The following is a 114743-nucleotide window of genomic DNA, read 5'->3' on the forward strand; positions in this document are numbered from 1 at the left end:
AGGTTTCTACGGCGCCGGTTTGCACGTAGCGCAGCAGGGCTCCGCCCCCATTCACGGCGCGGCCAAAGAAGCCCACCACGGGGTCGATGATGCCGTTTTCCACGAACTTATAGAGGCCCGTCGACAGCCACATCACCGGCCGCGTAAACAGGGCGTTGTACAGCTCGTCGATGTAGTATTTGTGGTAGACGAGGCTTTCCGGCGCCGAACGGTGAGACTCGTCCTCAGCGGGGCGCGTGCCTCGGGCCACGTACATTACATAGGCCAGGACGATGCCCAGCACACCAGCCGCTACCGACAACCCAATGAGCATCAGCTCGGTGTTGTGGTCAGGCTCAGCCGTGAAGGCTTCCGGCATGAGGCGCTGCGAGTAGGTGAAAATGGGCGCCAGGTACTCGGCCAGGTAGTGGTGGCCGCCCGTGAACATGGGTGCGCCCATAAAGCCGCCCACGGCCGCCAGCACCGCCAGAATGATGAGCGGGAACGTCATCGAAGCCGGCGACTCGTGCAGGTGATGCTTCTGTTCCTCGGTGCCGCGGAACTCGCCGAAGAAGGCCAAGAACAGCAGACGGAACATGTAGAACGCCGTCAGGAAAGCCGTGAGCAAGCCCATGGCCCACAGCACTTTGTTGTGTTCGAAAGCGTGCGCCAGGATTTCATCTTTGGAGAAGAAGCCCGAGAACGGCGGAATGCCCGAAATGGCCAGGCAGCCGATGAGGAACGTAAGGAAGGTGATGGGCAGCGCCTTGCGCAGGCCGCCCATGCGGCGCAGGTCCTGCTCGTTGCTCATGGCATGAATCACGGAGCCCGCGCCAAGGAACATCAGGGCCTTGAAGAAGGCGTGGGTGAGGACGTGAAACAGGGCCGTGGAATAGCCCATCACGCCAAGGGCCAGGAACATATAGCCCAGCTGCGAAACGGTGGAGTAGGCCAATACCTTCTTGATGTCGTTCTGGGCCAAGCCGATGGTGGCGGCAAACAGGGCCGTGGCCGCGCCCACAATGGCCACCACCTGCAGCGTGTCGGGCGAGAGCGTAAACAGCACGTTGGCGCGCAGCACCATGTAAATACCAGCCGTCACCATGGTGGCGGCGTGGATGAGGGCCGAAACCGGCGTGGGGCCGGCCATGGCGTCGGGCAGCCAGGTGTAGAGCGGCAGCTGGGCCGACTTGCCCATGGCGCCCACAAACAGCAGCAGCGTGATGGCCGTGCACACGCCCACACCATAGGTGCCGAACTGGCCCAACGAGGCCTTCTGGAAGACCTCGGCATACTGCACCGAATTGAAGGTGAGGTAAATCAGGAAGATGCCGAGCAGGAAACCCAGGTCACCGATGCGGTTGATGATGAAGGCTTTCTTGGCGGCGTTGTTGTAGCTGGTGTTCTTGTTCCAGAAACCGATGAGCAGGTAGGAGCACAAGCCCACGCCTTCCCAGCCGATGAAGAGGATGACAAAGTTGGCACCCATCACCAGCAGCAACATGCTGAATATGAACAGGTTCAGGAAGCTGAAGAACTTGCCCACGTTCTCGTCGTGGTGCATGTAGCCGATGCTGTAGACGTGAATGAGGAAGCCTACGCCCGTCACCAGCAGCAGCATAATCAGGCTGAGCTGGTCAATCTGGTACTGGAAGGGAATCTGCAGCGAGCCCACCGAAATCCAGTCGAACAGCTGGACGGTGTAAGCCACGTGCGTACCAGTGCCAGGAATGGCCCAGTTGCTGGCCGGGTGTACAAACTCCCAAAACAGCATCACCGAAATCAGGAACGAGCCCAGCACGGAAGCGCTGCCTATGAGCCCGGCCACGGTGCCGGACAGCTTCCGGTTCAGCAAGCCATTAATGAGGAATCCCACGAAGGGCAGCAGCGGAATGAGAACGTAGAGAAACGTAGAATACGGGGCGCTGGCGCCGGGGAGAACGGTTTCTTGCATCGGTAAATGGGTAACTGAGTAATTGAGTAAATTTCCAAGCAGCATCAATAATGAGCAGTAGCCTGCGGCCACCTTACTCATTTGCTCACTTACTCATTTACCATTTTAACCTACTCAGCAGGTTGACGTCGGTGGTCTGGAAGTTACGGTAAATCATGACGATGATGCCCAGGCCCACCGAGACTTCGGCGGCGGCCACAGCCATGATGAAGAACACGAAAATCTGTCCGTTGGGGTCGGCGCGGTAGGCAGAGAAAGCCGCCAGCAGGATGTTCACGGCGTTGAGCATCAGCTCGACGCACATGAAGATGATGATGGCGTTGCGCCGCACCAGCACCCCCGTGACGCCGATGGCAAACAAGGCCGAGGCGAAAAACACGTAGTACTGCAGCGGAACGGTCCGAATGACTTCGGGGATGGTCTGGGAAACGGTTGGGTCCATACTCTCAAGTAGCGGCGAAAAGGCGGTGCAGCCGGCCGGCCGGCAAAGGTACCCTGAAAAACGAAAAATCAGGGGGTGATTTTGCGGGCGGATTTCACTTGAGCCCACGTCTGTCATCCTGAGCGCAGCGAAGGACCTTCTCACCGAAGAACAACTACTGTATGTCGACCAGCCGTGATAAGGTCCTTCGCTGCGCTCAGGATGACAGACGGGACCGAGTGACAAAAAAACTTAAAGTAATTTCGGAGGGCCGGCGTCTGCTTGTTCAGAATGAAAACCATGGCACTTTCGCTCCCCTCCTCCCTTGCTCCGATGACGGCTGCTCAGCAAGACCGCCAGATTGCTGACGCCGTGCGCCAGCAGCGCCCGCGGCTCCTGCAGTTCATCCGCCGCCGCATCCCCGACGAAGCCGAGGCCGAAGACCTCCTGCAGGACGTCTTCGCCGAGCTCGTGGAAAGCTACCGGCTGCTGAAGCCCGTGGAGCAGGCGGCGGCTTGGCTCTTCCGGGTAGCCCGCAACCGCATCACCGACCTGTACCGCCGCAAGCGGCCGGTGAGCCTCGAAGAGGCCTTCGGCGCGGCCGAGGCCAACGAGGACGGCGAAGGCCTGCTGCTGGCCGACCTGCTGCCGGCCGCCGACGACTCGCCCGAAAACCGCCTGCTGCGCGAAACGCTCATGGACGCCCTCAGCGACGCCCTGGCCGAATTGCCGGCCGCCCAGCGCGAGGTGTTTGTGTGGCACGAGCTGGAAGACAAAACCTTCCGTGAAATGGAAGAGGAAACCGGCGTGCCGCTCAAAACCCTGATTTCGCGCAAGCACTACGCCGTGCTGCACCTGCGCAAGCGGCTGCAGACGTTGTACACCGAATTGTTCACCGATTAATTGGCTGATTTGGCGATGTGCCGATGTGCTTCCTCACCTCCATCATTGCCCTTTGCTTTACCGATAACAGCACGTCAGCACATCTTATAATTAACCCATCACTTCCCATGGACCGTAAATTCTGGCTGCTCCGCGGCCTTCGTTTCTTTTTCTTCGCGGCGCTGTTTGTGGTTGCCGTCACGCTGGCCACGCAAGCCCTCTGGAACTGGCTGATGCCGTCGCTGTTCCACCTGCCGGTCATCTCCCTGGCCCAGACTCTGGGGCTGTTGGTGCTGAGTCGTATTCTGTTCGGGTTCCGGGGCGGACGACCCGGCGGCTGGGCCGCCAAGCGCCGCGCCTGGAAGCAGCGCATGGCCGGCCGCATGGAACACCTCAGTCCCGATGCCCGCGAAAAATTTCGTCAGGAGATGCGCGCCCGCTGCGCCATGGGCTGGATGGGCCGCCCCGAAACCGCTACCGCCGACACGACGGCACGGCAGCCTGCCTAACGGCAATACTTGCTCATTTTGTGCCCCAATAGCATTTAGCGCAGCCCCCACCAGGAGGCTGCGTTTTTTTTGGCGCTTACCACCTGCCTCATTATTACTGCGCATTGGCACACCTGTGAGCCAATGCACTATTTAAAATCCAATATTTGACTTTACCGGAGAAATATTTGAGGATTATGGTGAAAATCATTTGCAAGATTGGCTGAATTAGTAGTACATTTGTATTACACAATTAATACTTGTATTAATGCAACGCAACTTCTATTCTCGCCTCGCTTCTGCTGCCTTTTTGTTAATTAGCCTGATGCAGGCCACCCCGGGTAATGCGCAACTGGCCTACACGCTCGTAGACAAGCCTGTGGAGGTGGCCACCGACCCTGTGGATGAAAAACCCGCGGCAAAGCCCACCTACAAACTCATTCACGGTGTTATTCAGGGAGAGCAGGGCGTGCTGCCGGGCGCCACGGTGTGGCTGCAGGGCAGCAAAACCATCGCCGTTACCAATGCCGAAGGGGAGTTTGAGTTGCGCGTGCCCAGCGATGCTAAAGTGGTGAAGCTGGCCTGCGGCTACGGCGGCTTGCAGGAGGAAGTGGTGACGCTGGCTCCGGTGCAAGCGATGGGTTCGCTATACCTGATGCATGTGAAGGCCCCGGTCAAGCACTAAACCTACTGGCTCACGGGCTGCGCCTACCACGCACTTTTCGTTTTCACCTTCCTTCTGCATCTACTATCTCAAAATGGGAACCCCATCCAAACAGGATGGGGTTTTTCATTGTTTGGCCTGGCTTTTTTGCTGGCACATTTCATCTATTCGGGGAATTACGACGCTCACCGTGGATTTCCCACCGTTGGACGAAGCTCCGGCTTACCCGTCTTGGTGCAAGTCTACATTTGTATCGTTCAACACCGGCAACCACCCGCTGCCCTCTTTTTAAACTCCCATGCGCACCTTTATTCTCCTGCTCGCCTCTTTTCTGAACCTTGCCCTTGGCTTTGTTTGTGCCCCGGCGCAGGCCCAGGCTTATGCCAGCAATGCGGAACTGGCGACGGCCAACACCGACAACAACGACCCCACCACCGGCGCGGCCACCACGGAGAAGATGGTGCTGGTCGGCAAAATCACGAACCCGGCCGGCCCGTTGCCCGGCGCCGTAGTCATCCTGACCGCCACCAAACAGATGGCCGTCACCAACGCCGACGGCGAATTTGAGTTCACGGTGCCCGCCAACGCGGGCGCGCTACAGGCCGTGGTGACCTACGCCGGCTACGCCGACGAAAAAATGACCCTCAACGCCTCGGCTGAAGAATCGACAGTAAACCTGGCCAATGCCAAGGTAATTGTGGTGTCGCGCAAGCAGCAGCTCAAAAAATACCTCAAAACCGCCCGCAAGCAAATTAACCGCGACCTGAGGCAGGTGCGCGCAAAGTAGTTCGGCAGCGCTTTCACGGAAAGCAAAAAGCCCCGGCCTGATGCGGCCGGGGCTTTTTTGTCGTTTCAAACGGGACTATGTCTACAGCCCCACGTCCTTGGTGTTGTCCTGCACCACGCGGTCGACAAACTCGTGGTAAGGGTCGACGGCCACTTTGGCGGGCTCCCGTGCCACCACAAACTCCAGCTTGTTGGTGCCAGCGTGGAAGCGGCGCTTGGTGAGCAGCAATGGCGGTACGGGCTGTTTATTGTTGCCCTGAGCCGGGAAAATGGCCACCGGCAGGTAGTCGTTTTCGGGGCCGGGGCGCTCGGCACCGAGGCTGTCGGCCACCAGCTTCTTGCTTTCCACGGTCATGCTCACCCGAAATTTGCCGTCGGCCAGCTTCTTCACGGAAGCATCGGTGAGGCGGTTTTCGTAGAGCGTGATGCGGTCGAATAGGTCCGTGACCATGTTCTGGAGCGAGTCGGGGGCCACTTTGCGGAACTCGGCCACCAGCGCAGGGGCGGTGGTGTAGGGCGCCGTTTCGTACTTGTGCTGGTCGAGGAAGCGACGCAGGGCCGTGTTCACGTTGGCTTCGCCGAGGTAGTCCTGCAGCGCATACATCACCACCGAACCCTTGCGGTAGTGGATGTAGCCCTGGTTTTCGACCTTGGCCAGCGGCACTTCCTTCTTGCGCTCGAAAGCGCGGCCGTTGAGGTAGCTGTTCAGCTCGTAGCTCAGGAACTTGCCCATGGTGTAGGGGCCGTAGTGGTGCTTCATCACCATCAGGGCCGAGTACTGGGCCATGGTTTCGATGAGCATGGTTTCGCCCTGCACGTTGCCGCCCACCACCTGGTGGCCCCACCACTGGTGCGCAATCTCGTGGGCCGTCACGTAGAACGGGTAGTCCACGTCCTCGGGGTCGTTGGGGTCGACTTTGGCAATGAAGCCGATGCCTTCCGAAAACGGAATGGTGCCCGCAAAGCTCTGGGCAAACTGCTGGTACTTCGGAAATTCCAGAATGCGCACCTGCGTGTGCTGGTAGGGCCCGAAGTTCTTGGAGTAGTAGGCAAACGACTCCTTCACGGCTTGGGCCATGCGCTTGAGGTTGTACTCGTGGCCGGGCTGGTAATAGATTTCGATGGGCACCACGCGCTGGCCGGCCGAGTCCGTCCACTGGTCCTTGTACACCTTGTACCTGGCTGAGAGGAAGGTATAGAAGTTGAGCATCGGCTGCTCCATCTTGTAATGGAAGTAGCGGCGGTTGCCCTGCGTCCAGTCTTTGAGCAGGCGGCCGGGCGCCACGGCCAGTTGGTCGGCGCTGGTGCTGAGCACGGTTTCGAAGCGAATCCAGTCGGCGTCCGACGAGAGGCCGTTGCTTTGGCGGGCCTTCAGGTCGGTAGCGGGAGCCTGACGGTCTTTGGGCTTGAGGACGTGGCGCTTGCGCACATCGTCTTCGCCCAATTCGCCCTCTTCCTGGTAGCCGATGCCGGGCAGGTAGCGCTGGCTATTCATGAAAATGCCGTTCTGCACGATGTCGGTATTGGAACCCGAGTTGGGAAATCCTTTCTCGCCAAAATCGAGCACGGTCGTCATTTCCACCGAGTCGCCGGGCTCCAGAGGCTGGGCCAGGCGGTAGAAGCGCAAGCCCACCACGGTGTCGTTGAGGGCCAAAGTGGCGGGGCGGCCCAGCGCCAGCTGGCGCACCCGTGCCTGTTGCGGCACGTTGATGATGACCGTATCTAGGGCCCGGGCGTGGCGGTTTTTCAGCCAGAAGCTGCCTTCTATGTGCACCGTGCGGGTGGCCGGGTAGAGGTCGGTTTTGAGGTTCACGGCCACCAGGCGGGGCTGGGCCAGGTCCTTGTAGCGGCGGTAAGTTTTTTCGTAGCCAGCCTGCAGCTTCTCGGCCTCTTTGGGCGTGCGGTAGGTGTTTTCGATGTTGGTGTTGTAGAAGATGAAGCTGCCGGCGCTCAGCATCACAAGCAGGCCCAGGGCCAGGGCCGTCCAGGCGGGGCGGCCCCAGCGGCGGCTGGCCTCGGCACGGCGGCGCACGGCGGCGACTTCGGTGCCACGCACCCAGAAAACGTTGGCCAGCAGAGCCAGCAGCAGCGCGCCCGCCGCCCAATACACTTTAAACCAAGTGAAACCGCTCACGAAATGGCCGTAGCCGTTCATGTCGGAGTAGGGCGTGTAGGGGTTGCCCGCGTAGTCGAGCAGCTTGTGGTTGATGCCCAACTGGCCCTGGAAAATGCTAAACAGGTAGTACAACACCATCACGAAGTGGCCCAGGTACTTGTTGTTGACCAGCACCTGCACCAGCATGGCCAGCACGCACAGCAGCAGGTAGTCGACCAGCCGGAAGCCGAACAGCGTCTGGATGTACAGGCCGGGCTCGTAGTTGAAATAGCCCTTCACCGTTTGGAGCAGCATGCCGCAGGCCATCACCACGGCCAGCAGCACCACCTGCACCAGCCCCAGCGCCGTGAGCTTGCTCAAAAACGGCACCCAGTTGGGCACGGGCAGGGCGTCGGTAATCTGGGCCACGCCGGCGTCGCGCTCGCGCCACACCAGCTCGCCCGAGTAGTAGGTGATGATGATGAGGATGAACAGCGCAAACGTGCCGCTGAGCAGCTCCACCATCTCGTTGGTGACGGGGTAAGTACTGGTATCGAATATCTTACCTACCTGCCAGCCGCTCACAAACAGGAAGATGACGCCCGCCGTCACGATGGCCACGAAGTACACGCTGCGCACAATGCCCCTAAACTCCAGCTTGGTAAGGCTCCAATACTGGCGCAGGTTCATGCTGCTGCTGAACAGCTGCGTGACGCGCGGCAGCACCAGCCGCCCGCCCATGGGCGCGGCCAGGCCGTCGGCAAGGGCCCCTGCCAGCCGGGCCTTTTTAGAAGGCGCTTTGTCGGAGGCGAAGGCCGAAAAGTGGAAGCGGGCGTAGCAAAACGCCAGCAGCCCCGCCCCCACCGTCAGCCAGATGGCCCGGTTCAGCAGCAGGTAGTGGCTGAAGGGCGTGAGCTGGGTATTCTTCTCGGCGGCCGTCCAGTAGCGAGTGGTGTAGTAAGAGGCACTCGACCCAAAAGCATCGAGCATGGCGGCGAGGTTGATGTTGTCCAAATCACGGATAAACGACTGCGCAATGAGGTAGGCAACCAGCAGCAGCACCGAGCCGATGTAGGTGCTCAGAATGTTGCGCGTGAGCGTGGCCAGGGTGAAAAAGATGGCGCCCGTGAGCAGCATGTTGGGCAGCACAAACACCACGTAGGGCCACACATAGTAGCTCAGGTGGCTGGGGCCGAACTTGTCGGCCTCGACGCCCGGCAGCACGCTGCCCAGCCACGAGCCAATGCCAATGCCGCTGAACACCAGCGCACACACCACAAACGAGCCCCAGAAGCGCCCGCCCAGGTACCCAACCTTGCTGATGGGCTTGGTGAAAAACAGGGAAAATGTGCGATGCTCAAAATCCCGGTACACCGGGTTGCCCATGATGGCCGAGGTGATGAGCAGCCCGAAATAGCTGAGCGACGCAACGGCCCCGGCCACCGAATACGGCGAGTTGACCTTGACCTGGCCGCCGTCGCCGCCAATGCTCACGTTGGCGCCCGAACCAAAAATGCCGCCGGCGGCCGAAGTCAGTAGCGCGCCCATGACGAGCAGCAGGCCAAAATATATCCACGTGGCCGGCCGGCGCAGGCGGTATTTGATTTCAAACAGAAAGATGGGGAGGAACATGATTGCAGAAGCGGGAAGGCGGACGGATGAAAAAAGCAGGACGGGCTAAACCGCCACGGCCGCCGGCCGCTTGCTGATTTGCGAGAAGTACACGTCCTCCAAATCCGGGTTCACTTCCTCAAACGACCCATCCGGGCGGCTGTCGCTCAGCACGTGCACGATGGTTTTGCCTGCGAACAGGCGCGTGCTGATGACGTGGTGCTCGGCCTGGGTGGCGGCCACTTCGTCCTTCTCCACCACTTTGCGCCACACCTGGCCGCGCAGCTGCTCCACCACCGTGAGGGGGTCGCCGGTGAGGCGCACCTGGCCCTGGCTGATGATGGCCATGCTGCGGCACAGGTCCGTGACGTCGCTCACGATGTGCGTGCTCAGGATGATGATGATGTGCTCGCCAATCTCGCTCAGCAGGTTGTGGAAGCGGTTGCGCTCGGCGGGGTCGAGGCCGGCGGTAGGCTCATCCACGATGATGAGGCGCGGGTTGCCGAGCAGGGCCTGCGCAATGCCGAAGCGCTGTTTCATGCCGCCGGAATAGCCGCCCAGGTTTTTCTTGCGGGCGTTCCAGAGGTTGGTTTGCTGCAGCAGGGCTTCCACTATTTCCTTGCGCTCGCGGGCGTTGCCGATGCCTTTGAGCACGGCCAAATGGTCGAGCAGCTCCTCGGCCGACACGCGCGGGTACACGCCAAACTCCTGCGGCAAGTAGCCCAGAATGCGCCGCACGCCGTCTTTGTCGCGCAGCACGTCCAGGTCGTCGAGCATGATGGAGCCGGTGTCGGCGTCCTGCAGCGTGGCAATGGTGCGCATCAGGCTGCTTTTGCCGGCGCCGTTGGGGCCCAGCAGGCCAAACATGCCCGTGGGAATATCCAGGCTAACATTTTTGAGGGCTTGCACCCCGTTGGCGTACGTTTTCGAGAGGTTGGTAATGGTGAGGGCCATGCTTTTTTGCAGAAAGTGAGAGACGGTGCAAGGTACTGTTTGTCAGAGAATCGGCGCATACGCCTCTTCATTACATTACTTATTTCTAACAGATGCCCCTTTTGCCGTCGGGGTTGCCCGAGGCTTGCGCGGGCCAGGCGGCCTCACGGCCATTACATTTATGCCCGCACTTTCACCCCTGCTGCTCTACATGTCCCGTTTCCTTTCCCTATTGCTCGCCGGGGCCGCGGCCGGCGCCTGTTTTGGTTGCAGCCCCAAGGCGGGCGCGGCCCTCACTGCCGACCAGCTTTCGGCGGCGCTGCCGGCCGGCACGCCCTATGCCGTGGTGCACTTCTACCGCCCGGGCCGCATGGCGGGCTTTGCCATCGGCTACGACGTGCGCCTGAACGACTCGGTTGTGTACCGCGCCCGCAACGGCAGCCGCCTCGACCTCTACCGCCGCCCCGCCGGCACGGTGCTGCTCTCGGCCAAAACCGAAGCCCGCTCCGAGGTTAGCTTGGCCGTGGAGCCCGGCCGCGAGTACTACGTGCAGTGCACCATTGGCATGGGCGCGCTGGTGGGCCGCCCGCACCTGCAGCAGGTGAGCGTGACGCAGGGCAGCAAGGAGCTGGCCGGCATTTCCCCCAGCAAATAGCAACCTGCGGCTACTGCCCGCCCTGCTTGCTGCCGCCGCCCTTCACGTCGTCGTTCGAGATGGATTTGCGCTGCTTGCCCTGCTGCTCGGCGCCGAAACGGTAGCTGAAGCTGAAGCGGAAGGAGCGCTGAAATGACCGGTTCTCGCTCACTTCGCTGAACGTAGGCGTGTTGGTGGTGCTGCGGTACGTCCAGGAATTATTGAACGGCGAACCGAAGTTGAGCACCAGGTCGGCCTTGTCGTTGAGGAAGGTTTTCTTGGCGCCCAGCTGGTAGTAGAGGTTGGCCGCGCCGCGCCCCTGCAGCTCCGGCGAGGGCAGCGAGCTGTACACAAAGCCCTGCAGGGTGTACTTTTTGGGCAGCTTGTACGAGGTATTGAAATTCAGGCCCGCCGTGAAGCCGCTGCGCTCGATGCCCAGGGCCGGGCTGCGGCGCACAATGTACTGCACGTCGGGGCCGCCGCTGATGTCCCAGCCCTCCACCGGCTTGGCCGAGCCGTAGAAATTGAGCTGGTAGAAGGCGTTGGCGGCCACGTTGCGGTAGGTCTGCTCCGTGACGGTGGGCCGGCTGGGGTCGGGCGTGAGGCGTATCGACTCGATGGCATTGCCCGTGCGGCGCACCGAACCCGAAATGTTCAGCGAGCCCGCCTTGCCGGTGGTGTTGTAGCTCAGCTCGTAGGAATCCGTGAGCTCGGGGTCGAGGTTGGGGTTGCCATACACGACGTTGTTCGGGTCGGAGCGGTCCCGGAAAGGGTTGAGGTAGTCGATGTACGGCCGGGTGATGCGGCGGCTGTAGGCCAGGCGCAGGCTGTTGCTTTCGCTGAGGGCATACTGGGCGTTGCCGTTGGGCAGCAATGTGAGGTAGCTGCGCGTAAAGTCGGTTTCGGTGGTGCGGAAGCTGGCCGCCAGGGCCGTGCGCTCCAGGCGGCTGCCGGCGCTCAGGGTCAGCTTCTTGCCCAGCTTGGCGGTGTAGGTGGCATAGGCGGCCTGCACGTTCTGGTCGTAGCTGAAGTCGGTGTCGCGGCCGGTCAGGGGCACGTAGTCGGGCGTCAGGCCGCGGGTGAGGCCGGTGACGCTGGCCACCGAGCCGGTGCGCCGCCAGATGCTTTTCAGGCCGGTTTCGAGGGTCTGGTTTTCGCCAAAGGGCTGCACCAGGTCGGTTTGCAGGGTGGTTTCGTTGCCGGGATTGCGGCCGCGGCTGCGCTCGCGGTAGTCGGCCAGCCCGTGGCCGGTGTCGACGGTGGAATTCCGGAACTCGTCAAAATCGTAGCCGAACGTGCCGCTGTTGTCGGCGTACTGCCCCAGCACGCTCCACTCCTTGCGGGGCAGCGCAAAGGTTTTGGTGTACGTGCCCGTCACCTCGCCGTTGAAACCGCTGAACCGGCTGGTGGTGCTGCGGGTAAATAAGCGGTTGTTGGCCGGGTCGGCCGCCAGCTGGTTGTAGATCAGGCTGTTGTAGTCCTGCCCGCCATAGCCGTTCAGCGAGGTAGCCAGCGACAGGCTCTGCTTTTCGCTCAGGTCGTAGTCGAGGCCCACCGAGCCGTAGTACCACCGCCCGCCGTAGTTGCCGGCACCGCTCTGCGTCAGCCGGGAGCCGTCCTGGCCGGTGCGCACTCGGCTCGACTCATTGGGCCCGTACCAGCCGCCCGTGCCGCCCGACGACGTGAAGCCCAGCTTTTTGGTCTTGAAGTTGAGCGAGGCGTTCAGGTTGGAGTTGCGGTTGCCACCCGAGGCGCTCACGCGGCCGTTCAGCTTTTGCGTCGAGCCTTTTTTCAGCACAATGTTGATGATGCCGGCCGTGCCTTCGCCGTCGTACTTGGCCGGCGGCGTCGTGATGATTTCCACGCTCTGAATCTGCTCGGCCGGAATGCCTTTCAGGGCCTCGGCCAGGTTGCTGGCCAGCGTGGGCGAAGGCTTGTTGTTGACGAGCACCTTGAAATTGCTGGAGCCCCGCATTTTCACGTTGCCGTCCCCGTCCACGGCCAGCAGCGGGGCCTTGCGCAGCACGTCGGACGCGGTGCCGCCGGCGTTGGTCACGTCCTGGTCGGCGTTGTACACAATGCGGTCGGGCCGCACTTCTACCACCGGCTTCGTGCCGATGACCACGGCCTCGGCCAGCGCCGTGCCCGCCGTGGGCAGCCGGAAAGGCCCCACGTCCGTGGCGCCGCTGGTAATGGTTACCTCCTTGGTTTGGGTGCCGTAGCCCACGTAGCTCACCCGCAGGCGGGCCGGGCCGGGCGCCAGTTTGGTCAGCGAGAAGCGGCCATTGTCGTCGGCGGCCACGCCGGTGATGGGCTTGTCGTTGGGCGCGGGCGGCAGCAATACCACCGTGGCGTAGGGCACGGGCTCTTTCTTGAGCGAATCGAGCACGGTGCCGGTGAGGGAGCCGGTGGCAGCGGCCGGGGCGGCCGGCGCCTGCGCACCGGCCGTGGAGAATAGCGCTGAACAAGCCAGCAAGCAGAAAAAGAGGTAGCGTTGCATCAAGGAGAAAGAAGGAGTGTGCGACAGCAAGGATGACCGCCGGACCCACTGGGTTGCCTGCGGCGAAAGAGATAACAGCGGCGTAACAGGCGTGGGGCGATGGGGCATGGCGTAGACGGTAGCGGGGTGGAATGATGGCTCAAAGGTCTCGGGCGGCCCGTGGCGGCGCGCTCTATCTCACAATGTGAGCCGCCCCAAATCATAACCCGGGGCCTGAGCGGCTTTCCCAACAGCGTTGCATACCGTAGCATCGGCCGTTTTATTACAGCGCCGGATGAAAATATTTGTGCCTGCTGCCCTTTCCATTTCCCTCATTATCCTTGCGCCCACACCGGCCCGCCGCAGTATCTTCGGTTGCCGTAACCGTTTTCGCTTCTTCTGCCATGCAGCACCTCCACCGCACCCCGCTCGACCAACTCTTTGTCATCGACATTGAAACCGTGCCCTGCGTGGACTGCCACGACAACCTCGACGAGATGCTGCGCCACCTCTGGGAGCACAAGAGCGAGAGCCTGCGCCGCCAGCAAGGCTACACCGGCCGCCCCCAGGCTCCCGAGCCGCTGCCCGAGCACCTCACCGCCGCCAGCCTGTTTGAGCAGGCCGGCATCTACGCCGAGTTCGGCAAGGTGGTGTGCATCTCGGTTGGCTACTTCGTGCACGACAAGCAGGAGGAACTCACCCGCTTCCGCGTGAAAAGCTTTGCCGACCACGACGAGAAGCAGCTGCTGCGCGACTTTGCGGCCCTGCTGGCCCACCGGCCCAAGTACACGCTCTGCGCCCACAACGGCAAGGAGTTCGACTTCCCCTACCTGGGCCGCCGCATTCTGGTGAATGGCCTGCCCCTGCCGCCCCAGCTCGACCTGGCCGGCAAAAAGCCCTGGGAAGTGCCCCATCACGACACCATGGAGCTGTGGAAGTTCGGCGACCGCAAGTCCTACACCTCCCTCAACCTGCTGGCCACCATTTTCGGCATCCCCACGCCCAAAGACGACATCACCGGCGCCGACGTGGCCCGCGTGTACTGGGAAGAAAACGACCTGCCGCGCATCGCCAAGTATTGCCAGAAAGACATCATCACCACGGCCCGCATCATCCAGAAATTCCGGGGCGAAGAGCCCTTCCGCGACGAGCACATCGTGTACGCCGACGAGGCCGCGCCCGTGATGCGCCGCGTGGTTTAGATGCAGCGGTTCGCACGACGCTACTGGCGCCTGTTTCCGGGGCTTGCGCTGCTGGTGGCGGCTTGCGAAACTCAGCACCAAACCTCCATGCACCGGCCAGCTGGCATGGAAAAGCCGGTTTCCGGTGCTGCACCGGAAACCACTGCGCTAGCAGCTCGCCCTGCTCAAATAAGCCAGCGCCCCGAAAAGCAAACGCTTTTCCCCGATTCACTGCACGCAATTGAGTTGCCGGTTCAATATTGGACCGGGCCGCAGGTAGACAGCATTCGGGCGGCGGTCATGTTGGAGGCCGATTCACTGGAGCCTAACTCCAGAATAGCCGCGAGTTGGGTAGAACTGTGGACGGACCGGTGCCGGGTGCTTCGTGCCGACGAATACAGCGGCAAGCGCCTGTTTTTCCGGCCCCAGGGCGTAGCCCGCTGGGTGGAGCTGGACCTCGATTCGTGGATGGAAGGCTACAACTCCCTGCCCTACCTGAATGCCCGCGCCGTGGAGCTGGACCAGCGCCCTCCCAAGGAGCTACTGATAGAATTGGGCGGGGGCATGGCCGGGCAGGGGCAGCGTGAAATGGAAGACCATACCCTGCTCATTTCCTTCGATGGCCCGCCGCGCATCATCTGGCACAGCCTGGATGGCCTTACGGAGGAAATTTCGCCAACCCATGCCGCCGAGGATGGCGAGATGCTTGGGGGCAACTATGCCGACGCCCGGCGAAAGACAACCGTGCGCCACGGCCGGGTGCAGGTAGGCCGCGTGCAGCAGGAAGGCAAATTTGAGTCGGGACCCGACTACGTGGTTACGCCCATCACGCCCGGCACCTATGCGTACCGGGCCGGGCGTTTCCGGCGGGTGGCGCCGTAAGGCGGCCCCGTCTGCAGGCTTGAACTTAGCTTTGGCTTTGTTGCAACGCTCATTCACTTTTATCCGCATGCGCTTTCCGCTTTTTCTGACGGCCCTGGCCGCTACCGCTGCTTTTTCTACATCGGCTCAGGCGCAGGCGCCCGCGGCCGGCAACGCCTTCGTGCGCGACAGCCTGGCCAGCTACGTGAAGCGCGGCCTCAAGCTCTGGAACATTCCCGGCCTGGCCGTGGTGGTGGTGAAGGACGGCCAAGTGGTGGTCTCGCAGGGCTTTGGCGTGCGGGCGGTGGGCAAGCCCGAGCCCGTGGACGCCAACACGCTGTTCCTCATCGCCTCCAATTCCAAGCTGTTCACCGGCACGGCCATCTCGCAGCTGGTGGAGGAAAAGAAGCTCAAGCTCGACGACCCGGTGCGCCAGTACCTGCCCGATTTCCGGCTGTACGACTCCACCAGCACGCGCCTTCTCACGGTGCGCGACCTCCTGAGCCACCACTTCGGCACCAAGACCTTCCAGGGGGATTTCACCTTCTGGAACTCCAACCTGAGCCGGGCTGAAATCCTGCAAAAGGTGCGCTACCTGAAGCCCAGCGGCGTTTTTCGCCAGACCTACGGCTACAGCAACTACGGCTTTTTGGCGGCGGGCGAGGTGATTCCGGCGGCCACGGGCGGCACCACCTGGCAGGATTTTGTGCAACAGCGCATCCTCACGCCGCTGGGCATGACGAACACCTACCCCACCTCGGCCGGCGCCAGCCAGCGGGCCAACGTGGCCCAGCCCTACACCACGGCGTTTGGCCCGCTCGCGCCGGTGCCGTTTGACGTGGTCGACAACTTCGGTCCCGCCGCCAGCCTGGTTTCCAACGTGAATGACCTCAGCCACTGGCTGCGCTTCCAGCTCGACAGCGGCAAGTACAACGGCCAGCGGGTGCTGCCCTGGGCCACCCTGCGCCGCACCCGCGAGGGCAACACGTTGGTGGGCAGCAGCAAGTCGCCAATTTTTCCGATGCACTTCCGCACCTATGGGCTGGGCGTGTATTCCGCCGACTACAACGCCCGCCAGATTTACTGGCACACGGGCGGCGCCAACGGCTTCGTGACCAACGTGTGCTTCGTGCCCGAAGAAAACCTGGGCATTGCCGTGCTCACCAACCAAGACAATCAGAGCTTTTTCGAAGCCCTGCGTTACCAGCTGCTCGACGCCTATCTGGGCGTGCCCTACGTGGACCGCAGCCGCCAGCTCTACGGCTTCGCCAAACCCGGCAACGCCGAAACCGCCAAGAACGTGGCCGACCTGGCCGCCCGCGTGGCCAAGAAAAACAAGCCCGCCCGCCCGCTCAAAGCCTACGCCGGCACCTATCAGCACCCCGTCTACGGCACCATCACCGTCGAGCCCAAAGGCAAGCAGCTGCTCGTGCGCTTCCCGCACCACCCCGCCCTCAGCACCACCCTCGATTACATGGACGGCTACACGTTCCGCAGCACGTTCAGCCATGCGGCCTACGGCATTTTCCCGGCCCCCTTCACCGTGGAAAACGGCCAGGTAAAGACCCTGGAAATCCGGGTGAACGACGGCTTGGAGCAGGACCCGTATGTGTTCACAAAGCAATAGCGCTTCGCCAGAACAGAAACAAAAAGAGGCTTCCGCGTGCAGCGGAAGCCTCTTTTTGTTGATTAAACGGTGTAGAGACGCAATATTTTGCGTCTCGTCGGCCGCGCCGTTAGAATGTTACTCAACGCAAGCCGTTCAACGACGAGACGCAAAATATTGCGTCTCTACTTCAAGGTAGCCAAATCAATTACGAAGCGGTACTTCACGTCGCCTTTCAGCATGCGCTCGTAGGCCTCGTTGATGTCTTTCATGTCAATCAATTCGATGTCGGACATGATGTTGTGCTCGGCGCAGAAATCCAGCATTTCCTGCGTTTCGGCGATGCCGCCGATGAGCGAGCCGGCAATGCGGCGGCGCTTGCTGATGAGGTTGAAGGCGTGGATGTGCGGCGCCTCCGTGGGCACGCCCAGCAGAATCATGGTGCCATCGCGGCGCAGCAGGTTCACGTAGGTGGCCAGGTCGAGCTGGGCCGATACCGTGTTGATAATGAAGTCGAAATAGTTGCCGACAGACTTCAGCTGGTCCTTGTCCTTGGTCACCACAAACTTGTGGGCGCCCAACTCTTTGGCGTCGGCTTCTTTGTTGGGCGAGGTGCTGAGGACGGTTACCTCGGCGCCCATGGCGGCGGCCAGCTTCACGGCCATGTGGCCGAGGCCACCGAGGCCCATCACGCCCACGCGGTGGCCGGGGCCAACTTTCCACTGGCGCAGAGGCGAGTAGGTGGTGATGCCGGCGCAGAGCAGCGGCGCCACGCGGGCCAAATCGAGCTTTTCCGACACTTTGAGTGTGTATTTCTCATCCACCACAATCTGCGAGGAATAGCCGCCGTAGGTGGGCGCACCGCTGCCGATTTCGCGGCTGTTGTAGGTGCCCACCATGCCGGTGGTTTCGCAGTACTGCTCCAGGCCATCCTGGCAGCTGGAGCAGGTGCGGCAGGAATCGACCATGCAGCCCACGCCGGCCAGGTCGCCCACCTTAAAGTTCTTCACGTGGTCGCCCACCTGCGTGATGCGGCCCACGATTTCGTGGCCCGGCACCATGGGGAAGATGGAGCCACCCCACTCGTCGCGCACCTGGTGCAGGTCGGAGTGGCACACGCCACAAAACTGAATATCAATGAGCACGTCGTGCGGGCCCACTTCGCGGCGCTCGAAGTTGAAGGGTTCTAAAGGAATATTGGCGGCGGGGGCCGCGTAGGCTTTCGTCGGAAGCATTATAAAAGGACTGGGTGTTGAGTGTTGGGTGTTGAGAGTAGGAACGTCATGCCGAGCGCAGCCGAGGCATCTCGCTTGTGGTAGTAAATCCTACTGTTTGGATTACTGCTGCACGCGAGATGCCTCGGCTGCGCTCGGCATGACGTTCGTTACGAATCAATAGAACCGGCCGGCGCAGCCAAAGGTTGCGCCGGCAGGGGCTCGCCGGCCAGGCTGGCGGCCACCAGCTTACACATGCGCCGCTGCGACTCGTGGGCGAACTTGCGCTGCAGCATCCGCCCGAACAGCTTGAAGCCCAGCCAATAGAATGGGTTGCGAATATGGCCCGGCTGCGACACGGCGTGGATGCGAAACTGCACCGCCCCGGTCGTCAGGTTTTTGTGAATGGTGAAGTCAATCTGGCCTTTCTCGAAATGGCCTTCGAGGGTGCGGTAGCCGTAGCCCCACACGCGCTCGGGGCCTTCGGGCGTGTCGCGACGGGCCTCGTCGGTCACCTCGCTCACGCGCACGCCGAAGTAGAAGTTGAAGACCAAAAAGTGCGCCCGCAGCACCATGATGCGCTTTTCGAGCGGCACGCCGGGGTCGAAATAGCCGGTGATGAGGTCGGGCGGCGGGAAGGCGTAGCGGCGCAGCACGTCCTGGGCGGCCGCGAAGGAGCCGGCGGCTTCGGGCGGGCCGGGCGCTTCGGCGGGCAGGTCGGTGACGTAGTCGTCGATGCGCCAGCCGGTGGCGCCGGTGTATTCGCTCTGGCGCGAGGTATCGTAGTTGACGTTGGCGTGGGCGTAGGCTTCGAGCCGGGCCCGGTACTGCTCCCAGGCGGGCGGCTTGGCCGACGCAGGAATGGCGGCAACTTGGTTAGTCATGGCGGGTGTGCTGCACGTGGCCGGCCTCGTCGTGCCGGAAGGTTTCGACTACTACGTGGCACAGCGCCTGGCCGCCGCTGGCCGCCGCCACCCGCTGGCAGAATTCGACCCAGGTGGCTTCCTGCAGCAGCTTGCCGCCGCCCAGCGTGTCGTAGGCGAAGGCCACGAGTCCATCGCGCGAGCGGGCCGACGAGCGGATTTCGAACCGCAGCACGTCGGGCCGGTCGTCCAGACAATGCGTTTCGAAACGGATGCGGCCGGCCTCGGGATGGCCTTCGAGGGTAATGAATTCGAACGCGGTGGCGCTCACATCGGTCACGCGCACGCAGCCATTCCAGGGGCCGAGAATTTTGATGCTAAACTCGTCGCCCGGCTGCAGGGCATCGTCGTCGCCGTTTTTCTTGCGGAAGTCGGCCAGCACCTCGGGCGAGAAGCGGGGCACATCGGCCTGCACCGCCGCCATAAGCTGGGCCGGCGTGAGGTGAGGCCGCGCCACATCAATGAAATAGCGGCGCTCCAGCAACGGGCCGGCGCCGGCGGCGGCGGGCTGTTCGGCAGTGGGTTCAGACATGGCAAGCGAAGAAACGTATGGCCTTCATACGCTGTGCACGGCTCCAGGGTACTACCGCCGGGCTTTTCTGACCTCAGCTTTTCACTCCGAACTTTTCACTCTTCACTCCACATGGCCTACTACCGCCCACCCGGCCCGCCGCCCGACCCCGCCCTTGTTCGCAGCCTCACCCAGCAACAGCAGGAGATGCGCCAGCGCGTGCGCCACGAGCCGCTGGCCCGGGAGCCGCGCCTCATTGCCGGCTGCGACTCGTCGTTTCCCACCCCCGACACCATCCTGTCGGTGTTCGTGGTACTGAAATTTCCGTCGCTGGAACTGGTGGAAAAGGTGTACAACTACGGCCCCGTCGACATGCCCTACGTGCCCGGCTTTCTCTCCTTTCGCGAGGCGCCAAACGTTATTCACGCTTTCGCCAAGGTTCAAAACAAGCCCGACGTCATCATGGTCGACGGCCACGGCATTGCGCACCCGCGCCGCATGGGCATTGCCGCGCACCTGGGCGTGCTGCTCGACATGCCCACCTTCGGCGTGGCCAAGCAGAAGCTGACCGGCACGTTTCAGGAGCCCGGCATTGCGCGCGGCAGCATTTCCCCGCTCATCGACCCCAAAAGCGGCGACCTGATTGGCGAAGTCATTCGCAGCAAAGACAAGGTGCTGCCGCTGTTTGTGAGCCCCGGCCACCGCTGCGACCAGGCCACGGCCACGCGCCTCACACTGGCCTGCCTGAAAGGCTACAAGCTGCCAGAGCCCACGCGCCTAGCCGACCATTGGGCGGAGCAGTTTAAGAAAGAGGTGCGCTGAGCAGCTGTGCTGTTACTGAGTGGAGTGTAGGCGACTCCAGTCGCCCGGCAGCCAGAACATCAACTCTTCCAAAGAGCCGGAATTGCCGGGTGGCAGTCCCCACAACTTAGTAATAGTCTCAAAAACCATTTCTGGCCCTCGCTTGCTACTCAGCACACCGGCATCAACCGGCAACTGCTGCGACTTGGAAAGCTTCTGGCCCGCTTCGTTCGTCAGCAGCGGGTGATGGTAAAAATGCACCCGCGAAGCGTTAAACGCAGCCGTTTCGGAGAGCAGCCGGGCCAGCCAGAGCTGCGCGGCCGTGCTGGGCTGTAAGTCGAGGCCCCGCACAATCAGGTTGGTGCCCAGGCGCACGTCATCAACCACCGAAGCTACTTGATAGGCGGCCACGCCGTCCTTTTTGCGAACGACAAAATCCGGCATCAGCGTGCCCAGCGAAACGCGGGTTTCGCCCTGCCAGGCGTCGGAGAAGCTGATTTCGGTGCCGACGGGCACGTAGGTGCGCCAGGCGGCGCCGGGCGTATCGAGGGCCACCGCAGCTTCGGCGCCGCCGGTGCGCGAGCGGGTGCTGGCGCGCACCAGCCGCAGCCTGCTGGGGGCGCCCACCAGGGACAGGCGGCGTAGCACGCGGTTGTAGTCGGGCAGATGCAGCAGCTGCGAATGGTGGCGCAGGAAGTCGTCGGGGCCGCTGGGGCCGTGGTCGTAGTCGATGCCCAGCCAGTCGATGACGCGGAAAATATTATCCAGATACGCCGGGCGCAGGCGGGCGCGGTCCAGGTCGTCGATGCGCAGGTGCAGGGTGCCGCCGGCCTGCCGCGTGAGCAGCCAGGTCAGCACAAAGTTTACGGCGTTGCCGAGGTGCAGGTAGCCGCTGGGCGTGGGCGCGAGGCGCGAAACGACAGAAGAAGGCGCGGGCATCAGAGGAGCAATTCCATCTGCACATCGGCCCGGGCGTAGGGCGAGGGATTGGGCTGCGCTAAGTCCCTAAAACCGAGCTTGCGGTACAGCGCAAGGGCTGGCGCCAGCTTGGCGTTGCTTTCCAGGTACACGCGCTGGCCGCGGAGGTCGCGCACCCGCTGAATGGCGGCCTGCCCTAGCTGGTAGCCAATCTGCTGGCCCTGAGCAGCAGGCGCCACGGCCATTTTGGCCAGCTCGTAGCTGCAGCCGTCGGCCATCTTAATCAGGGCGCAGGTGCCCACTACTTCCCCATCCAGCTCAGCAAAGAGGATGCAGCCGCCCGGCGTCAGAATATAGTCTTCAGGATGGTCGAGCGCCTTGAGGTCGGCCGGCTCCAGTTCGAAATAGCGGGAAATCCATTCTTCGTTAAGCTGCCGGAAGATGGGCTGGTCGCCCGGCTGGAAATCGCGCAGCACCGGAAAAGACATGACAAGAGAGGCAAAAAGGTCCACGGAATGCACAAAGGTAAACTTTGCCTTCGCCAGGGCGGCTTAAACTTCGGCCATCAGAGCCGGTCAAGCTGCATATTGCTTGCTCCTATTTTACGCTGCATGAAACACCTTGTACTTATTAGCGGCCTGCTTTTCGTCTTACTGCTCGCCGGTGGCCGCGCCCGGGCCCAGTCCACGCCGCTCTATTTCCCGCCCCTCACCGGCACCACCTGGGCCAGCACCACGCCCGCCAGCCTGGGCTGGTGCCAAACGCCGCTCGACTCGCTCATTGCCTTTGCCAGGCGCAAGGGCAGCAAGTCGCTGCTCATTCTGAAGGACGGGCGCATGGTGGTGGAGCAGTACTACGGCACCTACACCGCCGATTCGGCTTGGTACTGGGCCTCGGCGGGCAAGTCGCTCACGGCCGCGCTGGTGGGCCTGGCCCAGCAGGACGGCATCCTGAGCCTGAGCGACAGCACCTCCAAGTACCTCGGCCGCTGGACCAGCGCCACCCGCCCTCAGCAGCGCCAAATCCAGATTCGGCACCAGCTCACGATGACCACCGGGCTCGACGACACGCCGCCTGCGCCCTGCGACAACGAAAGCACCACGCCCGGCTGCCTGCTGTATCTCACCACGCCCGCCACGCGCTGGGCCTACCACACCGGTGCCTACCGCACCCTGCAAGACGTGCTGGTGCAGGCCAGCGGCGCCGCCACCATCACCCAATACACCAACCAGCGCCTCGCCACCCGCCTCGGCATGACCGGCCTATGGCTGAACGACGTGTATTACAGCCGCGCCCGCAGCATGGCCCGCTTCGGCCTGTTCATCCTGGCCCGCGGCGCCTGGAACGGCACGCAGATTCTCGACACCGCCTATTTCCGGCGCATGACCACGCCCAGCCAGACGCTCAACCGCAGCTACGGCTACCTCTGGTGGCTCAACGGCCAGCCCAGCTACAAGCTGCCCGGCTCCCAGCTCACTTTCCCCGGCGCCTTCACCCCCGCCGCGCCGCCCGACATGATTGCCGCCCTGGGCAAAAACGACCAGAAGATTTACGTGGTGCCCAGCCTGGGCCTAGTGGTGGTGCGCCAGGGCAACTCGGCCGGCCCGCGCACGCTGGCCGTGTCGTCGTTTGATAACGAGCTCTGGACAAGAATAATGGCCGTGTTCTGCCGGCCCACCGCCACGGCGGCCGCGGCCGATGCCGCCGGCTTCCTCGCTTTCCCCAATCCGGCCACCGAAGTTCTTACCCTGCGCCAGCCCGCCCACGCCGCCGCCACCGTGCGGCTAACCGATGCCCTGGGCCGCGAAGTGTGGCGCCGGCCCGCCCCCGGCGCCGAAACGTCCGTTTCCGTTGCCGCGCTGGCGCCGGGGCTCTACGCGGTGCAATGGCTGGACGCCGCCGGGCGGGTGCTGATGACGCGCAAGGTGGCCCGGCAGTAGAAGTTCGGCCAAAAGGGTGGAGCCTTGCGGGTCAGTGCGTAAGTTTGCGGTCAATTTGCGGCCCGGTTTCCCGGCTCCGCTGCTGCCCTCCCGCTATTGCCGATGCTGACTGCTGTCCTGCTTTTCCTCCCTTTGGCCGCCGCGCTGCTGCTGCTGCTCACCAAGGGAGCCACCGCCCGTGCCCTCGCGCTGGGCGCCTCGCTCCTCGAATTTGGCCTTGCCGCCTACGCCGCCTTCGCTTTTAAAGCCACCGGCTCGGCCGGCTTCAACCTCGACTACGCCTGGATTCCCTCGGCCGGCATCAACTTCCACGTCGGCATGGATGGCCTGAGCCTGCTGCTGGTGCTGCTCACCACCTTCCTGGTGCCGCTCATCCTGCTGAGCGCCTTTAAGCACGACTACGAGAACCCCTCCGCCTTCTACGCCCTCGTGCTGTTCATGCAGACGGGCCTGCTTGGGGTGTTCACCTCCCTCGACACCTTCCTGTTCTATTTCTTCTGGGAGGTGGCGCTGATTCCGATTTACTTCCTGGCCGGCGCCTGGGGCGGCGAGCGCCGCGTGGCCGTCACCCTCAAATTCTTCCTCTACACCGTGGTGGGCTCGCTGCTGATGCTGGCCGGCTTCGTGTACCTGTACCTGCAAACCGGCCCCGCCGCCGGCTCGCTGGCCGCCCACTCCTCGGAGCTATCGGCCTTCTACAACCTGAAGCTGAGCGCCTCGGAGCAGTCGTGGCTGTTCTGGCTGATTTTTGCGGCTTTCGCCGTAAAGATGCCCATCTTCCCCTTCCACACCTGGCAGCCCGACACGTATACCGAGTCGCCGGCTCCGGCCACCATGCTGCTTTCGGGCATCATGCTCAAAATGGGCATTTACGGCACCATGCGCTGGCTGTTGCCGGTGGTGCCGCTGGGCGTGAGCCAGTGGGGCAAGCTGGTCATCATCCTCTCGGTTATTGGCATCATCTACGGCGCCATCATCGCCATCCGCCAGCGCGACGTAAAGCGCCTCATCGCCTATTCCTCGCTCTCCCACGTGGGGCTGATGGCGGCCGGCGTGTTCTCGCTCACCCAGATTGGCCTGCAGGGCGCCACCATTCAGATGCTGGCCCACGGCGTGAACGTGGTGGGCATGTTCTTCATCGCCGACGCCATCGAGCGCCGCACCGGCACCCGCCACATTCCGGATTTGGGCGGCCTCACGCGCCGCACGCCCATCCTATCGGTGTGCTTCCTGGTAATGCTGCTCAGCACGGTGGCCCTGCCTCTCACGGGCGGCTTTGTGGGCGAGTTCCTGCTGCTGGCTGGCGTGTACCAGTACAATGCCTGGGTGGGCGCCATTGCGGGCCTCACCATCATTTTCTCGGCCGTGTACCTGCTGCGCATGTTCCAGCGCGTGATGCTGGGCCCCGATTCATCTTTCTCAGAAACCATCACCGACCTCACCGGCGGCGAACTGCTGATTCTAGTGCCGCTCATCGCGCTGGTGTTCTGGATTGGCTTGTTCCCGGGTTCGTTCCTGCACATTTCGGAGCCGGCCATCACGGGTTTACTCACGCAGGTCGGCCGTTAATCGAACGTCATGCAGAGCGTAGCGAAGCATCTCGCGCGCTTATCTGAACGATAGAGTTACTACCTCAGGCGAGATGCTTCGCTGCGCTCTGCATGACGCACCGTCAGCCGGACGTTCTTATTTGAAGCCAACATGACCTCCATCATTCTCCTCTCCGTCTTCGGCATCCTCAACCTGTTCCTGGGCTTCCTTCGCTCGAACAAGGTGCTGCTGCCCGGCGCCATGCTGCTGCTGCTGGCCGTGTTCGGGGCCAACTACGCTGACTGGAACGCCGGGCACGCCCCCTACTTCAATAACATGCTAGTGGTGGACAACTACACGGTGGCCTTCACGGGCATCGTGCTGCTCACCACCATCGTGCTGCTGCCCTTTTCGCGCAGCTACGTGCTAGAAGGCGACGCCAACCTGGCCGAGTACTACGCCCTGCTGCTGTTCTCGCTGGTGGGCGCCATCATGATGGTGGGCTACGACCACCTGCTGATGCTGTTTGTGGGCATCGAAATCCTGAGCGTGTGCATGTATGTGCTGGCCGGCTCGCGCAAGCGCGACTCGCGCAGCAACGAGGCCGCCCTAAAGTACTTCCTGATGGGTGCCTTTGCCACAGGCATCCTGCTTTTCGGTATTGCTCTGCTCTACGGCGCCACCGGCACCTTCGCTCTCTCGCAGCTCGCCACGGCCATTGCCACGCCGGCCAATGCCAGCCTGCAGCCCATGCTCTACATCGGCATCCTGATGATGATTATTGGCATCGGCTTCAAGGTATCGGCCGCGCCGTTCCACTTCTGGACGCCCGACGTGTACGAGGGCACGCCCACCTTCTTCACGGCTTTCATGAGCACCGTGGTGAAGACGGCCGGCTTCGGCGCCTTCCTCAAGTTGCTGGCCGTGGCCCTGCCCGCCGCCCAGGGCTTCTGGATGCCCACCATTCAAGCCATGTGCGCCCTCACGCTGCTACTCGGCAACGTGGGCGCCGCCGCCCAAACCAGCACCAAGCGCATGCTGGCCTATTCCAGCGTGAGCCACGCCGGCTACCTGCTCATCGGCCTCGTGGCCAGCAAGGGCAACCTGACCGGCGATGCCGCCAACGGTATTTTCTTCTACTCCCTGGCTTACTCCATCGCCACCATTGCCGCCTTCGGCGTGGTGAAGCTGGTGGTCGACCACCGTCAGCGCGACGACTACGCCGGCCTCAACGGCCTGGGCAAAACCAACCCGCTGCTGGCTTTTGTGATGACGGTTTCGATGCTGTCGCTGGCGGGAATTCCGCTGACGGGCGGCTTCTTCGGCAAGTTTTTCCTGCTGGCTGCGGCCGCGGGCCAAGGCTACATCGGCCTAGTCGTATTCGCCGTCATCATGAGCATGGTGGGCCTGTACTACTACCTGCGCCCACTCATCGCCATGTACCTGCGCCCGGCCGAAGGTGACGCCACGCCCGTGCCGGTGGATGGCATTCAGACCGCCACGCTGGCCTTTCTAGCGTTGCTCACCATCGCGCTGGGTGTGGCACCGGGCTTGTTGAGCGGCATCCTGTAAGCCTTTTTTGTATTGTTGAAAAAGCCTCCTCGGAGGCTTTTTTCGTTTACACGGTCCCGGTCCGACGGCGCAGCCGTCCGACCGGTCGTCAACCGCTTAGAGTGGAGACGCCTCAACGATTTCGCTCAATGCCACTATTCAACGACAACCGGTCGGGCCGCTACGCAGTCGGACCGGGCAGACGATACTAACAAAAAAGGTGGCCTCTTGCGAAGCCACCTTTTCAATATTCAACAGCGACACTGCTGCTTAGCCCTCAGAGCTATGCCAAGTCGAAGCGGCCCAGGTTCATCACCTTGGTCCACACGGCCACGAACTTGTTCACAAACTTCTCCTGGGCATCGGAGCAGGCGTACACCTCGGCCAGAGCACGCAGCTCGGAGTTGGAGCCGAAAATCAGGTCGACGCGGGTGCCGGTCCACTTCACAGCGCCGGTTTTGCGGTCGCGACCCTGGAAGGTGTTCTGGGCATCGGAGGTGGCGCTCCAAGTCGTGTTCATGTCGAGCAGGTTCACGAAGTAGTCGTTGGTCAGAGCACCCGGGCGGGTGGTGAACACGCCGTTGGTCGAGCCATCGTAGTTGATGTTGATGGCCCGCAGGCCGCCAAACAGCACCGTCAGCTCCGGCGCCGTCAGGGTCAGGAGCTGGGCTTTGTCGACCAGCAGCTCCTCGGCCGCGGCTTTGTGATGAGGCTTGAGGTAGTTGCGGAAGCCATCGGCAGCCGGCTCCATCGCAGCGAAGGACTGCACGTCGGTTTGCTCCTGCGAGGCATCGGCGCGGCCCGGCGTGAAGGGCACCGTCACGGTTTGGCCGGCGGCCTGCGCGGCCTGCTCGATGCCGACTACGCCGGCCAGCACGATGAGGTCGGCCATGGAAACCTGCTTGCCGTCGGCCTGCGCGCCGTTGAACTCGCGCTGAATGCCATGCAGGGCTTGCAGCACCTGGAGCAGTTGGGCGGGGTTGTTCACTTCCCAGCTGCGCTGCGGGGCCAGGCGCAGGCGGCCGCCGTTGGTGCCGCCGCGCTTGTCGGAGCCGCGGTATGACGAGGCCGAGGCCCAGGCCGTGGAAACCAGCTGCTGCACCGTGAGGCCGGAAGCCTGGATTTTACCTTTCAGGGCGGCCACGTCCTGGTCGTTCACCTGCGGATAGGTCACGGTCGGGATGGGGTCTTGCCAGAGCAGCTCTTCGGTGGGCACTTCGGGGCCGAGGTACCGCTCCTTGGGGCCCATGTCGCGGTGCGTCAGCTTAAACCAAGCGCGGGCGAAGGCATCGGCAAACTCATCGGGGTTCTCGTGGAAGCGGCGCGAAATGGCTTCATACACCGGGTCGGCCCGCAGGGCGATGTCGGTGGTGAGCATGAAGGGCGCGTGCTTCTTCGAGGGGTCGTGGGCGTCGGGCACGGTGCCAGCCCCACCGCCATTCACGGGACGCCACTGGTGGGCACCGGCGGGGCTCTTGGTCAGCTCCCACTCGTATCCAAACAGGTTGTTGAAATAGCCGTTGCTCCATTCAGCGGGCGTGCTGGTCCAGGCGCCTTCCAAGCCGCTGGTGATGGTGTGCTCGGAGTGGCCTTTGCCGAAGCTGTTGCGCCAGCCCGTGCCCAGCTCTTCGAGCGTGGCGCCGGCGGGCTCCTTGCCTACGTACTCGGCGGGGCTGGCCGCGCCGTGGGTTTTGCCGAAGGTGTGGCCGCCGGCAATGAGGGCCACGGTTTCTTCGTCGTTCATGGCCATGCGGCCGAAGGTTTCGCGGATGTCGCGGGCCGAGCGAATGGGGTCGGGCTCGCCGTTGGGGCCTTCGGGGTTCACGTAGATGAGGCCCATCTGCACGGCGGCGAGGGGGTTATCGAGCTCCCGGTCGCCGGTGTAGCGCTTGTCGCCCAGCCACTCGGTTTCGGGGCCCCAGTAGATGTCCTGCTCGGGCTCCCACACGTCTTCGCGCCCGCCGCCGAAGCCGAAGGTCTTGAAGTTCATCGATTCCAGGGCGCAGTTGCCGGCCAGAATCATGAGGTCGGCCCAGGAGATTTTCTGGCCGTACTTCTGCTTGATGGGCCACAACAGCAGGCGGGCCTTGTCGAGGTTGGCGTTGTCGGGCCAGCTGTTGAGCGGCGCAAAGCGCTGGGCGCCCGAGCCAGAGCCGCCGCGGCCGTCGCCGATGCGGTAGGTGCCGGCGCTGTGCCAGGCCATGCGGATGAAGAACGGGCCGTAGTGGCCGTAGTCGGCCGGCCACCAGTCCTGCGAGTTGGTCATCAGGGCGTGCAGGTCCTGCTTCACGGCGTTCAGGTCCAGCTTCTTAAACTCCTCAGCGTAGTTGAAGCCGGGCTCCAGCGGGTTCGACTTGGCGTCGTTCTGCCGCAGAATGCTCAGCTTGAGCATATTGGGCCACCACTCGCGGTTGGTGCGGCCCCCGCCGGCGGTTTGCTTCACGGCGCCGTAGCCAAAAGGGCATTGGGCAGCCGGCTCGTTCAGTTCGTACAGAATGGAATTTTCCGGGGGAAGGTTGTGCGGATTTTGCATCTTAAACAGGTGGTTTTACTTAGTCTTTCTATAATGCGTAAAGCGCCCGAAAGTTTGCGCTTTTATTTGGAAAGCAGGCGGGCAATTCGGCCGATGGTTGGGGCGAGCGGGCAGAAGCTCGGCTGGCGTCGCTCAGTGCCACGGCCGCGCGTGCGAAAGGCCGCCGCCACCGGCCGTTTCGCCGTAGCGGAGCGCCTGAATCCGCAATTCCCGACGGCTTCGCTTACCTTCAGGCCATGCCGCCTTTCCGCCACCACGTCTTCTCGTCTCGCCGCCTGTGGCTGCCTCTGGTGGTGCTCATCAGCAGCTGCGCGGCCCGGCCGCCGCACGAAACCGGCGCGTTCCGCGCCCCAGAGCTGGTAGAGCTGCAGAAGCTCGACCCCACCATTCGGTTGGACATCCGCTACGCCACCGCCCGCAATTTCGTGGGCCGGCCCGTGTACACGCAGGCCCGCGCCTTCCTGCAACGCCCCGCCGCCGAAGCCCTCGTACAGGTGAACCAAGAGCTGGCGCCGCTGGGCTACCGCCTGCTGGTGTTCGACGGCTACCGCCCCTGGCGCGTCACCAAAACGTTCTGGGACATCACCCCGCCCGATAAAAAGGAATTTGTGGCCGACCCCAGCAAAGGCTCGCGCCACAACCGCGGCTGTGCTGTCGACCTGAGCCTCTGGGACGTCGCTGCCGGCCGGGAGGTGCCCATGACCGGCGAGTACGACGAAATGAGCCCCCGCTCCTACGCGGCCTACACCGGCGGCACGCCCGAGCAGCGGGCCGCGCGGGATTTGCTACGCCACCACATGGAGGCGCATGGCTTCACGGTGCTCCCGGCCGAGTGGTGGCATTTCGACTATAAGGACTGGAAGGCTTATCCGATTCAGGACGTGCCGTTTGAGAAGTTGTAAGCCGATAAACAAATAGCCCTCGCAGCAGAAATTGCGAGGGCTTTTTCGTGGTGAAAAGCGTTACGGGTTTGTCGACCACATCCCCGCTTCTTTGATGAAAATGCGGCGGTTCAGCTTCAGCTGCGACACGATGAACTCGGCCAAATCTTCGGGCTGCATCACCTTATCGGGGTTGCCGTCGGTGAGGTTGTTGCCGATGGCCAGGGGCGTGGCCACGGTGCTCGGTGTGAGGGCCGATACGCGGATGTTGTGCTTGCGCACTTCCTGCATCAGAGCTTCGGTGAGGCCCATCACGGCGAACTTGGAGGCGCTGTAGGCGCTGCTGCCGGCCGCGGCCCGCAGGCCCGAGGTGGAGGAAATGTTGATGATGTCGCCGGTCTGACGCTGCATCATGTCGGGCAGCACGGCGCGGGTCACGTAGTAGGTACCGAACACATTCACCTGGATGATGTGCTCCCACTGCTCGGGCTCCATCTCCAGAAACTTGGCGAAGCTGCCAATGCCGGCGTTGTTGATGAGAATGTCAATCGGGCCGAGCTCCTGGTGGATTTTGGCCACGGCCACGTTCACGGCGGTGCGGTCGGCCACGTCGGCCACGGCGGTGGCGCAGGTGCCGCCGGCGGCCAGGATTTCGGCGGCCAACTCTTGCAAGTCGCTATCGGTGCGGGCCAACAGGCCTACCTGCACGCCTTCGGCGGCCAGGGCGAGGGCCACGGCGCGGCCAATGCCTTTGCCGGCGCCCGTGACGAGGGCAATTTTTCCTTGTAGGGATTCCATGGGGTGTTCGGAAGTTGGTTTGGGAGGTGCTACAACCAGTCAGAACGGAGGTTTGTTGGCATTGTTCTGACGGGCGCCTCACCCCCGGCCCCCTCTCCTCGGGGAGAGGGGGAGCCAGACGTCCACGCATTGCTGGTGTAACTCTCGCTGAGGAAAGGGGGTCAGAGGGGAGGCGCCCGTTAGAACAATATCCTGCCGGCTAGTGCAGGTGCTTGGTGAAGTCGCCGTACATCACCCAGTCTTCCCAGCGCTTGCGGTAGGGCGCCACCTTGCCACGCAGGTATTTCTCTATCATCAGGCCGGCGGCGGGGGCGGCGCTGGTGCCCCCGAAGCCGCTGTTTTCGATGAACACGGCGATGGCGATTTTGGGGTCGTTTACCGGCGCGAAGGCGGCGAAAGTGGCGTGGTCAAAGCCGTGGGGGTTTTGCACGGTGCCGGTTTTGCCGGCCACCGAAATGCCGAACTCGGCCAGCGAAGCCAGGTTGCCGGTGCCGCCGTTGCCGTCCACCACCTGCTGCATGCCGGGGATGATGTACTTGAACAGCGTGGTGTCGACGGCCGTGTAGTGCTTCTGGCGGAACTGCGGCAGCGGGCCGCCATTGCCCACGCTGCGCACGAAATGCGGGGTGTAGTACCAGCCGCGGTTGGCAATGGTGGCCAGCACGTTGGCCATTTGCACGCCCGTGATGCCGATTTCGCCCTGCCCGATGCTGAGCGAGTACACGTTGCGGTAGCTCCAGCGGTGCTGCCGGTTTTCCTTCTTGTTGAAGAACTTCTTGTCGTAAAACTCCGGCGACGGAATCAGGCCGCGCTTTTCTTGCAGCATGTCCACGCCCAGCTTTTCGCCCAGGCCGAAAGTCTTCACCATCTTCTGCCACTGACCCAGGCCGATGCGGGTGTCGTCGTACTTGTTGGGGGCCTGGCCGCGCAGCACCGCCGCCTGCATCACCTGATAGAAGTAGGGATTGCAGCTATTCTTGATGGCGATGCTCACGTTGGAAGGCCGCTCGTGGCGGTGGGTGCAGCGCACCAGCCGCTGGTTGCATTCGAAACCGGTGCCGGGTTGCACCACGCCCAGCTGCAGGGCCACCAGCTCGTTCACCAGCTTAAACACCGAGCCCGGCGGGTAGGTGGCCATCAGCGGGCGGTCGAACAGCGGCTGTTCAGGGTTGTTGAGCAGTTCCATGTAACGGTTGCCCGAGCCCTTGCCCGTCAGCAAATCGGGCTTGTAGTGCGGGGCCGACACGAAAGCCAGAATCTCGCCCGTCTTGGGGTCGATGGCCACAATGGAGCCGCGGCGGCCCGCCAGCAGCTTTTCGCCGTATTCCTGCAGCTCGGCGTCGATGCTCAGGTGCAGGTCCTGCCCGGCCACCGACAGCGTATCAAACTCCCCGTCGCGGAATTTGCCTTTCTCGATGCCGCGCACGTTCACCATCTTGTACTGCACCCCGCGGCGGCCCATCAGAATGGGCTCGTAATACGATTCCAGGCCCGAAATGCCGATGTTTTCGCCGGGCTGGTACTTGGCGTATTTGGGCTTTTCGAGCAGCGCCGGCGTGATGGAGCCCACGTAGCCCAGGGCGTGGGCTAGGTTGGGCGTGCGGTAGGCCCGGGCCATGCGCGCCTGAATGCGGAAGCCGGGGAAGTCCATCAGGTTGTCCTGAATGGCCGCCAAATCGCGCGTGGTCAGGTTTTGCACCACCGGCGAGGGCTTGTTGCGCGAGTACTTTTTGGCTGCTTTCAGGCTGACGCGCAGGTCTTCCTGCGGAATCTGCAGCAGCTGGCAGAAGCGAGCCGAATCGAGCCGCTTCACTTCGCGCGGCACCACCATCAGGTCGTACACAGGCTCGTTTTGCACCAGCAGCTGGTCTTTGCGGTCGTAAATCAGGCCGCGGTACGGAATCTGCACCAGGCGTTGCAGCGTGTTCTTGTCGGCGGCCAGCTTGTAGGTGCCATCCAGCACCTGCATGAAAAACAAGCGCGTCAGGAACACCAGCACCACCACCAGGAAGATGCCCTGCACGACGTATTTACGGCCTTCGAGATATTGCATAACTCCTCTTTCCTGTCATCCTGAGCGCAGCGAAGGACCTTCTTCCGCTGGCTGTATTACTCCCTGCAATTCGTTCCTCGGTGAAAAGGTCCTTCGCTGCGCTCAGGATGACAGGACTTTACATGAAATCTAGTTCCTCCCCCGCCGCACCGGGAAAAACAGCAGCTGCACGATTAACAACGACAACCCGGTAAAGAGTGCACTCACCAGCATTTTGCCCAGCGTGAGGCCAAAATGGTGAAAGCTGCCCAGCTCCAGCACGAAGAAGGCGGCATGGTGCAGCAGCACCAGCAGCGTGAGGTACACGCCAAACCATTGCCAGCCCATCTGGTGCACGTTCACGGCGTCGGCCGAGTCGTAGCCGTCGCGCGGGGTGAGCAGATGCAGCACCCACGGCCGCAGGAAGCCCAGCAGCACCGCCGCCGACGCGTGCAGCCCGCCGGTGTCATAAAAGATGTCCATCGTCAGGCCCATCGCAAACGACAGCAGCAACTGCACCACAATGGGCGTGCGCAAGGGCAAAAACAGCAGAAAGCCCAGGTAGAAAAAGCACCAGCCCAGGTCGAACAGCACCAGCCGGCTGATGAGCATCACGTGCAGGCCCGCGTACAGCGCAAACCGCAGAATCTGAACGAATAGAAACCGTAGGCCGCTCATTTGCGCTTCCCTCCTTCCGGCAGCATGCCCGCGCGGGCCTCCACGGTGTCGCGCTCGGCCCGGGGCCGGCTCGTCACCACGTACACGTATTGCAGGTTCGCAAAATTGACGCCCAGCCGCACCCGAATGGTCCAGAAGTTCTTATCTGGCTCCTTCACAAACGAATCGATGGTGCCAATAAAAATGCCTTCCGGAAACACCGCGTTGTAGCCTGAGGTCACTATTGTGTCGCCGCGCACCAGCTTGGTTTCGCGCAGCACGTTGTCGAGCAGGGCGTGGGTGGGGTCGTCACCCTGCCACTTGATGGTGCCGAAAGTGCCGTCGCGCTTGATTTTAGAGGCAATGGTCGTTTTGGAATGCAGCACGCTGGCCACCGTAGCATAGTGTTCGGTCACGGCCTGCACGCGGCCGGCCACGCCGTTGGCGGCCACCACGCCCAGTCCGCGCTGCACCCCGTCGGCCGCCCCCACGTTCAGGGTGAAGAAGTTGTCCACATTGCTGAGCCGGTTATTGATAACCCGGGCCGGAATGAGGGGATAACTCGGGTTACGGGCCGGCAGGCGCTGCAGACCGATGAGCAAAGTATCGGGCTTGGCCGACGGCCGCTGGTAGCGCACGCGCCGCAACGAGTCGGTGCGCGCCGGGGGCACGGCCACCGAGTCGGCCTCGCGCCGCACGGAATCGGGCGGATACAGCTGCTGGCGCAGGGCTGCGTTTTCGGCGGCCAGCTGCTGGTTCAGCTCGGCCAGGTGGAAGTAGTCGGTAATCTGGGTGCGGCGCTCCAGCACCACGCCCGCATAGGAATTGGCCGAGTTAAAGAAAGCTGCCCGCTGGTACGAGTTATTCGTGACGAACAAATACAGGCTAACCACCTCCAACAAGCTAAACACCAGCACCCCGCGGAAGCGATACAGGAAAAGAAACAGATTCCGCACGGGTGAACAATTATTTAAAAGAACGTCATGCTGAGCGCAGTCGAAGCATCTCGCGTGCTGGAGTAAGGAGTTACTCTCGCGGTAGAGATGCTTCGACTGCGCTCAGCATGACGGGCTGGTGGTTTCGTTCTGGAATTACGTCAGCAGCACGCCTTTGAAGGCCTGAATGTCCTTGATGGCCTTGCCGGTGCCGCGCACCACGGCACGCAGTGGGTCTTCGGCAATGTGAATGGGCAGTTTGGTTTTGGCCGCGAGGCGCTTGTCGAGCCCGCGCAGTAGCGCGCCGCCGCCGGTGAGGTGAATGCCGTTTTCGTAAATGTCGGCCGAGAGCTCGGGCGGCGAGATTTCGAGGGCCTTCAGCACAGCTTCTTCGATTTTGGCCACCGACTTGTCGAGGGCAATGGCGATTTCTGAGAAGGTTACCTTGATAACTTTCGGAATGCCGGTCATCAGGTCGCGGCCGCGCACTTCGTGGTCGGGCGGCGGCACGTCGAGCTCGGTCAGGGCGGCGCCCACTTCGATTTTGATGCGCTCGGCCGAACGCTCGCCGATGAGCAGGTTGTGCTGCCGGCGCATATAGTCCAGAATGTCCTGGTTGAACACGTCGCCCGCCGTCTTAATCGACTGGTCGCACACGATGCCCGACAGGGCGATAACCGCAATTTCCGTGGTGCCGCCCCCGATGTCGATAATCATCGAGCCCACAGGCTGCTCCACGTCGATGCCGATGCCGATGGCGGCGGCCATGGGCTCCTGAATCATCCAGACTTCCTTGGCGCCGGCGTGCTCGGCCGAGTCGCGCACGGCGCGTTTCTCCACTTCCGTAATGCCCGAGGGGATGCAGATGACCATGCGGTGCGAGGGCTGAAACAGCCGCGTGCGCGTGTCAATCATCTTAATCATGCCCTTAATCATTTCCTCAGCGGCGTGGAAATCGGCAATTACCCCGTCCTTCAGCGGGCGGATGGTGCGGATGTTGTCGTGCGTTTTTTCGTGCATCTGCTGAGCCTGGCGGCCCACGGCGATGACTTTGTTGGTGGTGCGGTCTTTGGCGATGATGCTCGGCTCATCCACCACGATTTTGTCGTTGTGGATGATGAGCGTATTGGCCGTGCCCAGGTCGATGGCGATGTCGCTGGTCAGGAAATTAAAGAAACCCATTGAATTATATGCAATAAGGCGAAGCGCTGGCCGGGGCCGACGCGAAATAATGGGCAAAGGTACGGAAGGTTTGGGCGGGGTTGGTAAACGGGATTATGGGATTCTGCCAAGGGCACCACCCGGCCAGACAACCGACCCAAGCCGGTCATTATGAGAGGAACGCGGCAAAACGCAGCAATCTTGCTCCTATTGCCACCAGCCCTAAATTGTGCTGAAGTTTCCAGCTTAAAGCACAAACCCCGGCGCTTTTGCAAGGCCGGGGCTTGTGGGTTTGGGAGGCTCCTTGCCGCTAGTGCTTGAAATGCCGCACGCTCGTGAGCACCATGGCCATGCCCAGCTCGTCGGCGGCCCGGATGCTGTCGGCGTCCTTGATGGAGCCGCCGGGCTGCACCACGGCCCGAATGCCGGCCGCGCCGGCAATTTCCACACAGTCGGGGAAGGGGAAGAAGGCGTCGGAGGCCATTACGCCGCCGTGCAGGTCGAAGCCGAAGGCGCGGGCCTTCTCAATGGCCTGGCGCAGGGCATCGACGCGGCTGGTCTGGCCCACGCCCGAGGCCAGCAATTGGCCGGCGCGGGCCAGCACAATGGTGTTGCTCTTGGTGTGCTTGCAGATTTTGGCGGCAAACACTAGGGCCTCCGTTTCCTCGGCCGTGGGGGCCGACTGCGTGACGGTGCGGAAATCGGCGGCCGTCTCGGTCTGGCGGTCGGCGTCCTGCTCGATGATGCCGTTGAGCAGGGTTTTGATTTGCTTCTGCGGAAACTGCACCGGTTTTTGCAGCAGCAGAATGCGGTTTTTCTTGCTTTGGAGCACGGGCAGGGCCTCGGCGGCGTAGCCGGGCGCAATCAGCACCTCAAAAAACAGTTGGTTTAGCTCGGCGGCGGTGGCCGCGTCTACTTCTTTATTGACGATGATGACACCGCCGAAAGCGGAGGTCGGGTCACAGCTCAGCGCGTTCACGTAGGCCTCGCGCAGGGTGGCAGCCTGGGCCACGCCGCAGGCGTTGGTGTGCTTGAGGATGGCGCAGGCGGGCTCACCGTCGGCAAACTCGGCCATGAGGGCCACGGCAGCGTCCACGTCCACCAGGTTGTTGTAACTGAGCTGCTTGCCGTGCAGCTGGTCGAACAGCGCCGACAGGTCGCCGTAGAACGTACCGGCCTGGTGGGGGTTCTCGCCGTAGCGCAGCGGCGTGGCGGGCTGGGCGCTCTGGCGCAGGGCGGTGCCGGCCACGGCCGTGCCCTGGCTCACGTACTTGAAAATCTCGGTGTCGTAGTGCGAGGTGGTGGCGAAGGCGGCGGCGGCGTAGTGGCGGCGGTCCTCGAGGTCGGTGGCGCCGTTTTTCTGGGTGAGCAGTTCGGTCACGGCCTCGTACTGGTCGCGGCTGCTGATTACCAGCACGTCGCGGAAGTTTTTGGCGGCGGCGCGCAGCAGGGAGATGCCGCCGATGTCAATTTTCTCGATAACGTCCTGCTCTTCGGCGCCGCTGGCCACGGTTTCTTCAAAGGGGTAGAGGTCGACCACCACCAAATCGATGGGCGGGATGCCGTGCTGCTCGGCCTGGGCCAGGTCGCCGGCTTCGTGGCGGCGGTGCAGGATGCCGCCAAACACCTTGGGGTGCAGCGTCTTCACGCGGCCGCCAAACACTTCCGGAAAGCCCGTCAGGTCTTCCACGGCGGTAACTTCAGCGCCCTCGTCTTCCAGGAATTTCTGGGTGCCGCCGGTGGAGTACAGCGTCACGCCGTGCTGCCGCAGCACCTGCACCAGGGGCGCCAGCCGGTCTTTGTGGTACACGGAAAGTAAGGCGGCGCGAATGGGGCGAGACGACATAAAACGAGGGAAAAAGCTGGGCACAATTGCCGCCGCGAAGGTACGGAGCCCGTCGGGTGGCCTCCTAGCGTCAGCGTTACCGAATTATTAGCTCCACCGTGGGCAGGGCCGCACTGTGGCCCAGGCCGAACAACGGGGCGCTTTTTACGGTATAGCCTGTTCCTTCCACCCCGAACTGATAAGCCCATGTCGGCCGACTTTTTACCCTTCGCCGCGTCTGCCCCCGACGGCACGGACGCAGCCGCTCCGGGCGCCGAGCCGGCCGCGCCTCACTCCCCGGCCACGCCCGCACAGGCCGAAGCCGCTGCCGCCGCACTGGCACCGCGCCTGTTTGCCCAGGCCGCAGCCACCGACGAGGTGGGTGCGTTTCCGACCCAAGAATTCGGCTGGCTGCGGGCCGCTGGGCTGCTCACGGCCGCGCTGCCGCCGGCCCTGGGCGGCGCGGGCCTGCACGAGCCGGCCGCCACGCTGCCCCTGTTGCACACGCTGCAGCACATTGGGCGGGGCAACCTGGCGGTGGGCCGGGTGTTTGAGGGCCACGTGAATGCGCTCATGCTCATTCAGCAGCTGGGCACTACCGCGCAGGTGGCGCGCTACGCTGCCGATGCCCGGGCCGGGCGGCTGTTTGGGGTGTGGAACACCGAAGTACCGGCCGACGGCGTGCGCCTCGAAGCCCTGCCCGATGGGCGCTACCGCCTGCACGGGGCCAAAACCTTTGCCTCGGGCGCGGGGCAGCTGGCGCGGCCGCTCATCACGGGGGCACTGCCCGATGGGGGCGGCTGGCAGCTGTTTGTGCTGCCGGCCGATAGCCAGGCTCCGGCGCTGGACCGCTCGTTCTGGCGGCCGCTGGGCATGCGGGCCACGGCCAGCTTCCGGGCCGATTTGACGGAGCTGGAAATCGGGCCCGACGACCTCATTGGCCCGCCCGACGCTTATTACCAGCAACCAGCGTTCAGCGGCGGAGCCATTCGGTTTGCGGCGGTGCAGCTGGGCGGAGCTGAGGCTGTATTTGAAGAAACCCGCGCCTTTTTGCGGGGCCTGGGGCGCATCGACGACCCCTACCAGCGCCAGCGGCTGGGCGAAATGGCCATTGCCTTGGAAAGCGGCCGCCAGTGGGTACGCGGTGCCGCTGAGCATGCCGCCCGTCCCGATGCTACCGAAGAGGCCGAAGCCACCGTAGCCTATGCCAACATGGTGCGCACGGCCATCGAAACCATTTGCCTCGACATGCTGCGGCTGGCCGAGCGCTGCGTGGGCGCCCGCGGCCTGCTGGAACCCCAACCCTTCGAGCGCCTGCACCGCGACCTGACCCACTACCTGCGCCAGCCCGCTCCCGACGGCGCCCTGGCCGACGTGGGCCGCTTCGTACTCGAAGGCAAAAACTTCGTAAGCTAGCCGGTGCCTGAACCGCAGTTTCCCTTGGCTGACGCTATTCTTCCCTTCGACACGTATCCGATGCGGCCTTCCGGCTTCGCGGCCACGATGGGCCCCACCGTGGTGGTGGCCCCCCACCCCGACGACGAAGCCCTGGGCTGCGGCGGGCTGCTGGCGCTGCTGCGGCAGGCCAACGTGCCCGTAGCCGCCGTGCTGGTGAGCGACGGCAGCATGTCGCATCCCAACTCCATGCTGTTTTCGGCCACCGCCCGGCGGGCCGTGCGCGAGGCCGAGTTTCGACATGCCCTCACCCTGCTGGGGCTGGACGATGACGAGCCGCTGCTGCTGGGTTTGCCCGATGGCCGCGTGCCCGGCGCAGTGGCCGAACCTGGGTTTGCTGAAGCTGTGGCGCAGCTGCGGGCATTCTTAGAATCGCACGCGGCCTCCACCGTGCTGGTGCCCTGGCGCCGCGACCCCCATCCCGACCACCGCGCCACCAGCCGGCTGGTGCAGGCCGCGTTGGCCGAAATGCCCCGGCCGCCCCGCCGCCTCGAATACCTGGTGTGGGCCTGGGAACGCGCCGCGCCCGAAGACCTGCCCACGGCCGAGGATGGCGTGCAGGGCTTTCGTGTGAACATCGAGACCGGACTGCGGCAAAAACAGCGCGCCATCGCGGCGCACCGCTCGCAGGTGGCACCGGGCATTTTTACCGATGATGCCGAGGGCTTTTTGCTGTCTGAAGCCATGCTGGCACACTTCGCGGTGCCGGTGGAAGTCTATTTTGAAGCCGTAGCCCCATGAACCAGAACCAACCCAACACCTTACCGCCGGCTTACTTCGACCACGTGTACCAGGCCAACCGCGACCCGTGGAATTTTGAAACTAGCCCCTACGAGCGGGAGAAATACGCCGCCACACTGGCCGCCCTGCCCCGCCCGCATTACGCCGAAGCTTTTGAGATAGGCTGCTCATTGGGCGTGCTCACGGCCCAGCTGGCGGCCCGTTGCGGCCACTTGCTGGCGGTAGACGTGAGCGAAGCCGCCCTGGCGCAGGCCCGTGCTCGGTGCGCCAGCTTGCCACAAGTGGAGATTCGCCAGCTAAACGTGCCCGCAGAATTTCCCACCCAAACCTTCGACCTGATTCTTGTATCGGAGGTAGGCTACTATTGGTCGGCTGCGGATTTGGCGCGTTCGGCCGATTTGCTCCTTGCCGGCTTGCAGCCCGGCGGCCACTTACTGCTAGTGCACTGGACGCCTCCTGTGCACGACTACCCGCTGACGGGCGACGACGTGCACGAATTCTTTCTGGCCCAAACCGCCGAGTCTGGTCCGCTACGCCACCTGAGCGGACAGCGGCACGAAACCTACCGGCTCGACCTGCTGGAAAAACGCTGAGCTGCTGCGGTTCATTGGAACTATAGTGCCCTCCCGAATCAGCCGCGGCAACGCACGCAGTGCTTCCGACAGCGGCACCGGGGCCAGCACCAGCGCGGGGCTGTGCGCAGCTACCCATTCCCAGAGCGCCCCAAAAGTGGCAGCCCGCCGCACCTGCTGCTGCAGGGCGCCTTCGGGCAGATTCAGGCGGGTGAGCAGCGCGTCGGCATCGGCCCCTAGCTGGCCCTGCCAGTAGGCGCGCAATTGGCGACGAAGCTGCCAGCACCGGGCCAGCTGCACGGGGTTGTCGACGCGCGGCTCGCGTTGCTGCCGGGCCATGTGCAGCCACTCGCGCAACTGCCACGACAACCCCACCTCGACCCGGCCCTGCCGCCGCGCGGAGGTGAGCACCTGCACGGCCGGGCTGTGGCGCAGCCGCAAATCGTGCCGGCGCAGGGCTTGGCACAGGGCTTCGTCTTCCAGAAACCGTACTTCGGGCAGTCCGCCCACCTGGCGGTAGGCGCGGGCGGTGAGGGCCAGGCTGGCGCCAAAATGCTGGTGGTGGCGCGGCCAGGGGTCGGCGGGGATGGGGTCGATTTGATGTTCGAGGCGGGCGCACAACTGCCGGTAGGCGGCGTCGGCGGCCTGAATGCGGCGGAGCGGCTGCAACGCCGGCCCGCTCATTTTGGTGAGAATGCGGCCGCCCACGGCGTCGGCCCCGGCCAGGATTTCGGCCTGAATGGCCGCCAGCCAGGTGGGAGCTACGCAGGTGTCGGCGTCGGTGCTGGCAATGATGCCAAGCGGGCGGCGCACGTGCTCCAATCGATTGCAGGCCTCGTCCATTAGCAGGCGGCGGGCGCGGCCCACGTGGGCTTTAGCCGCCGGCAGGCATAGCTCGGCCACATGCAAGGTGAGGTGCGGCAGTCGCGTGGCCTGCTGCCGCACCACGGCCGCCGTTTTATCGGTACAGTTGTTGGCCAGCACAATGACCTCGAAGCTGCCCTGGGGGAAGGCACGGCCCTGCAAATCAACCTGGCTGGCCAACGCGGCCAGTGTAGCGGGCAGGTTGGCTACTTCGTCTTTGGCCGGGATGATGATGCAAGCGCGAAGCTCCGGCGCCGGCGCCGGCAGCTGCTGGCAAAGCAAACGGGCGCTACGGCCACGGCGCGGCGCGGGCAAAAGCCAGTTTGCCAAAGGGGCAGGGGCGGTAGCAGTGGCCTCGCCGGAGGCAAGGAAACGGGAAGGAGTAGCGTGGTCCATTGACCACTACTACGTCAGTAAATACAAAATGGTAGTGTTCAGCTTGGGTGCTGCTTGCGGGGCCAAACGCGTATCCTGAACCATGCAGACTGGCCTTGGGTTTGAAAACCAGCCAATTTACTTTTCCCGTCCACCGAGCCCAAATGTCTAAAAATTGTACACTTTTGGCGGCAGCTCCCTGTTGGCAGTAACCGGCGCGGCTGAACCGCGAATTGGCCTGCTTGCCGGGCGCACCAGCAGGGGATGAAAAACGACAAGCTCCCCAGTTGCCGGGGGAGCTTGTCGCAATATGGTTTTCAGCTGCTGGCGCAGGCTTAAAACGCCTCGCCAATGGCGAAGAGGATGCCGGGCTTGCTGCCCGTGCCACCAGCGTAGTCGAGGCGCAGGTTCACCCGGTCGCGGCGGATAAAGTTGAAGCGAATGCCCGCCCCGCCGGCCACTTTGGTGTCGTTTAGGGCAAATTTGTCGATGTAGTTGTTCACGTTGCCCACGCCGCCGAACACGGCCCCGTCGAACCGGCTCAGCACGCTGCCGCCGTTGGGGAACAGCTTGTGGCGGATTTCGGCCTGAAACATAATCATCTGCCGGTCGCGGAAGCGCTGCTCGTAGATGCCGCGCATCAGGTTGGCGTTGTTGTAGAGGGTGCCGCCGAGGTTGGCGCCCAGGCCGGCCAGCTCGCGAAACGGCACGTCGCCGGTGTGGAACTGCCCAAGGAACTGCGCCGCTAGAATGGTGCGGTTGGAACCGAGGGGCTGAAAGTGGCGAGCATCGAGCTGGTAGCGCACAAAGCGGTAGTCGGACCCCAGCCCGGTGCCGTTGAAAGTGACGCCAAAATCGAGCAGGTTGCCTTTAAAAGCGGCCAACGGCACGTCGCGCGTGTCGTAGGAAATCACCGGGCCGAGGCCCGAGATGCGGGTGGCCTGGCGCTCGCGCTCGGTCACGCGCGGGTCGGTGTAGAACGCGCTGGGGCGGTTGTTGTCGGTGTTCGTGCCCGGCGATTCCACTTTGCCAATGTTGGTGAAGCGGTATTGCGCGCCAAAAAACAGCTTGGGCGCAATCTGCTTCTGCAAGCGCTGGTTGATAATGAACAGCTTATAGGCCGTTTCTGACTCATCGATGCTTGCCGAAGCGGGCCCCTTGCCGTAGTAGTAGAGCAGGATATCGTAGGCACTGATTTCACCGTTCAGGTAAAATTTCTCGCCGGGCGTGTACACCGAGTGCACCAGCTGAATCAGCGACTGGCCCTCGGTGGTGGTCCAGTACTGCAGGCGGGCGTTGGAAGGCCGCGTGAGGGTATCCTCCGAAAAACGGCCGCTGAGCAACGCGCCGAGGCCATAGCCCAGGCCCGTTTCGGCCTGGTAAAACAGCACCGGGATGGGCAGCAAGCTCAAGCGCCCGCTTTTGCCTAACTGGCCAAAGGATTTTGTTCCCAAGGCTGCCCTGGTGGCCAGCGGGGCCAGGCCGTTGCCGGGCGAAGTGTAAACGGAATCGAGGGGGGCAGCCGGCTGGGCAGCGGCGGTAAAAGCCAGCCCGGACAGAAGCAGGGCTGCGAGAGAAAAGCGCATGGGAGCGGCGGGTAATGGATGAATTGCCCTATCAACGGATTACACCGCGCTACGGTTGGACATTGGTGCTTCGCCAGCGCCCCACCCGCCAAATTATTCGTCCCAGCGCAAGCGCTTTAGTACCTTGCCACGGCCGAGGTGCTCGGCCACAAGCTCGGCGGCGTCGGCGGGCCGCACGTTGCCATACACCGTGCCTTCGGGGTACACAATGAGGGCCGCCCCGGGCCCTTTTTTGCAGCCTTTGCACAGGTCGAGGCAGTCGCAGGTTTGCACCTGGGTGCGCACCTTCTGGCCGTCAACCACCTGTTTCTTGAGGTTCTGGTGTTTGAGCTCTTTTTTCAGGGCTTTGGCCACGTCCTCCCCCACCCCGGACTTTTGGTTGGTGCACACAAACAGGCGGCGGTTTTCGCTCATGGGGAAGGGAAGCGGAGAAGAGTTAACAGGACGTCATGCTGAGCGCCGCCGAAGCATCTCGCGTGCAATAGTAAACTGATTACTACCCCACGCGAGATGCTTCGGCTGCGCTCAGCATGACGTTCTTAACGTAGAATGTACTCACAATTCAACCCTACGCCAGCCCGTGCCAATGCCGGTTCTGCAACTTGTACGCAGCCAGCTCGCGGTTCGACCACAGGGTTTGGTAAATCTGCTGGTCGCGCACCAACTGGGGGTCTTTTTCCATGAAGCCGAGCAACTCCTGCAGCAGTTCTACCGCCTCTTCCTTGAGGAAATAATACATCCAGTTGTCGAGCCGGCGCACATTCACCAAACCTGCATTTTTCAAGTACGATAATTGCCGGCTGGTTTTGGTCTGGGTGAAATCCAGCACCTGCTCCAAATCGGCCACCACCATTTCCTTGTTGCGCCACAGCAGGTGCAGGATGCGCACGCGGCTTTCGTCGCCCAACGATTTAAAAAGTTGCTGCCCAAAAGCAACCGTGAAATGTTTCAAGCGCATCTGCTGTCTGTGTGAAGGGGCGGGCGCCCTTGGTTCTTCCGCCCAAAGTTACCGATGGCCCCGCCCCGGGCGCCGTATATTTGTCTACTTGACTGTTGAACATGCCTGACTTCTTGCGCTTTCGCCGCTTCTCTTTGTTTTTCGCCCTCGTGCTGGTGGGCGGGCTGCTGCTGGCGGCGCCCTCGGCCCACGCCCAGGGCAAGCGCAAAATCATTCAGTTTACCGGCATCGTGGCCACCGGCGACAGCCTGCTGGGCGTGCCCGGGGCCACCATCTACGTGCCCAAAGCCGGCCGCGGCACCTCCTCAAACGCCTACGGCTACTTCTCGCTGGCCGTGCTGGCCGGCGACAGCATCATCATCCGCTCGCTGGGCTACGCCAACTACACCGTCGTGATTCCGCGCGACTACCAGCGCCAGAGCTACTCCGTGGTGGTGCAGCTGACGGAGGACGCCACCGTACTGCCCGAAGTGCGCGTGTTTCCCTACACCACCGAGCGCGACTTCAAGAAGGCCTTCCTGGCCTTGCGCCTGCCCACCGAGAAAGGCAGCGCCGCCGCCGACAACCTCAACCAGGAGCTCATGGACCGCATTTTCCGGACCCAGCCCATGGGCGCGGTGGCCAACTTCCGGCAGACCATGCAGAACCAGCAGTACAACCAAGACGTGCGCGCCGGCTTCGGGCCCAGCACCTACGCCAACAACCCGCTGCTCAACCCCTTCAGCTGGCTGAAGCTGGTGCAGCAGGTGAAAAGCGGCGAGTTCAAGAAGAAATACAACGACGACTAATACCTCGTCGGTAGGGCGCCCGCGGGCGCGTTCGAGCAACTTCCGGCCAACATTTGGGGTAAAGCACAGGTTTCTACTTCGCTTTATTTCAAGTTTATGGATACGAATCTTCCCGTTTCGGGCAATCCGCGCGTAGTCATCATCGGCTGCGGTTTTGGCGGCCTGCGCCTGGCCAAGGCCCTGCGCAAGGCGCCGGTGCAGGTGGTGGTGATTGACCGCAACAACTACCACAACTTCCAACCGCTGCTGTACCAGGTGGCCACCGGCGCCCTCGAAGCCGACAGCATTGCCTACCCCATCCGGAAGATTTTCGCGGGTCAGAAAAACTTCTTCTACCGCATGGCCGACGTGCACCGCGTGGAGCCCACCACCAACACGGTGGTGACCAGCGTGGGCGACATTCGCTACGATTACCTGGTGCTGGCCACAGGCTCGCTCACCAACTTCTTCGGGCTGGAAAGCATTGAGCGCAACGCCATGCAAATCAAGAGCATCCCGAACGCGCTGAACCTGCGCAGCTTCATCTTCCAGAATTTCGAGAAAGCCCTGCTCACCGAAAACCCCGAAGAAAAGCAGGCCCTGCTCAACATTGTGGTGGTGGGCGGCGGGCCCACGGGCGTCGAAATCAGCGGCTCCTTGGCCGAGATGCGCAAGCATGTGCTGCCCAAGGACTACCCGGAGCTGGACCTGCGCGCCATGCAGATTTTTCTGGTGGAGGCCGGGCCGGCCTTGCTCGGGCCCATGTCGCCGGCTTCGCAGGCCGATGCCAAGCGTTACCTGGACGAGTTGGGCGTGAAAATCATGCTGAACACGTCCATCAAGAATTTCGAAAACTGCCGGGCCTACTATTCTGATACCGAATACATCCCGACCGAAAACCTGGTGTGGGCGGCCGGCGTGAACGGCGCCGAGGTGCCGGGCCTGCCCGCCGAGGTGGTGGCCCGCAACAAGCGCATCACGGTGAACCGCTGGAACCAGGTGCCGGGCCTGGCCAACGTCTTCGCCATTGGTGACGTGGCCAACATGGTGACCGACGACATGCCCCGCGGCCTGCCCATGCTGGCCCCCGTGGCCCAGCAGCAAGCCGACCACCTGGCCAACAACCTGCAGCGCCTGCTGCGCGGCGAAACACCCAAAGATTTCGTGTACAACAACAAGGGCGCCATGGCCATTGTGAGCCGCAACAAAGCCGTGGTCGACCTGCCCAAAAACATTCACTTCAACGGCTTCTTCGGCTGGTTTACGTGGCTGTTTGTGCACCTGATGACGCTGGTGGGCTTCCGCAACAAGGTGGTGGCCTTTGTGGACTGGGCCTTTAGCTACTTCAGCTCCGACCAGGCGCTACGCCTCATCATTCGCCCCTTCAGCCGCCGCGACGTGAAGGACGACAAGGGCAAGAAAAGCGCCGAGCACCGCACCGCCACGGTCGAGTACAACCCCACGCCACCCGCTATTCAGACGCCGGTAGCTGGGTGAGTTGAGCTGCCATTAAGAAAAAGAACGGTCATGCTGAGCGCAGCCGAAGCATCTCTACCGCGAAGAGTTATTATTTACTTACTCGGTAAGAGATGCTTCGGCTGCGCTCAGCATGACCGTTCTTTCTTCGCATTTCGCCCCTAGTTTACCGGCCCGGCAATCACCGTTTGCATGGCTTCCGGCGCCAGGTATTCCTGCGCCAGCTTGCGCAGGGTTTCGGCATCGGTGGCCTCGGTTTGCTGCACGAATTCCGTATAGTAATCGGCCGGCAGCCCCAAGAACACCAGGGTTTTGTATTTGTCGCACTGCTCAAAAACCGTCGACAGCTCGTTGGCGAACTTACCGAGCAGGTAGTTTTTCACCGTTTCCAGCTCCTCGGCCGGAATCAGCTCCTCCTGCAGGCGCCGCAGCTCCATCTCGATTTCGCTCACCGCAAAGTCGGCGCTTTCGCCTTTCACATCGGTACCGATAACCAGCGAGGTGCCCGACTCGCGCGGGGCCACGCTGGCGTAGACGCCGTAGGTGAGGCCCTTGTCTTCCCGAATGTTGCGCATCAGGCGTGAGCCGAAATAGCCGCCCAGCACATTGGCCAGTAGCTTCAGGCGGTGGGTGTCGGGGTGGGTGGGGCTGGGCCACAGGCGCCCCATGCGGATGGACGCCTGCAGACTGCCCGCTACGGGCACGCGGTCGGTGGCGGTGGGGGCAAAGGTTTCAACGGCGGCTACGGCTGGCGCCAGGGCCTGGCCCACCGCTCCGGCGCCAAAGGCAGCAGCCACTATTTCGCGCTCGGCGGCCACGTCGCCGCACAAGAACAGTTCGGCGTTGGCCAGCGCGTACGCCGTTTGGTGGAAGGCACGGGCTTGCTCGGCCGTGAGCGCCTGATACTCGTCGGCGTCAAAAGGACGGCCGTAGGCGGTATCGGCGCCAAAAAGCAGCTCATTGAAGCGCTCAGAGGCCAGGAAGCTGGTTTTCTGGCGCTCGACGCGCACGTTCTGGATGGTGCGGGTTTTGAGCTGGTCTAGCTCGCTGGCCGGGAAAGCCGGGTTCTGCAGCACGTCGAGCACCAGCGGCAGCAAAGCAGGCAGGTGGCGGGTGAGGCAGTAGAGCGTGAGCGTGGAGCGGTCGAAGCCGGCGTCGCATTCCAGCGAAGCGCCGTAGAAAGCCACTTCATCGGCAATCTGGCGGGCGGTGCGGGTGGTGGTGCCCTCAAGCAGCATGCGCGCCGTGAGAGTGGCCAGGCCCGGGCGCGGCTCCACGGTTTTGCCGGCCCGGAACACGGCCTGCAGGCGCACCACGGGCTGGGCGTCGTTGGCCAGCACGTGCAGGCGGGCGCCGCTGGGCAGAGTAAGTACGTCGGCCGCGGGCAGCGTTACGCGGGCCAGCGGCTGAACGGGAGGGGCGACGGTACGGTCGAGCATTCGGGAATCGATTGAATTCGAGAAAAAGTAAACAGAAAAAGAACGTCATGCTGAGCGCAGCCGAAGCATCTCTACCACGAGTGTAATTTGATTTACAACTGCGGTAGAGATGCTTCGGCTGCGCTCAGCATGACGTTTCTTATGCGCTCAACCACATCGGGTTAAGCCATTCGGCAATCTAGTTGCCGGGCGTGCCGCTGGTGCCGCCGGCGCCGTTTTCGTCAAACGCGTCCGACAGCTTGTTCAGGTTGAAGTGCAAAGACACCCGAATGGTTTGGGCCAGGGGGTTATTCTGCGAGTTGCTGCCCGTCGGAATCAGGTACGTGCCGTCGATGCCGAACACCTGGTAGCGCACGCCCAGACCCAGGCTGGCGTACTGGCGGTCGCCTTTGTCGGGCGCTTCGTAGAAATAGCCGCCGCGAGCGTAGAGCAGGTCGTTATAATTGTATTCGAGGCCGCTGGCGATGTTGATTTCGCGCAGCTCTTCCTTGAAGCCGCCCGGCGCGTCGCTGAACGAGGAGAACATAGCGCCCACAATGCCTTGTCTGTTGCGTTCGTCGTTGCGGTCTTTGATGCGCTGCAGCTGCGCCGAATTTGTAGGGGTAATCAGGTCTTCGTAGTACGGCGAGGGCACCAGCAGCTTGCTGGCGTCTACCGTAATCGTGATTTTGTTGTACTGGTCAATCTCGCGCGTGATGGCCGTGCCGAGCTTCAGCGTGGTGGGGAGGAAGCTGGGATTGGTGGGGTCGTTGTAGGTCATCTTGTTGCCGATGTTCGAAATCGCACCGCCAAAAGCCAGATTATACAGCCCCGTGCCAATGGTCAAATCCTTAGAGTAATACGCCCCCAGGTCTACGGCCGCCGAGTTGCCGGGGTCGGAGCTGTTGTTGTTCACGGCCCCAATCAAGTTGGAGTGGATGTAGCGGGCCGAGATGCCCACGCCGAAATTATCGGTCAGCTGCAGGCCGTACGACACCGACACTGCATACTCTTTGGGGTTGAAAGAGCCGTTGGGCAGGTTGTTGCCGGTGCGGTAGTCGATGGTGCCGAGGTCAAAATACATCAGCGAAGCGCCAAAGGCCGAGCGCTGCCCCACCTTGCCGTAGCCCGACAGGTACGACAGGCTCATGTCGTCGGTGATGTTGCGCAGCCAGGGCGAGTACGACGCCGACGCAGCGTACTTGTAAGGCACAAAGCCCAGCTTGCCGGGATTGAAGTAGCTGGAGTTGGCGTCGGGCGAGGTAGCCACGCCGGCTTCGCCCATGCCCGAGGCGCGCGCGTCGGGGCTGAGGGTGAGAATGGGCACGGCCGTGGTGATGGTGTGCTGGGCCTGCGCCGAGCCGGCCGAAGCCAGCAAACCGACTGCCAGCGCCAGGCGCGAACGGAAAGCGAATGATTGCATAGAGGTGGGTGAGAAGGCCATCAGCGGCCCGGGAGCAAAGAAAAGCGGATTAATTGAGGATGACGAGTTTTTCGTATTTCGACGCCACGGTGCCTTTGCGCTGCGAGCGCACGCTGAGGCGGTACACGTATACGCCGCGGGCCAGCTGGTCGTCGTATTCGTCGCGGCCGTTCCAGCTGATGCTCTTGTTGTGCGGCTCGGTGCTGGGCACGGTGGCCGTGAGCGTGCGCACCAAGCGGCCCGAAACGGTGAAGATTTGCACCTGCACGTCGAGGTCGTCGGGTTCGCCGCCGGCCAGGTTGTGGTCGAACAGGAACGTAGTGCGGGTGGCAAACGGATTGGGGTAGTTCAGCACGTGGTCGATGGCCAGCTTCTCATCGGTGGCCACCACAAACTCAATGTCCTTCTCGGCCGAGTTGTTGTACGTGTCCCAGGCCTTGAGCGTGAGCGAGTGCGGCCCGTTGGCCAAGTCCTTGAACAGGTTGGTGACGCGCCCCTCGCGGAAGTTGCCCACGCTCGACACGAAGCTTTCGTTGAGCACCAGCAGCTTGTTGGGGTCGTGGTCGATGATGGCCGTGATGTCGTGCCCGATGCCCGCGCCGGTGGTGTTGATGCCGCTCGAGTCCTTGAGCTGGGCCAGCAGCGTGGTGTTGGGCGCCGTCAGGCCCCCAAACACGAACCGCTCGTTGTCCATAAACAGCGTAATGTCTGGCGGAATGGTGTCTTTCGGGGCATTGAGGGCGGCACCGCCCACCTGCTTCAGCTGGTAGCCGTTCGCGTCCACGCGGTTGGTGGGGTCGGAAGCGTACAGGCTGATTTTGCCAAGGCCCAGGTTGTAGTTGATGTCTTTGGGCACCACAAACGTCAGGTTGAACTCGCCGTTCACCACGTTGGCTTGGCCAGCATATACAATGCTTTCCTGCAGCACCACGTCGCGCGGGGCATCGGCGGGGTTGGTTGCTGCTTCGTCGCCCAGGGTTTTCACCGTGGTCGGCTTGTCGAAAATGGTCACTTGGGCGCGGCCGGTGAAGCCTGTGTTCGGGGCGCCGCCGTTGAGCACGCGGCCGTGCACCCGCACCCGGGCCAGGGCCTGCAGCACCGGCGCAGGCTGCCAGCGGCCGGCCACTCGTTCGTTCACGCTGTCGAGTATCACCGTTTGCCGGGGATAGGCCAGGGTCATGCTGGGGTCGGCCAACAGCGTGTAGTTGCGGTTGTTGAGGTCGGCCACCAGGCCGGGGCCGTGGAAGTCATTTTTGCTCATCATCACCACGGTACCAATGTTGGGCATTTTGCCGTTCAGAGGCTTCAGCACGCGGCGGAAGTAGGCATCGTTCAGACCGGCGTTCTGCCCGGCGTCCACCACGCGGGTGGTGGTGAACAGGCCAATGGCGCCGCCCGCGGCATTGTCGGTGAGGGCCTGCTCGCCGGCTGAGGTCAAATCCGGGTTGTCGAAAGCACTAAAATCGCAGGTACCCGTGGTAAAAAAGGTCAGATTGTTGGCATTGCGCAGGCCCATCACCGAGGCGTTGGTCAGAATCTGCTCGTCGGCCCAGCCTTTGGGGCCGCCGTGGCCCAGGTAGTTCACAATGAGCGAGCCCTGCTCCATCGACTGGTCGATGGCGAGGTTGGCCGCCGTGGAACGTTGGCCAGCCGCCACGGCCTGCTGCGGGTACAGGTCGAGGTATACCTTGTGCACGTTGTAGACCGGGGCCGAAGTTTGCACAATGTCGGCGATGTTGTCGGAGCCTTGGGTGTTGTTGATGAACAGGTTGCCCTCGCCGTCGTCCGACACCAGCGTGATGCGGTTGCGCCACTTGCCGTAGGCGGGCACCGCATCGTAGCTGATGATTTTATCCACCATTTTCTCGGCCTGGGTGATGATGCTTGACTTGCCGGACGGCATGCGCACCGGCAAGCGCCCCACGCCAATATCGAGCAGCTCGGCGCTGGCCGATTCGGCCCATTCGCCCTCGTTGTCATCGAGCAGGGCAAAATAATCGTCCGACGCGTAGCTGACCCCGCCGAAGTAGGGCGCCAGCGACTCGCGCGACTGGTACGTGGGCACGTAGTTCTGGTTAAAGGCGTCGAAATCGGCACTGGCGCGGAAGGGCACGCGGTTTTTCCACCAGCCCGGCTCAAAGTTGGGGTCGTTGTACGGGTCCGATTTGTAGTCGTACGAGGCGTCGCCGAACAGCAGCAACTGGATTTGCTTGCCAGCCGGCGACCGGTCATACAGCTGTTTCGCAAAGTCGCGAATGGCCGTCACGTCCTGCCCGCCCGAGCCGTACTCGTTGTATATCTGCGTGGTGGTCACCACGGCGGTGCGCAGTTGGTCGTGGCTGGCGCGGTGGTTGGCCAGGCGCGTGGCCGGGCCCATAAAGGCCGGGTGCGTCACAATCACCAAGTCGACCAGGGCCGCCGGGTTGCTGTTCAGGGCATGCAGGTTTTGATTGCTGACGCGGCCGAACTTTCGCACTTTTTTATCGAAAGCGCCATTTTCGCGGAAAGCCACAAACTCGCGCAAGGTGTCGGAAGGGGCTACGAACCGGTTGTTGCCGTCGAGCGCGCGCAAAACGGGGCGCCGGGGGTTGGTCACGTCCCACACCGTAGCGCCCGCGCCGTTGTCCAGCGCGTACTGGTTCAGGCGGCCCGCCCCGATGTTGCTGAGCGAACGAAACTCCAGCAGGTTGTCGGCCGGCAGCTTAATCTGACGCAGGGCATTGACTTCGAGATAGTCGAGGTAGCCGGTGGCGCTGGGGTCGACGCTCGAAAACGTGAGTTCCACGTCGAGCGCCGTGCCGGGATTGGCCAGGTACAACTGCCGGGTGGCGGTAGCGGTGGTGGCAATGGGAAAAAATGCCTGCGGCACCAGCGGGTCCAGGGGCTGGTTGCCCAGGCTGTTGCCATTGAGCGTGAGCTGAAAATTGCTGGGCGCCGAGCCACTGGCCAGCAATGCTGACGTGACCTGCACCGGCGAATTGGGCAACAAGTCGGGAATGGGAACGGTGCTGAACGTGAACTTCTGCACGCCGCCCGTGCGGAAGCCCTCGCCCACCCAGTTGCGCCCCGAGTGCAGCAGGTTCACCAGGTCGTGCTCGTAGAAAGCCCGGTACATAAACGACGTGATGACGCTGGGCGTGGTGCCGGCCGTAGGGGCCGGAGCGATGGGCACGCGCAAGCCGGGCCGGTTGTCCACGGTCACGAAGTAGTAGGCCGTGTCGGTGTAGATGTTGTTGCGGTGCCGGAACACGCCCCCGTCGGCAGCCCAGGTGTGCGGGCCGGGCGAGTAGAACAGGAAGTATTCGTTGGCGTCGAGCGTCGCGTCAGCATTGCCCACGAAGCGGATGTTGTTTTCCGCCAGGTCGTCTGGACGCGGCGTGGCACTGGGCTGCGGCAGAATGCCCATGGCATTGCCGTACAAATGCAGGTTGTTAGGGTTGATGTTGCCCGAAATGCCCAAATCGGCCAAAGCGGCTTTGTCGAGCTTATACACGCCGCTTTCGGCCACGCCCAGCTTGTACCAGTCGCCGCTGCGCAGCACCGACTGGCTGGCATACACGTGGGCCGGCGAGGCCGTGCCGCGGGCAGCCACGGCGCTGCCCGGTGCGTAGCGGTAGTCAAAGGACACCAGCCGCTCGGGCTGGCCGGTCTGGGGGTTGCGGCGGGCAGGGCGCAGGCTCAGGAACGTCACCGGGCGCTTCATCTCGGTGCCGGTGCGCAGCTGCGGGTCGGGCCCAGCGGGCAGCTTGCTGGCGTCGAACAGCCGGGCGTCGGCGTCGGAGAAAGGCTCGTACACCAGGTTGAGTAGCTCACCCTGGCTCACGGCGCCCCCGCTCAGGCGCATGCTGTACCAGCCTACCTGCTCATTCGGCGCGGGCTGGGCTTCGCTGAAAGTGGGCACCTTGCGCTTGCGGGCGCCAGTACCGGGCACCTCCGCGTAGCCGCCCCATTTAATGCTGCCGTGGTCGATGACCTGGCCGCCCGATTGGGCCCGCGCCGGCAGAGCCGCCTCCCACATACACCCGACAAACGCAACAAAGAGGAAAAAAGGACGCATACACGCTATGTTTTTTTAACACCTGCTGTGCGGTAGGTGGCTCACCGCCTGGTGGCTCCGCAACAGCACTGCCGGGCCCCAGGTTCACCCGGCAATGCCATCATAACAATCAATTACTCTAATTATTGCGGGGGCAGGCCGGCAATATTCCGATTTGCTGACGGCCTTGCTAGCGCGCGGCCGTTTTGGGCACCGAAAGCAGCACGTAGAGCAATACCACCAGCGGCACGGCCGCCGCCCGCAGCGCTAGCAATAATCCTGCCGCCAGCAACAGAAACAGGAAGCGGCGCCGGTTGTCGGCCCAGCGCAGGTTCTTAAACTTGAGGGCAAACAGCGGCAGCTCGGCCACCAGCAGCCCCGAAAGCAGCACCGTGAGTCCCAGCAGCACCAGCGGGTTCAGCACCAAGTCGCGCAGTCCAAACTGGTCGTGGGCCAGAATGAGGGGCAGCGAAGCCACCACCAGCGTGCACGCCGGCGTGGGCAGCCCAATGAATGACGTCGTCTGCCGCGTGTCGTTGTTGAACTTAGCTAGGCGCAGGGCTGAGAAAATGCTGACCATAAAGCCCATAAACGGCAGCCACGCCCAAAAGCCTGTGGGCGGCACGTAGTCCGTAAACTGCCGCTGAGCCACCTGGCTCAATAAAGTAAACAAAATGGCCCCCGGCACCACGCCAAACGACACCATGTCGGCCAGCGAATCCAGGTCCTTGCCAATGGCCGACGACACGCGCAGGGCCCGGGCCAGCAGGCCGTCGGCAAAGTCGGCCGCAGCAGCGGCGGCCACAAACCAGGCCCCCGTTTCCAGCCGTCCGGCAAAAATATTGGTGAGCGCCAGGCAGCCGCACAGCAGGTTGAGGCAGGTAACGGCGTTGGGCAGATGTCTTTTCAACGGGCAGTAAACAGTTAGTAGTGAACAGTTAGCAGCGAACAGTAATGGGGCACAAAATGGCGCTGTTTACTGCAAAAATGGGTTGGCGCGACGCTCTTCGCCGATGGTGGTGGCCGGGCCGTGGCCGGGGTACACCACGGTATCGTCGGGCAGGGTCATGAGCTCGGTTTCGATGCTGTGCAGCAGTTCGGCGTGGTTGCCGCCGGGCAGGTCGGTGCGCCCGATGCTGCGCTGAAACAGCACGTCGCCGCCAATGACCGTGGCCGTGGGCGCGTGGTAGAACACCACGTGGCCCGGCGCGTGGCCCGGGGCAAAGCGCACCTCCAGCTCGGTCTGGCCGAAGCGCACGGGCTGGCCCGCCACCAGCTCGCCGGTGGGTTCGGCCGGCTGGTACTGCGGGAAGCCGTAGTTGGCGGCGTAGGTGGGCACGGCCCGCAGCGTGGGCACGTCGAGGCGGTGCAGCAGGAAGGGCGTGCCCGGCCAGGTGCTGAGCACAAACTGGTTGCCGAGCACGTGGTCGATGTGGGCGTGGGTGTTCAGCAGCAGCGCTACCTGCAAGTTGTTGGTTTCGATATACCCCTGCAGGGCGCGCTGCTCGGCGGGCGCGTAGCAGCCGGGGTCCACGATGGCGACTTGGCGCGTGGCCTCGTCAATCAGCAGGTAGGTATTTTCGGAGAATGCGTTGAACGTGAAACCGGCGACCGTCATACAAAACAAGGTATCTGAGCAAGGCGGAAAGGTACGGCGCTTCCTTTAATAGCGGATTGAACATCCGCCCCTTTCGTCCGCTATTACGGCAAGCATCCTTACCTTGCCGGCCATGACGGACTGTGATTTTCTGGTGGTCGGCCACGGCATTGCGGGGGCCACGCTGACGTACGTGCTACGCCAGCGCGGACACCGCGTGCTCGTATACGACCCCGGCCAGGCTAACTCCGCCTCCAACGTGGCGGCCGGCCTCATGAACCCGGTGGCCGGCAAGCGCTTTGCCCTTTCCTGGCGCGCGGCCGAACTGCTGCCTTTTGCCGCCACGTTCTACCGCGAACTGGAGCAGCGCTACGGGCAGACTTTTTTCCACGAAACGCCGATTTTCAAGCTCTTCAACTCCCTCGAAGAGCAGAACGCCGTGCTGGCCCGCAGCGCCGACCAGCCCTGGGGCGGCTTCGTGGCCGGCCTCACCACCTCCGACCCGCACCTGCCGGGCGTGCATGCGCCCTTTGGCGGGGCCTGGCTGCAAGGCGGCGGGCACGTGGCCGTGCGCGAGCTGCTGGCCGCCCTGGCCGCCGAGGGCACCCGCGACGGCTGGCTGCAACCCGAAGCCTTTGATTGGAGCCAACTGGCCCCCGGCGAAGACGGCGCCACCTACGCCGGCCGGGTGCGGGCCCGCCACGTCATCTGCTGCGAGGGCGCGGCGGCCGTGCGCAACCCCTATTTTGGCTGGCTGCCGCTCACGCCCAACCAGGGCGACGTGCTGGATGTGGAATGTGCCGGCCTGGGCTCGGCCCAGGTGCTCAATCGCGGGGCCTACGTGGTGCCCTTGGGCGAGGGCCGCTTCCGGGTGGGCGCCACCTACCGCTGGCCGCCGTTTGCCGACGGGCCCACGGCCGTGGCGCGCGAAGAGCTGGCCGCCCGCCTGAGTGTCATCACCGACCTGCCGTTTGCGGTGCTGGGCCAGCGGGCAGGCGTGCGGCCCGCCGTGCGCGACCGGCGGCCGCTGCTGGGCCCCCACCCCACTGTGCCGGCGTTAAGCTTTTGCGGCGGCTATGGTTCCAAGGGCGTGATGCTGGCCCCGCGCTTGGCGGTGCTGCTGGCCGACAGCCTGGAAGGCCACGCCGAAATATGGCCTGATGCGAGCCTGCACCGCTACAACACGCTGCGGCCGGTTGGCGTAATTTGACTACTATTGGGCCCGGGCCCGACGCGGGGCCGGCGGGCCAAAAATCCACGGCGCAGAGATGGAACATTTTTGCGCTAAATGCCTTTACTTCAATCTACCCGGACGGGCCCTGGGCCGGGCGGAACCTTTCCCGGCCCCAGCGTACTTTTTAGCGTTACCGCGGACGAAAACCCGCTTTTGCTCGTTGCCTCTGTTATGACCATTCCCCTATTCGCGAAGCGCGCGCTCGGAGCCCTGGCGCTGTTGCTGCCGTTGCTCAGCCCCACCGGCGCCCGGGCCCAAACGGCGCAGGAGCCCTTTGGGCGGGTGCGCGTGCAATACAAGCAGTTCAACTGGCAGCAGCTGAGCACCCAGAATTTTAACGTGATGTACTACGAAGGCGGCCAGGCCAGTGCCCGGCGGGCCGCCGAGTACGCCGAAAAGGAGCTGCAGCGCATCACCTCGCTCATCGGCTATTATCCTTACTCGAAAACTACGCTGCTGTTTTACAACTCGGTGGGCGACCTGCGGCAGAGCAACATCGGCCTCACGGCCACGCTGCAGCAGGTGAACGGCGGCGAAACCCCGCTGGCCCGCATGAGCAAGGTGCAGATTGCCTTCGGCGGCCAGGAAACCGAGTTCAAGCGCGAGCTCAGCACCCAGATTACGCAGGTGCTGCTCAACGACATGATGTACGGCGGCTCCTTAAAGGAAGTGCTGCAGAGCAGCTACCTGCTGCAGTTGCCCGACTGGTTTATCGGCGGGGCATCGGCCTACGCGGCCGAGGGCTGGAGCGTGGACATGGACGGCTACATGCGCGACATGACCAAGCAGTACCCCACCGGCAACCGCACGGCGCCGTTTTTCCTGCGCAACTCCACGCTGGCCGGCCAAAGCATCTGGAACTACGTGGCCGAGCGCTACGGCTACACCACCATCCAGAACATTCTGAACCTGACGCGCATCACGCGCGACATTGAGGTGGGCATCAGTTCTTCGCTGAACGTGCCGTTCAAGGTGTTTCTGAAAGATTGGCTCACGTATTACCGCGACCTGAACGGCCAGCCCGTGGCCACGCTGGTGGAGCCGGACAAGAAGTTCCGCCAGGGCGGCCGCAACCGCCACGCCGATGTGTTTTCGCAACCCATCGTGAGCCCCAACGGCCGGCAGGTAGCTTATGCCCAGAACGAGGGCGGCCGCTACCGCGTGGTGGTGGTGGACCGCGACGGCAAGCACCGCCGCATCCTGAGCCGCGGCGGCTACAAGACTCCGGACCAGCAGGTTGAAACCCGCCTGCCCGTGCTGGCCTGGCGCGGCAACTCGCAGGTGGCCGTGGCCGAGATGACCCGCGGCGAAATGACCCTGCGCCTGCGCGACGCCGACGGCCGCGGGCTGGTGCGCCGCGTGCGCGAGGCCATTCGTTTCTCACGGCCGGCTTCGCTGTTCGAGGCGTATGACCAGATTCTGAGCATGAGCTACTCGCCCGATGGCAAGGCACTGGTGTTTAGCGCCGTGCGCAACGGGCAGAACGACATCTACCTGCTGCGAGCTGGCAGCCGCAAAGCCGAGCAGCTCACCGACGACTTGTTTGACGACGTGCAGCCGGTGTTTTTGCCCGGCGGCGAGGGCGTGGTGTTCAGCTCCAACCGCTACCTCGACTCGGCGGGCCGCGCCCGGCCGGCCACGTTCCAGAACGTGGTGAACAACTACGACCTGTTTGAATACCACCTCGACGGCCGCCCCATTCCGGTGGAAACGCTGGTGAGCACCATCTCAAACGAGACGCGCCCCCGCGCCATTTCCGACGAGGAAATTATGTACCTGGGCGAAGAGAGCGGCGTGCGGGCCCTGTACCGCTACTCGCTCAAAACCAAGCAGCGCACCATTCTGACCAACTGGCTGCCCAACACGCAGGATTTTGACTACAGCCCGCAGTCGTCGGCGCTGGTGTTTGTGGCGCCGGCCCAGTCGCGCGACATCCTCTACCTCTACCCCGAGTACCCGCTCACGAATTCGTTTCCGCTCACCAAAACGGCCCGCCAGCAGACGCTGGAAGACCGGTCGGCGCCCCCGCGGGCCGCGGCCGCCCCCAAGCCGGCACCCGCGCCCGCCCCGGCCCCTGTAACCAGCGCTGTTACCGGTGCGGCCGACTCCACGGCTGCCACGCCCGGCGCTGCCGCCCGCAAAGCCGCCGGCAGCACCGTGAACACGAGCGACTACCAGTTTGAAGAAGATGAGCCGGCCGCCCAGCCCTCGCAGACCCGCCGGCGGCGCCTCACGCCCACGGCGGCATCTACGGCCGCGGCGGCCGCTACCCAGGCACAAGCCACTACCCCGCTCAGCGGCCCGTTCCGCTACGACACGCGCTTCATGGCCGACAACGTGTCGACGGCCCTGTACATGGACCCGCTGCTGGGGCTGGGACTGCAGTTTAAAGCAGCGCTCACCGACGTGCTGGAAAACCAGCGCATCGACGCCAGCCTGTTTGGCTTGTTTGACTTGCGCACCAGCAACATCCGGGCGCAGTACACCAACCTCACGCACCGCTACGACTGGAGCGTGGCCTATCAGAAACAGGCTTATTTCTTCGACCTGAGCTCGGGCCGCTTCCGCTACGGCCGGCACGAGGTGGCGCCCAACATTGCCTACCCCCTCACCCACAACCTGAGCGTGCGCGGCGGCCCCCGCTTCGTAAACATTTCCAGCACCCAGCTGGGCGATGCCTCGACCGAAAACGACGTGAGCACCAACTACGTGGGCTACAACGGCGAAATAGTGTTCGACAACAGCATCAACACCGGCGTGAACATGGTGGTGGGCACGCGCCTGAAAGCCGGGGTGCTGAACCTGACCAATATCAACGACAAGAGCCTGAGCTTTGGCAAGTTCGTGGTTGACCTGCGGCACTACCAGAAAATCAGCCGCTCCATTATCTGGGCCAACCGGGCCAGCTACGGACAGTTCTTCGGCCCTCGCGCCCAGGTGTTTCGCATCGGCGGCATGGACGACTGGCTGATTAACGCCGAATACGCCCAGAGCCGCTTCCTGCCCACCTACTCGGCCGCCGACCAGGTGATGAACCAGGAATTCGTGACCAACCTGCGCGGCTTCAACTACAGCGCCCGCAGTGGCCCGCGCTACGTGCTGTTCAACAGCGAGCTGCGCATTCCCATTGTGCAGTACTTCGCGCGGCGGCCCATCTACTCGGGCTTTTTCCGCAACCTGCAGCTCACCGGCTTTGCCGACGCGGGCACGGCCTACTCCGGCACCAACCCCTTCGGCCTCGACAACTCGGCCAACACCGTGAAGGTGGTGCCCTCGGGCAACTACTTCTCGGCCACGGTTATCAACTTCCGCAACCCCTTCCTGGTGGGCTACGGCGTGGGCGCCCGCACCACGTTGCTGGGCTTCTACGGCAAGATGGACGTGGCCTGGGGCCAGGAAGACTACGTGACCAAAGGCCCGAAATTCTACTTTACGCTGGGCTACGATTTTTAACGGGCTTTGCGTAGCGGCTAACCGCTGACAGTTTCAAAAAAGGCTCCTGGCTTGATTGCCAGAAGCCTTTTTTGCATTCGTGGCTGCGCCCGGCTTAAATTCCGTTATTTGCATATCTCCACCCACACTCCTTTCCGCTATGAGAAACCTGCTACTTCCCGGCCTGGTGCTGGCCCTTTCGGCATCCAGCGCCAGCGCGCAATACCAGACGCCCGGCACCGGCGTGCGCTGGACCCTGGCCCAACTGGCCGCCGCCACCGGCTCCAACGTGGTGCTGACCAGCCCCGGCGTGTACGCCGTGAACGGCAACCTGCGCCTGAGTCCCACCGACACGCTCACCATCGGCACCAACGCCACGCTGCGGGTGGCGGCGGCGGCCCTGGTCACCGTGGACGGTGTGCTGCTGGTGAACCCGCGCGACTCGGTGAAAATCACGGCTCAGGCCAGTACGGCCCCGTTCAGTGGCCTCACGTTTTCGGCCACCAGCCAGGGTTCGCGGCTGCGCAAAACCATTGTGGAGTACGGCGGCGGCATCCGCATTCTCGATAATGACCTGCTGCTCGACAGCTGCGTGGTGCGCTACCAAGTGGCGCGCATTGGCACCACCAGCACCAATAGCGGCGCCATCAGCCCCTCGGGCGGAGCACCGCGCATTCTCAATTGCCGCATTTATGAGAATGCCCGCGCCGGCGTTCAAAGCCCTTCCAACCGCAACACGTCGCCGGTGATTCAGAACTGCCTGTTCCGGCACAACGACACCGAAAACGCCAATACGCCGCAAATCAACCTGGGCATTGGCGGTGCCACGCCCATTATCATTGAGCGCTGCCTGGTTATCGGCGGGCCTTACAACATGGCCGGGGGCGTGGCGGTATCCAATCTGCTGGGCACGGCCGGCACCACGCAGGTGCGCATTCGTCAAAACCGCATCGCCAACAACCGCTACGGCATTGCGCTGCAGGGCCCAGGCATTCAGGCCGTCATCGTCCGCAACGTCATCGAAAACAACAACATCAACCCCAACGCGCAGACCGGCGGCAGCGGTATCAACCTGGTGGGCAACGCCACCCTCACCGGCGTGGCCAGCCGCAACGTGCTGCGCGGCAACCTCTGGGGCGTAACCGTGCTGCGGACTTCCAGCACGAGCACCAATCCCGGCCCCAGCATGAGCTTCGGCGATGCCAGCAGCACCGACAGCCTGAACGTGGGCCGCAACCTGCTCTACAACAACGGCAATGGCGGCCAGGTGTACGACTTCTACCTGAACATGCCCGATAACATGCTGGCCCAGAACAACGACTGGGGCACCAACTCGCTGACCGTGGTGGAGAGCCACGTGGTGCACCAGGTAGACCAACCGGCGCTGGGTTTGCTTAATTTTCAGCCCATCCGGCAAACCGTAGTGCTGGGCACCCGCTCTGCCGCCCCCCCCTTGGCGGTGAGCCTTTACCCCAGCCCCGTGCGCGACGTGCTGACCGTGAGCCTGCCCGCCAGCGCGCCCGCCACCCTGCGGCTGCGCGACGCGCTGGGCCGCGTGGCCTACACTGCCACCCAAACGCCCGCCAACGGCCTTTTGGCCGTGCCCGTGGCCGGCCTCGCGCCGGGCCTCTACGTACTGGAAGTGACCCAGCAAGGCCAAACCGCCACGGCAAAAGTGCCGGTGGGGGAATAATTCGGGTCGGGGCTGGCGTATCTTTGCGGCCCGAATTCATCCCTCCGGCCGTGCCCCTGCTCCGCGAAATCACTACCCTGTTAGCCAAAGACTTCCGCCTCGAATGGCGGCAGCGCGCGGCGCTGGGCGGGCTGCTGCTCTACGTGGGCAGCACGGTGTTTGTGTGCTTCCTGAGCTTCAGCCTGCGCGGCGGCACGCCCCCGCCACCGGCCTGGAACGCGCTGCTGTGGGTCATTCTGCTGTTTGCGGCCATCAATGCGGTGGCCAAGGGCTTTATGCAGGAAAGCGCCGGGCAGCGGCTCTACTACTACACGCTGGTGCGGCCCCAGGCCGTCATTCTGGCCAAGATGCTCTACAACGCCCTGCTGCTGACGGCGGTGGCGCTGCTGGGACTGTTTTTGTACACGGTTTTTCTCGGCAATCCCATTCAGAGCCCCGGCCTGTTTGTGGCCAACCTGCTGCTGGGCGCCGTGGGCTTTGCCACCACGCTCACGCTGGTGTCGGGCATTGCGGCCAAGGCCGGCGGCAACGGCGCCACGCTCATGGCCGTGCTCGGTTTCCCCATCATGGTGCCCATGCTGCTGCTGCTCATCAAAGTGAGCAAAAACGCCTTGGACGGGTTAGACTGGAGCGTGAGCCAAAGCTCGGTGCTGACGCTGGTGGCATTGAATATGATAGTGGGCGCGACGTCCTACCTGCTGTTTCCTTTTTTGTGGCGCGGCTAATTCACTGATTTATTATGAGTACAGCGGCAATAGTTGGCAGTTTGTCCGGCATCGTGATGACGGTGGCCGGCGTGTGGGGTGGCCAGTTCCTCATCGAGCAACGCACGTCGGGCGTGGTGTGGAAATCCATTACCGTGCTGCTCCTGCTGGGCGCTTCGGCAGTAGGCATTCTGATTGCGGTGCCGCGGCTGCCCATCGTGAACGAGAGCATCCGGAACCTGTTTTTCCACGTGCCCATGTGGTTTTCCATGATTATGGTGCTGCTGGTGTCGGTGTGGTATTCCATCCGCTACCTGCGCAATCCGAGCGAACGGCTCGATGTACTGGCCCACGAGTCGGCCAAAACCGGCATCGTGCTGGGCCTGCTGGGCCTGGCCACGGGCAGCCTGTGGGCGCGCTTCACCTGGGGTGCGTGGTGGACGCCCGACCCGCGCCTGAACGGCGCGGCCGTGGCCATGCTCATCTACGGCGCTTACCTGGTGCTGCGCGGCTCGTTCCGCGACGAGCAACAGCGGGCCCGTGTGTCGGCCATCTACAACATTTTCGCGTTTGCGGCGGCCATTCCGCTGCTGTTTGTGCTGCCGCGCCTGAGCGGCCCTTCGCTGCACCCCGGCCAGACCGGCAACCCCGGCTTCAACCAGTACGACCTCGACAACACCATGCGGCAGGTGTTTTACCCCGCCGTCATCGGCTGGATTTTGTTTGCCTTCTGGCTCACCCAGGTCAGCAGCCGTTTTGCTTTCCTGAAATTGAAACACGATGAAAATTAAGCTCTCGCCGCGCCCCGCGGCCCTGTTCCTGTTGCTGATGACGTGGCTGCTCAGCGCCGCCAACGCTTTTGCCCAAACGCCAGTGGCCGAGCCCGAAATGGCCGACAGCCTGCGCGCCAACGGCAAAATCTACGTGGTGGTGGCCGTGGTGGTCGTCATTGTGGCGGGCCTGCTGCTCTACCTCATTTCGCTCGACCGCAAGGTGAGCCGCCTCGAGCAGGAAATAAAAAAATAGCCGGGCACCAGCCGCCCGCTTGCACTGTTACCAACCCGACGAGCTACCCGAAGTCGCACCAACTCTCTTCCCGTAAGTCGTTTCAATTCGTGCTTTTATGAAGAAGTCGCACATTTTCATCATGGCCATCATTGCGGTGGCCGCCGCCATCATCCTCAGCACCACCGCCGATGCCAGCGTGTACGTTGGCTTTGGCGAGGCTCGCCAGCGGGCCGCCGAGGGCAACACCACCAAGGTGCACGTGGTAGGCAAGCTGCCGCGCGATGCCGCGAAGCAGCCCATGGGCCTGGAATATGACCCCATGACGGACCCCAACTACTTCGCCTTCACGCTGGTAGACACCCTACATGTGGCCCAGCGCGTGGTGTACAACAACCCCAAGCCCCAGGATTTCGACGCTTCAGAGCAAGTGGTGATTACCGGCTGCATGAAAGGCAACGTCTTCATGGCTGACAACATCCTGTTGAAGTGCCCCAGTAAGTACGTGAAGAAGGATTTGAACCAAGGCGCCACGGCTTCCGTCAAGTAAGCGTCCTTGCTCAGCAGCCCAGGAACGGTCATGCAGAGCGCAGCGAAGCATCTCTACCGCGCAACGAAATCAATTGATTTAGTGGTGCCGGGCAAGATGCTGCGCTGCGCTCTGCATGACGTTCTGTTTTGGGCCTGCTGCCTGCTCCTCCTCGCAGCTTCCGCCCCTATTGCCGCAGCCCAGGTCTCGAACGACAACATTGAGAACCGGCGCGTGCTGCAAGCCGAGCAACTCATCACCTCCAACACCACCGGCTGCACCGTGCAGCGTAGCTGCGTAGATGAGCGCCTGACCGGCAAGTGCATCGAATACCACAACGACCAGTGGTTTGAGTTTACGCCGAAAGCCTCGGGCCGCTATTTTATCAACATTGGTGGCCAAAAATGCCGCGACGTGCGCGGGGTGCAGCTCGTGGTGCTCACGGGCACGCCCTGCCAGCCAGCCACCTACCGCGTCCTGAGCTGCACTTCGCTTGGCACCCAGGACGACGTATTTGTGACACTGGACTCGCTGCGCGCCGGCCGGTCTTACCTGCTCGATGTGGACGGCTACCTGAAGGATTTTTGCCAGTTCTCGCTGCAGGTCAGCCGCCAGCCGGTGGGCATGCCCGTCAGCTATTTCCCGCCCAACCCCACGCGCGTGCTGCCCACCGCCAGCCACGTGGTCGAGCTCACCTGGACGCTGCCCGACTCGCTGGCCGCCGCGCCCGCCTGCCGGGTGCTGCGCCGCGAGGTGCACGAGTACCGCAGCAGTGAGGTGCGGCAGGTGCCGGTGCAGCGCGATACCTACGGCCAGCCGGCGCTGACTTACACCGTAACCGACACGCTGCCTGGTCCCGGCACCTACGATTACCAGGTGGTGACCACGCAGGCAGCGGGCAGCCCGCCGCCGGTGCGCCTGCGGCAGTGGTGGTACGGCTACGGCGAAGCGCCCGCCGTGCCCGGCACCAGCCCCACCCGCGCCGTGGTAGAGCTGCCGCTGCGCAAATACCCGAACAAAGCGCGCCTCTCAGTGGTCGTTACCAACCCGGCCAGCGGGCAGGTGCTGCTTTCGCGCCAGCTCGTCAATCAGCCCAACGACCCGCGACAGGCCGAGCTGCCCATGCGCCGGTGGCAGGAGGCCGGTTTAGAAAAAATTGCCGTCGAAATCACGTGCCATCCGCCGCGGGGCGCCTTTTTCGTCGATAAGTTGTTATTAGCCCTGCCAGCTCCGGCGGCGCGGCGGTAAATTTGCCTTTTCCATGACAACGCTCGACTCTTCTTTGCTCACTCGCTGCACCCTGGCCCTCGACCGGGCAGTGGTGCTCTTGCAGCAGAGCGCGCCCGATTCGGTGGAGTACGAGTTGTATCGTTCGGCCTGCGTGAAAGAGTTTGAAATCATCATTGAGCAAGCCGGAAAGCTGCTGAAAAAGGCCCTGCGGCCGTATTTCGCTTCGCCCCGGCAGGCCGATGCGCTGGTCTACAAAGACCTGTTTCGGGCCGCGGCGCAGCACGGACTGCTGTCCCTCGACGCAACTGAGCGGTGGTTGTTGTATCGCGACAACCGCAACACCACGGCCCACGACTACGGCGTCGGGTTTGCCGAAGCCACGCTGAAACTCCTGCCGCAGTTCGTGGCCGATGCCACGGCCCTGGCGCAACTTCTTCACGGCAAACCACTTTCCTGACCATGCTCGACCTTCGCCCGAAAGACTTGGCCCTGGTGCAGGCACTCGTTGCCCGGCACGTGCCGCCCGAAGTGGCCGTTTGGGCCTACGGCAGCCGCGTGAATGGCAACGCCCACGAAGGCAGCGACCTGGACCTGGTGTTGCGTGGCCACAACCTGACGGCTCTTCCGGCGCGCCTGCTCAGCGAATTTCGCGAAGCACTCACGGACAGCAACTTACCTATTTTCGTGGACGTGCACGACTGGGCGCAGCTGCCGCCCGCTTTTCATCCCCGCATTTTAGCCCGCTACGAAGTGTTGCGCTCCGGCGCGGCGGTGGCGGTATCCGCCTGATTTATCTTTTGCTTATGAACTTATTAATTGGACAAATCGGCCACCTGAGCGTCATCGTGGCGTTTGCGGCGGCGCTGGTGGCGGCTTACGGCTACTTCCAGGCCTCGCGGGGCCGCGCCCTCGGCGACGAAGACCAAAGCTGGCTGCGCACGGCGCGCTGGGCGTTTTTCGTGCACGGCGCAGCCGTGCTCTCGGTCATTGTGTGTTTGTTCAACATCATCCACGCGCACCGCTACGAGTACTACTACGCCTGGAGCCACAGCTCCAACCACCTGCCGGTGGAGTACATGATTTCCTGCTTCTGGGAAGGCCAGGAAGGCTCTTTCCTGCTCTGGATTTTCTGGCAAGTGGTGCTGGGCCTGTGCATCATGCGTTTCAACCGCAAATGGGAAGCGCCGGTAATGGCCGTGTTCAGCGGCGTGCAGCTGTTTCTGGTGAGCATGATTCTGGGCGTGGTGCTGGGCGGCGTGAAGGTGGGCTCGTCCCCGTTCATTCTGCTGCGCGAATTCCTCACCGACCTGCCGGTGTGGAAAATGAACCCCGACTTCGTGCCCAAAGACGGCACCGGCCTCAACGCCCTGCTGCAGAACTACTGGATGGTGATTCACCCGCCCACGCTGTTTCTGGGCTTTGCGCTCACGCTGGTGCCTTTCGCCTTCGCCATTGCGGGCCTCTGGAAGCGTGAACTCACCGCCTGGGTGAAGCCCGCCCTGCCCTGGACGCTCATTGGCGGTGGCGTGCTGGGCGTGGGCGTGGTGATGGGCGCCTACTGGGCCTACGAAACGCTGAACTTCGGCGGCTACTGGAACTGGGACCCGGTGGAAAACGCCGTGTACATTCCGTGGCTGGTGCTGGTGGCCTCGCTGCACGGCATGGTGCTGTGGCAGAAGCGCCGCATTGGCCTGCGCACCTCGTTTGCGCTGGTGGTGGCCACGTTCGTGCTCATTCTTTACGCCACCTTCCTCACCCGTAGTGGCGTGCTGGGCAACGCCTCGGTACACTCGTTTACGGATTTGGGCCTCTCGGGCCAGTTGCTGATTTACTTGGGCGCCTTCACCGTGCTGGCCGTGGCGCTGCTGGTGTCGCGCTGGAAAGAGATTCCGGTTTCGCCCAAAGAGCTGGATGGCTACAGCCCCGAGCTGTGGGTGTTTGTGGGTGCCACGGTGCTGTGCCTGGGCGCGTTCCAGGTGCTGTACACCACCAGCATTCCGGTGTACAATGCGCTAATGGGCCTAATTGGCATTAAAACCAACGTGGCCCTGCCCGCCGACCAGATTGCCCATTACTCTAAGGCGCAGTTGTGGATGGGCGTGGCGGTGGCCCTGCTTTCGGGCGTGGCCCAGATTATGTGGTGGCAGCGCAACAACCGCGAAACTGTCATCAACTCCCTCACGGCGCCCACGCTGCTGGCCCTGCTGGGCACGGCCCTCACCGTGCTGCTGGTTCGCTACAATGGCATCAGCATCACAGCGCCTTACATCGTGCTCACGCTGGCGGGCCTGTTTGGGGTGCTGGCCAACTTTGGTACTATCTTCAACCTGCTGCGGCGTGGCGTGCGGCTGTCAGGCGGCGCGGTGGCCCACCTGGGCATTGCGCTGATGCTGCTGGGCATCCTGGCGTCGGCGGGGTACTCAAATATCATTTCGCGCAACGTGTCGGGCCTGCTGTATTCGCGGGAGTTTGACGAGGACCTGAACCGCGACAACGTGCTGCTGTGGCGCAACGAAACCACGCCCATGCACGGCTACCAGCTCACCTACACGGGCCAATTTTTCGAGGTGCCCGGCGTGCCCGGGTACGTGGATAAGCAGTTCCTCTTCCGTACCGACGACGACTACAAGGCCCTGGCCCGCGCGCCCATCACCGTAGAAGGCAAGACCTACTACAAGACCGGCGACACGGTGAACATCCTGCCCGAAAACACCTACTACCGCATCAATTACAAGGATGTGAAGTCGGGTGAGCAGTTTGCGCTCTACCCTCGCGCCCAGGTGAACGACGAGATGGGCGGGGGCGGCCTGCTGGCTTCGCCGGCCATCAAGAAGTTCTGGGGCCACGACATCTACACGCACGTGAGTTCGGTGCTGGACCCGCGCAAGGAAAAGCCCTGGAGCGAGGCCAAGGAAAGCGTGCTGAGCGTGGGCGACACCATCTTCCTCAACGACTACTTCGCCGTGTTCCGGGCCATCGAGCCGGCCCATGAAACCGCCGGCCTCAACCTGCAGAAAGGTGACCTCGCCCTGCAGGCCGACATGATTGTGACCGGCGAGAAGCGCCAGTACCACGCCCACCCGGTGTTCGTCATCCGCAACCGCATGATTGGCCGCGTGCCCGACGAAGTGGAAGACCTCGGCGTGCGCCTCACCCTCAACGCCATCGACCCCGAGAAGGGCAAGTTCACCTTCGGCGTGAGCACCACCCAGAAAGACTACGTCATTCTGAAAGCTATGGAAAAGCCCTTCATCAACCTCCTGTGGAGCGGCACGCTGCTCATGGCCCTCGGCTTCGGCCTGAGCGTGCGCCAGCGCGGCGGCAAAGGCGCCGTGACCCCGGAAGCCGCCGAAACCGAGGCTTCGGCGGAAACGGGCAACCGCACGGCGCGCCCCCAGCCGGTGGGCTAACTAATTATTTGAATACGAAAAGGCCGCTTCTATTGCAGAAGCGGCCTTTTTATTCCCTTCCGGCGGTGAGCCGCCTAGTACTCCATGTCAACTCGCCCTTTATCCCCTCTACGAATCGGCTTGCTTGGGGCCGGCCGCGTGGCCAGCCAACTGGGGCCCGCGCTGGCGGCGGCGGGGCATTCGGTGGCTTTCGTCTGGAACCGCAATCCGGACCGCGCGGCTGCTTTAGCAGCGGAGTTGCCCGACGCGCAGGTGCTCGGTGACTTAGCTTTTCCCCTGCCGCCCGCCGACGTGTACCTGCTGGCCGTGCCCGATGCTGCCGTGGCCCCGCTGCTGGCCGCCACCAGTTGGCCCGAAGGCGCTCTGGTGGCGCACTTGGCGGGCGCGCTGCCACTCTCGGTTTTCGACGCGCAACCCGGCGTGCGCGGGGGCGTTTTCTACCCGCTGCAAACCTTCAGCCCCGGCCGCGCCATCGACTGGCCCACGGTGCCGCTGTGCATCGAAGCCAGCGGCATTGCGGCCGAAACAACGTTGCTGGATTTGGCCGGCAGCCTTAGCCAGCGGGTGCTGCGCCTCGACTCGGCCCAGCGGCTGAAGCTGCACGTGGCTGCCGTGTTCGCCAACAATTTCACCAATCACCTGTTGGGCATTGCCGATGCTTTGCTGGCCGAGGCCCGGCTCCCGGCCGAATTGCTGGCCCCGCTGGTGCGCGAAACCGTGGACAAAGCCCTGGCCAACCCGCCCTTCGCGGTGCAAACCGGGCCGGCCGTGCGCCGCGACACCCCCACGCTGGCCGCGCACGTGGCGGCGCTGGCCGCCCACCCGGCCTGGCAGGCGCTGTATGCGCAGCTCACGGCCAGCATTCAGGCGCAGCTTTGATGCCGGGGCGGGAGGGAGTACCTTTGCGGCTTCAAACGCTGTGTTTTTTCGACTTATAAGTTTCTCGTTTTGTCTGTTCCCGCCACCACCATTACCTTCCAGTTCAGCGACGGCCAGCCGGCCCAAACCCACGTGGCGGCCCCCGGCGAGTCGGTGCTCGACGTGGCCCTGAACAACGGCATTCAGCTGCAGCACAACTGCGGCGGCGTGTGCGGCTGCAGCACCTGCCACGTGTACATCAACTCCGGCGGCGACGACCTTCCCGAAATTTCGGACAAGGAAGAAGACTTCATTGACCGCGCCGAAAACCCGCGCATCAACTCCCGCCTAGCCTGCCAGTGCGTGCTGGAAAAAGACATGCAGGTAACGGTCACCATTCCGCCCCAGCATTTCCTGGGCCACTAATTCTTGATGTGCTGATGAGGTGATTTGCTGATGTGCTTCTAAAAACATCACAAAGCAACCACTCAGCACATCAGCAAATCACCTCATCAGCACATCAGCACATCAACAGAATGACTCATTTCGAGCCGCCCATGCACTGGGCCGACCACGAGGACATTGCCATGGCGCTCTACGAGAAGTTCGGCGACGACTTCACCGAGGCCAAAATCTACCGCATCCGCTTCACCGACCTCATCGAGTGGGTGATGAGCCTCGACAACTTCGACGGCACCCGCGAGCAGGCCACCGAGGGCCACTTGGAGCAAATCCAGGCCAAGTGGGTGTACGAGTGGCGCGACAACCAATAAACGGCCGAGCTAGCGAGCCTGCGCGGCCAACCCGGTACCGGTTTCCCGCGTAAGCTGGCCTGAAGTGGCCCTTTCCTGCCGTTTCAGGCATTGCCGCAGCCTTTACCCGGGCGGTTTCCTTCCTTTCCATTATTCGTTTTTTGCATGAAAACCGGCATTATTAAATTTTTCAACGAAGCCAAAGGCTACGGCTTCGTGACCGACGACCAAACGAAAGAAGACTTTTTCGTACACGTAACGGGCCTCAACGGAGTCACGGTGCAGCAAAATGACCGGGTGGAATTCGAAACGCAGGAAGGCCGCAAGGGCATCAACGCCGTGAACGTCCGCAAAATCTGAGCAACAGAAATCGACATTCGGGGCAACCCGTCGAAAAAGCTTCTCCTTTCCGGGGAAGCTTTTTTTATGGCCCGGCCCGCCGCTGTGCCCGACCTTTGCATCTTGCCCGTTCGCCTCGCCATGCCCCCGCTTCCGCCCAAGCCGCCGACCGCCGCCGTGCCCCCGCCTCCGGCCGAGCGCCTGCGCACGGCCCTGCCCACGCTGGTGCGCTGGCCCAACCTTGTGATAATGCTGCTGTGCATGGCCCTGGTGCGGGCGGGTCTGCTGCTGCCGGAGCTGCCGCTGCACGCGTCGCTGTTGGCGCCGCGCTTTGGGGCGCTGGTGCTGGCGGCGCTGCTGGTGGCCGCGGCCGGCTACATCATCAACGACTACTACGACGTGAAGATTGACGCCATCAACCGGCCCGACCGGCTGGTGGTGGGCCGCGTGGTGAACCGGCGCAAGGCCATGCTGGCCCACATGCTGCTGAGTGGCGCGGGTGTGCTGCTGGCTGGCTGGCTGCACCCGGTGCTGGGACTGGTCACGCTGGGCACGGCGCTGTTGCTGTGGGGCTATTCGGCGCGGTTCAAGCGGGTGGCGCTGGTGGGCAACGCCAGCATTGCCACCCTCACGGCGGCGCTGGTGCTGCTGCCCGAGTTGCAGCTGCAACTAGCCCGGCACGACAGCCACAGCGTGGTGTGGCCCTACGCCCTGGCCGCTTTCCTGCTCACCATGGTGCGCGAGATAGTGAAAGACGTGGAGGACATGAAAGGTGATGCCCAGCACGGTTGCCGCACGCTGCCGCTGGTGGTGGGCGTGGCCCGCACCAAGTGGGTGACCGGCTTCTTCCTGGGCTGCCTGGCGCTGCTGACACTAGGTGCCACGGCCCGGCTGCTGGCGGGCGGGCACTGGCCGCTGGGCACCTGGCTGCTGGTGCTGGTGTTGCTGCCCATGGCCCAGCTGGTGCGCCTGCTCATCCGGGCCGACCGGCGACGGCATTTTCATTACCTCAGCGCGTGGTGCAAGGGCATCATGCTGGCGGGCGTGCTCAGCATGGCGCTGGCGGGCGGGTTGTGAGTGGTTAGTGGTTAACGGTGAGTGGTTAACTGCCAAATGGCAATTCCCTTTTACGACACATCTCTATCATTTATCATTAACCACTAATCGTTAACCACTAACCACTACCATGAAATACCGCCACCTGTTCTTTGACCTCGACCACACGCTGTGGGACTTCGAGAAAAATGCCAACGAAACGCTGCGCACGCTCTACGCGCGGCACGACTTTGCGCGGTTTGGCACGTTCACGGCGGAAGAATTCATTCGGGTGTACAGCGACATCAACCACGCGCTGTGGCGCATGTACCAGAGTGGAAAAATCTCGCAGGCGCAGCTGCGCGACGTGCGTTTCTCGCGCACGCTCAGCAAATTGGGCGTACCGGACGCCGACGTGCCTGCCACCATCTCGGCCGAGTTCACGGACATTCTGCCGCTCAAGTCCGCCGTGTTTCCCTACACCCACGAGGTGCTCGACTACCTGAAGCCCCGGTACCGCATGCACCTCATCACCAACGGCTTCAACGACATTCAGGCCATCAAGCTGGCTTCGTCGAACCTGACGCACTACTTCGAGTCGGTCATCACCTCCGAACACAGCGGCCACCTCAAGCCCGACCCGCGCATGTTCCAGCATGCCTTGCAGCACACCGGCGCCACGGCCGCCGAGAGCCTGATGATAGGCGACAACCTGGAATGCGACGTGCTGGGGGCCTTCAACGCCGGCATCGACCAGGTTTATTTCAACCCCGACAAGCGCCGCCACTTCGCCCAAACCACGCACGAAATCAGCTGCCTGAGCGAGCTGAAAGCATTCTTGTAGCTCATTTGTCATCCTGAGCGCAGCGAAGGACCTTCTCACCGAAGAACGGTTTGCAGTAATTCAAGCAGTGCAGGCGTGGGGTAAGAAGGTCCCCCGCTATGCTCAGGATAACAGCCGAAATTCTCACCAACATGATACACCTCATTGGCCTCTCCGGCCGCCGGGGCAGCGGCAAAGACACCGTGGCCCGGCTCATCCAGCAACTGCAGCCCGAGCGCATCTGGCAGGTTCGCTCCTTCGGCGATTCCATTAAATCGGTCTGCGCCGCCCTCACGGGCGAGGCGGCGGCGCTCTACTATTCCCAAAAAGGCAAGGCCGAGCTGGTGCCCACCTTCCGGCGCACCCGGGGCGAAATGCTGCAGCAGGTGGGCGAAGCCCTGCGCCAGTGGGAGCCGCTGGTGTGGGTCGATGCCTTTTTTGCGGCCCTGCCGCAAGACGCCTGCGTGCTGGTGCCCGACGTGCGCTACGCCAACGAAGCCGACCCCATTCGGGCCCGCGGCGGCATCATGCTGCGCGTGGAAGGCGACCCGCTGCGCCAGCGCGGCGACGGCACCCGCGACGACAACCACCCCAGTGAAGTCTCCATGGACGCTTATCCCAATTTTGACCATGTGCTGCACAACACCGGCTCCTACCAGGACCTCGAGCAGCAGGTGCGAGAGTTGCTGAAGCGGCTGTAGCATCTCAAAGATGAAAGCTATTCCAGTCAAAGTTTGGAATCGAATTGATATGCTGCAAAAACCAATTGCAGCAATAGCCCGGGCATCAGCAGGCAATCAGAAACGCTGGGTTATGATTGATGTTAAGAGATGGAGCGTCGTAGCGCAGCCACCACACCTTTATCACGTTTCTGATATTGAGTTTGATATGGCACTACTGAATAAGTATGCTGAAGATGGAGACGAAGATTTAGCAATTGTAGCTCAAACCAGCTATTACGTTGCCGATGTTGTTGAGCTATATGCTTTGTTGTTACAACTTGAAGTCGACCCTGAATCATTTAATGCTCCTTGGTATGTGGGCTATCCACTATAGCTGTTATAGTATCATCCTACCTTTGCCCCATCCCACCCCAACCCTCCCAACAACCTAACCTGAATATTTATGGCCAACGCCTTTTTCAACGCCCCCGTCCCGATTAACGAACCCGTGAAAGGCTACGCGCCCGGCTCGAAAGAGCGACTGGAGTTGCAGCAGCAGCTCAAGAGCCTGCGCGGGCTGGAGCTGGACATCCCGATGTACATCGGCGGCAAGCAGGTGCGCACCGGCAAGCTGGAGCGCATTGCCCCGCCCCACGACCACCAGCGCACCATTGCCCATTTCCACGCCGGCGACGCCAGCCACGTGCAGCTGGCCATCGACGCTGCGCTGGCTGCCCGCACCGCCTGGGCCGAGCTGCCCTGGGAGCACCGCGCCGCTGTGTTCCTGAAGGCCGCCGACCTGCTGGCCGGCCCCTACCGCGCCCGCATCAACGCGGCCACCATGCTGGGCCAGAGCAAGAATGCGTTTCAGGCCGAAATCGACGCCGCCTGCGAGCTGATTGATTTCTTCCGCTTCAACGTGTACTACATGCAGGAAATCTACAAGCAGCAGCCCGAGAGCCTGCCCGGCATGTGGAACCGCGTGGAGCACCGCCCGCTCGAAGGCTTCGTGTTCGCCCTCACGCCCTTCAACTTTACGTCCATCGCCGGCAACCTGCCTTCGTCGGCGGCCATGATGGGCAACGTCATCGTCTGGAAGCCCGCCAACACGCAGATTTACTCGGCCCAGGTGCTGATGGAGCTGTTCAAGGAAGCCGGCGTGCCCGACGGCGTCATTAACCTGGTGTACGTGGACGGCCCCACAGCCGGCGACGTGATTTTCTCGCACCGCGACTTTGCCGGCATCCACTTCACCGGCTCCACGGGCGTGTTCCAGAACATCTGGAAGACCATCGGCCAGAACATCCACCTGTATAAATCCTACCCGCGCATCGTGGGCGAAACCGGCGGCAAAGACTTCATCCTCGCCCACCACTCGGCTCATCCCAAAGCCGTGGCCGTGGCCATGAGCCGGGGCGCCTTCGAGTACCAGGGCCAGAAATGCTCGGCCGCCTCGCGCGTCTACCTGCCCTCCAACACGGCCCAGGAAATCCTTGGCTATGTGAAGGAAGACCTCGCTTCCTTCAAAATGGGCGACGTGGAAGACTTTGGCAACTTTATCAACGCCGTTATCAGCGAGGTGTCCTTCGATAAGCTGGCCAAGTATCTCGACGCTGCCAAGTCCGACCCGAACGTGGAAATCATTGCCGGTGGCGGCTACGACAAGTCGAAAGGCTACTTCATCGAGCCCACCGTCATCGTGGCCAAAGACCCCAAGTACGTGACTATGTGCGAGGAGCTGTTCGGCCCGGTGCTCACGGTGCACATCTACAACGAAAACAAGTTCGAGGAAACGCTGGAATTGGTGGATACCACTTCGCCCTACGCCCTCACCGGCGCTGTGTTTGCTCAGGACCGGTACGCCATCGACCTGGCCAGCAAGCGCCTGCAGAATTCGGCCGGCAACTTCTACATCAACGACAAGCCCACCGGCGCCGTGGTGGGCCAGCAGCCCTTCGGCGGCGCCCGCGCCTCCGGCACCAACGACAAAGCCGGCTCGCAGCTCAACCTCATCCGTTGGGTGTCGCCCCGCGCCATCAAGGAAACCTTCGTGCCCGTCACGGACTACCGCTACCCCTTCCTGGGCTCGGAGCCGGCCGAAGATTTGAACCGCGACAAAGGCCTGTAACAGCCTTGTCAGTTAGCCACAAAAAAGCCGCCTCTGGTTAAAGAGGCGGCTTTTTTACATCAATAGTGAAGCCAGTTGAAGGTCATTCAACGTCCGCTTCGCCTCCTAATTTCGACTGAATGGCCCGGATTTCGCCGCTGTCGAGCGGCTTGTGAATCAGGCCCGCCACCAGGTCATATTCCTTCGATTTTTCGAGGTCGGCCAGGGCCAGCGACGACGTGAGAATGTAGATGGCGCAGTGCCCCCGTAATTCTTCTTCGTAGGGCGCCAGGGCGTCCAGAAACTGCCAGCCGTCCATTTCGGGCATGTTCAGGTCCAGAAAAACCACCTGGGGCATCAGATTTTCCTTCGCCCGCATCAGCAGCTTGTCCAGTGCTTTTTTTGCTGATTGGAACGTGCAGATGGTGTTGGAAAATCCTTCGGCCCGCAGGAGTTGCTCGGTGAGGTAGGTGGCGAGGTTGTCGTCGTCAATGAGGTAGGTTTTCATCCGCACGGGGCCTGAAATGAAGGGTAAACTCGGTGCCTTCGTCGAGGCGGCTCCGAACGGAAACAGCCCCGCCCATGGCTTCTGCGTGGGCTTTCACCAGAAAAAGGCCAATGCCGCGCCCGGCAGTGCCCGTGCCGCCGTGAAAGCGACGGTACAGCTGGAAAATATTATCGCTCGCCTTCTCCTGGTCAAATCCGGAGCCGTTGTCGCGCACGGTGAGGGTGATGCCCAGGCGCGGGTCCTGGGCTGCGGCCACGTCAATCCGCAACGGCCGCGCGTCGGAGCGGTACTTGATGGCGTTGGAAATCAAATTGTGGAAAATGCTGTGGAAATAGGCCCGGCTGCCCGCCACGTGCAGCGTCGCCGGGATGGCGTTGTGCAGTTGGCCCCCGCAATCCCGCAACGCCTCCTGCAAGCTGAGCAGCGCCTGCTGGCACACGGCGGCCACGGGCACGGGTTCGGGCCGGTAGCCGTCCTGCGAGTCGCGCAGCGACAGGATGTTGTTCACATCCATCATCACTTGGTCGAGTTGTTGGATGCTGGTGCGCAGGTGCTGCAACGACACGTCAAACGTATCAGAACGCTTGTCTAGCCGCGCCAGCAAATCGGTAAAACCCAAGGCATTGGCCAATGGGGCCCGCAGGTTGTGCGACACGATGTACGTGAACTGCTGCAAGTCGGAGTTTTGCTGCACGAGCCGTTCCGTGAGCAGAAGTTGGCGCTCTTCGGCTTGCTTTTCCTTGGTGAGGTCGTGCACCACGCCCACCAGCTGGTAACAGCGGCCAGCTTCGTCGTGCACCGGCGTCACGCTCACTTCGCCCGTCACGCGGCCGGTAGGATAGTCGGAGGTTTCCAGCCAAGTCACCCGCTGCGAGGTGCGGATGGCTTCTTCGTATTTGGTGAGCACCAGGCTCAGCGAAGGCTCCGGGATAACGTCGCTCACGTAGCTGCCGGCCACTTTTTCTACCGGTACTCCCGTGGCTTTCTCGAAAGCGTTGTTGGCGAAAATGAAGCGGTAGCGGCCGTCATCTTCCACGCTCAATACAAACGTGACGTCGGCAATGGCATTAAAAATCACCGAAAGCTGGTGTTCGCGCTCGGCTAGGTCGGCGTACGACAGCGTTGGTTCGGACAATGGCACTTCGCGCTCTGACATGGGTAGAGTTAAGGACTGCGCGTCAGGCTTCACAGCTCCGAGACGAAGTATCACAAGTCAATTTACTACCAAAAAGCGTATTTATCCTTAGCAAACTACCTGACTCTCCATTTTTATGCCACGCAACGCCATCACTGTCGAGCTTACTCCCCCGGCCTAATCTGCTCGTGTGCACAGCCGCCATCTGCCCGCTTTGTCGCCGCAATTGGGTTGTTGCTTTCCAAACACCTGCCGCCGCTTCCACCTTTAACATTGCGCCCCTAACCCGTGGGCGCTACCTTTGCCCTTCAGCGCCCACGGGTGCTGCTACCCTCTACATTTTTCGCTATGTTTTTGATACTTCCGGCTGCCAATTATCAGCCCTCCGATTACCTGCCCATTCTTATTCAATTCGGTTTGGCGTTGGCGTTTGTGGCGTTCGCCATGATTGTGTCGCACCTCGTGGGCCCCAAGCGCAGCAGCAAAGTAAAAAACGAAGCCTTCGAGTGCGGCATCGAGTCGGTGGGCAACGCCCGCACCCCGATTTCGGTGAAATACTTCCTCACGGCTATTGTGTTCGTGCTGTTCGACGTCGAGGTAATCTTCATGTACCCGTGGGCAGTGAACTTCCGCGCCCTGGGCAATGACGGTTTCATTGCCATGGTGCTGTTCATGTTCTTCCTGCTGGCGGGCTTCCTCTACATCATCAAAAAGGGCATCCTGCGCTGGAACGAAGCCTGATTCGCCCAAACTTTTGCCGCGCTGCCGGTGTTGGCAACTAGGCCATTAGGCCGTCCAATCTGACTTATCTTCCTTATGGATACCCGCGTTCCAGAAATTAAAACGGTTGAGGCCCCGAGGGCATCGAAGGCGCTGGCTTCTTTGCCACCTCGCTGGAGAAAGTGGTGGGCATTGCCCGCGCCAACTCGCTCTGGCCCTTGCCCTTCGCTACCTCCTGCTGCGGCATCGAGTTCATGGCCACCATGGGCTCGCACTACGACATCTCGCGCTTCGGCTCCGAGCGGCCCAGCTTCTCGCCCCGCCAGGCCGACTTGCTGATGGTGATGGGCACCATTGCCAAGAAAATGGCTCCTATCGTGAAGCAGGTGTACGAGCAGATGGCCGAGCCCCGCTGGGTGCTGGCCATGGGCGCCTGCGCCTGCTCGGGTGGCATTTTCGACTCGTACTCGGTGCTGCAAGGCATCGACCGCATTATCCCGGTGGACGTGTACGTGCCTGGCTGCCCGCCCCGCCCCGAGCAAGTGCTCGACGGCCTGATGCGCGTGCAGGACTTGGCCAAAAACGAATCTTTCCGCCGCCGCAACGCGCCCGAATACCAGGCCCTGCTGGCGTCGTACAACATTAAGTAATCTGCATCAGGCAGTTGGTAGTCGGAGGAAAGGCCGCCTTTTCTCCGACTACCGGCCCTTACCACCCCCGAATGAATCCTCAGGAATCTGCCGCCGCTCCCGAAGCTCCAGTTGCCGAAGACCCGATTAAGGTCCAGAATGCGCGGGTGTTGGCTTTGCTGCACAAGTTGTTTGGCGAGGCCACGTTCACGGATGTGGAAGAGCCCCACGGCCTGCTCACGGTGACCACCACGCGGGAGCGCATCCACGACATCGTGGCCGGCTTGCAGCAGGACCAGGAAATCAAGCTTCATTTCCTGACCACTATGTGCGGCATCAACTACCCCGAGAACGAGGGCAAGGAGCTGGGTATGATTTACCACCTGCACAGCCTGACGCAGAACATTCGCCTGCGGATTAAAATCTTCTTCCCCATCGCCGACCCGGTGGTGCCAACCCTGACCGACCTCTACGCCACTGCCAACTGGATGGAGCGTGAGGCCTACGACTTCTACGGCGTCATCTTCACCGGCCACCCCAATCTCATTCGCATCCTCAACGTGGAGGACATGGACTACCACCCCATGCGGAAGGAATACCCGCTGGAAGACGGTACCCGCGAAGACAAAACCGACCTGTTTTTCGGCCGCTAGGCCCCTGATAACACTATCATGGCAGTAAACGACACGCTGGAAGGCACCCATAAAATACACGAGGAGGCCGCCGCGCAGCGCCACGGCCAGCTCATGCCCCTGCTCAACGACTTCAGCCAGGAGCTGACGACGCTGAACCTGGGCCCCACGCACCCGGCCACCCACGGCATTTTCCAGAACATCCTGCAAATGGATGGCGAGCGAATTGTGTCCGGCGTGCCCACCATCGGCTACATCCACCGCGCATTTGAGAAAATCGCGGAGCGCCGGCCGTTCTACCAAATCACGCCGCTCACCGACCGGATGAACTACTGTTCGTCGCCCATCAATAACATGGGCTGGCACATGACGGTGGAGAAGCTGCTCGGCGTGACCGTGCCCAAGCGGGCGCAGTACATGCGCGTGATTATGATGGAGTTGGCCCGCATTGCCGACCACCTCATTTGCAACTCGATTCTGGGCGTAGACACCGGGGCTTTCACCGGCTTTCTGTACGTGTTCCAGGAGCGTGAGAAGATTTACGAAATCTACGAGGAGGTGTGCGGCTCGCGGCTGACCACCAACATGGGCCGCGTGGGCGGCATGGAGCGGGATTTCTCGCCGGTGGCGCTGCAAAAGCTGCGCGATTGGTTGAAGACCTTCCCGGCCGTGATGAAGGAGTTCGAATCGATGTTCAACCGCAACCGCATTTTCATGGACCGCGTGGTGAACGTGGGCCCCATTTCGGCGGAGAAAGCGTTGAACTACGGCTTCACCGGCCCCAACTTGCGGGCCGCGGGCGTTGATTACGACGTGCGCGCCATGAACCCCTATTCTTCTTACGAAGACTTCGAGTTCGACATTCCGGTGGGCACCAACGGCGATACGTACGACCGTTTCATCGTCCGCAACGAGGAAATCTGGCAGAGCCTGCGCATCATCAAGCAAGCGCTGGAAAACCTGCCCGAAGGCCCCTACCACGCCGATGCGCCGCACTACTACCTGCCCGCCAAGCAGGAAGTGTACAAGAACATGGAAGCCCTGATTTACCACTTCAAAATCATCATGGGCGAGATTGACGCGCCGGTGGGCGAGGTATATCACTCGGTGGAAGGCGGCAACGGCGAGTTGGGCTTCTACCTGATTTCGGACGGTGGCCGCACGCCTTACCGTCTGCACTTCCGCCGGCCCTGCTTCATCTATTACCAAGCTTACCCGGAAATGGCCGTGGGCACGACACTCTCGGACGCCATTGTCATTCTCTCGTCCATGAACGTCATCGCTGGCGAGCTGGACGCTTAGTTTTCTGTGAATCTGACTGATATGGAGCCGACCACCGCGCCCACCAAACCGCAATTTTCTCCCGCCGCTCAGGCGGAAATCAAGCGCCTGCTCACGCACTATCCGGAAGACCGGAGCAAGTCGGCCCTGCTGCCGATTCTGCACATTGCGCAGGCCGAGTTCGGCGGTTGGGTAAGCCCCGAAGTACAAGACCTGGTGGCCGAAACGCTGAAAATCAAGCCGATTGAAGTGTACGAAGTAGCCACGTTCTACACCCAGTATAACCTCAAGCCGGTGGGCAAGCACGTGCTGGAAATCTGCCGCACGGGTCCCTGTATGCTGCGCGGCTCTGATGAGTTGACCGAGCATTTGGAGCGCATCACTGGCGCTAAGGTCGGCGGCACCTCGCCCGACGGTACCTTCACCCTGAAGGAAGTGGAGTGCCTGGCCGCCTGCGGCTTCGCTCCCATCGTGCAAGTGCGCGAGAAATACTACGAGCAGCTGGACACACCGGAAGCGGTGGACGCCATGCTCAGCGAACTGAAGAGCCTGGTGCACCGCCCTATCCTCCCCTGGGAGGAAACAGGCCTGCCCAACTCCTTGAAGAACTACTAATCGGCTGGCCATCAGCACAACGCTTACCACTATGGGCCGCAAGCTATTAACTGAACATATCAACGTCGAGGGCATCAACACCTTCGAGGTGTACCGCAAGCACGGCGGCTACCGCTCCGTGGAAAAGGCGCTCAAAACCATGACGCCCGACGAAGTGGTGGAAGAAGTGAAGAAGTCGGGCCTGCGTGGCCGCGGCGGCGCCGGTTTCCCCACGGGCATGAAATGGAGCTTCCTGGCCAAGCCCGAAGGCGTGCCGCGCTACCTTGTCTGCAACGCCGACGAATCGGAGCCGGGCACCTTCAAGGACCGTCAACTGATGTCGAAACTGCCCCACCTGCTCATCGAGGGCATGATTACGGGCAGCTACGCGCTAGGCGCACGCACCAGCTACATCTACATCCGCGGCGAGTTGTTGTACGTGCTGCGCATTCTGGAAAAGGCCATTGCCGAAGCCTACGCGGCTGGTTTCCTGGGCGAGAACATCCTCGGCTCGGGTTACTCCTTGGATTTGCACGTGCACCCCGGCGCCGGCGCCTACATCTGCGGCGAGGAAACTGCGCTGCTGGAGTCACTGGAAGGCAAGCGCGGCAACCCGCGCAACAAGCCGCCGTTCCCGGCCGTGCAGGGCCTCTACGCCCGCCCTACGGTGGTGAACAACGTAGAAACCATCGCGGCAGTCGTTCCCATTGTGAACGAAGGCGGCGACGAGTACGCCAAACTGGGCGTGGGCAAAAGCACGGGTACCAAGCTGATTTCCGCTTGCGGCCACCTGAATAAGCCCGGCATCTACGAAATCGAGCTCGGTGTGCCGGTGGAGGAATTCATCTACTCCGATGAGTACTGCGGCGGTATCTGGAAAGGGCGCGACCTGAAAGCTGTGGTAGCTGGCGGTTCTTCCGTGCCGATTCTGCCCAAAGAGCTCATTCTAAAAACCGCTGCCGGCGAAAACCGCCTGATGACTTACGAGTCGCTCAGCGACGGCGGCTTCATCACGGGTACCATGCTGGGCTCCGGCGGCTTCATTGCGATGGACGAAACCACGTGCATCGTGAAGAATACCTGGAACTTCAGCCGTTTCTACCACCACGAGTCGTGTGGGCAGTGCTCGCCCTGCCGCGAGGGCACCGGCTGGATGGAGAAAGTGTTGCACCGCTTGGAGCACGGCCACGGCTCGATGCACGACATCGACCTACTGGTGAGCGTAGCCAAGCAGATTGAAGGCAATACCATTTGCCCGCTGGGCGAAGCGGCCGCCTGGCCGGTAGCTGCGGCCGTGCGTCATTTCCGCCACGAGTTTGAGTGGCACGTGACCAATCCCAAGGAGGCCACAATGCCCGGCGCGGCTTACCGCAATGCCCCGGTTCTGGCGTAATTTCAACTTCTGTCATGCTGACGAAGGAAGCAACTTATCACGGCTACCTTCATCAGAACCTGATATTAACCGAGCACTGCGAACGTGATAAGATGCTTCGCAAGCTCAGCATGACAAAAACATCCAATGGCTAAAATAACCTTCGACGGCATTGAGGTAGAGGTTCCGGACGGAACCACTATCCTGAACGCGGCCCGCCAGATTGGCGGGAGCGTGGTGCCGCCCGCCATGTGCTACTACACCCCGCTAAAGGGCTCGGGCGGCAAGTGCCGCGCCTGCCTCGTCAAGGTTTCGGCCGGCTCGGCGAAAGACCCGCGGCCCATGCCCAAGCTGGTGGCCTCGTGCATTACCACGGTGCAGGACGGCATGGTGGTGGAAAATACCATCAACCAGCAGGTGCTGGATGTGCGCAAAGGCATCGTGGAGATGCTGCTCATCAACCACCCGCTCGACTGCCCGGTGTGCGACCAGGCCGGCGAGTGCGACCTGCAGGATTTCGCCTTCGAGCACGGCGTGAGCACCACCCGCTACGAGGAAGAGCGCCGCACCTTCGAGAAAATCGACATCGGCCCGCTCATCCAGCTGCACATGACGCGCTGCATTCTGTGCTACCGCTGCGTGTACACCGCCGACCAGCTTACTCCCGAGCGCGTGCACGGCGTACTGGGCCGCGGTGATGCCTCAGAAATTGGCACCTACATCGAAAACATCATCGACAACGAGTTCAGCGGCAACGTCATCGACGTATGCCCGGTGGGCGCGCTGACCGACAAGACCTTCCGCTTCAAACAGCGCGTGTGGTTCACGAAACCCGTGAACGCTCACCGCGACTGCGAGAACGAGAAGTGCTGCGGTCGGGTAACTCTTTGGTACAAAGGCAAGGATGTGCTTCGCGTAACGGCCCGCAAAGACCAATATGGTGAAGTGAAAGAGTGGATTTGCAACACCTGCCGCTTCGATAAAAAGGAAACCTCGGACTGGGTGCTCGAAGGCCCGGCGCACATCAACCGCGCCTCGGTTATCTCGGCCAACCACTACGAGCTGCCGGTTATCAACCCCCAGGTGTTGGCCGACTTGCCGGAAAGCACCACCCGCGAACTGGAACGCAACCCGCCCCTCCGCTTGGGCGGGATTAATGGCTAATTGATTGATGTGCTGATTGAATGATTTGCTGATGTGCTGGCCACATCACAAAACTCAAGTGAAGAACAGCACATTAGCACATCAAAAAATCAACACATCAACACATGACTCTTCCCGCTCTGGGCTGGCAAGGCCTCGTCGTTCTGGTAGTTTTCGGCGTTTCGCTGCTGATTGCCACGTATTCTACTTATGCCGAGCGCGTGATTGCCGCGTTTCTGCAGGACCGGGTGGGCCCGGACCGCGCCGGCCCCTTCGGCCTGCTGCAGCCGCTGGCCGATGCCGTGAAGCTCTTCACCAAAGAGGAGTTCTTCCCGGCCGGTGCCAACCGCGCGCTGTTCGTATTTGGCCCCTGCCTGGCCATGGTCACGGCCCTGATGTCGTCGGCGGTTATTCCATTCGGCAACTTCCTGCAGTTCGGTGATACCATTATTCACCTGCAAGGCATTGAAATCAATGTTGGCATGCTCTACGTGTTCGGCATGGTGTCGCTGGGCGTATACGGCATCATGATTGGTGGATGGGCTTCGAACAACAAGTTCTCGCTGCTCGGCGCCATCCGCGCTGCCTCGCAAAACATCAGCTACGAAATCGCCATGGGCCTCGCCCTAATTGCCGTGCTGATGATGTCGGGCACCTTGTCGCTGCGCGAAATCACGCTGCAGCAGTCGGTGGCCGGCGAGTGGCACTTCTGGAACATTGCCAAGCAGCCGCTGGGCTTCATCATCTTCATCGTGTGTGCTTTCGCCGAGACGAACCGGACGCCCTTCGACTTGCCGGAGTGCGAGACTGAGCTGATTGGCGGCTACCACACCGAGTACAGCTCCATGAAAATGGGCTTGTACCTGTTTGCGGAGTACATCAACGTATTCGTGGCGTCGGCCGTGATGAGCGTGCTGTATTTCGGCGGCTTCAATTTCCCCTTCCAATATGAGTTGCGTGATTGGCTGGTGTCGAGCCGCGGCCTGGAATTGGTGACGGCCCAAAACATCATCACCATCCTCGGCTTGGTGGGCTTGTTTGCCAAAATTTTCGGCTTCATCTTCTTCTTCATGTGGGTGCGCTGGACCCTGCCGCGCTTCCGCTACGACCAATTGATGCGCCTGGGCTGGACCATCCTCATCCCCCTGGCCATCTTCAACATCATGCTGACGGGCGGCCTGATTACGTTCGGCGTGATTAAATAACGACCATGGAATCCTTAAGCAAACGCGCCAAAGTTCTCGAAAAGAAGCCCATGACTTTTGCCGAGCGGGCCTACCTGCCGGCCATTTTTCAGGGCCTGACCATCACGATGCGGCACTTTTTCCGGGCCGCGACCAAGAAGCAGGTTACCGTCCGCTACCCCGACGAGACCCGCCCCTTCTCCCCCGTGTTCCGCGGCCTGCACGTGCTCAAGCGCGACGAAGCCGGCCGGGAGCGCTGCACCGCCTGCGGTCTCTGCGCCGTGGCCTGCCCCGCCGAAGCCATTACGATGGTGGCCGGCGAGCGCAAGAAGGGCGAGGAAAACCTCTACCGCGAGGAGAAGTACGCCGTGAGCTACGAAATCAACATGCTGCGTTGCATCTTCTGCGGCCTGTGCGAAGAAGCCTGCCCGAAAGCCGCCGTGTACCTGCAAGCCGACAAAATGGCCCCGCCGCGCTTCGAACGCGACGAGTTCATTTATGGCAAAGACCGGCTGGTGGAGCCCGTGACGCCGGACAACCGCTCGAAACGCGGCATCCAGCTCACGCCGGAGCAGGCCGACAAGCTGCGGGCTCAAATGCAGACGGTTTAAAGAGCTGTCATGCAGAGCGCAGCGAAGCATCTCGCTCGCTTTGCTGAACAAATTGAGTTACCATTGCACGCGAGATGCTTCGCTGCGCTCTGCATGACGTTGTTTTGGCGTGGTGCTCTAACCCGTTGTTATGTCCCCTCTCTTCCTCTTTCTCTCGTTCGTGGCCCTGCTGAGTGCACTGGGCGTGGTGCTGGCCAAAAACCCAGTGCACAGCGTCCTGTTCCTCATCCTCACGTTCTTCACGCTCTCCGGTCACTACCTGTTGCTGAACGCGCAGTTTCTGGCCGCGGTGAACATCATTGTGTACGCCGGCGCCATCATGGTGCTGTTCCTGTTCGTGATTATGTTCCTGAACCTGAACGAGGACACGGAGCCCCATAAGCCCGCCCTGGCTAAAATTGCGGCCACCATTGCCGGCGGCTCGTTGCTGCTGATTCTGGTAGCGGCCCTGCGCAACGTGAACCCTGCGGGTTACGACCCGACTAGCTTCGACTCGCAGATTGGCATGGTGGACCGGTTGGGTTTGGTGCTGTTTCAGCAGTACGCACTGCCGTTTGAGCTGGCTTCCATCCTGCTGCTGGCGGCCATGGTGGGCTCGGTGATGCTGGGCAAGCGCGAAACGGGCGAGCGGAATTTCTAAACGCCAGGACTCTTTGAAGTAGAGCGGCAGCTGAGTTCCAGCTGCCGCTTTTTTTGTGGCTTTATGTAACTTGCTGCCACCCATTGGTATCATTTACCCTTAACGCCCAATGCTTTTCAAGAACCTGCTCAGGAAAAAAGCTTCCGACTCATTGCCCCGCGCTGAAGAGCTGGGGGGCCTTGGCGTCATGTATCTGAAACGCTATTGGTCGCAAGCACTGGCGACGCGCAATGGCGCGTGTAAGGCGCCAACCGAACAAAGCTGGCGGTTCGACAATCTGCTGCTGAACGGCCTGGGACTGCCCATTGAAGAAACGTTGCAGTACTTGATTCGTTCGGCGCCCACGTTTGCCGAGTTTGAGGCTTGGGTATTGGCCAAGAACGGAGGCCACCTCGACCCCATGCAGGTAGCGCGGCTCAACAGCCTGTTTACGGGCCGGCCGTACCCGGACGGGCTGCAGCAGCGCCTGCGCGCAGTGGAGGCGGAACCCGACGTGCTGAGCGCCGAAGACCTGGCCTTCTGGGACGAGCACGGCTATGTGGTGGTGCGCGGCGCAGTGCCGAAAGAGCAGGCGCGGGCCACCGAGCGGGCTGTGTGGGAAGCCCTCGGCATGGACCCGAGCGACCCCACCACTTGGTACCAGAAACCCATCGGCAAGGGCATTATGATGGAGTTTTACCACCACCCTACGCTGCTGGCCAACCGGCAATCGAAGCGCATTGAGAAGGCGTTTGCCCAACTCTGGCATACGGCAGACCTGTGGAAAACCACCGACCGCACCAGCTTCAACCCGCCCGAAACCGAGTCCTACCATTTCCCGGGCCCGCACCTGCACTGGGACATGAGCCTGGAACCGCCGTTTCGCTTCGGCACGCAGGGGCTGCTGTATCTCTGCGACACGCCGGCCGAACAGGGCGCCTTTTGCTGCGTGCCGGGCTTCCACCGCAATTTGGAAAGCTGGCTGGCTGCCCTGCCGCCCGGCACCGACCCGCGCCGCGTCGACCTCGACGCCCAGGCCGTGCCTATTGCGGCCGAAGCCGGCGATTTCGTCATCTGGCACCACGCGCTGCCGCACGGCAGCAGCCCCAACCGTGGCACCTACCCGCGCATCGTGCAATACCTGAACATGTACCCGGTCGAATTCAAGGAAACCATAGCTTGGCGGTAGCAAGCCGCTGGCTGCTCTATACATGCAAAGAGCCGCACCTAATGGGTGCGGCTCTTCCTATAGCTATTGTGATAAGGGATAAGCGGATGAATATGTTGCGACGCTAATTCTTTAGCTGGGCCTGCGCTATTCGGCAGAAGTTTTTATGCAGACGCTAGTTGTAGGAAGCAGTGCTGGCCACGCTTTGCGCTTGGGCAACCATCGTCGAGCGGAGCAAGGCGGAGCGGTAAGTGGGCACGCGCATTTTATACACCGGCGAAGAAGCCAGCTGCACTCGCATCAGGGAGGCGCTCAGTGTAACCCAGAACAGAACAACAGCGGCGAAGAGGTAAAATTTAGTCATGGGTGCGAGCGGTGAGGCGTTTAAGTGATACAAACCTACTCGGTGCCTTCAGGGCCGGGGTTGCCTCTTCGTTTAGTCAGGGCCGTTGCGCGTTGAACCGGACATTTTGGGGTGTGAGCAATTAAAGCTGGACTCTATTGCACGTCTAAAAAACAGGAGCAGCGACTGAAATATCAGTCGCCGCTCCTGTTTTTTAGGTTTTATAGCCTCACAAGCTCAAGTACCGGTTAAAAGGAGGTTCACCTTCCCAATAAGCCCCTGCACCATCTCCAAAAATGAGCAAAGTGCCTTCTTGGTTGACTATTTCTTTGATGGCTTGATTCAAAGACATTTCTTGGCCGTCCAACCCTTTATTGACCGAAATAAAATAGCATTTATCGCCATTTTTTAGCGAATGCGCTTTCTCAAGAATGGCATTTATTTCGTGTGTGCCAGCACCGCGCAAGTCCTGGAATTTGCTTCTATCCAGGTCCTGACCGTGATAAAGCATGCTTAGAAATGAACTTCGCCGCTTAGGATTTTCAACAAATCTTAAATACCGGTCCTGCTTTGCTTTCAGCACAAACCGTTTAATAAACTGCTGTTCTAAATCGAGTCGCATAGCGAGTATCTAAAGTTATGCTTTGCTACTTCCCCACCACGTCCGTCTTAATACTCAATTCTTTCAACTGCGCATCCGCAATCGGCGAGGGCGAGTCAATCATCACGTCGCGACCCGAATTATTCTTCGGAAACGCGATAAAGTCGCGGATGGAATCCGAGCCGCCGAAGAGGCTGCAGAGGCGGTCGAAGCCGAAGGCGAGGCCGCCGTGGGGCGGCGCGCCGTATTCGAAGGCATCGAGCAGGAAGCCGAATTGGGCCTGGGCCTCCTCGGGCGTGAAGCCGAGCAGTGAGAACATGCGGGCCTGCACGGCGCGGTCGTGGATGCGGATAGAGCCGCCGCCGATTTCCACGCCGTTTATCACGAGGTCGTAGGCGTTGGCTCGCGTCTGGCCGATGGTGGCCGGGTTGTCGAGCAGGGCCATATCCTCGGGTTTGGGCGAGGTGAAGGGGTGGTGCATGGCGAAGTGGCGGTTTTCCTCCTCGCTGAATTCGAGCAGCGGGAAGTCAATCACCCACAGCGGCGAGAACGAATTGGGGTCGCGCAGGCCCAGGCGGCGGCCCATTTCGAGGCGCAACTCACTCATGGCTTTGCGGGTTTTGGCTTCGGAGCCGGCCAGCAGCAGAATGAGGTCGCCGGGGTTGGCGTTGAAGGCGGCTTTCCACTTCTGCAGCTCTTCTTGCGAGTAGAACTTATCAACCGAGGATTTCACCAGGCCGTCGGCCTCTACGCGGGCGTACACGAGGCCGGTGGCGCCGATTTGCGGGCGCTTCACCCACTCAGTCAGCTCGTCGATTTGCTTGCGGGTATAGGTGGCCAGGGTGGCGGCGTTGATGCCCAGCACCAATTCGGCGTTGTCGAAGACGGGGAAATTCTGCCCTTTCACGGTTTCGGTGAGGTTCACGAACTTCATCTCGAAGCGGGTGTCGGGCTTGTCGTTGCCGTAGTCGCGCATGGCGTCGGCGTAGGTCATGCGGGGCACGGTGGGGAAATCGAGGTTTTTGATTTCCTTGAACAGGTAGCGCACCAGGCCCTCGAACATGTCGAGGATGTCTTCCTGCTCCACGAAGGCCATTTCGCAGTCAATCTGCGTGAATTCGGGCTGGCGGTCGGCGCGCAGGTCCTCGTCGCGGAAGCACTTCACAATCTGGAAGTAGCGGTCGAAGCCCGACACCATGAGCAGCTGCTTGAACGTCTGGGGGCTCTGCGGCAGGGCGTAAAACTCGCCGGGGTTCATGCGCGAGGGCACCACAAAGTCGCGGGCGCCTTCGGGCGTGCTCTTGATGAGCACGGGGGTTTCCACTTCGATGAAGTCCTGGCCGTCGAGGTAGCGGCGCACGGCCTGGGCCATTTTGTGGCGCAGCATCAGGTTGTTGCGCACGGGGGTGCGGCGCAGGTCGAGGTAGCGGTACTTCATCCGCAGGTCGTCGCCGCCGTCGGTTTCGTCTTCGATGAGGAAGGGCGGCAGCTTGGCGGGGTTGAGAATTTCCAGCTTTTCGGGCCGGATTTCGATGGTGCCCGTCGGGATTTTGTCGTTCTTGGAGTAGCGCTCGGCCACGCGGCCGGTCACGCACAGCACAAACTCGCGGCCGAGTTGGCGGGCGGTTTCGCGCACGGCTTCGGCTTCCACGCCTTCTTCCAGGGCAATTTGGGTGAGGCCGTACCGGTCGCGCAGGTCAATCCAGAGAATGGCGCCCTTGTCGCGGGTGCGCTGCACCCAGCCGCAGAGGCTGACGGTTTGACCAATGTGTTCTTCGCGGAGTTCGCCGCAGGTGTGGGTACGTAGCATCTTGTCAATTAGCAGTTAGCAGTGAACAGTCAACCACCCGTAGCCGGCGCGTTTCAGGGTTCGTCCGGTGGTTTATCCGGCGCTTCCCCTGTTACCTGTTCACGGCCAACGGTCAACTGAATCTGCCACGAAGGTAGCCATTGGCTGGGCGGGGCGAAAACCCAAACTTTGGTACGGAGTATGCAAAGGCCGGCGGTAGCTGCGTTCCTTTGTCTCTTCATTCCCTTCTGTTTTCCATGAAACTCCTCCCCTCTCTGGCCCTGGCCGCTGCGCTGCTGGCCGCCGGCTCGGCCCAGGCCCAGACCAAAATCAAGACCAAAAGCAAGTCAGACGCTTCCGGCACCGTCATCAAATCCAAGGGCACGGCCGACGCCGTGACGCTCGACGGGCCCATCAAGCGCATCGAAACGCTCTCGGGCATCGACGTGTTTCCCAAGCCGAACTCGACCGACATCCTGCTCAGCTTCACGCAGCAATTCACCAAGCCCGGCACGCTGGTGATGACCGACTATAAAAACCGCGTGATGTACCAGGCCGAGCTGGACCCGCAGAACAACACCGGCGCGCCCGTGAACCTGGGCAAGATTCCGGCCGGCACCTACCTCGTAGAGGCCAAAACCGGCAACTACGTGTACTGGAAGAAAGTCCGCATCAAGTACCCGGCCGTGCGCCGCTAATCCCCGAGCCTTAACCGTGCCCCGGCCCAACAGCCGGGGCACTACTTTTATCCCCGCATCGTTGCCGTTAGCCATGAAGTTCTTCTCGTTTTTTCTGCTGATTTTCGGCCTCACGGCCTTTGCGCCGCCGGTCAAACTCACCACCACCAAGCTGGGCTCGGGTCTGAGCGTGGGCGTGCCCGTGGGCTTCGCGCCGCTGCCCGACGACGGCATTGCCGTGAAATACCCCTCGCCGCGTAAGCCGCTGGCCGTGTTTTCCAACCCCAGCGGCCGCGTGGATTACAGCGTGGCCGTGCGCCCCACCACCTTCGAAAGCTTCGACTACGGCGTGCTGATTAAGATTTACAAGTCCAGCATTCAGCGCCTTTACACGAAAGTTGATTTCCTGAAAGAAGACATTCGCACCGTGAACGGCCGCGACTTTATCTACTTCGAATTCGTGTCGACCGTGACCGATGCCCGGCGCACGGGCAGCCAACTGGCACCCATCAAGCGCTACCAGGCGGTGCAGTACGCCATTCAGGGCACGCAGCTCTACGTGTTCACCTTCGTGGCCCCGGCCGAGGAGCAGGCGCAGTGGCAGCCCACCGCCCAGGCCGTGATGAATGCCGTTGTGATGAAGTAGCGCGGACTTTGAGTCCGCGAATGCAGTGCTTTCACCACGCGCGGACCGAAAGTCCGCGCTACTTCTTCCCCATGACCGACGACTATTTCATGCTCCAGGCCCTGGCTGAGGCCGAAAAAGCCCTGGAAGCCGACGAGATTCCCATTGGTGCGGTGGTGGTGTTTGAGAAGCAAATCATTGGGCGCGGCTACAACCAAACCGAGCAGCTGCGCGACGTAACAGCCCACGCCGAAATGCTGGCGCTCACGGCCGCCGCCAACCACTTGGGAAACAAGTACCTGGCCGACTGCACGCTCTACGTCACCATCGAACCCTGCGTGATGTGCGCCGGCGCCAGCTACTGGGCCCAGCTCAAGGCCGTGGTGTACGGGGCCGACGAGCCCAAGGTGGGTTTTCGGCGGCACGGGCAGCTCCTGCACCCGCGCACCAAGCTGCGCGGCGGCGTGCAGGCGGCCGAATGCGCGGCGCTGATGCAGGAATTTTTCGCCCTAAAGCGGAAATAGGCTATTTTTGATTCTGCGCGGAGCCCGCCGCAACCTAGCGGCGCCTTCGCGGGTTAAGTACCTTCGACACGTTCATCCCCTTATCCCCCAAACCCTTTTCACCAATGGCATTCGAACTTCCGAAACTTCCGTATTCCTACGACGCCCTCGAGCCCGCGTTTGACGCGCAGACCCAGGAAATCCACCACACCAAGCACCACCAGGCCTACGTGACCAACCTCAACGCCGCCATTGCCGGCACCGAGATGGAAAACCAGAGCCTGGAGGAAATTCTGCACAACATTGCCAAGGCCCCCGTGGCCGTGCGCAACAACGGCGGCGGCCACTGGAACCACTCGCTGTGGTGGACCATCCTGTCGCCCAACGGCGGCGGGCAGCCCACCGGCACCGTGGGCGAGGCCATCACCAAGGCCTTCGGCACCTACGACAAGTTCAAGGAGGAATTCACCAAGGCTGCCACCACGCGCTTCGGCTCGGGCTGGGCGTGGCTGTGCAAGCAGGCCGATGGCTCGGTACAAATCTGCTCCACCCCCAACCAGGACAACCCGCTGATGCCCGACTCCGGTTGCAAAGGCATTCCGGTGCTGGGCCTCGACGTGTGGGAGCACGCCTACTACCTCAAGTACCAGAACCGCCGCCCCGACTACATCGCCGCCTTCTTCAACCTCATCAACTGGGACGAAGTGAACCGCCGCTTCGCCGAAGCCACGCCCGCGTAGTTTTCCAGTTTTCGCTGATTTAACTGACGCGAAAGTATTTTTTAAAGGCCCGTTTCACACTATGGAGCGGGCTTTTTGCTTTTCCGGCTACTTTCTGACGCGCATAACCCAAGCTTAATCGCCGGGGTGAAAACAATTCGTGTACATACCTGCTTTTATGCCGCGTTTCATTCACAACCTGCCGCGCAATACGCACCGCGGCCTTTCTTTCAACATGGCTAACAAAGCATTTGAGCCCGCCAAACTGGGCGCCCTCACCCTCTCGAACCACATCGTAATGGCCCCCATGACGCGCAGCCGCGCCCTGGGCAACGTGCCCAACGAGCTGATGGCCGAGTACTACCGCCAGCGCGCCACGGCCGGCCTCATCATCACGGAAGGCACGTCGCCCTCGGCCAACGGGCTGGGCTACGCCCGCATTCCCGGCCTGTTCAACCAGGAGCAGGTCACCAACTGGCAGCGCATCACCGAGACGGTGCACCACCACGGCGGCCACATTTTTGTGCAGCTGATGCACGCCGGCCGCATTTTCCACGGCCTCAACCTGCCCGAGGGCGCCGAGGGCGTGGCCCCGTCGGCCATTGCCGCCGCCGGCGACATGTGGACCGACCAGCAGCAGATGCAGCCCAACGCCACCCCGCGCGCCCTGCGCACCGAGGAGCTAGCCACCGTGCGCGACGAGTACGTGCACAGCGCCAAACTGGCCCTTGAAGCCGGTTTCGACGGTGTGGAGCTGCACGGCGCCAATGGCTACCTGCTGGAGCAATTCCTGAACCCCGCCTCCAACCAGCGCACCGACGAGTACGGCGGCAGCGTGCAGAACCGCGCCCGCTTTGTGCTCGAAGTGACCCGCGCCGTGGTGGAGGCCATCGGGGCCGAGCGCACCGGCATTCGTCTTTCGCCCTGGGGCGTGGCCTCGGACATGCCGCACTACCCCGAAATCGACGAAACCTACGCCTACCTGGCCGAGGAGCTGCAGAAGATTGGCGTGGTGTACCTGCACCTCGTCGACCATTCCAGCATGGGCGCCCCGGCCGTGCCCGCCGAAACGGTGGCCACCATCCGCGAGAAGTTCACCGGCACCCTCATCCTGGCCGGCGGCTACACCACCGTGGCGCAGATTGAAGCCGCGCTGGCCGACAAAGCCGACCTCGTGGCTATCGGCCGTCCCTTCATCTCCAACCCCGACCTGGTGGAGCGCCTGAAAGCCGGCCAGCCGCTGGCCGAGCCCGATTTTGCCACGTTCTATGCGCCCGGCCCCAACGGCTTTGCCGACGGCTACACCGACTACCCCTTGGCCGACGGCCAGCCGGCCGGCACATTCTCGCCCAGCTACGAGGCCTAGCTCACACCTGTCTCTCGCTTGCAAAAAGCCCTGGCCTGTAAGGCCGGGGCTTTTTTTATGTCTGCCTGCCCGACAGCTGTATGCGTGGGCCACGTGGCGCGTGCGCCGGCGGCCGTTGAGGCATACCCCCGAATGGCCTTTCGGCCTGCTTCTGTGCGGCTGGCGTGTATCTTTAGCGACCAATTCCCACCTTCCTGATATTTAAACAGACTCCGCATGAACACTAAGTTGCGCCTGACCATCCTGAGTTTTCTCCAGTTTTTCATCTGGGGCTCGTGGCTGATAACGATTGGCGCGTATTGGTTTCAAACGAAGCAATGGTCGGGCGCGCAGTTTGGCGCCATCTTCTCGACCATGGGCATCGCCTCCATTTTCATGCCCTCGCTCATGGGCATCGTGGCCGATAAATACATCAACGCGGAGAAGCTCTACGGCATTCTGCACATCCTGGGCGGCCTCACGCTGTGCACCATCCCGATGGTGACGGACCCGAGCACGTTCTTCTGGGTGATTCTGCTGAACATGATTTTCTACATGCCCACGCTGTCGCTGTCCATCGCGGTGTCGTTTTCGGTGCTGAAAACTGAAGGGCTCGACGTGGTGAAGGACTACCCGCCCATCCGGGTCTGGGGCACCATCGGCTTCATTGTGGCCATGTGGACGGTGAGCCTGCTGGGCTTTGAGAAAACCACCGGCCAGTTCTACGTGGCGGCCGGCGCGGCCTTCCTGCTGGGCCTCTACTCGTTCACGCTGCCCAAGTGCCCGCCGCAGTCCACCAACACCTCCAGCCAGGGCCTGATGGAGATTCTGGGCCTCAAGTCTTTCGCCATTCTGCGCGACCGCAAGATGCTCACCTTCTTCCTGTTTGCGCTGCTGCTGGGCGCCGCTCTGCAGCTCACCAACGCCTACGGCGACACCTTCCTGCACGATTTCGACAAAACGCCGGCCTACCAGGACACCCTCACGGTGAAGTACCCGGCCATCATCATGTCCATCTCGCAGATTTCCGAAACGCTGTTCATCCTGGCCATTCCCTTCTTCCTACGCCGCTTCGGCATCAAGCAGGTCATGCTGTTCAGCATGATTGCCTGGGTGCTGCGCTTCGGCCTGTTTGCCTATGGCAACCCCGGCAGCGGGCTGTGGATGATTATCGTGTCGTGCATCGTGTACGGCATGGCCTTCGACTTCTTCAATATCTCGGGCTCGCTCTTCGTCGAGACGCAGACGCAGCCCAGCATCCGGGCCAGCGCCCAGGGTTTGTTTATGATGATGACCAACGGCTTCGGTGCCGTGCTGGGCAGCTCGCTGAGCGGCATCATCATTCAGACCTACTTCACCGATGCCAACGGCGTGAAAGACTGGCACAGCATCTGGCTCACGTTTGCGGGCTATGCGCTGGCCATTGCGGTGCTGTTTGTGCTCATCTTCAAGCACAAGCACGTGCCACAGCAGCACTCCGAAGAAACCACCCACCCGGAAGGGCTGCTTTCGGTGGAGCAGGCGTAACCCGCTCCCCCAGCCCGTTTTCCAGCAGCATTACCCGGCATGGCGCCCCCGCGTTCTTCCCCCGCCCCCGACCTTTCCCTTAGCTACACGCAGCACGGATTCCAGCCTGTGGCGTGGTTCTACGCCACGTTTGGCGAGCTGCCCCGGCGCGAGATTTACCAGCTTGCCTCCACCGAAGCCCGCCAGGCCGTGCTCAACACGCTGGCCGAAACCCACGACGTGGACCGCGCCACCGTGGTGCATTCGGTGTACGTGGAAGAGGCCGGCAAAGCCCCCGAGCTGCAGCACCACGCCCTCTCGCTGGGCCCCCACGCGCTGCTGTGGTTCTACGACCGCGGCATCTACGGCGACCAGGCTGCCCAGCTTTACTACTCGCCACAAACCGACCCAGCCCTGCTGGCGCAGCTCCGGGCGCTGCTCACCGCGCACCTCGAAACCGGCAAAATCGAGCGCAAGCGCATTCAGGTGCTGCGCCTCACCACCGGCGACCTGGAGTTCAGCCCGCTGCCCATCACCATTCCGGCCCTGGACCTGGCCACGCACTACAACGACGACCTGCTGCCGGCCCACGAAACCATTGTGGAGCGCCTGCAGAAGCCCAACGACAAGGGCATCATCATCCTGTACGGACCGCCCGGCAACGGCAAAACCAGCTACATCCGCCACCTCTGCGGCCTCACCGACAAGCCCAAGCTCTTTATTCCGCCCAACCTGGCCGCCCGCATCGCCGACCCGGAATTCATCAACCAGCTTCACGACAACACCAACTCCATCCTGCTCATCGAAGAAGCCGAGGAACTGCTCACCAAGCGCGATGGCGTGGGCGGCAACGCCGTGAGCAACCTGCTGAACCTGTCCGACGGCCTGCTTTCCGACGGCTTCCACATCCAGATTATCTGCACCTTCAACACCGAGCTCTCGCGCATTGACAAAGCCCTGCTGCGCAAGGGCCGCCTCATTGCCGCCTACCACTTCGGCCCCCTGGCGGCCGATAAGGCCCAGGCCCTCGCCACGGCACTCGGCCAGACGGAACCTGTCACGGAGCCCACCTCGCTGGCCGAGCTCTATAACCGCGAGCCCAATACCTTTACCGAGCTGGAAGCCAGCAGCAAACGCATCGGATTCAGCCGATAAGCCGTGTGACACAGCACAAATTTGGCATAAAAAAAGTCAGGTTTTAGCACAAACAAAAAGCCCGCCCTGCAACGTGCAGGGCGGGCTTTTTGGCAAATAAAGCGCTTGGCGGCCGCTTACTTCGAGCCGAAGAAGAAGTCGCCCTCAATCTGGGCGTTTTCGTCGGAGTCTGAGCCGTGCACGGCGTTGGCTTCGATGCTCTTGGCGTACTTTTTCCGGATGGTGCCTTCCTCGGCGTTGGCCGGGTTGGTGGCACCGATGAGGGTGCGGAAATCGGCCACGGCGTTGTCTTTCTCCAGAATAGCGGCCACGATGGGGCCACTCGACATGTATTTCACCAGGTCGTTGTAGAAGGGACGCTCGGCGTGCACGGCGTAGAACTGGCCGGCGCGCTCGGCGGTGAGGGTCAGCTTTTGAAGCTCCACGATGCGGAAGCCGCCGGCCTCAATCATGCTCAGGATACCACCGATGTGGTTGTCCTGGACGGCGTCGGGCTTAATCATCGTGAAAGTGCGGTTGGTGGCCATTGTTGGGCTAGGGAGGGGTTGGTTGAAAACTAATTGCGGTGCAAAAGTAGCCACAAAGCCGGCGGCTTTCCTTGGCCGAGCCAGGCACTTCGTTGGGATAGCCGGACAGAACCTTCCGGGGGGGCTGCGTTGTTAAGACAAGATTTCTTCCGACTTTTGCCGCCCCAATTATTTGTAAGCCACCGGCCCACCGTTTCCTTGCCGGGCCATTCACGTTGTCGATGTCTAGTTCCATCCTCGCCCTGCAGGCGCTGCTCGCGCAGCCCAAGCAGGTTGTTATCACCACCCACCACAAGCCCGACGCCGACGCGCTGGGCTCGTCGCTGGCCTGGGCCGGTTACCTGAAGCAAAAGGGCCATCACGTGACCGTGGTCACGCCTTCCGACTACCCCGCTTTCCTCAACTGGATGGAAGGCAACGACGAAGTGGTGGTGTACGACAAGCGCCAGAACGACCGCCAGGTGCGCGACCTGGTGAGCCGCGCCGAAGTCATTTGCTGCCTCGATTTCAGCTGCCTGGGCCGCATCAACGAGCTCGGCGAGTACGTGCGCCAGGCCAGCGGGGTGAAGGTGCTGGTGGACCACCACCAGGAGCCCGAAAGCTTCGCCGACATTGTTTTTTCGACGCCCACGGCAGCGGCCACGGCCGAATTGATTTTCGAAATCATCCGCGACCTGGGCGACCAGGACCTCATCACCAAAGGCATCGGCGAGGCCCTCTACGCGGGCATTATGACCGATACGGGTTCGTTTCGCCACCCCAGCACCTCGCGCAATGTGCACCTCATCATTGCCGAGCTGCTGAAGGTGAACGTGGACCTCTCCAAGGTACACCGCCTCATTTACGACTCGCACTCCGAAATCCGCCTGCGCTTCCTGGGCTTCGTGCTGAAGGACAAGCTGGTGGTGAACCGCGAGTTCAACACGGCCTACATCGCCATCACGCAGGACGAACTGCGAGAGTACCAGAGCAAAACCGGCGATACCGAAGGCCTGGTGAACTACGCGCTGAGCATCGAAGGCATCAAGTTCGCGGCCGTGTTCATTGACCGTGGCGTGGCCGTCAAAATTTCTTTCCGCTCGGTGGGCACCTTCTCGGTGAGCGACTTTTCGCGCCGCCATTTCGACGGCGGCGGGCACCACAACGCCGCCGGTGGCATCAGCTACGACACGCTGGATGCAACCGTGGAGCGCTTCCTCGGCATCCTGCCTGAGTACAAGGAACAATTAACGGGTGTGCCCGCCGCCGTAGCGCCGCCGGTGGCGTAACTTTGAACCGTTTCTGATTCTTCACTTCTTTTATTTTCATGCGTTTTTCCTCCCGCTCCGCGCGGCAGCTGGCCCTGGCGGCCGGCCTGCTGGGCTTCGCTTCCCTCACCGCCTGCAACAAAGACGGCGGTGACTTTGCCAAGACCAAGTCCGGCATCGAATACAAGATTTTCAAAAAAGTGGGCAACAGCTACGAGCGCCGCGAAATCGGCGCCGAAGGCGACCCCACCTACAAGGACCGCATCGGCAAATTCCTGCTCGGCCACATGCGCTACACCACCGGCAAAGACTCGGTGCTGCAAAACACCCGCCGCGACGTGGGCATGCCCGTGCCCCTGCCCCTGCAGGAGCTGAAGCAGAAAGGCGCCCCCGACGAGGCCCTGAGCCTGCTCCAGCCCGGCGACAGCGGCGTATTCCGCTTCCAAGTTGATTCGCTGATTAAGCCCAAGTCGGGCCAGCCCGTGCCGCCGTTCTTGCGCCGCGGGGGCAACGTGGTGCTGATGTATGTGGCCACCACGGGCAAGCTCATCGACCAGGCCGAGGCCCAGGCCATGCAGCCCGAACTGCAAAAGCGCGCCATGGCCGCTCAGATGAAGCAGCGCATGGCGTCGCCCGAGTTCAAGAAGCAGATGGAAGAGCAGAAAGCTGCTCAGGCCAAAGCCCTCGCCACGCCCGAAGCAGTGGCCCAGTTCAAGAAGGACGACGCCGTGCTACAGGACTACATCAAGAAAAACAACCTCACGATGCAGAAAACGGCCTCGGGCATCTACTACCAGGTGCTGAAGCCGGGCACGGGCGCCAAGCCCACCAACGGCCAGACCGTGAGCGTGAACTACAGCGGCACGCTGCTCAGCGGCAAGGAGTTCGACTCGTCGGCCAAAGCCGGCAAGCCGATTGACTTCCCCATCGGCCAGGGCGCCGTGATTCCGGGCTGGGACGAAGGCATTGCCCTGCTCAACAAGGGCAGCCGCGCCATTCTGCTTATTCCGTCGCCGCTGGCTTATGGCACGCGCGGCGCCGGCGCCGACATTCCCGCCAACTCGCCCCTCAAGTTTGAGGTGGAACTTGTTGACGTTCAATAATCTTTACATTATCTGAGTTCCAATTCCGGCCAACGGGCGACGCGGCACTGCTGCCCGGGCTCCGTTGGCCGGAATCTTTTTTGCTTCCTCCCCATGAAAAATTTTCTGCTCCGTTCGCGCTATTGGGTGCTGGCGGCCGGGCTGCTGCTGACGGCGCCGGCTTTCTGGTCGTGCAACTCCCAATCGTCGTTCCAAAAAAACCTGGCCGAACGCGAAAACACATTAAAAATCATCGACGAGGACACCATTCAGCGGTATCTGCAGCGCAACAACCTCACCAGCAAGGCCACCCGCACCAATTCGGGACTGTACCTGGTGAGCCTGGTGGACGGCAACGGCCCGGCCGTGACGACCGGCAAGCAGGTAACGCTCAAGTACGTGGGCCGCTTTCTGAGCAATGGCGCCTTCCCCGGCTCGACGGGCTATCCGGCTTCGCCGGGCAACTCCAACTACCCTGCCGGGGCCATTTTCGACAACTCGGCCGACAACCGCACGCCCTGCGGCTGCGTGGTGTTCACGGCCGGCGACCCGGCCATTCGCCCCGGCTTCAACGAAGGCATGCTGCTGATGCGCAAAGGCGACCGCAAGCTGCTGCTGCTGCCCTCGCGCCTAGCGTATGGCCAGCTGGGCTCCGTCGGCATCCCGCCAGACTCGGCGCTGCTGTTTGACGTAGAGATTCTTGACGTTCAATAAACCCCTTATGACGCATCGGGCAACACGCCGCTGGCAACTCTGTGCTGCGTTTGGGCTGACGCTGGCGTTGGCCACCGGCAGCGCCCGGGCGCAGGACGCTGGCGCCAAGCCCGCCGTGCCCACCACGCCCACCGCCCCCACAGCGGGCGCCGATACCACCAAGCTCGTGGAACAGCGCACGCCGAAAGGGGTGCGCTACGCGTTTCGGGAGCTTGGTACGGGCCCGCTGCCCAAGGCCGGCAGTCGCGTGGCTGTGCGCTATACCGGCTTTTTGCCCAACGGCCGCATTTTCGACGCCACCGAGGCCTGGGGCGCACCGCTACGTTTCCGGGTGGGGCGGCTCGAAGTCATCGCGGGCTGGGACGAAGTTTTGCCGCTGCTGCCTGTGGGTTCCCGCGTGCGGGTATGGATTCCGGCCGCGCTGGCCTACGGCGCCAAGGGGGTGCGCCACCCCGACGACGATTCCCGCTACCTGATTCCGCCCGACACCGAGCTGGTGTTTGAACTGCAGGTGCTGAGCGTGCGCTGAGCCTCGCACCAGTGTAGCCAACCACTTTCCGCTATTTATCGCTAATGATGCGCCCTTTCCTGCTTCTTCTGGCCGTGGCCCTGCTCGTGATGGGCTCGCCGGCTATGGCCCAAACTTCCGGCCCCGAGTACGCCCGCCTGCCGTCAGGCACCGAATATCGCCTGTTCCGCAAAGACGCGGCTGGCCGCTACCAACCCCGTGCCCTGGCACCTTCCGATGCGCCCTACGCCAGCCGTGCCGGCCAGGTGCTGACGGTGTTTATGGAATTCCGGACCGGCCGCGACTCGGTACTGATGAATTCGCGCCGCATGCAACCCACGCCGCAGCCCGTGCAGCTGCCCGAAAAGCCCGCCCGCGGCGGTATTGAGGAGGCCTTGGGCCTGCTGCTGCCCGGAGACAGCGCCGTGTTTCGCCTGCAGGCCGACACGGTGTTCGCCAACACGTTTCACCAGCCCGTGCCGCCGTTTCTGCGCAAGAGCGGCAATACGCTCGTGGTGTTGGCCAGCGCCCGCGAACTGCTGACCGTGCCCGAAATGATGGCCCGCCAGGAAAAGCTGCAGGCCGACATGATGAAGCAGGAACAAGCCCGCTCAGCCGGCCAAATGGCCAAAGACGTGGCCCAGATTCAGGCCTACCTCAAAAAAAACCACGCCACCGCCAAGAAAACGGCCGGCGGCACCTACTACATCATCAAGAAGCTGGGCACGGGCCTACCGCCCAAAAAGGGCCAAACGGTGCGCGTGCTGTACCGCGGCACGGTGCTGGCCACCGGTCAGGAATTTGATTCGTCGGCCAAGCACGGCAACGAGCCCATTGCCTTCGCGCTGGGCCAGGGCCAGGTCATTCCGGGCTGGGACCAGGGCATTGCCATGCTCACCAAGGGCAGCAAAGCGGTGCTGCTCATCCCCTCACCGCTGGCTTACGGCTCGCGCGGGGCCGGCGCCGACATCCCGGCCAACGCCGTGCTGCGCTTTGAAGTAGAGCTGGTCGACTTTCAGTAAGGCAGCTGGCAGCGGCGCTAGTTGAGCACCTGCGACAGAATATCGAGCGAGCGAATTTCGCCCAGTTGCTCCACGTGCAGTTGATAGTAGCGGATGACAACGTTGAGCAGCTCGTGCCGAATGCGACCGTTGGGGATGGTGCTCGTGGCGGGGTCGCGCAGCAGCTCGTCGAAATAGCGGTCGAACTCGTGCAGGCGCAGCGTGGCCGGGCCGATGGCGCCGTTGCTGGTGGGCGCGTGGCCGGCCATCAGTACCTGGTCGGTGAGCTCCGAGCCGGAATCGATGCCGAAGCCTAAGTAGGCGGCCAGTTCCAGCAAAAAGACCAGGGCAAAGTTTTCGGCGCCGGTGGTCTGGCGGTCGAAGGCCAGAATGGAATCGTGCATGAACTGAAAGAGCGGCTCGTTCTGCTCTTCTTCGCGCACGGCCCGGCTCACCACTTCCGACAGAAACAGCACCACGCTGCTTTTCTGCACCTCGTAAGGCAGGGTCTGGAAAGGCTCGGCGCACCGAAACTCTGCCAGGCGGGTGAGGCCGCCGCTGCCCTTGGCCACGTAGGCCACCAGCTCAAGCAGCGTGAAGGGCTGAAACAGCGCGATGCGGCCCGGTGGCTTGGCCTTGCGCACGCTGTTCACCACGTAGCTCTGCACGCCCAGCCGCTCGGTGTAGATGCGGGCAATGATGCTGGTTTCGCGGTATTTGAGGTAGCTGAGGACGATGCCTCGGGTCTTTATCAGCATTGGTTCGGAAGAGCAATGACGGGGAAAGAAAGCGCGGAATCTGACGTCGCATTTCCGCGTTCTTCATTCCCGATTCTTCATTTGCTTAGTACGGCCACTTTGCTCACGCAGCCATTTTTGCCGTCGGCATCGGTCGACAGGACCAGGTAAACACCGGAGCGCACGCGCTGGCCTTCGGGGTTGGTCAGGTTCCAGGTTACGGTGCCGCCGGCGGCCTTGGTGGCGTACACCAGGTGGCCCGCCACGTCGGTAATCTTCACCACGGCGTTGTTGGCCAGGCCCGAGATGCCCAGCGTGCCCGCAAAGTCGGGCCGCACCGGATTGGGAAATACCGCGGAGCATTTCACGTCGCCTTCCGTGACAGTGGCCGTGCCGCGAAACGACACCACGCCGCCGTCGGTCGCTACCCACACCTCGCCGGTCTTGTCGTTCACCTTCACGTCGATGATGCGGTCGGAAGGCAGCGGGCTGTTGGCCGTGGTGAAGTGCAGCAGTGCCTCGTCGGCGTCGGGGCTGAAGAGCCAGAGGCCCCGGTCGGTGCCAAACCACTTGCGGTCGGCCCCGTCCACGGCCAGGGCCCGCACGGCCTCGCTGTAGAGGGCATTGTAGCCATTGCCTTCGCCCCGCGTCACCAAGGGCTGGGTAAAGCCGTTGGTGGTGGCAAACGGCCCCTCGGGCTCGCGGAAATACGCCACTCCTTTGATGGTGGCCGCCCAGATGTAGCCGCGCCGGTCTTTGGCCAACTCGTAAATCTGGTTGTCGGGCAAGCCCGAGGACGTGTTGAACAGCCGCGGCGGATTTGGCGACGTCGGGTTTGGGTCGACGGCGTAGAGGCCAATGGCAGGGCCGCCCACGCTGCTGGCGTCGGTTTTGCGCGACACCGACACCCACGCATACCCGTTGTCGTCCAACGCAATGCGTTCAAGCGCGTCGAAGCCAAACGTGTAGGGAATGACCTGCCAGGTCGTGGTAGCTGGGTCGAAAATGGAGAGGCCTGAGCGCCCGTTGTTCTCCAAGTGTCGGTTCACTACCCACACCTTGCCCTCGGACGTAGCCGCCACGTCGGTGATTTCTACGCGGTTAGGGTTGCTGAAAAAGGTACCCAGCAAAGGACTACCGGCGGGCGAGTTCTCGCCGAAGCGACGAAAATCGCCGGGTCCCCTCCATTCCAGCAGGCCGCCGCCGTAGGTGGCCACGTAAAGGGTGCCGTCGGGGGTGCGGGTGCCGCGCACCGGGCTGGTGGGGTTGGGAAAGGCGGTCAGGCTTGGAAAGGCTTTCGCCGTAAAATTGGTCCATTGACCGCCGGCATATTCGTAAAAGCCATTGCGCCCCCCGTTAGGTTGGTAACGCTCCGAATAGCCCCCCGTAAACACATTGACTTTATTGGAGCGCGCATCGGCCAGCAGGCCGAACGACGTGCTGGTTTCGGGACCGTTTGCCACGAAAAATTCCGACGTTTTGCCCGCCCCAGGGGCCACCCGTTGCAGGCCCAGGTTATAGTTGGCCACGTAATAGTTGCCGTCGCGCGACCGAACTGCGTCCTGGATAAACGAAGAACCGGCGGCTGGCGGCACCACTGTGGTCACGGCTCCGCTGCGGTCGAGCCGGCGCACGCCGGTCTGGTCGTCCACGATGAGCAGGCCCCCGCTGCTGCCACGCAGGCTGCGGTATTGCCCGGCGCCGGTGCCCGGCACGGGCTGCCACGTAGCTGCGGCCGGAGTCGCCGCCGGCACGTACTTATATACCGAATTGCCGCTGCCTTCCACGGCGGCGTACACTTGGCCGGCATCGGCGGCGACGAAACGGTAGACGCGCTGCGTGGCCGTGCCCGGCGGCACCGGCTGATACAGCGTCCAGTTGCGGTAGTCGAGCAGGTTTTGCGACAGCGAGCCGCGCAACAGGCCTACCGACGTGGCGGCGTACAGCGCCCCACCGGCCACGGCCGCATCGTACACGTTCACCACCGTTCCGCCGGGCCCGATGTTGGAATAGGTGTCGCTTATTTCCAGCTTAGTCAGGTCAATGGCCAGGAGGCCAAAACTGGTGCTCACGTAAGCTTTGCCCGCACCAACCGACACTTGGTTGATGTCCTTGGTGCCCTGAATGGATTTGCGCAGCACGTCGCTGATGTTGCGCACGCGGCCGTTGGCCTGCAGGATATCGATGTTGGCGTCGCGGTAGGCCAGCACCGTTTGCTTCGTCACCGAGTCGTAGGCCAGCGCGGCCACGTTCACGCCGTTCAGGCCGTCGCGCTGCGAGAGCACCTGCGAAGTGTTCAGCTTCTTATCGAAAAAATAAAAGGCATTCTCGGTAGCCACGTACACCCGGTCGCCGGCATCGGCCAGGCGCAGGGGACGGCTGGAGGGCAAATGCAGCTGCCAGTCGCCGTAGCCAACGGTTTGGGCCCGGGTGGGACCGGCGGCCAGCCACAGCAGCCCAGTCAGGCTCAGCAAACAACGGAAAAAGTGGGTCATACGCTCAACAAAGCTCAAATGAAGAAGTAGCGGGCCGCACGGCCGACTTTGCCAACGCTGCGCTGCGCCGTTTAGTGCGCGGCCGAGGTGCCCACCTCCTGCGCCGGCCGCTCGGCCTGCATGCCGCCCAAGAAGCAGGGCCGGCAGCGGGCTTCGTACGAATCGGTTTCGCCCAACAGCACTTGGTCTTCGCTGGCCGCAATGCGGTACGAGTACGAGGCAATTTCGCCGCAGCACACGCACACGGCGTGCACCTTGGTCACGTATTCGGCCGTGGCCAGCAGGGCCGGCATGGGCCCGAAAGGCCGGCCGCGGTAGTCCATATCGAGCCCGGCCACGATGACGCGGGTGCCGTTGTTGGCCAGCTGCTCGCACACGTCCACCAGCGACTCGTCAAAGAACTGCGCCTCGTCGATGCCCACCACGTCGGAGCCGGCGGCCAGCAGCAGAATTTCCGACGGCACGGCCACCGGCGTGGAGCGAATGCGGGCGGCGTTGTGACTCACCACGTCTTCGGCGTGGTAGCGGGTGTCGACAGCCGGCTTGAAGATTTCGACCTGCTGCCGCGCGATGCGGGCACGGGTGAGGCGGCGAATGAGCTCTTCGGTCTTGCCCGAGAACATGGAGCCGCACACCACTTCTATCCAGCCCCGGCGCGGGGCGTTGTGGCGGTTGCCAACGCGGGGTTCAATAAACACAAGCGAGAAAAACAGGTGAGCAAACAGGACGAGCACGCCCTAACGGAAGCTCTAAAGTACGCCCGGCGACGGCTTGGCTCAAGCCCCAAACCTTTTCTTTTGGGGCCAGTCGCACGCACTCAGGCGCTTGGAGCCGGTGTATTTTTTTGCACTCCCGGCAGCACCCAAACGAGCTGCCCGGCCACCTGCCCCGGTGTGCGCCCGGCTTCCGGCTAGGGCTGCTTGCGCTGTAGCCCCCAATGCTAAGTGCACGGTTTGATGTGCCGGCTATCGCCTATTGGGCAGATACTGCACATGGGGCAACTTTGTGGCCTCAGGCACGCGGCCCGTGGCGTCGCCGGCTGGCAGCCGGGTTTGGCAGGTCAGCCGCTCGTTGGGCTGCAGGCGGCCGGCGGCCCGATAGCGCAGTTCGGCGTCGGTGGGCGGGCTCAGGTTTTCGAGGCCGGTGCGCACCTGCACGCGGCAGGTGGTGCAGCGGCCTTTGGCCCCGCAGGCGTGCATCCAGTCGTGGCCGGCGGCCTGGAGCGCGGCCAGCAAGGTGGCGCCCGATGGCACTTCCACGGGCCCACCGGGCAAGTTCTCAATCGTCAGGAGGGGCATTTGTGCCTAACTTCGGCCACCGAAACCGGCCTACTTATGAACGACAAATATAGCCTCGCCAAGTGCGCCCAATATGGCCGCCGCCTGGCCGCCCGGCTCTGCGACCAGCATTTCGCGGGCTCCTCTTCGGCCCCACTCGATGGGCCGGCGGTGCTTAAATTCACGCCCGTGCGGCAAATCAACCTGTTGGTGGTGCGCCAGTTGCTCGGCCAATGGCAGGCCGAAACCGCCCGCCTCCGCAGCCCTTACTTCGATTTTGAAGCGGCCCCCGTGCAGGCGGCGCTCACGCAGTTCATGAACGTGCTGTCGCGCCACATCAGCCTAGGCCGCGAAGCCTACGAGCCGCTCTTGGCCCAATCCACCGCCGACACGCTCAGCCTGGTAGCCGACCCCGTGGGCAGCTTCCAGCGCCTCGTGCTGGGCCACGCCGAGGACCCTACCCTCACTACACTGCGCGAAAGCCTGCGCTACATCGACATCGACAAGCCCTTCTACCAAGGCTTCATCGATAGCCTGCCCAACAGCAACGACCTGAGCCGCGACTTCCTCACGCACCGCTTCGAGCTGTACCACGCCGCCAATTATAAGGCGCACCAACCCATGCAGCGCCTCGTAACGGAGCTCAGCGCCCTGTTGCCCCTCACCACTGCCGACCTGCTGGAGGACGGGCCCGTTTCGGCCACTACAGCACCGCCCGTCCCTGAACCCGTGGCGGCTACGCCAGTTACTGCCCCTGCTACGCCTGTACCCGCCCCGGAACCGCCCGTTGTAGTCACGCCGCCCAGCTTTGTGGCGCCTCCGGTCCCGGTGGCACCGCCCGCGCCCCCCACCCCGCCGCCCACAGCTCCGCCAGCGCCTGCCCGCCCACTTCCCAACGCCGACGCGGCCAATGTGCCATTGCACGAAAAGCTGAAAGCGGTGCAGCCCGCCGCCGCGCCCCTGGCCGAAACCCTGCGCGCCAGTGCCTCTCCTTCCTTGACCGAGCGGAGCGGGCCTAAAGTGGAAACCTTGCGCGAAGCCATTTCCATCAATCAACGATTCAGCTTCATCAACGAGCTTTTCGGCGGCGAAAACATGGATTACCACGCCGCCATTCAGCACCTCGATTCGCTGCCTACCGCCGAGCAGGCCCGCGCCTACGTCAGCGGCGACCTCTCACAGCGCTACGACTGGAGCCGCAAGGAAGAACACGTCAACAAGCTGCTGAAGCTCATTGAGCGCAAGTTTGCCTAACGCGCAGCTCACAGTGGGCAAGCCCCCGTTCGGGCCGCGGCTGCGCCGCTGGCTGCTGCCGTGGCTAGTGGCCGTGGCTGCCCTGGCCAACATGGCGTACCCGATGTACGTCCACTACGATTTCTCGCACTCGCCCGACACCCGCAGCTACCTGCGCATGGCCGCGGGCCGGTTCGACAGCGTGCGCGTCACGCACCGCTACCGTGTGCTGGTCCCCGCCGCTGCTGCCGCGGTAGCCGCGCCCGTGGCCCGGCTCTACGCCCGCGTGTGGCCCCAGCGCCCGGCGGGGCAATGGCCGCTGCGTTTTTCTTTTTACTTAGTTAATTGCGTGCTGCTGGCTATGGCCGGCGCCTGCTGGTTCAACGCAGCCCGCCAGGCCGGCGCTTCGCCCGAAGCGGCTGGCCTAGCCGTGCTGGCCGTTCTCACCAGCCGCTGGGCAGTGTATGGCGCCGGCCTGCCCCTCACCGACAGCCTCTACCTGCTGGTGACTGGGCTTGGCTACTACGCCGTCCGGCGCGGGCCCGGGGGCGGCTGGGCCCTCGCCATAGCGCTTTTGCTGGGTCCCCTGGCCAAAGAATCTTTTGTTTTCTGGCTGCCCTGGCTGCTCTGGTATGGGCGCCATAGTTTGGCCTGGCCCAGGCAGCTGGCGGCTCTGGCACTGGGCTTCATCGCCTTATTTGCGGTGCATTTTTGGGTCGATGCGCACGTTGGCGCCTTGGCCAGCCAGTCGGTTTCCAATGCGCTGGAGCATTTCGACAACGTGGTCTACTCACTGCACCGGGCCGCTTCTCCCAAAGGCCTAGGCGAGTTGCTGAGCATTTTCGGCTTCTTTTCCCTGCTGCCGCCCCTCTCCTTTTGGCTGGAAAGGAACCGAGTCCCACGCTCCACCGTGGCTTTGTTCAGCCCGCTTGGCTGGGCCGAGCTTGGATTGCTTGCCATCGTGGCCATCCACATGCTGCTTTCCGGCGACCTGGGCCGCATGGGCTACCTGGCGGCGCCAGCCTTCTGTGCGGCGCTGGCATTGGTTTTTACGCACTGGCGACGTCTTCTACCACAAGTTTGGTCGGTTCGGTAGCACGGCGCGGCAGCCCAGCCAGCGCCAGCGCCAACAACGGCGGCCACACCGGCACCAGAAAGCGGGCTGCCCCCAACGGCCCCGTCAGCCCGGCCACATACAGCAGCAAAGCCAGCGCCACCCAGCGGCCGTAGCGCCACACCGGCACCTCGCTGCCAAGGCGGCGAAATCCCCGCCATGCCAGCCACACCCGCCCGGCATTTGCAACGAAAATCAGGCCCAGCCAGCTCAGCAGTCCTATCGGCAAGCCGGTTACGGCCCGCCACAGCCCGCCATTTCGCACTTGCGCCAACAGCCCCCCCCTGCCAGTGGCGCCAACTGCAGAAATTCACTCACGTCGAAACGGCCGGGGTCCACAAAAAATGTCACCATGCCCAACGCATGCTGCCGGGCATACACCAGCGGATGCGCCCACAATACAGCTGTAGCACGCTGCTGAATGACCCGCTGCCTCAACGCAAAATTGGGCTGTGCATTTGCTTCGCGTAGCACGCCTGCCACCCATATTTCTTCCGCCTCGGCTCCCTGCACCTGCCGCACCACACCGGCCGCGTTGTAATGCAGCAGATTGATGTCGGTGATGCTTGAAAAGTGGAAATAACCCGTGCGCTGCTCATTCCAGCCCATATACAGCCCCACCACCATGGTCGGAACAAAGCCGAGCACTGCCAGCGCTAATCTTCTGTGCCGCCATGCCATAATTGCCCCCAAGCCCCCCATAGCGAAGGCGAAAGGGTAAAACACCGGCTTTATCAACAACGCCAGCACAATGGCCATCACCACCCCAACCGCATGGCGAATCCTACCTCGCTTGAGGAACCGCAGCGCGGCCAGCAGCATGGCCAATAGTACGGTTTGTAGCAACACCTCGCTCATCACCGTATTGGCGTAAATGAACTGCGCCGGAAACGTTAAGCAGATGAATACCGCTATTGCCCAGCTTTTGTTGTCAGGCTGGGCCCATCGTGCCCACCACAGCAGCACAAGCCCCACGTTGAGCAAGCTCAACAAATTCTGGACTACCAGCAGCGCCACCGGCCGCCCTAACGCCCCTCCCAATCCCAGCACCACCAACGGGTACCCAGGCGGGCGAATGGTAAACTCCTGCACCGCCTGCCCCGTCGGCACGTGGGCCGGCCACGGTTGGGCATAGAGTTCCATATGCAACTGCACGTTTTCGGCGGCCTGCCGGTATCGGCCCGAATCTGGAAAATCCCAACTGCCGAAGTACAGCGCCCAGCCCAGCGCCAGCGCATGTAGGACCGTTACAACCGCCCACACCCAAGCTGGCACGCGCGGTGTTGCCATTAGCGCACCAGGTCCTGCTTGCGGTAGGCATCAATGGCCAGCAAGCTGAACAGCAAAATGGTGAACGACCACAGCGACGACCCGCCATAGCTAAAAAACGGCAAGGGAATGCCCACCACCGGCGCCAGCCCGATGGTCATGCCCACGTTCACGGTCACGTGAAAAAACAGAATGCTGGCCACGCAATACCCATACGTGCGACCGAATACCGACTTCTGCCGTTCCGCCACATAGATAATTCGCCACAGCAATGTCAGGTACAAACCCAGCACCGCCAAACTGCCCAGCCATCCGAACTCCTCCCCCACCGTGCAGAAAATAAAGTCGGTGCTCTGCTCCGGCACAAAGTCAAACTTTGTCTGCGTCCCTTGCAGAAACCCCTTACCCAGCATCCCCCCCGAACCAATTGCAATTTTGCTCTGCGTTACGTTCCAGCCCTTTCCCAGCGGGTCAGCCGAAGGGTTGATAAGAACTTCAATACGTTGCCGCTGGTGGGGCTGAAGCACTTTATTGTAAAAGAAATCCACGCCCACCACCATACCAATCACGGCCAGCCACACGCCCACCGCCAATGGCAAGTGATGCCGTAACACGCGGCGATTAAGTCCCAATACCGCAATCAATACCAGCGTAAAAGTCCCAAACAGCCAAACTTTGGGCACCAGCAGCGCCAAAAGAAGAATTGTCCCCGCTGCCGCCATCAGCAGTAGAATCAGGGGCGACATACCCTCTCGGAAATACGCCAACAGCAACGCCCCAAACACCAATGCCTGCCCCGATTCATTCGACGCTACTATCAATAACGGCGGAAGCAGGGTAATCCCGGCCAGCACCAACTGGTCACGCCAATCTTGGTACCGCAGGTTGATGCTTGACATGAATCGGGAAGCAGCCAATGCCGTCGTGAATTTGGCAAATTCCGCCGGTTGCAAACGCACCGGTCCAAGCTCCAGCCACGACCGCGAGCCCGCAATGGGCCTCGCTACAAACATGGTTACGACCAGCAGCAATATCATCCCGCCGTACAGCGCGTACGCCAAGGTATCATAAGCCTTGTAATCCACCACCAGCAAAACCACAATCAATACAAAAGCTGTAGCAATCCACAGCAATTGCTTAAACCAGTTAAAAGCCATAAGCTTATCAAAGCTTAAGCTTGTAAGGGCGTTATCCGGTACATCCGGTGAATAGCTGGATGCATAAATGCAAATCCACCCAATACCCACTAGCCCAACATAAAGCAACACCGTCAACCAATCAATACTGCGACTATAACGGGCGGGTGAAACTTGCACAAATAATAAGATAAGTTATAAGCACCGTCAAAAGTACTGCTCTTTTAAGTATCCATAAACTGCCCGCCTTCCGTCTTCAACTGGCACTCCTAAATAAGGAATACTTTAATCCTCTTTTCATTTGAACCAGCATCGAATGGGCATGTGGCCAGTCGGGGATTAAGGCGGCCACTGCCGAGCCGTTCAGGGCGGCGGCATTTCGCGCGGGCGGGGGCGTTTCGCGCGGGCCGGCGGAGGCGGGGCGGCGGCTGGGGGTGGCCGGAAACGCGGCGTCCCCGGGCCGCTGGCGAAAGCGGCCCGGGGACGGGCGGTAAAAAGGTTGGCGGCGACCGACTCTCCCACCGGTGAAGGCAGTACCATAGGCGCACCGGGGCTTAACGGCTCTGTTCGGAATGGGAAGAGGTGAACACCCGGGCTAAAGCCACCATTGCTGGCGGGGGTTGCGCGTGTTCTGGTTCCCGCTCGCGCGGGACGCAACCCTCAATAACTCGACGCAAGGGGACAAAAACGAACCGCGGCGCCCGCGGCTTGACGAAATATGAGCGAAGCCCTCGGCCACTTAGTACGGCTCAGCTGTTCTGTTTCCAGTTGTTCACCTGCCGCCTATCCACGTCGTCATCTCCGACGGGCCTTCAATTGGGAAATCTCATCTCCAGGGGAGTTTCGCACTTAGATGCTTTCAGCGCTTATCTCGTCCCAGCGTAGCTACCCGGCGCTGCACCTGGCGGTACAACCGGCGCACCAGCGGCTGGTCCATCCCGGTCCTCTCGTACTAAGGACAGGTCCTGTCAAATTTCCAACGCCCACCACAGATAGGGACCGAACTGTCTCACGACGTTCTGAACCCAGCTCGCGTGCCACTTTAATCGGCGAACAGCCGAACCCTTGGGACCTTCTCCAGCCCCAGGACGTGACGAGCCGACATCGAGGTGCCAAACCTCCCCGTCGATATGAGCTCTTGGGGGAGATCAGCCTGTTATCCCCGGCGTACCTTTTATCCTTTGAGCGATGGCCCTTCCATGCGGAACCACCGGATCACTATATCCGTCTTTCGACCCTGCTCGGCTAGTCGGCCTCACAGTCAAGCCCGCTTCTGCTATTGCGCTCTGCGTCCGGTTACCAAGCGGACTGAGCGGACCTTTGAAAGCCTCCGATACTCTTTTGGAGGCGACCACCCCAGTCAAACTACCCAGCAGCCACTGTCTCCCGGGATTCCGGGATTAGGCAGCAGGCACAGTAAGGGCGGTATTTCAACGTCGGCTCCCCGAGAACTAGCGTCCCCGGCTCAGCGCCTCCCGCCTATGCTACACATACTGAACCCACCACCAATGGCAACCTATAGTAAAGGTGCACGGGGTCTTTCCGTCCCGTGGCGGGTACTCGGCATCTTCACCGAGACTACAATTTCACCGAGCTCACGGCTGAGACAGCGCCCAGATCGTTACACCATTCGTGCAGGTCGGAACTTACCCGACAAGGAATTTCGCTACCTTAGGACCGTTATAGTTACGGCCGCCGTTTACCGGGGCTTCGATTCAACGCTTCGCCTTGCGGCTAACGTCCCCTCTTAACCTTCCGGCACCGGGCAGGTGTCAGGCCTTATACGTCCGCTTGCGCGTTAGCAAAGCCATGTGTTTTTGTTAAACAGTCGCCTGGGCCTTTTCACTGCGGCTTCTCTTGTTGCCAAGAGGAAGCGACCCTTCTCCCGAAGTTACAGGTCCATTTTGCCGAGTTCCTTGGCCGTGATTCACTCGAGCGCCTCAGGATGCTCTCCTTGACTACCTGTGTCGGTTTGCGGTACGGGTGATAATAGCATTAAAACGCTTAGCAGGTTTTCTTGGCAGTCGGATTAGGCACACTATCCGCGTGAGTCGAAACTCGTGCGGTACTATCAGCTTTCGGCTAGGTGAGCGTACTTAACTACTCTCCCAATACCTACGGCCTTCAACGGGCACTTCCGTCCGCCCGCGGTGCTTTCACTTCTGCGTCACTGCATCACTTGCTATCATCAGTACAGGAATATTAACCTGCTGTCCATCGAGTTCACCGTTCGGCTGCCCCTTAGGTCCCGACTAACCCAGCTCCGATTAGCGTTGAGCTGGAAACCTTAGTCTATCGGCGTGCGGGTTTCGCACCCGCATTATCGTTACTCATGCCTACATATGCTTTTCTCCACGCTCCACCGCGCCTGACGACGCGGCTTCACCGCAAGGAGAATGCTCCCCTACCACGTAGTCATCTTGCAGACTACATCCAAAGCTTCGGTACTAGGTTTGATGCCCGCGTATTATCGATGCCCGGTCGCTCGACCAGTGAGCTGTTACGCACTCTTTAAAGGAATGGCTGCTTCCAAGCCAACCTCCTGGCTGTCAAAGCAACTGGACCTCCTTTGTTCAACTTAACCTAGATTTAGGGACCTTAGCTGTTGGTCTGGGTTCTTTCCCTCTCGGCCGGGGACCTTAGCACCCCAGGCCTCACTGCCGGCTATAGCCAGTGGCATTCGGAGTTCATCAGGATTCGGTAGGCTCTGACACCCCCTAGTCCTATTGGTAGCTCTACCTCCACTGACCTCCACGCCGACGCTGTACCTCAATACATTTCGGGGAGTACGAGCTATTTCTCAGTTTGATTGGCCTTTCACCCCTACCCTCAAGTCATCCAAATCCTTTTCAACGGAAACTGGTTCGGTCCTCCAGTGCCTGTTACGGCACCTTCAACCTGCTCAAGGGTAGCTCACAAAGTTTCGCGTCTACCCCCCCGACTGCGCGCCCTGTTCAGACTCGCTTTCGCTGCGGCTCCGGACCTTGAAGTCCTTAACCTTGCCGGGGAGGAGTAACTCGTAGGCTCATTATGCAAAAGGCACGCTATCAGGCCACAAAAGCCCTCTAACTGCTTGTAAGCACACGGTTTCAGGTTCTTTTCACTCCGGTATTCCCGGTTCTTTTCACCTTTCCCTCACGGTACTAGTTCACTATCGGTGTCTCAGGAGTATGTAGCCTTAGCGGATGGTGCCGCTCGCTTCAGACGGGGTTTCTCCGGCCCCGCCCTACTCAGGGTACCGCTACCGTGCATCAGAAGTGTCGCTTACCGGGCTCTCACCGTCTATGGCCTGCTTTCCCAAGCAGTTCAGCTACCTCGATGCAATCAGATGTCGCGGCCCTACAACCCCGGACTGGCCGTAACCAACCCGGTTTGGGCTCCTCCCCGTTCGCTCGCCACTACTTGGGGAATCATTGTTATTTTCTTTTCCTGCCGGTACTTAGATGTTTCAGTTCCCGGCGTTTGCCACCGCTCGTCAAGCGAGTCGGTTCACGCATCTTCCATGCGCGGGGTTGCCCCATTCGGAAATGCTGGGATTACCGGGTATGTGCCCCTCCCCCAGCCTTATCGCAGCTTATCGCGTCCTTCGTCGCCTCTGAGACCCTAGGCATCCCCCGTGTGCTCTTGCTTACTTCGCTTTCGTGCCCAACGCTTGTTGAACGCCCCACCAGGGGGCCAAGCGCGGCACGGTTCGTTTTTGTTACCCCTTACGTCAAAGAACGTGTACTGCTCTGGTGTTTAGCAGTTTCGAAATTGTTTTCCTCTTGAAAACAATTAATGGCATCAACAATCTGAATTAAGATGTTAGAGTGGGCCTGCCTGGACTCGAACCAGGGACCTCTACATTATCAGTGTAGCGCTCTAACCACCTGAGCTACAAGCCCGAATTCACATTGCAAATTATTTGAATGAAGGAAAAGACGAATGATATAACGGACGTAGCACGCCTAACGACCTCCGGGGTCGGATTGCTCCAGAAAGGAGGTGATCCAGCCGCACCTTCCGGTACGGCTACCTTGTTACGACTTAGCCCTAATTACCTGTTCTACCCTAACCGGCTTCGTTGCGGAGCACCGGCTTCAGGTCTACCAGACTTTCATGGCTTGACGGGCGGTGTGTACAAGGCCCGGGAACGTATTCACCGCGTCATTGCTGATACGCGATTACTAGTGATTCCAGCTTCACGGAGTCGAGTTGCAGACTCCGATCCGAACTGAGAACGGCTTTTCGGGATTGGCGCACCATCGCTGGTTGGCAACCCGCTGTACCGTCCATTGTAGCACGTGTGTAGCCCTAGGCGTAAGGGCCATGATGACCTGACGTCGTCCCCGCCTTCCTCACTGCTTGCGCAGGCAGTCTGGCTAGAGTCCCCACCATTACGTGCTGGCAACTAACCATAGGGGTTGCGCTCGTTGCGGGACTTAACCCAACACCTCACGGCACGAGCTGACGACGGCCATGCAGCACCTTGCTTTGTGTCCCGAAGGAAAGCCTCATCTCTGAGGCGGTCACGCGCATTCTAGCCTAGGTAAGGTTCCTCGCGTATCATCGAATTAAACCACATGCTCCACCACTTGTGCGGGCCCCCGTCAATTCTTTTGAGTTTCACCCTTGCGGGCGTACTCCCCAGGTGGGATACTTAACGCTTTCGCTAAGCCACCGACATTGTATCGCCGGCAGCGAGTATCCATCGTTTACGGCGTGGACTACCAGGGTATCTAATCCTGTTCGCTCCCCACGCTTTCGTGCCTCAGCGTCAGTTACAGTCTAGGCAGCTGCCTTCGCAATCGGGGTTCTGGATGCTATCTATGCATTTCACCGCTACAGCATCCATTCCGCCGCCCTCGTCTGTACTCAAGTTCGCCAGTTTCCAGGGCAGTTCCGTTGTTGAGCAACGGGCTTTCACCCCGGACTTAAAGAACCGCCTACGCACCCTTTAAACCCAATAAATCCGGACAACGCTTGCACCCTCCGTATTACCGCGGCTGCTGGCACGGAGTTAGCCGGTGCTTATTCACCAGGTACCGTCGTCGGAGGACGCATCCCCCTTATTCTTCCCTGGCAAAAGCAGTTTACGACTCAGAAAGCCTTCGTCCTGCACGCGGCATGGCTGGGTCAGGCTCTCGCCCATTGCCCAATATTCCCTACTGCTGCCTCCCGTAGGAGTCGGGCCCGTATCTCAGTGCCCGTGTGGGGGACCAGCCTCTCAGCTCCCCTAGCCATCGTCGCCTTGGTGGGCCGTTACCCCCCCAACTAGCTAATGGCACGCAACCCCATCCTGAACCAATAAATCTTTAACGAAGAGACGATGCCGCCACCTCGTGTCATGCGGTATTAATCCGCCTTTCGGCGGGCTATCCCCCAGTTCAGGGCAGGTTGGTTACGCGTTACGCACCCGTGCGCCACTATCGTATCGCTACGACCGTTCGACTTGCATGTATTAGGCCTGCCGCTAGCGTTCATCCTGAGCCAAGATCAAACTCTCCATTGTAAAATTTCTCTACACCATGGCGAACCATGGCTGATGTCGAGTGCGAATCCGACCCGTGTTGACGAGTTCATGTATTCGTGTTACGCCTGTTTTTTGCCGTGCCCTGCGCATGCAAAGCACGGCTTACCATTTGTCTTTTCCAAACATTCAAAGAACGGTTGCCATGCCCAGTTGGCGCAGCAGTGCGG

Annotated in this window: 101 protein-coding genes, 1 tRNA gene, 3 rRNA genes and 1 pseudogene (1 of these 106 only partly in view); 63 read left to right on the forward strand and 43 right to left on the reverse strand. The window is 62.0% G+C overall.

Features of this window, described 5'->3' with window-relative positions:
• Together nuoL and nuoK are read right to left on the reverse strand one after the other, a co-directional pair.
• Positions 1-1933: the 5' portion of an NADH-quinone oxidoreductase subunit L gene (nuoL, locus tag MUN81_RS19435; RefSeq protein ID WP_245113544.1), read on the reverse strand. 62 nt of this gene lie to the left of the window's left edge; the window shows 1933 of its 1995 coding nt (coding positions 1-1933); it begins with the start codon at positions 1931-1933; its stop codon lies beyond the left edge, outside the window.
• Between the two features lie 97 nt (positions 1934-2030).
• Positions 2031-2375, reverse strand: coding sequence for an NADH-quinone oxidoreductase subunit NuoK (gene nuoK / locus MUN81_RS19440; RefSeq protein ID WP_245113545.1), 345 nt, complete (start codon positions 2373-2375; stop codon positions 2031-2033).
• Between the two features lie 312 nt (positions 2376-2687).
• On the opposite strand from nuoK, the gene MUN81_RS19445 reads away from it, so the two are divergent.
• The 4 genes from MUN81_RS19445 (at position 2688) to MUN81_RS19460 (ending at position 5175) form a co-directional block, all read left to right on the forward strand.
• Positions 2688-3257, forward strand: a complete 570-nt coding sequence (locus MUN81_RS19445; protein WP_223827501.1) for a sigma-70 family RNA polymerase sigma factor — start codon at positions 2688-2690, stop codon at positions 3255-3257.
• A 107-nt stretch (positions 3258-3364) separates the two neighbouring features.
• A complete protein-coding gene (locus MUN81_RS19450; protein WP_245113547.1) occupies positions 3365-3745 on the forward strand; it encodes a hypothetical protein in 381 nt (126 codons plus the stop codon).
• Positions 3746-3992: 247 nt separating this feature from the next.
• Entirely contained in the window at positions 3993-4409 is a 417-nt protein-coding gene (locus MUN81_RS19455) for a carboxypeptidase-like regulatory domain-containing protein (RefSeq protein WP_245113548.1), read from the forward strand.
• A gap of 277 nt (positions 4410-4686) precedes the next feature.
• Complete coding sequence (locus MUN81_RS19460; RefSeq protein WP_245113549.1) at positions 4687-5175, forward strand: carboxypeptidase-like regulatory domain-containing protein; 489 nt, start codon at positions 4687-4689, stop codon at positions 5173-5175.
• 81 nt (positions 5176-5256) lie between these two features.
• On the opposite strand, the gene MUN81_RS19465 is transcribed toward MUN81_RS19460, so the two are convergent.
• Entirely contained in the window at positions 5257-8901 is a 3645-nt protein-coding gene (locus tag MUN81_RS19465) for a M1 family aminopeptidase (RefSeq protein WP_245113551.1), read from the reverse strand.
• Positions 8902-8946: 45 nt separating this feature from the next.
• Positions 8947-9834, reverse strand: a complete 888-nt coding sequence (locus MUN81_RS19470) for an ABC transporter ATP-binding protein (RefSeq protein WP_245113553.1) — start codon at positions 9832-9834, stop codon at positions 8947-8949.
• A gap of 190 nt (positions 9835-10024) precedes the next feature.
• On the opposite strand from MUN81_RS19470, the gene MUN81_RS19475 reads away from it, so the two are divergent.
• Entirely contained in the window at positions 10025-10468 is a 444-nt protein-coding gene (locus MUN81_RS19475) for a hypothetical protein (protein ID WP_245113555.1), read from the forward strand.
• Positions 10469-10478: 10 nt separating this feature from the next.
• On the opposite strand, the gene MUN81_RS19480 is transcribed toward MUN81_RS19475, so the two are convergent.
• Positions 10479-12947, reverse strand: a complete 2469-nt coding sequence (locus MUN81_RS19480; RefSeq protein WP_245113557.1) for a TonB-dependent receptor — start codon at positions 12945-12947, stop codon at positions 10479-10481.
• A 383-nt stretch (positions 12948-13330) separates the two neighbouring features.
• Between MUN81_RS19480 and MUN81_RS19485 the strand changes: the two genes are divergently transcribed.
• The 3 genes from MUN81_RS19485 (at position 13331) to MUN81_RS19495 (ending at position 16595) form a co-directional block, all read left to right on the forward strand.
• Positions 13331-14128 (forward strand): 3'-5' exonuclease, encoded by a 798-nt coding sequence (locus MUN81_RS19485; protein ID WP_245113558.1) that lies wholly within the window; start codon positions 13331-13333, stop codon positions 14126-14128.
• Positions 14129-14407: 279 nt separating this feature from the next.
• Positions 14408-14989, forward strand: coding sequence for a hypothetical protein (locus tag MUN81_RS19490; protein WP_245113560.1), 582 nt, complete (start codon positions 14408-14410; stop codon positions 14987-14989).
• A 67-nt stretch (positions 14990-15056) separates the two neighbouring features.
• Positions 15057-16595 (forward strand): serine hydrolase, encoded by a 1539-nt coding sequence (locus tag MUN81_RS19495; protein WP_245113561.1) that lies wholly within the window; start codon positions 15057-15059, stop codon positions 16593-16595.
• A 164-nt stretch (positions 16596-16759) separates the two neighbouring features.
• Here the strand turns inward: MUN81_RS19495 and MUN81_RS19500 are convergent, their stop codons facing one another.
• The 3 genes from MUN81_RS19500 to MUN81_RS19510 all read right to left on the reverse strand — a co-directional run bounded on the left by MUN81_RS19500 (position 16760) and on the right by MUN81_RS19510 (position 19243).
• Positions 16760-17809 carry an NAD(P)-dependent alcohol dehydrogenase gene (locus tag MUN81_RS19500; RefSeq protein ID WP_245113566.1) on the reverse strand — a complete coding sequence of 350 codons (1050 nt, stop codon included), beginning with the start codon at positions 17807-17809 and terminating at the stop codon, positions 16760-16762.
• A 149-nt stretch (positions 17810-17958) separates the two neighbouring features.
• Positions 17959-18672: a DUF1990 domain-containing protein gene (locus MUN81_RS19505; protein ID WP_245113567.1), complete on the reverse strand. Its 714-nt coding sequence runs from the start codon at positions 18670-18672 to the stop codon at positions 17959-17961.
• Complete coding sequence (locus tag MUN81_RS19510) at positions 18665-19243, reverse strand: DUF1990 family protein (protein WP_245113568.1); 579 nt, start codon at positions 19241-19243, stop codon at positions 18665-18667. Before MUN81_RS19510 ends, MUN81_RS19505 begins: the two co-directional genes overlap by 8 nt.
• A 111-nt stretch (positions 19244-19354) precedes the next feature.
• Between MUN81_RS19510 and nfi the strand changes: the two genes are divergently transcribed.
• Positions 19355-20044: a deoxyribonuclease V gene (gene nfi / locus MUN81_RS19515; RefSeq protein WP_245113574.1), complete on the forward strand. Its 690-nt coding sequence runs from the start codon at positions 19355-19357 to the stop codon at positions 20042-20044.
• A 12-nt stretch (positions 20045-20056) separates the two neighbouring features.
• Here the strand turns inward: nfi and MUN81_RS19520 are convergent, their stop codons facing one another.
• Entirely contained in the window at positions 20057-20962 is a 906-nt protein-coding gene (locus MUN81_RS19520; protein ID WP_245113576.1) for a glutamate--tRNA ligase family protein, read from the reverse strand.
• The gene (locus MUN81_RS19525) at positions 20962-21429 is read right to left on the reverse strand and encodes a GNAT family N-acetyltransferase (protein ID WP_245113578.1); all 468 of its coding nucleotides are present in this window, start codon (positions 21427-21429) and stop codon (positions 20962-20964) included. Before MUN81_RS19525 ends, MUN81_RS19520 begins: the two co-directional genes overlap by 1 nt.
• A gap of 123 nt (positions 21430-21552) precedes the next feature.
• On the opposite strand from MUN81_RS19525, the gene MUN81_RS19530 reads away from it, so the two are divergent.
• The 3 genes from MUN81_RS19530 to MUN81_RS19540 all read left to right on the forward strand — a co-directional run bounded on the left by MUN81_RS19530 (position 21553) and on the right by MUN81_RS19540 (position 25983).
• Positions 21553-22881, forward strand: coding sequence for a serine hydrolase (locus MUN81_RS19530; protein WP_245113579.1), 1329 nt, complete (start codon positions 21553-21555; stop codon positions 22879-22881).
• Positions 22882-22983: 102 nt separating this feature from the next.
• Complete coding sequence (locus MUN81_RS19535) at positions 22984-24450, forward strand: NADH-quinone oxidoreductase subunit M (protein WP_245113581.1); 1467 nt, start codon at positions 22984-22986, stop codon at positions 24448-24450.
• Between the two features lie 132 nt (positions 24451-24582).
• Entirely contained in the window at positions 24583-25983 is a 1401-nt protein-coding gene (locus MUN81_RS19540) for an NADH-quinone oxidoreductase subunit N (RefSeq protein WP_245113583.1), read from the forward strand.
• Between the two features lie 262 nt (positions 25984-26245).
• Here MUN81_RS19540 and katG read toward each other — a convergent pair whose 3' ends face one another.
• On the reverse strand, positions 26246-28495 hold the full coding sequence (gene katG / locus MUN81_RS19545; RefSeq protein WP_245113584.1) for a catalase/peroxidase HPI: 2250 nt from the start codon (positions 28493-28495) through the stop codon (positions 26246-26248).
• Positions 28496-28731: 236 nt separating this feature from the next.
• Here katG and MUN81_RS19550 point away from each other — a divergent pair, with 236 nt between their 5' ends.
• Complete coding sequence (locus MUN81_RS19550; RefSeq protein ID WP_245113586.1) at positions 28732-29397, forward strand: M15 family metallopeptidase; 666 nt, start codon at positions 28732-28734, stop codon at positions 29395-29397.
• A 60-nt stretch (positions 29398-29457) separates the two neighbouring features.
• On the opposite strand, the gene MUN81_RS19555 is transcribed toward MUN81_RS19550, so the two are convergent.
• The 6 genes from MUN81_RS19555 to purH form a co-directional block, all read right to left on the reverse strand.
• Positions 29458-30174 (reverse strand): 3-ketoacyl-ACP reductase, encoded by a 717-nt coding sequence (locus MUN81_RS19555; protein ID WP_245113588.1) that lies wholly within the window; start codon positions 30172-30174, stop codon positions 29458-29460.
• 199 nt (positions 30175-30373) lie between these two features.
• Entirely contained in the window at positions 30374-32227 is a 1854-nt protein-coding gene (mrdA, locus tag MUN81_RS19560) for a penicillin-binding protein 2 (RefSeq protein ID WP_245113590.1), read from the reverse strand.
• 129 nt (positions 32228-32356) lie between these two features.
• The gene (locus MUN81_RS19565) at positions 32357-32884 is read right to left on the reverse strand and encodes a hypothetical protein (RefSeq protein ID WP_245113591.1); all 528 of its coding nucleotides are present in this window, start codon (positions 32882-32884) and stop codon (positions 32357-32359) included.
• Complete coding sequence (gene mreC / locus MUN81_RS19570; protein ID WP_245113593.1) at positions 32881-33819, reverse strand: rod shape-determining protein MreC; 939 nt, start codon at positions 33817-33819, stop codon at positions 32881-32883. Before mreC ends, MUN81_RS19565 begins: the two co-directional genes overlap by 4 nt.
• Before the next feature lie 135 nt (positions 33820-33954).
• A complete protein-coding gene (locus tag MUN81_RS19575) occupies positions 33955-34980 on the reverse strand; it encodes a rod shape-determining protein (RefSeq protein ID WP_046244199.1) in 1026 nt (341 codons plus the stop codon).
• A gap of 289 nt (positions 34981-35269) precedes the next feature.
• The gene (purH, locus tag MUN81_RS19580) at positions 35270-36805 is read right to left on the reverse strand and encodes a bifunctional phosphoribosylaminoimidazolecarboxamide formyltransferase/IMP cyclohydrolase (protein WP_245113595.1); all 1536 of its coding nucleotides are present in this window, start codon (positions 36803-36805) and stop codon (positions 35270-35272) included.
• A 186-nt stretch (positions 36806-36991) separates the two neighbouring features.
• Between purH and MUN81_RS19585 the strand changes: the two genes are divergently transcribed.
• The 3 genes from MUN81_RS19585 to MUN81_RS19595 are packed head-to-tail and all read left to right on the forward strand — an operon-like array spanning position 36992 to position 39573.
• Entirely contained in the window at positions 36992-38200 is a 1209-nt protein-coding gene (locus tag MUN81_RS19585) for an acyl-CoA dehydrogenase family protein (RefSeq protein ID WP_245113597.1), read from the forward strand.
• A 24-nt stretch (positions 38201-38224) separates the two neighbouring features.
• Entirely contained in the window at positions 38225-38980 is a 756-nt protein-coding gene (locus tag MUN81_RS19590) for a PIG-L family deacetylase (protein ID WP_245113599.1), read from the forward strand.
• Positions 38977-39573: an SAM-dependent methyltransferase gene (locus MUN81_RS19595; protein WP_245113600.1), complete on the forward strand. Its 597-nt coding sequence runs from the start codon at positions 38977-38979 to the stop codon at positions 39571-39573. Before MUN81_RS19590 ends, MUN81_RS19595 begins: the two co-directional genes overlap by 4 nt.
• Here MUN81_RS19595 and MUN81_RS19600 read toward each other — a convergent pair.
• The 4 genes from MUN81_RS19600 to MUN81_RS19615 form a co-directional block, all read right to left on the reverse strand.
• Complete coding sequence (locus MUN81_RS19600; RefSeq protein ID WP_245113602.1) at positions 39511-40746, reverse strand: glycosyltransferase; 1236 nt, start codon at positions 40744-40746, stop codon at positions 39511-39513. The genes MUN81_RS19595 and MUN81_RS19600 overlap by 63 nt on opposite strands.
• A 380-nt stretch (positions 40747-41126) precedes the next feature.
• Positions 41127-42377 carry a BamA/TamA family outer membrane protein gene (locus MUN81_RS19605; protein ID WP_245113612.1) on the reverse strand — a complete coding sequence of 417 codons (1251 nt, stop codon included), beginning with the start codon at positions 42375-42377 and terminating at the stop codon, positions 41127-41129.
• Between the two features lie 93 nt (positions 42378-42470).
• Positions 42471-42791: a (2Fe-2S) ferredoxin domain-containing protein gene (locus tag MUN81_RS19610; protein WP_245113614.1), complete on the reverse strand. Its 321-nt coding sequence runs from the start codon at positions 42789-42791 to the stop codon at positions 42471-42473.
• A 154-nt stretch (positions 42792-42945) separates the two neighbouring features.
• The gene (locus MUN81_RS19615) at positions 42946-43335 is read right to left on the reverse strand and encodes a metalloregulator ArsR/SmtB family transcription factor (protein WP_245113615.1); all 390 of its coding nucleotides are present in this window, start codon (positions 43333-43335) and stop codon (positions 42946-42948) included.
• Positions 43336-43436: 101 nt separating this feature from the next.
• Here MUN81_RS19615 and MUN81_RS19620 point away from each other — a divergent pair, with 101 nt between their 5' ends.
• The gene (locus tag MUN81_RS19620) at positions 43437-44123 is read left to right on the forward strand and encodes a carboxypeptidase-like regulatory domain-containing protein (protein WP_245113617.1); all 687 of its coding nucleotides are present in this window, start codon (positions 43437-43439) and stop codon (positions 44121-44123) included.
• A 96-nt stretch (positions 44124-44219) separates the two neighbouring features.
• The gene (locus MUN81_RS19625; RefSeq protein WP_245113618.1) at positions 44220-45599 is read left to right on the forward strand and encodes an NAD(P)/FAD-dependent oxidoreductase; all 1380 of its coding nucleotides are present in this window, start codon (positions 44220-44222) and stop codon (positions 45597-45599) included.
• Positions 45600-45739: 140 nt separating this feature from the next.
• On the opposite strand, the gene MUN81_RS19630 is transcribed toward MUN81_RS19625, so the two are convergent.
• From MUN81_RS19630 to MUN81_RS19650, 5 genes are all read right to left on the reverse strand, one after another.
• Positions 45740-47017 (reverse strand): pitrilysin family protein, encoded by a 1278-nt coding sequence (locus MUN81_RS19630; RefSeq protein ID WP_245113620.1) that lies wholly within the window; start codon positions 47015-47017, stop codon positions 45740-45742.
• A 178-nt stretch (positions 47018-47195) separates the two neighbouring features.
• Positions 47196-48419, reverse strand: a complete 1224-nt coding sequence (porV, locus tag MUN81_RS19635) for a type IX secretion system outer membrane channel protein PorV (protein ID WP_245113622.1) — start codon at positions 48417-48419, stop codon at positions 47196-47198.
• A gap of 49 nt (positions 48420-48468) precedes the next feature.
• The gene (gene porU, locus MUN81_RS19640; RefSeq protein WP_245113624.1) at positions 48469-52437 is read right to left on the reverse strand and encodes a type IX secretion system sortase PorU; all 3969 of its coding nucleotides are present in this window, start codon (positions 52435-52437) and stop codon (positions 48469-48471) included.
• A 208-nt stretch (positions 52438-52645) separates the two neighbouring features.
• A complete protein-coding gene (locus MUN81_RS19645; RefSeq protein WP_245113626.1) occupies positions 52646-53365 on the reverse strand; it encodes a CDP-alcohol phosphatidyltransferase family protein in 720 nt (239 codons plus the stop codon).
• Positions 53366-53431: 66 nt separating this feature from the next.
• Entirely contained in the window at positions 53432-54073 is a 642-nt protein-coding gene (locus MUN81_RS19650) for an MBL fold metallo-hydrolase (protein ID WP_245113628.1), read from the reverse strand.
• A 112-nt stretch (positions 54074-54185) separates the two neighbouring features.
• Here MUN81_RS19650 and MUN81_RS19655 point away from each other — a divergent pair, with 112 nt between their 5' ends.
• From MUN81_RS19655 to pruA, 20 genes are all read left to right on the forward strand, one after another.
• Positions 54186-55262, forward strand: coding sequence for an FAD-binding oxidoreductase (locus tag MUN81_RS19655; protein ID WP_245113630.1), 1077 nt, complete (start codon positions 54186-54188; stop codon positions 55260-55262).
• 195 nt (positions 55263-55457) lie between these two features.
• Positions 55458-58739: a hypothetical protein gene (locus MUN81_RS19660; protein WP_245113632.1), complete on the forward strand. Its 3282-nt coding sequence runs from the start codon at positions 55458-55460 to the stop codon at positions 58737-58739.
• Between the two features lie 139 nt (positions 58740-58878).
• A complete protein-coding gene (locus tag MUN81_RS19665; protein ID WP_245113639.1) occupies positions 58879-60411 on the forward strand; it encodes a T9SS type A sorting domain-containing protein in 1533 nt (510 codons plus the stop codon).
• A gap of 56 nt (positions 60412-60467) precedes the next feature.
• Positions 60468-61136 (forward strand): heme exporter protein CcmB, encoded by a 669-nt coding sequence (locus tag MUN81_RS19670; RefSeq protein WP_245117423.1) that lies wholly within the window; start codon positions 60468-60470, stop codon positions 61134-61136.
• 14 nt (positions 61137-61150) lie between these two features.
• The gene (ccsA, locus tag MUN81_RS19675; protein WP_245113641.1) at positions 61151-61906 is read left to right on the forward strand and encodes a cytochrome c biogenesis protein CcsA; all 756 of its coding nucleotides are present in this window, start codon (positions 61151-61153) and stop codon (positions 61904-61906) included.
• Positions 61896-62141 carry a CcmD family protein gene (locus MUN81_RS19680; protein ID WP_245113642.1) on the forward strand — a complete coding sequence of 82 codons (246 nt, stop codon included), beginning with the start codon at positions 61896-61898 and terminating at the stop codon, positions 62139-62141. Before ccsA (MUN81_RS19675) ends, MUN81_RS19680 begins: the two co-directional genes overlap by 11 nt.
• Before the next feature lie 97 nt (positions 62142-62238).
• Entirely contained in the window at positions 62239-62670 is a 432-nt protein-coding gene (locus MUN81_RS19685) for a cytochrome c maturation protein CcmE (RefSeq protein WP_190922710.1), read from the forward strand.
• A gap of 96 nt (positions 62671-62766) precedes the next feature.
• Positions 62767-63897, forward strand: a complete 1131-nt coding sequence (locus tag MUN81_RS19690) for a hypothetical protein (RefSeq protein WP_245113644.1) — start codon at positions 62767-62769, stop codon at positions 63895-63897.
• Between the two features lie 13 nt (positions 63898-63910).
• The gene (locus tag MUN81_RS19695; protein ID WP_245113646.1) at positions 63911-64336 is read left to right on the forward strand and encodes a nucleotidyltransferase substrate binding protein; all 426 of its coding nucleotides are present in this window, start codon (positions 63911-63913) and stop codon (positions 64334-64336) included.
• A gap of 2 nt (positions 64337-64338) precedes the next feature.
• Positions 64339-64668, forward strand: a complete 330-nt coding sequence (locus tag MUN81_RS19700; RefSeq protein WP_245113647.1) for a nucleotidyltransferase domain-containing protein — start codon at positions 64339-64341, stop codon at positions 64666-64668.
• 14 nt (positions 64669-64682) lie between these two features.
• On the forward strand, positions 64683-67289 hold the full coding sequence (ccsA, locus tag MUN81_RS19705; protein ID WP_245113655.1) for a cytochrome c biogenesis protein CcsA: 2607 nt from the start codon (positions 64683-64685) through the stop codon (positions 67287-67289).
• Between the two features lie 84 nt (positions 67290-67373).
• Positions 67374-68168: a Rossmann-like and DUF2520 domain-containing protein gene (locus MUN81_RS19710; RefSeq protein WP_245113657.1), complete on the forward strand. Its 795-nt coding sequence runs from the start codon at positions 67374-67376 to the stop codon at positions 68166-68168.
• 69 nt (positions 68169-68237) lie between these two features.
• Positions 68238-68573, forward strand: a complete 336-nt coding sequence (locus MUN81_RS19715; protein WP_245113658.1) for a 2Fe-2S iron-sulfur cluster-binding protein — start codon at positions 68238-68240, stop codon at positions 68571-68573.
• Between the two features lie 110 nt (positions 68574-68683).
• Positions 68684-68920 carry a Fe-S cluster assembly protein IscX gene (gene iscX / locus MUN81_RS19720; RefSeq protein WP_245113659.1) on the forward strand — a complete coding sequence of 79 codons (237 nt, stop codon included), beginning with the start codon at positions 68684-68686 and terminating at the stop codon, positions 68918-68920.
• 144 nt (positions 68921-69064) lie between these two features.
• Positions 69065-69259: a cold shock domain-containing protein gene (locus MUN81_RS19725; RefSeq protein WP_046244217.1), complete on the forward strand. Its 195-nt coding sequence runs from the start codon at positions 69065-69067 to the stop codon at positions 69257-69259.
• Between the two features lie 120 nt (positions 69260-69379).
• Positions 69380-70315 (forward strand): geranylgeranylglycerol-phosphate geranylgeranyltransferase, encoded by a 936-nt coding sequence (locus MUN81_RS19730; protein ID WP_245113660.1) that lies wholly within the window; start codon positions 69380-69382, stop codon positions 70313-70315.
• Positions 70316-70424: 109 nt separating this feature from the next.
• On the forward strand, positions 70425-71117 hold the full coding sequence (locus MUN81_RS19735; protein WP_245113661.1) for a YjjG family noncanonical pyrimidine nucleotidase: 693 nt from the start codon (positions 70425-70427) through the stop codon (positions 71115-71117).
• 131 nt (positions 71118-71248) lie between these two features.
• Complete coding sequence (locus MUN81_RS19740; RefSeq protein ID WP_245113663.1) at positions 71249-71797, forward strand: hypothetical protein; 549 nt, start codon at positions 71249-71251, stop codon at positions 71795-71797.
• Positions 71798-71807: 10 nt separating this feature from the next.
• The gene (locus MUN81_RS19745) at positions 71808-72152 is read left to right on the forward strand and encodes a hypothetical protein (protein WP_245113665.1); all 345 of its coding nucleotides are present in this window, start codon (positions 71808-71810) and stop codon (positions 72150-72152) included.
• Positions 72153-72221: 69 nt separating this feature from the next.
• Positions 72222-73886 carry an L-glutamate gamma-semialdehyde dehydrogenase gene (gene pruA / locus MUN81_RS19750; RefSeq protein WP_245113666.1) on the forward strand — a complete coding sequence of 555 codons (1665 nt, stop codon included), beginning with the start codon at positions 72222-72224 and terminating at the stop codon, positions 73884-73886.
• Positions 73887-73968: 82 nt separating this feature from the next.
• Here pruA and MUN81_RS19755 read toward each other — a convergent pair whose 3' ends face one another.
• Both MUN81_RS19755 and MUN81_RS19760 read right to left on the reverse strand, forming a co-directional pair.
• Complete coding sequence (locus tag MUN81_RS19755; RefSeq protein ID WP_245113667.1) at positions 73969-74373, reverse strand: response regulator; 405 nt, start codon at positions 74371-74373, stop codon at positions 73969-73971.
• Positions 74354-75529 (reverse strand): PAS domain-containing sensor histidine kinase, encoded by a 1176-nt coding sequence (locus MUN81_RS19760; RefSeq protein WP_245113668.1) that lies wholly within the window; start codon positions 75527-75529, stop codon positions 74354-74356. The genes MUN81_RS19755 and MUN81_RS19760 overlap by 20 nt, the downstream gene beginning before the upstream one ends.
• A gap of 327 nt (positions 75530-75856) precedes the next feature.
• On the opposite strand from MUN81_RS19760, the gene MUN81_RS19765 reads away from it, so the two are divergent.
• From MUN81_RS19765 to MUN81_RS19815, 11 genes and pseudogenes are all read left to right on the forward strand, one after another.
• On the forward strand, positions 75857-76249 hold the full coding sequence (locus MUN81_RS19765) for an NADH-quinone oxidoreductase subunit A (RefSeq protein WP_245113669.1): 393 nt from the start codon (positions 75857-75859) through the stop codon (positions 76247-76249).
• Positions 76250-76324: 75 nt separating this feature from the next.
• A pseudogene (locus tag MUN81_RS19770) lies at positions 76325-76878 on the forward strand (NADH-quinone oxidoreductase subunit B).
• 71 nt (positions 76879-76949) lie between these two features.
• Complete coding sequence (locus MUN81_RS19775) at positions 76950-77510, forward strand: NADH-quinone oxidoreductase subunit C (protein WP_245113671.1); 561 nt, start codon at positions 76950-76952, stop codon at positions 77508-77510.
• Between the two features lie 93 nt (positions 77511-77603).
• Positions 77604-78791 carry an NADH dehydrogenase (quinone) subunit D gene (locus tag MUN81_RS19780; RefSeq protein ID WP_046244293.1) on the forward strand — a complete coding sequence of 396 codons (1188 nt, stop codon included), beginning with the start codon at positions 77604-77606 and terminating at the stop codon, positions 78789-78791.
• 21 nt (positions 78792-78812) lie between these two features.
• Positions 78813-79385 (forward strand): NAD(P)H-dependent oxidoreductase subunit E, encoded by a 573-nt coding sequence (locus tag MUN81_RS19785; protein WP_245113673.1) that lies wholly within the window; start codon positions 78813-78815, stop codon positions 79383-79385.
• A 31-nt stretch (positions 79386-79416) separates the two neighbouring features.
• Complete coding sequence (gene nuoF, locus MUN81_RS19790; protein WP_245113674.1) at positions 79417-80757, forward strand: NADH-quinone oxidoreductase subunit NuoF; 1341 nt, start codon at positions 79417-79419, stop codon at positions 80755-80757.
• Between the two features lie 126 nt (positions 80758-80883).
• Positions 80884-81900, forward strand: a complete 1017-nt coding sequence (locus MUN81_RS19795; protein ID WP_245113675.1) for a 2Fe-2S iron-sulfur cluster-binding protein — start codon at positions 80884-80886, stop codon at positions 81898-81900.
• Between the two features lie 104 nt (positions 81901-82004).
• On the forward strand, positions 82005-83084 hold the full coding sequence (gene nuoH / locus MUN81_RS19800) for an NADH-quinone oxidoreductase subunit NuoH (protein ID WP_196295591.1): 1080 nt from the start codon (positions 82005-82007) through the stop codon (positions 83082-83084).
• A gap of 5 nt (positions 83085-83089) precedes the next feature.
• The gene (locus MUN81_RS19805; protein ID WP_245113676.1) at positions 83090-83674 is read left to right on the forward strand and encodes an NADH-quinone oxidoreductase subunit I; all 585 of its coding nucleotides are present in this window, start codon (positions 83090-83092) and stop codon (positions 83672-83674) included.
• A 130-nt stretch (positions 83675-83804) separates the two neighbouring features.
• Positions 83805-84314, forward strand: coding sequence for an NADH-quinone oxidoreductase subunit J (locus MUN81_RS19810; protein WP_245113678.1), 510 nt, complete (start codon positions 83805-83807; stop codon positions 84312-84314).
• 187 nt (positions 84315-84501) lie between these two features.
• Positions 84502-85482 (forward strand): phytanoyl-CoA dioxygenase family protein, encoded by a 981-nt coding sequence (locus MUN81_RS19815; RefSeq protein WP_245113680.1) that lies wholly within the window; start codon positions 84502-84504, stop codon positions 85480-85482.
• 154 nt (positions 85483-85636) lie between these two features.
• On the opposite strand, the gene MUN81_RS19820 is transcribed toward MUN81_RS19815, so the two are convergent.
• From MUN81_RS19820 to aspS, 3 genes are all read right to left on the reverse strand, one after another.
• Positions 85637-85825, reverse strand: coding sequence for a hypothetical protein (locus tag MUN81_RS19820; RefSeq protein ID WP_245113681.1), 189 nt, complete (start codon positions 85823-85825; stop codon positions 85637-85639).
• Positions 85826-86033: 208 nt separating this feature from the next.
• A complete protein-coding gene (locus MUN81_RS19825; RefSeq protein WP_245113683.1) occupies positions 86034-86426 on the reverse strand; it encodes a hypothetical protein in 393 nt (130 codons plus the stop codon).
• A gap of 25 nt (positions 86427-86451) precedes the next feature.
• The gene (gene aspS / locus MUN81_RS19830) at positions 86452-88215 is read right to left on the reverse strand and encodes an aspartate--tRNA ligase (RefSeq protein WP_245113684.1); all 1764 of its coding nucleotides are present in this window, start codon (positions 88213-88215) and stop codon (positions 86452-86454) included.
• Positions 88216-88451: 236 nt separating this feature from the next.
• Between aspS and MUN81_RS19835 the strand changes: the two genes are divergently transcribed.
• The 7 genes from MUN81_RS19835 to MUN81_RS19865 all read left to right on the forward strand — a co-directional run bounded on the left by MUN81_RS19835 (position 88452) and on the right by MUN81_RS19865 (position 94724).
• Positions 88452-88892, forward strand: a complete 441-nt coding sequence (locus tag MUN81_RS19835; protein WP_245113686.1) for a hypothetical protein — start codon at positions 88452-88454, stop codon at positions 88890-88892.
• A 73-nt stretch (positions 88893-88965) separates the two neighbouring features.
• Entirely contained in the window at positions 88966-89517 is a 552-nt protein-coding gene (locus tag MUN81_RS19840; protein WP_245113688.1) for a hypothetical protein, read from the forward strand.
• A 71-nt stretch (positions 89518-89588) separates the two neighbouring features.
• Positions 89589-90020 carry a nucleoside deaminase gene (locus tag MUN81_RS19845; RefSeq protein ID WP_245113689.1) on the forward strand — a complete coding sequence of 144 codons (432 nt, stop codon included), beginning with the start codon at positions 89589-89591 and terminating at the stop codon, positions 90018-90020.
• Between the two features lie 104 nt (positions 90021-90124).
• Positions 90125-90739, forward strand: a complete 615-nt coding sequence (locus tag MUN81_RS19850; RefSeq protein ID WP_245113691.1) for a superoxide dismutase — start codon at positions 90125-90127, stop codon at positions 90737-90739.
• 157 nt (positions 90740-90896) lie between these two features.
• Positions 90897-92084, forward strand: coding sequence for an alkene reductase (locus MUN81_RS19855; RefSeq protein WP_348533147.1), 1188 nt, complete (start codon positions 90897-90899; stop codon positions 92082-92084).
• Between the two features lie 216 nt (positions 92085-92300).
• The gene (locus MUN81_RS19860) at positions 92301-93590 is read left to right on the forward strand and encodes a nucleoside permease (protein WP_245113693.1); all 1290 of its coding nucleotides are present in this window, start codon (positions 92301-92303) and stop codon (positions 93588-93590) included.
• A 39-nt stretch (positions 93591-93629) separates the two neighbouring features.
• Positions 93630-94724 carry an AAA family ATPase gene (locus MUN81_RS19865; RefSeq protein WP_245113695.1) on the forward strand — a complete coding sequence of 365 codons (1095 nt, stop codon included), beginning with the start codon at positions 93630-93632 and terminating at the stop codon, positions 94722-94724.
• Between the two features lie 116 nt (positions 94725-94840).
• Here the strand turns inward: MUN81_RS19865 and MUN81_RS19870 are convergent, their stop codons facing one another.
• The gene (locus MUN81_RS19870) at positions 94841-95251 is read right to left on the reverse strand and encodes a nucleoside-diphosphate kinase (protein ID WP_245113697.1); all 411 of its coding nucleotides are present in this window, start codon (positions 95249-95251) and stop codon (positions 94841-94843) included.
• 221 nt (positions 95252-95472) lie between these two features.
• Here MUN81_RS19870 and MUN81_RS19875 point away from each other — a divergent pair, with 221 nt between their 5' ends.
• From MUN81_RS19875 to MUN81_RS19895, 5 genes are all read left to right on the forward strand, one after another.
• Positions 95473-96519 carry a DHH family phosphoesterase gene (locus tag MUN81_RS19875; RefSeq protein ID WP_245113698.1) on the forward strand — a complete coding sequence of 349 codons (1047 nt, stop codon included), beginning with the start codon at positions 95473-95475 and terminating at the stop codon, positions 96517-96519.
• 38 nt (positions 96520-96557) lie between these two features.
• Complete coding sequence (locus MUN81_RS19880; protein WP_245113700.1) at positions 96558-97601, forward strand: FKBP-type peptidyl-prolyl cis-trans isomerase; 1044 nt, start codon at positions 96558-96560, stop codon at positions 97599-97601.
• 93 nt (positions 97602-97694) lie between these two features.
• The gene (locus MUN81_RS19885) at positions 97695-98294 is read left to right on the forward strand and encodes an FKBP-type peptidyl-prolyl cis-trans isomerase (protein WP_245113702.1); all 600 of its coding nucleotides are present in this window, start codon (positions 97695-97697) and stop codon (positions 98292-98294) included.
• Between the two features lie 7 nt (positions 98295-98301).
• Positions 98302-98823 (forward strand): FKBP-type peptidyl-prolyl cis-trans isomerase, encoded by a 522-nt coding sequence (locus tag MUN81_RS19890; RefSeq protein WP_245113704.1) that lies wholly within the window; start codon positions 98302-98304, stop codon positions 98821-98823.
• A gap of 44 nt (positions 98824-98867) precedes the next feature.
• A complete protein-coding gene (locus tag MUN81_RS19895; protein ID WP_245113705.1) occupies positions 98868-99824 on the forward strand; it encodes an FKBP-type peptidyl-prolyl cis-trans isomerase in 957 nt (318 codons plus the stop codon).
• 17 nt (positions 99825-99841) lie between these two features.
• Here MUN81_RS19895 and recO read toward each other — a convergent pair whose 3' ends face one another.
• The 4 genes from recO to MUN81_RS19915 all read right to left on the reverse strand — a co-directional run bounded on the left by recO (position 99842) and on the right by MUN81_RS19915 (position 104333).
• On the reverse strand, positions 99842-100561 hold the full coding sequence (gene recO, locus MUN81_RS19900; protein ID WP_245113707.1) for a DNA repair protein RecO: 720 nt from the start codon (positions 100559-100561) through the stop codon (positions 99842-99844).
• A 77-nt stretch (positions 100562-100638) separates the two neighbouring features.
• Positions 100639-103014, reverse strand: coding sequence for a two-component regulator propeller domain-containing protein (locus tag MUN81_RS19905; RefSeq protein ID WP_245113709.1), 2376 nt, complete (start codon positions 103012-103014; stop codon positions 100639-100641).
• A 92-nt stretch (positions 103015-103106) separates the two neighbouring features.
• Entirely contained in the window at positions 103107-103733 is a 627-nt protein-coding gene (locus tag MUN81_RS19910; RefSeq protein WP_245113710.1) for a thymidine kinase, read from the reverse strand.
• Between the two features lie 267 nt (positions 103734-104000).
• Positions 104001-104333, reverse strand: a complete 333-nt coding sequence (locus MUN81_RS19915; protein WP_245113712.1) for a 2Fe-2S iron-sulfur cluster-binding protein — start codon at positions 104331-104333, stop codon at positions 104001-104003.
• A 36-nt stretch (positions 104334-104369) separates the two neighbouring features.
• Between MUN81_RS19915 and MUN81_RS19920 the strand changes: the two genes are divergently transcribed.
• On the forward strand, positions 104370-105566 hold the full coding sequence (locus tag MUN81_RS19920) for a hypothetical protein (RefSeq protein ID WP_245113713.1): 1197 nt from the start codon (positions 104370-104372) through the stop codon (positions 105564-105566).
• Between the two features lie 13 nt (positions 105567-105579).
• Positions 105580-106641: a hypothetical protein gene (locus MUN81_RS19925; protein WP_245113715.1), complete on the forward strand. Its 1062-nt coding sequence runs from the start codon at positions 105580-105582 to the stop codon at positions 106639-106641.
• Here the strand turns inward: MUN81_RS19925 and MUN81_RS19930 are convergent.
• From MUN81_RS19930 to MUN81_RS19960, 7 genes are all read right to left on the reverse strand, one after another.
• A complete protein-coding gene (locus MUN81_RS19930) occupies positions 106595-106888 on the reverse strand; it encodes a hypothetical protein (RefSeq protein WP_245113716.1) in 294 nt (97 codons plus the stop codon). The two genes, MUN81_RS19925 and MUN81_RS19930, sit on opposite strands and share 47 nt — an antisense overlap.
• 5 nt (positions 106889-106893) lie before the next feature.
• Positions 106894-107949 carry a hypothetical protein gene (locus tag MUN81_RS19935; RefSeq protein ID WP_245113718.1) on the reverse strand — a complete coding sequence of 352 codons (1056 nt, stop codon included), beginning with the start codon at positions 107947-107949 and terminating at the stop codon, positions 106894-106896.
• Entirely contained in the window at positions 107949-109244 is a 1296-nt protein-coding gene (gene rodA / locus MUN81_RS19940; protein WP_245113720.1) for a rod shape-determining protein RodA, read from the reverse strand. The genes MUN81_RS19935 and rodA overlap by 1 nt, the downstream gene beginning before the upstream one ends.
• A 317-nt stretch (positions 109245-109561) precedes the next feature.
• A 5S ribosomal RNA gene (gene rrf / locus MUN81_RS19945) occupies positions 109562-109673 on the reverse strand.
• 110 nt (positions 109674-109783) lie between these two features.
• Positions 109784-112702 (reverse strand): 23S ribosomal RNA (locus MUN81_RS19950).
• A gap of 172 nt (positions 112703-112874) precedes the next feature.
• Positions 112875-112948 (reverse strand) — tRNA-Ile (locus tag MUN81_RS19955).
• Positions 112949-113041: 93 nt separating this feature from the next.
• Positions 113042-114555: ribosomal RNA gene (locus MUN81_RS19960) — 16S ribosomal RNA — on the reverse strand.
• Together the 16S, 23S and 5S rRNA genes with 1 tRNA gene alongside form the textbook arrangement of a ribosomal RNA operon.
• Positions 114556-114743: the final 188 nt, after the last annotated feature.

Source organism: Hymenobacter sp. 5317J-9 (assembly GCF_022921075.1).
Lineage (GTDB): Bacteria > Bacteroidota > Bacteroidia > Cytophagales > Hymenobacteraceae > Hymenobacter.

Coding starts and splice junctions, on each gene's coding strand:
- nuoK (WP_245113545.1), bottom strand. CDS start 2,375: ATGGACCCAACCGTTTCCCAGACCATCCCCGAAGTCATTCGGACCGTT.
- MUN81_RS19445 (WP_223827501.1), top strand. CDS start 2,688: ATGACGGCTGCTCAGCAAGACCGCCAGATTGCTGACGCCGTGCGCCAG.
- MUN81_RS19450 (WP_245113547.1), top strand. CDS start 3,365: ATGGACCGTAAATTCTGGCTGCTCCGCGGCCTTCGTTTCTTTTTCTTC.
- MUN81_RS19455 (WP_245113548.1), top strand. CDS start 3,993: ATGCAACGCAACTTCTATTCTCGCCTCGCTTCTGCTGCCTTTTTGTTA.
- MUN81_RS19460 (WP_245113549.1), top strand. CDS start 4,687: ATGCGCACCTTTATTCTCCTGCTCGCCTCTTTTCTGAACCTTGCCCTT.
- MUN81_RS19465 (WP_245113551.1), bottom strand. CDS start 8,901: ATGTTCCTCCCCATCTTTCTGTTTGAAATCAAATACCGCCTGCGCCGG.
- MUN81_RS19470 (WP_245113553.1), bottom strand. CDS start 9,834: ATGGCCCTCACCATTACCAACCTCTCGAAAACGTACGCCAACGGGGTG.
- MUN81_RS19475 (WP_245113555.1), top strand. CDS start 10,025: ATGTCCCGTTTCCTTTCCCTATTGCTCGCCGGGGCCGCGGCCGGCGCC.
- MUN81_RS19480 (WP_245113557.1), bottom strand. CDS start 12,947: ATGCAACGCTACCTCTTTTTCTGCTTGCTGGCTTGTTCAGCGCTATTC.
- MUN81_RS19485 (WP_245113558.1), top strand. CDS start 13,331: ATGCAGCACCTCCACCGCACCCCGCTCGACCAACTCTTTGTCATCGAC.
- MUN81_RS19490 (WP_245113560.1), top strand. CDS start 14,408: ATGTTGGAGGCCGATTCACTGGAGCCTAACTCCAGAATAGCCGCGAGT.
- MUN81_RS19495 (WP_245113561.1), top strand. CDS start 15,057: ATGCGCTTTCCGCTTTTTCTGACGGCCCTGGCCGCTACCGCTGCTTTT.
- MUN81_RS19500 (WP_245113566.1), bottom strand. CDS start 17,809: ATGCTTCCGACGAAAGCCTACGCGGCCCCCGCCGCCAATATTCCTTTA.
- MUN81_RS19505 (WP_245113567.1), bottom strand. CDS start 18,672: ATGACTAACCAAGTTGCCGCCATTCCTGCGTCGGCCAAGCCGCCCGCC.
- MUN81_RS19510 (WP_245113568.1), bottom strand. CDS start 19,243: ATGTCTGAACCCACTGCCGAACAGCCCGCCGCCGCCGGCGCCGGCCCG.
- nfi (WP_245113574.1), top strand. CDS start 19,355: ATGGCCTACTACCGCCCACCCGGCCCGCCGCCCGACCCCGCCCTTGTT.
- MUN81_RS19520 (WP_245113576.1), bottom strand. CDS start 20,962: ATGCCCGCGCCTTCTTCTGTCGTTTCGCGCCTCGCGCCCACGCCCAGC.
- MUN81_RS19525 (WP_245113578.1), bottom strand. CDS start 21,429: ATGTCTTTTCCGGTGCTGCGCGATTTCCAGCCGGGCGACCAGCCCATC.
- MUN81_RS19530 (WP_245113579.1), top strand. CDS start 21,553: ATGAAACACCTTGTACTTATTAGCGGCCTGCTTTTCGTCTTACTGCTC.
- MUN81_RS19535 (WP_245113581.1), top strand. CDS start 22,984: ATGCTGACTGCTGTCCTGCTTTTCCTCCCTTTGGCCGCCGCGCTGCTG.
- MUN81_RS19540 (WP_245113583.1), top strand. CDS start 24,583: ATGACCTCCATCATTCTCCTCTCCGTCTTCGGCATCCTCAACCTGTTC.
- katG (WP_245113584.1), bottom strand. CDS start 28,495: ATGCAAAATCCGCACAACCTTCCCCCGGAAAATTCCATTCTGTACGAA.
- MUN81_RS19550 (WP_245113586.1), top strand. CDS start 28,732: ATGCCGCCTTTCCGCCACCACGTCTTCTCGTCTCGCCGCCTGTGGCTG.
- MUN81_RS19555 (WP_245113588.1), bottom strand. CDS start 30,174: ATGGAATCCCTACAAGGAAAAATTGCCCTCGTCACGGGCGCCGGCAAA.
- mrdA (WP_245113590.1), bottom strand. CDS start 32,227: ATGCAATATCTCGAAGGCCGTAAATACGTCGTGCAGGGCATCTTCCTG.
- MUN81_RS19565 (WP_245113591.1), bottom strand. CDS start 32,884: ATGAGCGGCCTACGGTTTCTATTCGTTCAGATTCTGCGGTTTGCGCTG.
- MUN81_RS19575 (WP_046244199.1), bottom strand. CDS start 34,980: ATGGGTTTCTTTAATTTCCTGACCAGCGACATCGCCATCGACCTGGGC.
- purH (WP_245113595.1), bottom strand. CDS start 36,805: ATGTCGTCTCGCCCCATTCGCGCCGCCTTACTTTCCGTGTACCACAAA.
- MUN81_RS19585 (WP_245113597.1), top strand. CDS start 36,992: ATGTCGGCCGACTTTTTACCCTTCGCCGCGTCTGCCCCCGACGGCACG.
- MUN81_RS19595 (WP_245113600.1), top strand. CDS start 38,977: ATGAACCAGAACCAACCCAACACCTTACCGCCGGCTTACTTCGACCAC.
- MUN81_RS19605 (WP_245113612.1), bottom strand. CDS start 42,377: ATGCGCTTTTCTCTCGCAGCCCTGCTTCTGTCCGGGCTGGCTTTTACC.
- MUN81_RS19610 (WP_245113614.1), bottom strand. CDS start 42,791: ATGAGCGAAAACCGCCGCCTGTTTGTGTGCACCAACCAAAAGTCCGGG.
- MUN81_RS19615 (WP_245113615.1), bottom strand. CDS start 43,335: ATGCGCTTGAAACATTTCACGGTTGCTTTTGGGCAGCAACTTTTTAAA.
- MUN81_RS19620 (WP_245113617.1), top strand. CDS start 43,437: ATGCCTGACTTCTTGCGCTTTCGCCGCTTCTCTTTGTTTTTCGCCCTC.
- MUN81_RS19625 (WP_245113618.1), top strand. CDS start 44,220: ATGGATACGAATCTTCCCGTTTCGGGCAATCCGCGCGTAGTCATCATC.
- MUN81_RS19630 (WP_245113620.1), bottom strand. CDS start 47,017: ATGCTCGACCGTACCGTCGCCCCTCCCGTTCAGCCGCTGGCCCGCGTA.
- porV (WP_245113622.1), bottom strand. CDS start 48,419: ATGCAATCATTCGCTTTCCGTTCGCGCCTGGCGCTGGCAGTCGGTTTG.
- porU (WP_245113624.1), bottom strand. CDS start 52,437: ATGTGGGAGGCGGCTCTGCCGGCGCGGGCCCAATCGGGCGGCCAGGTC.
- MUN81_RS19650 (WP_245113628.1), bottom strand. CDS start 54,073: ATGACGGTCGCCGGTTTCACGTTCAACGCATTCTCCGAAAATACCTAC.
- MUN81_RS19655 (WP_245113630.1), top strand. CDS start 54,186: ATGACGGACTGTGATTTTCTGGTGGTCGGCCACGGCATTGCGGGGGCC.
- MUN81_RS19660 (WP_245113632.1), top strand. CDS start 55,458: ATGACCATTCCCCTATTCGCGAAGCGCGCGCTCGGAGCCCTGGCGCTG.
- MUN81_RS19665 (WP_245113639.1), top strand. CDS start 58,879: ATGAGAAACCTGCTACTTCCCGGCCTGGTGCTGGCCCTTTCGGCATCC.
- ccsA (WP_245113641.1), top strand. CDS start 61,151: ATGAGTACAGCGGCAATAGTTGGCAGTTTGTCCGGCATCGTGATGACG.
- MUN81_RS19680 (WP_245113642.1), top strand. CDS start 61,896: ATGAAAATTAAGCTCTCGCCGCGCCCCGCGGCCCTGTTCCTGTTGCTG.
- MUN81_RS19685 (WP_190922710.1), top strand. CDS start 62,239: ATGAAGAAGTCGCACATTTTCATCATGGCCATCATTGCGGTGGCCGCC.
- MUN81_RS19690 (WP_245113644.1), top strand. CDS start 62,767: ATGCTGCGCTGCGCTCTGCATGACGTTCTGTTTTGGGCCTGCTGCCTG.
- MUN81_RS19695 (WP_245113646.1), top strand. CDS start 63,911: ATGACAACGCTCGACTCTTCTTTGCTCACTCGCTGCACCCTGGCCCTC.
- MUN81_RS19700 (WP_245113647.1), top strand. CDS start 64,339: ATGCTCGACCTTCGCCCGAAAGACTTGGCCCTGGTGCAGGCACTCGTT.
- ccsA (WP_245113655.1), top strand. CDS start 64,683: ATGAACTTATTAATTGGACAAATCGGCCACCTGAGCGTCATCGTGGCG.
- MUN81_RS19710 (WP_245113657.1), top strand. CDS start 67,374: ATGTCAACTCGCCCTTTATCCCCTCTACGAATCGGCTTGCTTGGGGCC.
- iscX (WP_245113659.1), top strand. CDS start 68,684: ATGACTCATTTCGAGCCGCCCATGCACTGGGCCGACCACGAGGACATT.
- MUN81_RS19725 (WP_046244217.1), top strand. CDS start 69,065: ATGAAAACCGGCATTATTAAATTTTTCAACGAAGCCAAAGGCTACGGC.
- MUN81_RS19730 (WP_245113660.1), top strand. CDS start 69,380: ATGCCCCCGCTTCCGCCCAAGCCGCCGACCGCCGCCGTGCCCCCGCCT.
- MUN81_RS19735 (WP_245113661.1), top strand. CDS start 70,425: ATGAAATACCGCCACCTGTTCTTTGACCTCGACCACACGCTGTGGGAC.
- MUN81_RS19740 (WP_245113663.1), top strand. CDS start 71,249: ATGATACACCTCATTGGCCTCTCCGGCCGCCGGGGCAGCGGCAAAGAC.
- MUN81_RS19745 (WP_245113665.1), top strand. CDS start 71,808: ATGAAAGCTATTCCAGTCAAAGTTTGGAATCGAATTGATATGCTGCAA.
- pruA (WP_245113666.1), top strand. CDS start 72,222: ATGGCCAACGCCTTTTTCAACGCCCCCGTCCCGATTAACGAACCCGTG.
- MUN81_RS19755 (WP_245113667.1), bottom strand. CDS start 74,373: ATGAAAACCTACCTCATTGACGACGACAACCTCGCCACCTACCTCACC.
- MUN81_RS19760 (WP_245113668.1), bottom strand. CDS start 75,529: ATGTCAGAGCGCGAAGTGCCATTGTCCGAACCAACGCTGTCGTACGCC.
- MUN81_RS19765 (WP_245113669.1), top strand. CDS start 75,857: ATGTTTTTGATACTTCCGGCTGCCAATTATCAGCCCTCCGATTACCTG.
- MUN81_RS19775 (WP_245113671.1), top strand. CDS start 76,950: ATGAATCCTCAGGAATCTGCCGCCGCTCCCGAAGCTCCAGTTGCCGAA.
- MUN81_RS19780 (WP_046244293.1), top strand. CDS start 77,604: ATGCCCCTGCTCAACGACTTCAGCCAGGAGCTGACGACGCTGAACCTG.
- MUN81_RS19785 (WP_245113673.1), top strand. CDS start 78,813: ATGGAGCCGACCACCGCGCCCACCAAACCGCAATTTTCTCCCGCCGCT.
- nuoF (WP_245113674.1), top strand. CDS start 79,417: ATGGGCCGCAAGCTATTAACTGAACATATCAACGTCGAGGGCATCAAC.
- MUN81_RS19795 (WP_245113675.1), top strand. CDS start 80,884: ATGGCTAAAATAACCTTCGACGGCATTGAGGTAGAGGTTCCGGACGGA.
- nuoH (WP_196295591.1), top strand. CDS start 82,005: ATGACTCTTCCCGCTCTGGGCTGGCAAGGCCTCGTCGTTCTGGTAGTT.
- MUN81_RS19805 (WP_245113676.1), top strand. CDS start 83,090: ATGGAATCCTTAAGCAAACGCGCCAAAGTTCTCGAAAAGAAGCCCATG.
- MUN81_RS19810 (WP_245113678.1), top strand. CDS start 83,805: ATGTCCCCTCTCTTCCTCTTTCTCTCGTTCGTGGCCCTGCTGAGTGCA.
- MUN81_RS19815 (WP_245113680.1), top strand. CDS start 84,502: ATGTATCTGAAACGCTATTGGTCGCAAGCACTGGCGACGCGCAATGGC.
- MUN81_RS19820 (WP_245113681.1), bottom strand. CDS start 85,825: ATGACTAAATTTTACCTCTTCGCCGCTGTTGTTCTGTTCTGGGTTACA.
- MUN81_RS19825 (WP_245113683.1), bottom strand. CDS start 86,426: ATGCGACTCGATTTAGAACAGCAGTTTATTAAACGGTTTGTGCTGAAA.
- aspS (WP_245113684.1), bottom strand. CDS start 88,215: ATGCTACGTACCCACACCTGCGGCGAACTCCGCGAAGAACACATTGGT.
- MUN81_RS19835 (WP_245113686.1), top strand. CDS start 88,452: ATGAAACTCCTCCCCTCTCTGGCCCTGGCCGCTGCGCTGCTGGCCGCC.
- MUN81_RS19840 (WP_245113688.1), top strand. CDS start 88,966: ATGAAGTTCTTCTCGTTTTTTCTGCTGATTTTCGGCCTCACGGCCTTT.
- MUN81_RS19845 (WP_245113689.1), top strand. CDS start 89,589: ATGACCGACGACTATTTCATGCTCCAGGCCCTGGCTGAGGCCGAAAAA.
- MUN81_RS19850 (WP_245113691.1), top strand. CDS start 90,125: ATGGCATTCGAACTTCCGAAACTTCCGTATTCCTACGACGCCCTCGAG.
- MUN81_RS19855 (WP_348533147.1), top strand. CDS start 90,897: ATGCCGCGTTTCATTCACAACCTGCCGCGCAATACGCACCGCGGCCTT.
- MUN81_RS19860 (WP_245113693.1), top strand. CDS start 92,301: ATGAACACTAAGTTGCGCCTGACCATCCTGAGTTTTCTCCAGTTTTTC.
- MUN81_RS19865 (WP_245113695.1), top strand. CDS start 93,630: ATGGCGCCCCCGCGTTCTTCCCCCGCCCCCGACCTTTCCCTTAGCTAC.
- MUN81_RS19870 (WP_245113697.1), bottom strand. CDS start 95,251: ATGGCCACCAACCGCACTTTCACGATGATTAAGCCCGACGCCGTCCAG.
- MUN81_RS19875 (WP_245113698.1), top strand. CDS start 95,473: ATGTCTAGTTCCATCCTCGCCCTGCAGGCGCTGCTCGCGCAGCCCAAG.
- MUN81_RS19880 (WP_245113700.1), top strand. CDS start 96,558: ATGCGTTTTTCCTCCCGCTCCGCGCGGCAGCTGGCCCTGGCGGCCGGC.
- MUN81_RS19885 (WP_245113702.1), top strand. CDS start 97,695: ATGAAAAATTTTCTGCTCCGTTCGCGCTATTGGGTGCTGGCGGCCGGG.
- MUN81_RS19890 (WP_245113704.1), top strand. CDS start 98,302: ATGACGCATCGGGCAACACGCCGCTGGCAACTCTGTGCTGCGTTTGGG.
- MUN81_RS19895 (WP_245113705.1), top strand. CDS start 98,868: ATGATGCGCCCTTTCCTGCTTCTTCTGGCCGTGGCCCTGCTCGTGATG.
- recO (WP_245113707.1), bottom strand. CDS start 100,561: ATGCTGATAAAGACCCGAGGCATCGTCCTCAGCTACCTCAAATACCGC.
- MUN81_RS19915 (WP_245113712.1), bottom strand. CDS start 104,333: ATGCCCCTCCTGACGATTGAGAACTTGCCCGGTGGGCCCGTGGAAGTG.
- MUN81_RS19920 (WP_245113713.1), top strand. CDS start 104,370: ATGAACGACAAATATAGCCTCGCCAAGTGCGCCCAATATGGCCGCCGC.
- MUN81_RS19935 (WP_245113718.1), bottom strand. CDS start 107,949: ATGGCAACACCGCGCGTGCCAGCTTGGGTGTGGGCGGTTGTAACGGTC.